The 115343-nt window shown below is 69.0% G+C and carries 97 protein-coding genes, 2 tRNA genes and 1 pseudogene (1 of these 100 running past the window's edge); 40 read left to right on the top strand and 60 right to left on the bottom strand.

Annotated elements, in window-relative coordinates; genetic code table 11:
* The first annotated feature begins 102 nt into the window (after positions 1-102).
* Positions 103-1377, top strand: a complete 1275-nt coding sequence (locus tag OMP39_RS04600) for a Glu/Leu/Phe/Val family dehydrogenase (protein ID WP_264894438.1) — start codon at positions 103-105, stop codon at positions 1375-1377.
* A 35-nt stretch (positions 1378-1412) separates the two neighbouring features.
* Here OMP39_RS04600 and OMP39_RS04595 read toward each other — a convergent pair whose 3' ends face one another.
* The 5 genes from OMP39_RS04595 to OMP39_RS04575 are packed head-to-tail and all read right to left on the bottom strand — an operon-like array spanning position 1413 to position 5646.
* Entirely contained in the window at positions 1413-1712 is a 300-nt protein-coding gene (locus OMP39_RS04595; protein WP_264893617.1) for a hypothetical protein, read from the bottom strand.
* Positions 1713-1745: 33 nt separating this feature from the next.
* The gene (gene thiS / locus OMP39_RS04590; protein WP_264893616.1) at positions 1746-2000 is read right to left on the bottom strand and encodes a sulfur carrier protein ThiS; all 255 of its coding nucleotides are present in this window, start codon (positions 1998-2000) and stop codon (positions 1746-1748) included.
* On the bottom strand, positions 1997-3274 hold the full coding sequence (locus tag OMP39_RS04585) for an NAD(P)/FAD-dependent oxidoreductase (RefSeq protein WP_264893615.1): 1278 nt from the start codon (positions 3272-3274) through the stop codon (positions 1997-1999). The genes thiS and OMP39_RS04585 overlap by 4 nt, the downstream gene beginning before the upstream one ends.
* Positions 3275-3289: 15 nt before the next feature.
* Positions 3290-5137, bottom strand: coding sequence for an aldehyde ferredoxin oxidoreductase family protein (locus OMP39_RS04580; protein ID WP_264893614.1), 1848 nt, complete (start codon positions 5135-5137; stop codon positions 3290-3292).
* Positions 5138-5172: 35 nt separating this feature from the next.
* Positions 5173-5646 (bottom strand): 4Fe-4S dicluster domain-containing protein, encoded by a 474-nt coding sequence (locus OMP39_RS04575; RefSeq protein WP_264893613.1) that lies wholly within the window; start codon positions 5644-5646, stop codon positions 5173-5175.
* 317 nt (positions 5647-5963) lie between these two features.
* Here OMP39_RS04575 and OMP39_RS04570 point away from each other — a divergent pair, with 317 nt between their 5' ends.
* Positions 5964-7223, top strand: a complete 1260-nt coding sequence (locus OMP39_RS04570; protein ID WP_264893612.1) for a sigma-54-dependent Fis family transcriptional regulator — start codon at positions 5964-5966, stop codon at positions 7221-7223.
* Between the two features lie 133 nt (positions 7224-7356).
* Here OMP39_RS04570 and OMP39_RS04565 read toward each other — a convergent pair whose 3' ends face one another.
* The 3 genes from OMP39_RS04565 to OMP39_RS04555 all read right to left on the bottom strand — a co-directional run bounded on the left by OMP39_RS04565 (position 7357) and on the right by OMP39_RS04555 (position 9646).
* Positions 7357-8187 carry an ABC transporter substrate-binding protein gene (locus OMP39_RS04565; RefSeq protein WP_264893611.1) on the bottom strand — a complete coding sequence of 277 codons (831 nt, stop codon included), beginning with the start codon at positions 8185-8187 and terminating at the stop codon, positions 7357-7359.
* On the bottom strand, positions 8178-8855 hold the full coding sequence (locus tag OMP39_RS04560; protein ID WP_264894436.1) for an ATP-binding cassette domain-containing protein: 678 nt from the start codon (positions 8853-8855) through the stop codon (positions 8178-8180). Before OMP39_RS04560 ends, OMP39_RS04565 begins: the two co-directional genes overlap by 10 nt.
* 77 nt (positions 8856-8932) lie before the next feature.
* Positions 8933-9646: an ABC transporter permease gene (locus OMP39_RS04555; protein ID WP_264893610.1), complete on the bottom strand. Its 714-nt coding sequence runs from the start codon at positions 9644-9646 to the stop codon at positions 8933-8935.
* Between the two features lie 53 nt (positions 9647-9699).
* On the opposite strand from OMP39_RS04555, the gene OMP39_RS04550 reads away from it, so the two are divergent.
* Positions 9700-10794, top strand: coding sequence for a substrate-binding domain-containing protein (locus tag OMP39_RS04550; RefSeq protein WP_264893609.1), 1095 nt, complete (start codon positions 9700-9702; stop codon positions 10792-10794).
* Between the two features lie 12 nt (positions 10795-10806).
* On the opposite strand, the gene senA is transcribed toward OMP39_RS04550, so the two are convergent.
* On the bottom strand, positions 10807-11997 hold the full coding sequence (gene senA, locus OMP39_RS04545; RefSeq protein WP_264893608.1) for a selenoneine synthase SenA: 1191 nt from the start codon (positions 11995-11997) through the stop codon (positions 10807-10809).
* On the opposite strand from senA, the gene senB reads away from it, so the two are divergent.
* Positions 11996-13057, top strand: a complete 1062-nt coding sequence (gene senB / locus OMP39_RS04540; protein ID WP_264893607.1) for a selenoneine biosynthesis selenosugar synthase SenB — start codon at positions 11996-11998, stop codon at positions 13055-13057. The two genes, senA and senB, sit on opposite strands and share 2 nt — an antisense overlap.
* 23 nt (positions 13058-13080) lie before the next feature.
* Positions 13081-14142, top strand: coding sequence for a selenide, water dikinase SelD (gene selD, locus OMP39_RS04535; RefSeq protein WP_264893606.1), 1062 nt, complete (start codon positions 13081-13083; stop codon positions 14140-14142).
* 131 nt (positions 14143-14273) lie between these two features.
* On the opposite strand, the gene folE2 is transcribed toward selD, so the two are convergent.
* From folE2 to xseB, 4 genes are all read right to left on the bottom strand, one after another.
* Positions 14274-15080: a GTP cyclohydrolase FolE2 gene (gene folE2, locus OMP39_RS04530; protein WP_264894434.1), complete on the bottom strand. Its 807-nt coding sequence runs from the start codon at positions 15078-15080 to the stop codon at positions 14274-14276.
* A 109-nt stretch (positions 15081-15189) separates the two neighbouring features.
* Positions 15190-17082, bottom strand: a complete 1893-nt coding sequence (gene dxs / locus OMP39_RS04525; RefSeq protein WP_264893605.1) for a 1-deoxy-D-xylulose-5-phosphate synthase — start codon at positions 17080-17082, stop codon at positions 15190-15192.
* Complete coding sequence (locus OMP39_RS04520) at positions 17082-17981, bottom strand: polyprenyl synthetase family protein (protein ID WP_264893604.1); 900 nt, start codon at positions 17979-17981, stop codon at positions 17082-17084. The genes dxs and OMP39_RS04520 overlap by 1 nt, the downstream gene beginning before the upstream one ends.
* Positions 17978-18232 (bottom strand): exodeoxyribonuclease VII small subunit, encoded by a 255-nt coding sequence (xseB, locus tag OMP39_RS04515; protein WP_264893603.1) that lies wholly within the window; start codon positions 18230-18232, stop codon positions 17978-17980. Before xseB ends, OMP39_RS04520 begins: the two co-directional genes overlap by 4 nt.
* 265 nt (positions 18233-18497) lie before the next feature.
* On the opposite strand from xseB, the gene OMP39_RS04510 reads away from it, so the two are divergent.
* The 5 genes from OMP39_RS04510 to OMP39_RS04490 all read left to right on the top strand — a co-directional run bounded on the left by OMP39_RS04510 (position 18498) and on the right by OMP39_RS04490 (position 23839).
* Positions 18498-19601, top strand: a complete 1104-nt coding sequence (locus OMP39_RS04510) for an aromatic ring-hydroxylating oxygenase subunit alpha (RefSeq protein WP_264893602.1) — start codon at positions 18498-18500, stop codon at positions 19599-19601.
* A 114-nt stretch (positions 19602-19715) separates the two neighbouring features.
* Positions 19716-21470 carry an adenylate/guanylate cyclase domain-containing protein gene (locus OMP39_RS04505; RefSeq protein ID WP_264893601.1) on the top strand — a complete coding sequence of 585 codons (1755 nt, stop codon included), beginning with the start codon at positions 19716-19718 and terminating at the stop codon, positions 21468-21470.
* Entirely contained in the window at positions 21470-22357 is an 888-nt protein-coding gene (locus OMP39_RS04500) for a DMT family transporter (RefSeq protein WP_264893600.1), read from the top strand. The genes OMP39_RS04505 and OMP39_RS04500 overlap by 1 nt, the downstream gene beginning before the upstream one ends.
* Complete coding sequence (locus OMP39_RS04495) at positions 22354-23241, top strand: sulfurtransferase (protein ID WP_264893599.1); 888 nt, start codon at positions 22354-22356, stop codon at positions 23239-23241. The genes OMP39_RS04500 and OMP39_RS04495 overlap by 4 nt, the downstream gene beginning before the upstream one ends.
* A 163-nt stretch (positions 23242-23404) precedes the next feature.
* Positions 23405-23839 (top strand): universal stress protein, encoded by a 435-nt coding sequence (locus OMP39_RS04490; protein ID WP_264893598.1) that lies wholly within the window; start codon positions 23405-23407, stop codon positions 23837-23839.
* A gap of 55 nt (positions 23840-23894) precedes the next feature.
* Here the strand turns inward: OMP39_RS04490 and OMP39_RS04485 are convergent, their stop codons facing one another.
* Both OMP39_RS04485 and OMP39_RS04480 read right to left on the bottom strand, forming a co-directional pair.
* The gene (locus tag OMP39_RS04485; RefSeq protein ID WP_264893597.1) at positions 23895-24674 is read right to left on the bottom strand and encodes a ZIP family metal transporter; all 780 of its coding nucleotides are present in this window, start codon (positions 24672-24674) and stop codon (positions 23895-23897) included.
* Positions 24675-24742: 68 nt separating this feature from the next.
* Positions 24743-25633, bottom strand: coding sequence for a dienelactone hydrolase family protein (locus OMP39_RS04480; protein WP_264893596.1), 891 nt, complete (start codon positions 25631-25633; stop codon positions 24743-24745).
* 159 nt (positions 25634-25792) lie between these two features.
* On the opposite strand from OMP39_RS04480, the gene OMP39_RS04475 reads away from it, so the two are divergent.
* Positions 25793-27322: a Ppx/GppA phosphatase family protein gene (locus OMP39_RS04475; RefSeq protein ID WP_264893595.1), complete on the top strand. Its 1530-nt coding sequence runs from the start codon at positions 25793-25795 to the stop codon at positions 27320-27322.
* Between the two features lie 33 nt (positions 27323-27355).
* Here OMP39_RS04475 and OMP39_RS04470 read toward each other — a convergent pair whose 3' ends face one another.
* The 4 genes from OMP39_RS04470 to OMP39_RS04455 form a co-directional block, all read right to left on the bottom strand.
* Positions 27356-27844: a SixA phosphatase family protein gene (locus tag OMP39_RS04470; protein WP_264893594.1), complete on the bottom strand. Its 489-nt coding sequence runs from the start codon at positions 27842-27844 to the stop codon at positions 27356-27358.
* Positions 27845-27870: 26 nt separating this feature from the next.
* Complete coding sequence (gene ppk1 / locus OMP39_RS04465) at positions 27871-29931, bottom strand: polyphosphate kinase 1 (RefSeq protein WP_264893593.1); 2061 nt, start codon at positions 29929-29931, stop codon at positions 27871-27873.
* Between the two features lie 148 nt (positions 29932-30079).
* On the bottom strand, positions 30080-30835 hold the full coding sequence (locus OMP39_RS04460) for a LytR/AlgR family response regulator transcription factor (protein WP_264893592.1): 756 nt from the start codon (positions 30833-30835) through the stop codon (positions 30080-30082).
* A gap of 35 nt (positions 30836-30870) precedes the next feature.
* Entirely contained in the window at positions 30871-31968 is a 1098-nt protein-coding gene (locus tag OMP39_RS04455) for a sensor histidine kinase (protein WP_264893591.1), read from the bottom strand.
* Positions 31969-32131: 163 nt separating this feature from the next.
* On the opposite strand from OMP39_RS04455, the gene argH reads away from it, so the two are divergent.
* Both argH and OMP39_RS04445 read left to right on the top strand, forming a co-directional pair.
* Entirely contained in the window at positions 32132-33532 is a 1401-nt protein-coding gene (argH, locus tag OMP39_RS04450; protein WP_264893590.1) for an argininosuccinate lyase, read from the top strand.
* A 95-nt stretch (positions 33533-33627) separates the two neighbouring features.
* The gene (locus OMP39_RS04445; RefSeq protein ID WP_264893589.1) at positions 33628-34107 is read left to right on the top strand and encodes a hemerythrin domain-containing protein; all 480 of its coding nucleotides are present in this window, start codon (positions 33628-33630) and stop codon (positions 34105-34107) included.
* Between the two features lie 46 nt (positions 34108-34153).
* Here the strand turns inward: OMP39_RS04445 and OMP39_RS04440 are convergent, their stop codons facing one another.
* Positions 34154-34792 (bottom strand): cation efflux transmembrane domain-containing protein, encoded by a 639-nt coding sequence (locus tag OMP39_RS04440; RefSeq protein ID WP_264893588.1) that lies wholly within the window; start codon positions 34790-34792, stop codon positions 34154-34156.
* A gap of 75 nt (positions 34793-34867) precedes the next feature.
* On the opposite strand from OMP39_RS04440, the gene cadR reads away from it, so the two are divergent.
* Positions 34868-35320, top strand: coding sequence for a Cd(II)/Pb(II)-responsive transcriptional regulator (cadR, locus tag OMP39_RS04435; protein ID WP_264893587.1), 453 nt, complete (start codon positions 34868-34870; stop codon positions 35318-35320).
* Between the two features lie 78 nt (positions 35321-35398).
* On the opposite strand, the gene OMP39_RS04430 is transcribed toward cadR, so the two are convergent.
* From OMP39_RS04430 to OMP39_RS04410, 5 genes are all read right to left on the bottom strand, one after another.
* Entirely contained in the window at positions 35399-36595 is a 1197-nt protein-coding gene (locus OMP39_RS04430) for a DUF5666 domain-containing protein (RefSeq protein ID WP_264893586.1), read from the bottom strand.
* 1 nt (position 36596) lies between these two features.
* Complete coding sequence (locus OMP39_RS04425) at positions 36597-37487, bottom strand: DUF6502 family protein (RefSeq protein WP_264893585.1); 891 nt, start codon at positions 37485-37487, stop codon at positions 36597-36599.
* 97 nt (positions 37488-37584) lie between these two features.
* A complete protein-coding gene (locus tag OMP39_RS04420) occupies positions 37585-38340 on the bottom strand; it encodes a copper resistance protein NlpE N-terminal domain-containing protein (protein WP_264893584.1) in 756 nt (251 codons plus the stop codon).
* 55 nt (positions 38341-38395) lie between these two features.
* The gene (locus tag OMP39_RS04415) at positions 38396-39115 is read right to left on the bottom strand and encodes an MgtC/SapB family protein (protein WP_264893583.1); all 720 of its coding nucleotides are present in this window, start codon (positions 39113-39115) and stop codon (positions 38396-38398) included.
* Between the two features lie 136 nt (positions 39116-39251).
* Entirely contained in the window at positions 39252-40166 is a 915-nt protein-coding gene (locus tag OMP39_RS04410; protein WP_264893582.1) for a DUF72 domain-containing protein, read from the bottom strand.
* A 155-nt stretch (positions 40167-40321) separates the two neighbouring features.
* Here OMP39_RS04410 and OMP39_RS04405 point away from each other — a divergent pair, with 155 nt between their 5' ends.
* On the top strand, positions 40322-40816 hold the full coding sequence (locus OMP39_RS04405; protein WP_264893581.1) for a hypothetical protein: 495 nt from the start codon (positions 40322-40324) through the stop codon (positions 40814-40816).
* Positions 40817-41019: 203 nt separating this feature from the next.
* On the opposite strand, the pseudogene OMP39_RS04400 reads toward OMP39_RS04405, so the two are convergent.
* The 4 genes and pseudogenes from OMP39_RS04400 to OMP39_RS04385 form a co-directional block, all read right to left on the bottom strand.
* Positions 41020-41232, bottom strand: a pseudogene (locus OMP39_RS04400) (leucine zipper domain-containing protein); the annotation flags it as partial.
* Positions 41233-41580: 348 nt separating this feature from the next.
* Positions 41581-41991: a hypothetical protein gene (locus OMP39_RS04395; RefSeq protein WP_264893580.1), complete on the bottom strand. Its 411-nt coding sequence runs from the start codon at positions 41989-41991 to the stop codon at positions 41581-41583.
* Between the two features lie 183 nt (positions 41992-42174).
* Positions 42175-43137 carry an IS5 family transposase gene (locus OMP39_RS04390; RefSeq protein ID WP_264893579.1) on the bottom strand — a complete coding sequence of 321 codons (963 nt, stop codon included), beginning with the start codon at positions 43135-43137 and terminating at the stop codon, positions 42175-42177.
* Positions 43138-43274: 137 nt separating this feature from the next.
* On the bottom strand, positions 43275-43811 hold the full coding sequence (locus OMP39_RS04385; RefSeq protein ID WP_264893578.1) for a hypothetical protein: 537 nt from the start codon (positions 43809-43811) through the stop codon (positions 43275-43277).
* Between the two features lie 612 nt (positions 43812-44423).
* Here OMP39_RS04385 and dinB point away from each other — a divergent pair.
* The 3 genes from dinB (at position 44424) to OMP39_RS04370 (ending at position 47926) form a co-directional block, all read left to right on the top strand.
* Positions 44424-45620: a DNA polymerase IV gene (dinB, locus tag OMP39_RS04380; RefSeq protein ID WP_264893577.1), complete on the top strand. Its 1197-nt coding sequence runs from the start codon at positions 44424-44426 to the stop codon at positions 45618-45620.
* 34 nt (positions 45621-45654) lie between these two features.
* Positions 45655-46569 (top strand): LysR substrate-binding domain-containing protein, encoded by a 915-nt coding sequence (locus OMP39_RS04375; RefSeq protein ID WP_264893576.1) that lies wholly within the window; start codon positions 45655-45657, stop codon positions 46567-46569.
* 145 nt (positions 46570-46714) lie between these two features.
* Positions 46715-47926: an alpha-hydroxy acid oxidase gene (locus OMP39_RS04370; RefSeq protein ID WP_264893575.1), complete on the top strand. Its 1212-nt coding sequence runs from the start codon at positions 46715-46717 to the stop codon at positions 47924-47926.
* A 43-nt stretch (positions 47927-47969) separates the two neighbouring features.
* Here the strand turns inward: OMP39_RS04370 and OMP39_RS04365 are convergent, their stop codons facing one another.
* The 13 genes from OMP39_RS04365 to OMP39_RS04305 all read right to left on the bottom strand — a co-directional run bounded on the left by OMP39_RS04365 (position 47970) and on the right by OMP39_RS04305 (position 60097).
* Positions 47970-48932 (bottom strand): glycosyltransferase family 4 protein, encoded by a 963-nt coding sequence (locus OMP39_RS04365; protein ID WP_264893574.1) that lies wholly within the window; start codon positions 48930-48932, stop codon positions 47970-47972.
* 8 nt (positions 48933-48940) lie between these two features.
* Entirely contained in the window at positions 48941-50095 is a 1155-nt protein-coding gene (locus tag OMP39_RS04360; protein ID WP_264893573.1) for a glycosyltransferase family 9 protein, read from the bottom strand.
* A gap of 14 nt (positions 50096-50109) precedes the next feature.
* Positions 50110-50592: an SPASM domain-containing protein gene (locus OMP39_RS04355; RefSeq protein WP_264893572.1), complete on the bottom strand. Its 483-nt coding sequence runs from the start codon at positions 50590-50592 to the stop codon at positions 50110-50112.
* A gap of 101 nt (positions 50593-50693) precedes the next feature.
* Positions 50694-51674 (bottom strand): IS5 family transposase, encoded by a 981-nt coding sequence (locus OMP39_RS04350; protein ID WP_028915768.1) that lies wholly within the window; start codon positions 51672-51674, stop codon positions 50694-50696.
* 52 nt (positions 51675-51726) lie between these two features.
* Positions 51727-52272 carry a radical SAM protein gene (locus tag OMP39_RS04345; protein WP_264893571.1) on the bottom strand — a complete coding sequence of 182 codons (546 nt, stop codon included), beginning with the start codon at positions 52270-52272 and terminating at the stop codon, positions 51727-51729.
* A 12-nt stretch (positions 52273-52284) separates the two neighbouring features.
* Entirely contained in the window at positions 52285-53445 is a 1161-nt protein-coding gene (locus OMP39_RS04340; RefSeq protein WP_264893570.1) for a glycosyltransferase family 2 protein, read from the bottom strand.
* On the bottom strand, positions 53442-55190 hold the full coding sequence (locus OMP39_RS04335) for a carbamoyltransferase family protein (RefSeq protein WP_264893569.1): 1749 nt from the start codon (positions 55188-55190) through the stop codon (positions 53442-53444). The genes OMP39_RS04340 and OMP39_RS04335 overlap by 4 nt, the downstream gene beginning before the upstream one ends.
* Positions 55187-56350 (bottom strand): glycosyltransferase family 9 protein, encoded by a 1164-nt coding sequence (locus tag OMP39_RS04330; protein ID WP_264893568.1) that lies wholly within the window; start codon positions 56348-56350, stop codon positions 55187-55189. Before OMP39_RS04330 ends, OMP39_RS04335 begins: the two co-directional genes overlap by 4 nt.
* Positions 56328-56972 carry a D-glycero-alpha-D-manno-heptose-1,7-bisphosphate 7-phosphatase gene (locus OMP39_RS04325; protein WP_264893567.1) on the bottom strand — a complete coding sequence of 215 codons (645 nt, stop codon included), beginning with the start codon at positions 56970-56972 and terminating at the stop codon, positions 56328-56330. Before OMP39_RS04325 ends, OMP39_RS04330 begins: the two co-directional genes overlap by 23 nt.
* The gene (locus tag OMP39_RS04320) at positions 56963-57721 is read right to left on the bottom strand and encodes an SDR family oxidoreductase (RefSeq protein WP_264893566.1); all 759 of its coding nucleotides are present in this window, start codon (positions 57719-57721) and stop codon (positions 56963-56965) included. Before OMP39_RS04320 ends, OMP39_RS04325 begins: the two co-directional genes overlap by 10 nt.
* Before the next feature lie 72 nt (positions 57722-57793).
* Positions 57794-59119, bottom strand: a complete 1326-nt coding sequence (locus OMP39_RS04315; protein ID WP_264893565.1) for a glycosyltransferase family 4 protein — start codon at positions 59117-59119, stop codon at positions 57794-57796.
* Positions 59120-59388: 269 nt separating this feature from the next.
* A complete protein-coding gene (locus tag OMP39_RS04310; protein ID WP_264893564.1) occupies positions 59389-59682 on the bottom strand; it encodes a hypothetical protein in 294 nt (97 codons plus the stop codon).
* Between the two features lie 10 nt (positions 59683-59692).
* Positions 59693-60097 carry a PRC-barrel domain-containing protein gene (locus OMP39_RS04305; protein ID WP_264893563.1) on the bottom strand — a complete coding sequence of 135 codons (405 nt, stop codon included), beginning with the start codon at positions 60095-60097 and terminating at the stop codon, positions 59693-59695.
* Positions 60098-60364: 267 nt separating this feature from the next.
* Between OMP39_RS04305 and OMP39_RS04300 the strand changes: the two genes are divergently transcribed.
* Positions 60365-63436, top strand: a complete 3072-nt coding sequence (locus OMP39_RS04300; protein WP_264893562.1) for a hybrid sensor histidine kinase/response regulator — start codon at positions 60365-60367, stop codon at positions 63434-63436.
* 34 nt (positions 63437-63470) lie between these two features.
* Here the strand turns inward: OMP39_RS04300 and OMP39_RS04295 are convergent, their stop codons facing one another.
* The 6 genes from OMP39_RS04295 to OMP39_RS04270 all read right to left on the bottom strand — a co-directional run bounded on the left by OMP39_RS04295 (position 63471) and on the right by OMP39_RS04270 (position 66822).
* Entirely contained in the window at positions 63471-63950 is a 480-nt protein-coding gene (locus tag OMP39_RS04295) for a hypothetical protein (RefSeq protein ID WP_264893561.1), read from the bottom strand.
* 149 nt (positions 63951-64099) lie between these two features.
* Positions 64100-64573: a DUF421 domain-containing protein gene (locus tag OMP39_RS04290; RefSeq protein WP_264893560.1), complete on the bottom strand. Its 474-nt coding sequence runs from the start codon at positions 64571-64573 to the stop codon at positions 64100-64102.
* Between the two features lie 27 nt (positions 64574-64600).
* Positions 64601-65551 (bottom strand): lipocalin family protein, encoded by a 951-nt coding sequence (locus OMP39_RS04285; RefSeq protein WP_264893559.1) that lies wholly within the window; start codon positions 65549-65551, stop codon positions 64601-64603.
* A gap of 9 nt (positions 65552-65560) precedes the next feature.
* Positions 65561-66055 (bottom strand): phage holin family protein, encoded by a 495-nt coding sequence (locus OMP39_RS04280; protein WP_264893558.1) that lies wholly within the window; start codon positions 66053-66055, stop codon positions 65561-65563.
* A 5-nt stretch (positions 66056-66060) separates the two neighbouring features.
* Positions 66061-66423: an ElaB/YgaM/YqjD family protein gene (locus OMP39_RS04275; RefSeq protein WP_264893557.1), complete on the bottom strand. Its 363-nt coding sequence runs from the start codon at positions 66421-66423 to the stop codon at positions 66061-66063.
* A gap of 183 nt (positions 66424-66606) precedes the next feature.
* A complete protein-coding gene (locus tag OMP39_RS04270) occupies positions 66607-66822 on the bottom strand; it encodes a GlsB/YeaQ/YmgE family stress response membrane protein (protein ID WP_425340660.1) in 216 nt (71 codons plus the stop codon).
* 655 nt (positions 66823-67477) lie between these two features.
* Here OMP39_RS04270 and OMP39_RS04265 point away from each other — a divergent pair.
* On the top strand, positions 67478-70228 hold the full coding sequence (locus tag OMP39_RS04265) for a hybrid sensor histidine kinase/response regulator (protein WP_264893555.1): 2751 nt from the start codon (positions 67478-67480) through the stop codon (positions 70226-70228).
* A gap of 345 nt (positions 70229-70573) precedes the next feature.
* Positions 70574-71944 (top strand): sigma-54-dependent transcriptional regulator, encoded by a 1371-nt coding sequence (locus OMP39_RS04260; protein WP_264893554.1) that lies wholly within the window; start codon positions 70574-70576, stop codon positions 71942-71944.
* Positions 71945-72108: 164 nt separating this feature from the next.
* Here OMP39_RS04260 and OMP39_RS04255 read toward each other — a convergent pair whose 3' ends face one another.
* Positions 72109-73167 (bottom strand): aldo/keto reductase, encoded by a 1059-nt coding sequence (locus OMP39_RS04255; RefSeq protein WP_264893553.1) that lies wholly within the window; start codon positions 73165-73167, stop codon positions 72109-72111.
* A gap of 205 nt (positions 73168-73372) precedes the next feature.
* Between OMP39_RS04255 and OMP39_RS04250 the strand changes: the two genes are divergently transcribed.
* Positions 73373-74335: a thiamine pyrophosphate-dependent dehydrogenase E1 component subunit alpha gene (locus OMP39_RS04250; RefSeq protein ID WP_264893552.1), complete on the top strand. Its 963-nt coding sequence runs from the start codon at positions 73373-73375 to the stop codon at positions 74333-74335.
* A 13-nt stretch (positions 74336-74348) separates the two neighbouring features.
* Complete coding sequence (locus OMP39_RS04245) at positions 74349-75320, top strand: alpha-ketoacid dehydrogenase subunit beta (RefSeq protein ID WP_264893551.1); 972 nt, start codon at positions 74349-74351, stop codon at positions 75318-75320.
* 20 nt (positions 75321-75340) lie between these two features.
* Here OMP39_RS04245 and OMP39_RS04240 read toward each other — a convergent pair whose 3' ends face one another.
* Positions 75341-77122 carry an acetate--CoA ligase gene (locus tag OMP39_RS04240; protein ID WP_264893550.1) on the bottom strand — a complete coding sequence of 594 codons (1782 nt, stop codon included), beginning with the start codon at positions 77120-77122 and terminating at the stop codon, positions 75341-75343.
* Between the two features lie 181 nt (positions 77123-77303).
* Between OMP39_RS04240 and hldE the strand changes: the two genes are divergently transcribed.
* The 13 genes from hldE (at position 77304) to OMP39_RS04180 (ending at position 93708) form a co-directional block, all read left to right on the top strand.
* Positions 77304-78728 (top strand): bifunctional D-glycero-beta-D-manno-heptose-7-phosphate kinase/D-glycero-beta-D-manno-heptose 1-phosphate adenylyltransferase HldE, encoded by a 1425-nt coding sequence (gene hldE, locus OMP39_RS04235; RefSeq protein WP_264893549.1) that lies wholly within the window; start codon positions 77304-77306, stop codon positions 78726-78728.
* A gap of 124 nt (positions 78729-78852) precedes the next feature.
* A complete protein-coding gene (locus OMP39_RS04230; protein WP_264893548.1) occupies positions 78853-79896 on the top strand; it encodes a glycosyltransferase family 9 protein in 1044 nt (347 codons plus the stop codon).
* Positions 79893-80993, top strand: a complete 1101-nt coding sequence (locus OMP39_RS04225) for a glycosyltransferase (protein ID WP_264893547.1) — start codon at positions 79893-79895, stop codon at positions 80991-80993. The genes OMP39_RS04230 and OMP39_RS04225 overlap by 4 nt, the downstream gene beginning before the upstream one ends.
* Positions 80994-81023: 30 nt before the next feature.
* The gene (locus OMP39_RS04220) at positions 81024-82088 is read left to right on the top strand and encodes a glycosyltransferase family 9 protein (RefSeq protein WP_264893546.1); all 1065 of its coding nucleotides are present in this window, start codon (positions 81024-81026) and stop codon (positions 82086-82088) included.
* A gap of 5 nt (positions 82089-82093) precedes the next feature.
* Complete coding sequence (locus tag OMP39_RS15400; protein ID WP_425340659.1) at positions 82094-82831, top strand: glycosyltransferase family 25 protein; 738 nt, start codon at positions 82094-82096, stop codon at positions 82829-82831.
* A complete protein-coding gene (locus tag OMP39_RS04215; RefSeq protein ID WP_264893545.1) occupies positions 82828-84918 on the top strand; it encodes a glycosyltransferase in 2091 nt (696 codons plus the stop codon). Before OMP39_RS15400 ends, OMP39_RS04215 begins: the two co-directional genes overlap by 4 nt.
* A gap of 2 nt (positions 84919-84920) precedes the next feature.
* Positions 84921-85889: a class I SAM-dependent methyltransferase gene (locus tag OMP39_RS04210; RefSeq protein WP_264893544.1), complete on the top strand. Its 969-nt coding sequence runs from the start codon at positions 84921-84923 to the stop codon at positions 85887-85889.
* Positions 85890-85910: 21 nt separating this feature from the next.
* Positions 85911-87644, top strand: a complete 1734-nt coding sequence (gene msbA, locus OMP39_RS04205; RefSeq protein WP_264893543.1) for a lipid A export permease/ATP-binding protein MsbA — start codon at positions 85911-85913, stop codon at positions 87642-87644.
* A gap of 6 nt (positions 87645-87650) precedes the next feature.
* Positions 87651-88550, top strand: a complete 900-nt coding sequence (locus OMP39_RS04200) for an alpha/beta fold hydrolase (RefSeq protein ID WP_264893542.1) — start codon at positions 87651-87653, stop codon at positions 88548-88550.
* A 182-nt stretch (positions 88551-88732) separates the two neighbouring features.
* Positions 88733-89837 (top strand): peptide chain release factor 2 gene (prfB, locus tag OMP39_RS04195; RefSeq protein WP_264893541.1). Its coding sequence is split into 2 segments (ribosomal slippage): positions 88733-88813 and positions 88815-89837, totalling 1104 coding nucleotides; the frame shifts between segments, so codons are not numbered across the junction.
* 4 nt (positions 89838-89841) lie between these two features.
* Positions 89842-92514 (top strand): aminopeptidase N, encoded by a 2673-nt coding sequence (gene pepN, locus OMP39_RS04190; protein ID WP_264893540.1) that lies wholly within the window; start codon positions 89842-89844, stop codon positions 92512-92514.
* A 27-nt stretch (positions 92515-92541) separates the two neighbouring features.
* Positions 92542-93555 (top strand): class 1 fructose-bisphosphatase, encoded by a 1014-nt coding sequence (locus OMP39_RS04185; protein WP_264893539.1) that lies wholly within the window; start codon positions 92542-92544, stop codon positions 93553-93555.
* 77 nt (positions 93556-93632) lie between these two features.
* Positions 93633-93708: transfer RNA gene (locus OMP39_RS04180), tRNA-Thr, on the top strand.
* Between the two features lie 176 nt (positions 93709-93884).
* Here the strand turns inward: OMP39_RS04180 and OMP39_RS04175 are convergent.
* The 4 genes from OMP39_RS04175 to OMP39_RS04160 all read right to left on the bottom strand — a co-directional run bounded on the left by OMP39_RS04175 (position 93885) and on the right by OMP39_RS04160 (position 100941).
* On the bottom strand, positions 93885-95180 hold the full coding sequence (locus tag OMP39_RS04175; protein ID WP_264893538.1) for a sensor histidine kinase: 1296 nt from the start codon (positions 95178-95180) through the stop codon (positions 93885-93887).
* Positions 95177-96013, bottom strand: coding sequence for a CheR family methyltransferase (locus OMP39_RS04170; protein WP_264893537.1), 837 nt, complete (start codon positions 96011-96013; stop codon positions 95177-95179). The genes OMP39_RS04175 and OMP39_RS04170 overlap by 4 nt, the downstream gene beginning before the upstream one ends.
* Positions 96006-99485 carry a response regulator gene (locus OMP39_RS04165; protein WP_264893536.1) on the bottom strand — a complete coding sequence of 1160 codons (3480 nt, stop codon included), beginning with the start codon at positions 99483-99485 and terminating at the stop codon, positions 96006-96008. Before OMP39_RS04165 ends, OMP39_RS04170 begins: the two co-directional genes overlap by 8 nt.
* A 157-nt stretch (positions 99486-99642) precedes the next feature.
* Complete coding sequence (locus tag OMP39_RS04160; RefSeq protein ID WP_264893535.1) at positions 99643-100941, bottom strand: hemolysin family protein; 1299 nt, start codon at positions 100939-100941, stop codon at positions 99643-99645.
* 60 nt (positions 100942-101001) lie between these two features.
* Between OMP39_RS04160 and OMP39_RS04155 the strand changes: the two genes are divergently transcribed.
* From OMP39_RS04155 to OMP39_RS04145, 3 genes are all read left to right on the top strand, one after another.
* Entirely contained in the window at positions 101002-101826 is an 825-nt protein-coding gene (locus OMP39_RS04155) for a symmetrical bis(5'-nucleosyl)-tetraphosphatase (protein WP_264893534.1), read from the top strand.
* 26 nt (positions 101827-101852) lie between these two features.
* Positions 101853-101942, top strand: a tRNA-Ser gene (locus OMP39_RS04150).
* A 68-nt stretch (positions 101943-102010) separates the two neighbouring features.
* Positions 102011-102241: a hypothetical protein gene (locus OMP39_RS04145; protein WP_264893533.1), complete on the top strand. Its 231-nt coding sequence runs from the start codon at positions 102011-102013 to the stop codon at positions 102239-102241.
* On the opposite strand, the gene OMP39_RS04140 is transcribed toward OMP39_RS04145, so the two are convergent.
* The 4 genes from OMP39_RS04140 to OMP39_RS04125 all read right to left on the bottom strand — a co-directional run bounded on the left by OMP39_RS04140 (position 102233) and on the right by OMP39_RS04125 (position 111247).
* On the bottom strand, positions 102233-106093 hold the full coding sequence (locus tag OMP39_RS04140) for an EAL domain-containing protein (RefSeq protein ID WP_264893532.1): 3861 nt from the start codon (positions 106091-106093) through the stop codon (positions 102233-102235). The genes OMP39_RS04145 and OMP39_RS04140 overlap by 9 nt on opposite strands.
* 419 nt (positions 106094-106512) lie before the next feature.
* Positions 106513-108360 carry a GGDEF domain-containing protein gene (locus tag OMP39_RS04135; protein ID WP_264893531.1) on the bottom strand — a complete coding sequence of 616 codons (1848 nt, stop codon included), beginning with the start codon at positions 108358-108360 and terminating at the stop codon, positions 106513-106515.
* The gene (locus tag OMP39_RS04130; protein ID WP_264893530.1) at positions 108360-110561 is read right to left on the bottom strand and encodes a putative bifunctional diguanylate cyclase/phosphodiesterase; all 2202 of its coding nucleotides are present in this window, start codon (positions 110559-110561) and stop codon (positions 108360-108362) included. The genes OMP39_RS04135 and OMP39_RS04130 overlap by 1 nt, the downstream gene beginning before the upstream one ends.
* A 47-nt stretch (positions 110562-110608) precedes the next feature.
* Complete coding sequence (locus tag OMP39_RS04125) at positions 110609-111247, bottom strand: Hpt domain-containing protein (protein ID WP_264893529.1); 639 nt, start codon at positions 111245-111247, stop codon at positions 110609-110611.
* Positions 111248-111448: 201 nt separating this feature from the next.
* On the opposite strand from OMP39_RS04125, the gene OMP39_RS04120 reads away from it, so the two are divergent.
* Positions 111449-113146, top strand: coding sequence for a sensor histidine kinase (locus OMP39_RS04120; RefSeq protein ID WP_264893528.1), 1698 nt, complete (start codon positions 111449-111451; stop codon positions 113144-113146).
* Positions 113147-113168: 22 nt separating this feature from the next.
* Here OMP39_RS04120 and OMP39_RS04115 read toward each other — a convergent pair whose 3' ends face one another.
* Together OMP39_RS04115 and OMP39_RS04110 are read right to left on the bottom strand one after the other, a co-directional pair.
* Entirely contained in the window at positions 113169-113777 is a 609-nt protein-coding gene (locus OMP39_RS04115) for a response regulator (RefSeq protein WP_264893527.1), read from the bottom strand.
* A 174-nt stretch (positions 113778-113951) separates the two neighbouring features.
* Positions 113952-115343, bottom strand: the final stretch of a protein-coding gene (locus OMP39_RS04110) for a PAS domain S-box protein (protein ID WP_264893526.1). 2229 nt of this gene lie beyond the right edge of the window; 1392 of the gene's 3621 nt are visible here — the last part of the coding sequence; its start codon lies beyond the right edge, outside the window; it ends in the stop codon at positions 113952-113954.

Raw genomic sequence — 115343 nt, 5'->3', positions numbered from 1 at the left:
TAACTCCGGCGTCCACGCCCACGCGGCGCGTCCTACAGTTCGGTTGCGCTCCTGGCCACTTTCAAGAGGAGGGCCAGCCCGCATGAATCTTTCACGAAAGGAATCCGTGTGAGCCTGTCCTATGTGACCCCGTCTCCCGACAGCCCCTGGTCCACGTACCTCTCGCAGGTGGACCGGGTGATCCCCTATCTGGGCCCCCTGGCACGTTGGGCAGAGACGCTCAAGCGCCCCAAGCGCGCCCTGATCGTGGATGTGCCGATCGAGATGGACGACGGCAGCGTGCGGCACTTCGAGGGTTACCGCGTGCAGCACAACCTCTCGCGCGGCCCCGGCAAAGGCGGCGTGCGCTACCACCCGGACGTGACGCTCGAAGAAGTCATGGCCCTGGCCGCGTGGATGACGATCAAGAACGCGGCCGTCAACCTGCCCTACGGGGGCGCCAAGGGGGGCATCCGCGTCGATCCCAAGCTGCTGTCGCAAAAGGAGCTCGAGAAGCTGACCCGCCGCTACACCAGCGAGATCGGCATCATCATCGGCCCGCAGCAGGACATCCCCGCCCCCGACGTGAACACGAACGCCCAGGTCATGGCGTGGATGATGGACACCTACTCGATGAACATCGGGGCCACGGCCACCGGTGTGGTCACCGGCAAGCCGATCCACCTGGGCGGCTCGCTGGGCCGCGTCAAGGCCACCGGGCGCGGGGTGTTCGTCACCGGGCGCGAGGCGGCCCGACGCATCGGCCTCAACCTGGACGGCGCGCGCATCGCAGTGCAGGGCTTCGGCAACGTGGGCAGTGCCGCCGCCGAGCTCTTCGTCGGCGCGGGCGCGAAGCTCGTGGCCGTGCAGGACCACACCGGCACCATCTACAACCCCGAGGGCATGGACATGGCCGCCCTGATGCGCACTGCGCGCGAAGAAGGCGGCGTGAGCCACTTCGTGGGCGCGGAACGCATCGACAACGAAGCGTTCTGGGACGTCGATTGCGACATCCTCATCCCGGCCGCGCTCGAGGGGCAGATCACCGCGGCACGGGCGAACCGCATCAAGGCGCGGCTGGTGCTCGAAGGGGCCAACGGCCCCACGCTGCCCGGCGCCGACGACGTGCTGACCGATCGCGGCGTGCTGGTCGTTCCGGATGTCATCTGCAACGCCGGCGGCGTGACCGTCTCCTACTTCGAGTGGGTGCAGGACTTCTCCAGCTTCTTCTGGAGCGAGGACGAGATCAACCTGCGGCTCGACAAGATCATGGTCGATGCGCTCAAGAAGATCTGGGACACCTCCGAGCGGCACAAGATCTCGCTGCGCACCGCCACGTTCGCGGTGGCCTGCGAGCGCATCCTGATGGCCCGCCAGGAACGCGGCCTGTACCCCTGAACGGCCTGCCACGCCGAGCGCCCGCCAAGGGGCGCTCAGCCCCCTCCCCGCTGCATGTAGAGGTCGAAGTACCGCATGAAGCGCAGGCGGGTCGATGCGTCTGCCCCCTCGAACCTGAAGCTCACCAGCAGGCGGGGCAGCCGCACGAGGCCCACGGCGCGCGGCTCGGCTGGCCGCCACACGAGGTGCAGCATCCCTTCGGGCAGGACGACCTCGGCCCTGCCCGGGCCGAGCCGCAGTTCGCAGGCACCCACCGCGCCCGGCAGCCATTGCAACCACTGCGCCTCGCTGCACCCCATGTCGCGCTCGAAGGCCGGCGGGTAGTGCAGCAGCATCGGCCGGGTGCCTCGAGCGGTGGTCGGTGCCTGTCAGCCCCCGGCGATCGGGGGCCAGATCGCCAGCACGTCGCCCTCGCGCAGCCGGTGCTGCCCGCGATCCTGAGGCGCAACGTAGTGGCCGTTCACCAGCACCAAGTGCACGAGCTTCGGAGGCAGCCCGAACGGCGCGGTGACCTGGTCGATCGTGGCGCCGTCCTCCACCTCCAGTTGGACCTGGTTGGTGCGGCGCGCTTCGGGAGGGAGGTGATCCGCAAGGGTCGCGTAGAGCTTGAAGGTGATCTTCATTGCAAGACGGCGCGCCGGTCCTGCGCCTGAGCGCGGGCCAGGTACGCCTCCATCAACCGCGTCGGGTCTTCGAGCAGCCGGTCTTTCCAGGGGCCCAGCGGAACGCGGCCCTCGACCAGGCCGCGCATCACGCCCACATGCTGCGTCCAGCCGACGCTGTTGCAACCGACCAGCCGGTCGCCGTCGAACTGAAGGCTGAGGTGCCGATGGCGCTCGCGGTCGGTGAGCTCCACATGCTGCCCGCCCGGCACGCCTTGCCAGTCGCCGAAGCTCGCGCTCACGAGCCCCAGCGTGTCGAGCACGTTGATCTGGGTGACCCCGCGCAGCACGGCCCGTGGGCGGCGTGCATCGAGCGCGGCCATGTTGAGCGCGGCCACATAGGCCTGGTCCGCCGCATTGGGCTGAATGGCGCTCACGATGGTGCGCCCGCTCGCCACGTCGAACGCCTCTGCGCAGTCGCCCGCGGCATACACCCCCGGCACGTTCGTCTGCATGTGCTCGTCCGTGAGCACGCCTTGCAGGCAGCGGATGCCGGAGTTCTCCAGGAAGGCGATGTCGGGCTTCACGCCCGTTGCGCTGATGAGCAGGTCCACGCTCAGGCGCTCGCCGTTGGACAGCCGCACCGACAGCGGCGTGCCCGCATCCACGGCCTCGACGCGGGTGCCTGTGTAGACGCGCACGCCCTTGCCTTCGCACCAGGACTTGATCATGCCGCCCGCGGTCGGGCCCATCATGCGGGGCACCATGCGGTCCCCCATCTCGACCACGGTGAGCTGCACGCCGCGCGCGGCCAGCGCCTCCATGATGATGCAGCCGATGAAGCCGGCGCCCATCTGCAGCACGCGGGCGCCCGGCTGCGCGAGCCGCTGGATGTGGCGCGCGTCTTCCAGCGTCCAGCAGGTGTGCACGTGCGGCAAGTCCATGCCCGGGATCGGCGGGTGGACCGGCTTGGAGCCGGTGGCCAGCAGCAGCGTGTCGAAAGGCAGCGCCGAGCCGTCATCGAGCACCACCTGGCGCTGCGCCGCATCGACCCGCACCGCCCGCCCGCGCCGCAGCACCACCCCCAGCCGCTCGAAGTGCGCCGCGTCCTTGCGCAGGTAGGTGCCCCGCTCGTCGATCTGGCCGACGAGCAGGTACGGGATGGCCATGCGCGAGTACGGGGGCTCGGGCTCGTCGCCCACGATCACGATCTGGTCGCCGGGCGCGTGCTTGCGAAGCGTCTCGGCGGCGATCACGCCGGCCGGCCCGGCCCCGAGGATGAGGTGGCGTCTCATCTCGACACCCTCGCCTCAGAGGCCCAGCCGTTCGCGCGTCTCCGGCTTGAGCTGGCCGTTCGCGTCCCAGCCGCGGATCTCGTAGTAGTGCGGCAGCATCTCGCCCAACTTGCTGGTGAGCCCCTTGGCCGGCCCCGTGCGCGCGCCTTCGGTCAGCAGACGCTTGGGCAGCGTGTCGTCCTTGGCGCTGAAGCCCGCGCGGTTGTTGAAGTCGCGCTCCAGGTTCCAGATCCGCTCGCCGATGGTCGAGAGGTTTTCGAGCGTGAATTCGGCACCGCAGGCGGCGGCCACCTGCGGCTGCACGTCGGCCAGCCCCCAGGCGAAGCTGGTGAAGATGCAGATGCCGGCCGAATCGAACACCGCGGTGGCGTCCTGGAAGGCCTTGACGAGCTCGGGCTTGCCCTCGGCGGTGTGCGGGTCGGTCTTGACCGGGATGCCGAGGATCTCCGAGGCCACGGTGTAGCTGCGCAGGTGGCAGGCACCGCGGTTGGAGGTTGCGTAGGTCAAGCCCATGCCCTGGATCCCGCGGGCGTCGTAGGCCGGGAACTCCTGGCCTTTGACGCTCATCGACAGCTCGGGGTGCCCGTACTTCTCGCACAGCCGCTTGCTGCCCAGGCCGATCTCCTTGCCGAAACCTTCGCCGCGGGCGGTGATGTCGGCGAAATAGGCCAAGGCCTTGGCCGAGCCGAAAGGCGCCTCGATGCGGAGTTGCTCCTTCGTGAGCACGCCCATCTCGTACAGCTCCATCACCGCGCCCACCGTCGCGCCGAAGGAGATCGGGTCCATCCCCTGCTCGTTGCAGATCAGGTTGGCGTACTGCAGCGCCTCCAGGTCGTTGACGCCGTTGGCCGCCCCCAGCGCCCAAGCCGCCTCGTACTCCAGCCCGCCCGACGCCCCCCAGTACTGCGGCTTGTTCTCGACGGTGAAGTGCGTCTGGTCGATCTTGCTGACGCGCCCGCAGGCGATGGTGCAGCCGAAGCACGCCTGGTTGGTGACGAGCTGCGGCTTGCCGTCGCTCGCGCGCGGCGTCGCCATGGCCTCGGCGGAGATGTCCTTGGCGCCCTCGAACTGGCTGTCGCGGTGGTTGCGCGTGGGCAAGGCGCCGACCTCGTTGATCACGTTCATCAGCACCTGGGTGCCGAACTTCGGCAGCCCCTGCCCCGTGACGGCGTTGTCGGCCAGCACCTTCTTCTTCTCGGCCGTGATCTGCAGGAACGCCTTGGGATCGGCGATGTTGCCCACCCCCAGCGTGCCCCGCACCGCGATCGCCTTGAGGTTCTTGGACCCCATCACCGCACCCACGCCGGAGCGCCCGGCGGCGCGGTGGAGGTCGTTGACCACCGCAGCGAACAGCACGCCGTTCTCCCCGGCGGTGCCGATGCTCGAGACGCGGATCAGCGGGTCCTGGTGTTGGGCCTTGAGGGTCGCTTCCGTGTGCCAGACCGACTTGCCCCACAGGTGAGCGGCATCGCGCAGTTCGGCACGGTCGTTCTCGACATACAGGTACACCGGCCGGGGCGAGCGGCCCTCGAAGATGATCATGTCCCACCCGGCCATCTTGAGCTCGGCGCCCCAGTAGCCGCCCGAGTTGGAGCAGGCGATCGCACCGGTCAGCGGCCCCTTCGTGACGACGGTGTAGCGCCCGCCGGTCGAGGCCATCGTGCCGGTCAGGGGACCCGTCGCCCAGATGATCTTGTTGGCCGGCGACAAGGGATCGACCGTCGGGTCGATCTCGCTGGTCAGGTACTTGGTGGCCAGGCCCCGCGAGCCGAGGTAGGCGCGGGCCCAGTCCATGTTGAGCGGCTCGGAACGAACCTCGCCGGTGGTGAGATTGACGCGCAGGATCTTGCCAGCCCAGGACATGGTGCTCTCCTCGTCGTGTGTGCAGCGCGAGCGGCTCAGGCGGCGGCCTGGTTGCCCAGCTTGTCGGCCCAGGTGCGCATGCGCTCCAGGCCCGTCCAGTTGGCATCCACGTAAGTGATGGCCGTGGTGGGGCACGCCTGCGCGCAGGCAGGTTCGCCGCCGCACAGGTCGCACTTCTGCACCTTGCCGGTCTCCTGCACGTAGTTGATCGTGCCGAACGGGCAGGCGATGGTGCACACCTTGCAGCCCACGCAGGTCGACTCGCTCACCACCTTGGCGCCGGTCAGCTTGTCCATCGTGATCGCCTCCACCGGGCAGGCATGCAGACACCAAGCCTCGTCGCATTGGGTGCAGGTGTAGGGCACCTTGCGCCCGGTGTCGTGGAAGTCGAACACCTTGATGCGCGACTTCGCCGTCGCGAACACCCCGTAGTTCTCGTAGCTGCATGCCATCTCGCATTGCAGGCATCCGGTGCATTTGTCGGGGTTGATGTGCAGGACTTTCTGCATGGCTCACCTTTCGGTTGGCTGAAGAGGCTGCCGGGCACGCCCGGCCCAGGACCTATGAAATGTTGTGCCTAGGGCCACCCGCCTGCCTACCTAGGCCTAACCCCTAGAACGGCCAGGGAGAAAGGCCGCCTCTGCGCCAGCGTGGAACAGCGCCCTTCGGGCCAGGCCCGCCTCCACACACGCCCGAGGTTGCGCCCCGCCCGTCCCAAGGCGCATAGTGGCTCGTGGCTTGGCGGTGGCCGCCCTTTCTTGCCGTCGAACCTCCTTTCGACCGGCCCGGGTGCCAGCGTCGGCGTGCCCCTTGGAGAGTAGCCCTCATGCCCGCGTCCCTTCGCCCTACCGACCGCGCCGCGGCGCCGGCTGTGCCGGTCGTGCTCGGCCCCGAGCACGGCAGCTCGATCGCCCAATCGCACGATCGCTGCCGCGCCATGGGCGTCGAAGAAGACCGCCTGCCCGACCTGAGTCCTGTCTCGCCCGTGCGGCTGCAGCAGATGCGCGAGCTCAACCGCCGTCTGTGCGAACACGCCGCGCCCATCATGGAAATGCTGTTCGAGCAGATCGTCTCGACCCGCAGCATCGTCGTGCTCACGGACACCCAAGGCACCATCTTGCACAGCATCGGAGACGACCACTTCATGGAGCGCGCGCAGCAGATCGCGCTCGCGCCCGGGGTGAACTGGTCGGAAGCCGCCAAGGGAACCAACGCCATCGGCACGGCCCTGTACGACGAGGCCCCGACGGTCGTGCATGGCGGCGAGCACTACGTGCGGGCGAACCGTTTCCTGACCTGCTCGGCAGCCCCCATCTTCGACCACGCCGGCCGGGTGCTCGGCGTGCTGGACGTGACCGGGCACCAGCGCTCTTACCATCCGCACACGCTCGCCATGGTGGCCATGTCGGCGCGCTTGATCGAGAACCAGTGGTTCAGCGACCGCTTCCGCCACGGCCTGAGGCTGCACTTCGCGGCCCGGCCCGAGGCGCTGGGGACGGTGCGGGAAGGCATGGTGGCGGTCTCCCCCGAAGGGGCCATTCTCGGCGCCAACCGTTGCGCGCTGGACCAGCTGCGGCTGAGCCCGGCGGCCTTGCGCATCCGCGGCCTGGAATCCGTGTTCGGCGTGAGCCTGCCCCAGCTGGCCGACCACTGCCGCCGCCACGCCGACCAGCCCATCGCCCTGGAAGTGACCGACGGCCGGGGTGAAACGCGGCTCATCCACGCCCGGGCGTTCTTCCACTGGCCCACGCTGTGGCCGGCGGCGGTCGCGCAGGAGATGACCGCCACGCCGGTGCCGGTCGATGCGCCCGGGCAGGCGCGCCCGGAGCCGGCGGGCGCGAGGCGCAGCACCGCGCCGCTGCCAGCCGCCAAAGAAGGGCCATCTACCGAGGCGAGCGAAACGGCCCCCTCACTCGGCCACGGCACGCTCGAACGGCTCGAACTCGAGGCCATCGAGCGCACGCTGGCCGCCTGCGGAGGCAACGTCTCGCAAGCCGCCCGCGCGCTCGGCATCGGGCGCAACACCGTCTATCGCAAGTTGCGGCGGCTGCGCCAGGGCCCGAAGACCCCGCCCGCGGCCCCTTGAGACGCCCCACGCAGAGCGCGCGCAGCTGGCAGAGCGCAGCGCGCCTCAGGTCGCGGCCCACGGCGCCGGCCGCTCGGCCCGACAACGCTGCCTGGGCCAGCGGGGCGAGCTCTTTACCCCGGGCTCGTGGCCTTCACTGCGCCTGCGCGTTGGGGAAGAAGAGCTGCTCGCCGCCGATCCTGTACGACGCGATCGTCGCTTGACCTTGCGGCGAGACGATCCAGTCCACGAAGGCTTGCGCAAGTTCTCGCTTGACGTGCGGGTGCTTCTCGGGATTCACGACGATCAGGCCATACTGGTTGAAGAGCCGCTTGTCGCCCTCGACCAGCACAGCCAGGTCCGCGCGGTTCTTGAAGGACAGCCACGTGCCGCGGTCGGCCAGCACGTAGGCGCCGGAAGAAGCCGCGATGTTGAGCGCCGGCCCCATCCCGCAGCCGCACTCCTTGTAGCCGGCCACGCGCCCGGCGGGCGTCTCGATGCCGGCGAGCTTCCAATACCGAAGCTCGGCGGCATGGGTGCCGCTCTTGTCGCCGCGCGAGACGAAGGGCGCGGTGCCCGCCGCCAGCTTCTGCAACGCGGCCACGATGTCCCTGCCGCGCACGCCGGCTGGGTCCTGCTTCGGCCCGATCAGCACGAAGTCGTTGTACATGACGGGCCAGCGCTTCAATCCGTGGCCCTCGGCGACGAACTTCTCCTCGGCCGCCTGGTCGTGCACGAACACCACGTCCGCATCGCCCCGGCGGGCCATGTCGAGGGCCTGGCCGGTGCCCAGTGCGACCACGCGCACGTCGATGCCGCGCGCCTGCTTGAAAGCCGGCAGCAGGTGCGAGAACAGTCCCGATTGCTCGGTGGACGTGGTCGACGCCATGACGATGTAGCGGTCCTGCGCGTGCGCGCCCGAACCGAGGAGCGCCGCCCCCGCAAGGGCCAGCAACGAGCGACGCGCGCGGGATGTCAATGCCATGGCAGTTCTCCCTTCAGGAACGACTCCGCCTCACGAGGCAGAGGGCCGTCGAAAAAGTGCTGGACGGGCACGTCGGCCAGGATGCGCCCCTCCTCCAGGTAGACCACGCGGGTGGCCAGGCGCTTCACCTGTCCGAGGTTGTGCGAACTCATCACCAGCGTGATCCCCTGCTGCGCGAACTCGTGCACCAGGGCTTCGACCTCTCGCTTGGCAGTAGGGTCCAGGCTCGCGGTCGGCTCGTCGAGAAACAGCAACCGCGGTCGCAGCGCCCAGGCCCGCGCCAGCGCCAGCCGCTGCTGCTGCCCGCCCGACAGCACCCGTGCGTTGCGCAGCGCCTGCTCGGACAACCCGACGCGCGCCAGCGCCTCGGCCGCGCGCGGGCGTCGCTCTCTCGCAGGGACGCCAGCCAGCTCGAGCGCCAGCTCCACATTGGCGAGCGCGGACATGCGCAGCACGAACGGACGCTGGAACACCATGGCCTGGCGCGCAGCGCCAGCAGGGACTTCGCGCCGGCCCGCCGCCAGCGGCACCAGACCGTGCAGCACGCGCAGCAGCGTGCTCTTGCCCGAGCCGTTGGCGCCCACCAGCGCGATGCGTTCGCCGTCCGACACGGCGAGGGTGACGCCCTGCAAGGCCAGCTTGCGGCCGTAGCGCACCTCGGCGTCCATCAGGGCGACCAGCACCGCCCCCTGCTCGGGGTGCGGCTCGGGTGCGATCCACTCGGGCTCCAGGCGTTGCACGGCTTTCACGTCCACGCCTCCTCCGTGCGCAGGCGCCATTCCTTGAGCAGCGCGATCCACGCGTTGAGGATGAGCACCACTCCGAGCAGCACGAAGCCCAGCGCAAGCGCCAGCGGCAGGTCCCCCTTGCTCGTCTCCAGGGCGATCGCGGTGGTCATCACCCGGGTCACCCCGTCGATGTTGCCCCCCACGATCATCACCGCGCCGACCTCGGACACCGCCCGCCCGAAGGCGGCCAGTGCCAGCGTGACCAGGCTCATGCGTTCGTCCCACAATAGCAGCAAGGCGCAGCGCAGGCGACCGGCCCCGAGCGAGAGCAGCTGCTCGCCATGGTCGCGCATCTGGTCCTCGATCATCTGCCGCGCCAGCGCGGTCACGATGGGCAGCACGAGCAGGCTCTGCGCGACGATCATCGCCCCGGGGGTGAACAGCAGGCCGAGCGAGCCGAGCGGCCCCGCGCGCGAGAGCAGCAGGTACACCACGAGGCCCACGACGACCGAAGGCAGTGCGAGCAGCGTATTGAGGACCACCAGCACCGCGCGCCGGCCCGGGAACTGCGTCACCGCGAGCCAGGCGCCCGCCACCAGCCCGGCGGGCACGGCCACCGCGCTGGCGCAGCCGCTCACGAACAGCGAGAGCGCGACGACCTCCCACAAGCGGGGATCGCCGGAGCCCAGGAGCTGGGCGGCATGGATCAGACTGGCAGAAAAATCGTTCATCGCTGCCGTCGGTATCCTAGGCGCCAGCTCCGGCGCCCGCGATATGAACACCCATGCATAGGATCCACCTCACCTACGCCCTCGGCGACAGCGGCGACAGCCCTCGCGAGCTGCACCATCCGCTCATGCGGCTGCTCGACGCGATCCACGTCACCGGTTCGATCTCGGGCGCGGCGCGTGAGCTGGACTTGTCGTACCGGCACGTCTGGGGCGAACTCAAGCGCTGGGAACAGGAGCTGGGGCAGGACCTGGTCGTCTGGTCCAAGGGGCAGCCGGCGCGTCTGTCCCAGTTCGGCGAGAAGCTCTTGTGGGCCGAGCGGCGCGCGAAAGCGCGCCTGGCCCCTCAGATCGACGCGCTGCGCTCGGAGCTGGAACGCGCCTTCGCCATCGCGTTCGACCCCCACGCCGAAGTGCTCACCCTGTACGCGAGCCACGACAACGCGTTGCCGCTGCTGCGCGAGACGGCGGCGCGCGACGACTTGCACCTGGACATGCGCTTCACCGGCAGCACCGAGGCGCTGCAGGCCCTCAATCGCGGGGTGTGCACGGTGGCCGGCTTTCACGCGCATGTGCACTCGCCCTTGCGCTCGCCGACCGCACAGGCCTACCGTCCCCTGTTGAAACCGGGTCGCCACAAGCTGATCGGCTTTGCGCGCCGCACGCAGGGGCTCATCGTCGCTCCCGGCAATCCGGCCGGCATCCACGCTCTGGCCGACCTCACGCGCGGCGGCCTGCGCTTCGTCAACCGCCCCTGGGGGGCGGGCACCCGGGTCCTGCTGGAGCAGTTGCTCGCCCAGCAGCGCATCCCCGCGCGCGACATCGCGGGATTCGACCGCGAGGAGCCGTCCCACGACGCAGTCGCCGAAGCCGTGGCCTGCGGCAGCGCCGACGTGGCCTTCGGCATCGAGTCGGCCGCCCGGCAACGCGGCCTGGACTTCGTGCCGATCACGCAGGAAGGCTATTTCCTGGTCACGCTGCGCGAGCACCTGGAGCAACCGGAACTGCAGCACTTGCGCCGCATCCTCCAGGCCCGAGCATGGCAGGAGCGGCTGGAGCGGCTGCGCGGCTACGAGAGCGACCGCAGCGGCGAGGTGCTGTCGCTGCGCAGCGTGCTGCCCTGGTGGAGCTACCGGCGGCCGAAGGCGTAGCGGGCGCGCCGCTCACCAGGCACAGCTGCGGAATCCGCAGAAGATGTCGTCGCGCTCCGGACGGAAGAAGTTCCGGTACTTGGGATGCGCCAGGCGCCTGCGGGTGGCGAACGAGGCCCCGCGCACCACGCGGTGCGTGCCGAACCACGGCCGGGAGTAATCGGCGTACGGGTCGGCAGCGAAGCCCGGGTACGGCTCGAAACGCGAAGCCGTCCATTCCCAGACCTCCCCCCACCGGAAGCCGCGGCCGCCCGCGGCGTGGGCCGCCACCTCCCACTCGGCCTCGGTCGGCAGTCGCCGCCCCGCCCAGCGACACCAGGCATTCGCCTCGTGCCAGCTCACATGCATGACCGGGGTGTTGAGGGGCACGTGCACCAGCGTGCCCATGCGCTGCATCAGCACACCGTGGCGAATCTGCTCCACATGCCGCGGTGCCCGACGGCCGCTCGCCTGGAGCCAGCGCCAGCCCTCGGAGCTCCACCAGCGCTCGTCGTCGTAGCCGCCGTCCTCGACGAACTCCGCATACTGCGTCCACGTCACCGGCTGCGCGTCGATTTCGAACTCCGGCACCTGCACCTCGTGGGCCCACTTCTCGTTGTCGAACACGAAGCCCGGCGTCCCCTGCTCGACGCCCAGGCGCCAGCGCGTGGCGGCCACGCCGATCGGCTCGCGCAAGGGCCGCGGCTGAGGCCAGGCGAGGCCCTCGACCGGCAGTCCGCGCGTCTGCGCCATGTAGGCGAAAGCCTCGGCGTGCATGTCCTCATGGAACAACGCCAGGCGAAAGAAGTACAGCCCCTCGTCCGTCTCCGGTGCATTCGAGAGCAACTCCAGCGTGCTTTCGAGCGTGTCGACGAGGTAGCGTTTCGTCGCCTCCACATCGGGCAGCAGCAACTCCCAGCGCGTGGCGTGCGGCACCTGCGAGGAGTCGTACCACGCATCGGCCTGAGGCTCGACCGACGGCAGCCGCGGGCGCGACCGGTCCGCCTCCGGTCCGCGGTGTCGCTCCACGTTCCTTCCGATCCAGTACTCCTGGAACCACGCCACGTGACCGAGCTCCCACAAGGGCGGGTTCAGTTCCGGCAGCCGCGGCGCGTCGAGCACCGCCTCGTGAGCCGCGAAGCGTTGCAACGTACAGTTGCGACTGTCGATCAGCGCCAGCGACAACAGATCGCGCCCGGCGCTGCGCATCTGGGGTGTATCCATGTCGAGCACTGCACGTTCCTCTCGAGAAAGCGCCGAGCCGCGTGGCGGCCCCGCCACCGAGAGCCCCAGCGTCGTCATCGTGAGCCCGGCGCGCGCCGAGGCGAACAACGGCAACTGGCGCACCGCGGAACGCTGGGCGCGGCATCTCTCGACGCATTGTCGCACCCGCATCGTCGATGAATGGCGCGACGGCGAGCGCGCCGACGTGCTGATCGCCTTGCATGCGCGGCGCAGCGCCCCCTCCCTGCTGCGTCACGCCCACTGCCATCCCGCGGCGCCGCGGGTCCTGGTGCTCACGGGCACCGACGTCTACCGCGACATCCACACCGATGCCGAGGCCCAGCGGGCCCTGCGGGCCGCCACCCGGCTGGTGGCGTTGCAGGAGGATGCCGTGCGCCAGCTGCCCGCCGCATTGCGCTCGCGCTGTGTCGTCATCCACCAATCGGTCGAGCCGGCCTGCCCCGACGACCTCGCGCCCCGCAGCGGGGTGGCGACAGGGCGCGCTCTGCGGGTGATCGAGGTCGCTCACCTGCGCGACGAGAAGGACCCGCTCACCTACCTGCGGGCCGTCGAGCGGCTGACCGGCGAGCAGGGTCTCGCCTTCGAACTCGTCGGCTCGCCCTTGCAGCCCGAGTTGGGCGAGGCCGCGCGCGCGGTGCAGGCGCGCAGCCCCCATTTCGAGTGGGCAGGCGCGCTGCCCCACCACGAGACGCGGCGGCGCATCGCCGCGGCCGACGTGCTGGTCAACACCTCCCGCATGGAAGGCGGCGCGCACGTCCTGATCGAGGCCATGGTGTGCGGCGCCGCCATCCTCGCCACCCGCATCGGCGGCAACCTCGGCATGCTGGGCCCCGAGCATCCGGGCCTCTTCGAGGTCGGCGACGACGCGGGGCTGGCCGCCTTGATCCTGCGCTGCCGCGACGAGCCGGCCTTCGTCGAACGCCTGCGCGAGCACGGACGCCGCCGGGCCCCGGTCTTCGCGCCCGAGCGCGAGCGCGAGGCGCTGGTGCAACTCGTGCAGTCGCTCGCGCCCTTCAGGCCTGTGGGAAGATTGGCGTGATCCCTGTTGGAGTATGCGCCCCGATGAACGCCCCCGAACCCTCCCGCCCGCCCCGCCTGACCTCGCTCTCGCATGGCGGCGGTTGCGGCTGCAAGATCGCACCCGGCGTGCTGTCCGAGATCCTGCGGTCCATGCCCAGCACCCTGCCCGTGCCACCCCAGCTGATGGTGGGCATCGAGACGGCCGACGATGCAGCCGTCTACCGGCTCAACGACGAGCAGGCCCTGATCGCGACGACCGACTTCTTCATGCCCATCGTCGATGATCCCTACGACTTCGGCCGCATCGCCGCCACCAATGCCATCTCGGACGTCTACGCGATGGGCGGCACACCGATTCTCGCGCTGGGCATCGTCGGCATGCCGATCAACGTGCTGCCGCTCGAAACGATCGGCCGCATCCTGGAAGGCGGACAGAGCGTGTGTGCGGCGGCCGGCATCCCGATCGCCGGCGGCCACACCATCGACTCGGTCGAGCCGATCTACGGTCTCGTCGTCCTGGGGCTCGCCCCTCCTTCCCGCATCAAGCGCAATGCGGACGCCAAGCCGGGCGACGTGCTGTTGCTCGGCAAGCCGCTGGGCGTGGGCGTGCTGTCGGCCGCGCTCAAGAAGGAGCAGCTCGACGCGCAAGGCTACCGGCGCATGATCGACTCCACCACGAAGCTCAACACGCCGGGCGCGGAGCTCGCCGCGCTCGAGGGCGTGCACGCGCTCACCGATGTGACCGGCTTCGGGTTGGCGGGCCACTCGCTGGAAGTCGCCCGCGGCGCCGGGTGCACGGTGCGCGTCGAGTGGAAGCGCGTGCCGCTGATCGAGGGCGTGCGCGAGCTGGCCGCGCAGGGCTTCGTGACCGGCGCCTCCGGCCGCAACTGGACGAGCTACGGGGCCGACGTGCGACTGCCCGAAGGCTTCGCCGTCGAGGACCGCGCCCTGCTGACCGATCCGCAGACGAGCGGGGGACTGCTGGTTTCCTGTTCCCGTGAGGCGGCAGAGGAGGTGCTGGCCGTCTTCCGCCGGCACGGCTTCGCCTCGGCCGCCCTCATCGGCGAGGTGGTGGCCGGCGCTGCGGTACTGGAAGTGGTCTGATCGCCCCGCCCGTGCTCATTCGCGGTCGATGACCGCGAATGCCGAGTGGTTGTGACAGCAGTCTGAACTGCACCAGCTTGGCTGTCCAGCCCTCGACGGCGCTGGCGCGCCCACGGGCCGCGGGCCCGTGCTCATTCGCGGTCGATGACCGCGAATGCCGAGTGGTTGTGTATCGACTCGAAGTTTTCGACCTCGACGCGGTAGCGGCCGATGCGAGGCTCGGCGTTGAGGCGCAGCGCGACGTCGCGCACCAGGTCCTCGACGAACTTCGGGTTCTCGTAGGCCCGCTCGGTGATCCACTTCTCGTCGGTGCGCTTGAGCAGCGGCCAGATCTCGCTGGAGGCGCTCTCCTCGGCGAAGCGCACCAGCTCCAGCCAGTCCATCTCGCCCAGCAGCTCGGCGCGTATCGTGACGTGCGAGCGCTGGTTGTGCGCGCCGAACTCCGAGATCTCCTTCGAGCACGGGCACAGCGACTTGACCGGCACCACGACCTCGGCCCACACGGTCGTGCGGCCGTCGCGTGCCTCGGCGATCCAAGCGCCCTGGTAGTCCAGCAGGCTCTTCACGCCGGAGACCGGAGCGGTCTTCTCGATGAAGAACGAAAAGCGGGCCTCGATGCGGCCGTCCCGGGCCTGCAAGAGCGCCAGCATGCCGTCCAGGTCCTCGCGCAGCCGCTGCGCCTCCACCGGGTCGGCATGGTGCTCGTTGAGCCAGGCCACGAAGCGCGACATGTGCGTGCCCTTCTGATCGGCAGGCAACGCGACATCGAGCGCCCAAGTGGCGATGCTCGGCTGCACCTCGCCCCCCACCTTCAGCCGGATCGGGTAGCGCACGTCCTTCACGCCCACGCGGCGGATCGCCAGGCGCCGCTCGTCGCGGCTGCTCTGCACGTCCGGCATGGCGTCGCCCGGTGGCATCAGGTTCTTGAGGCTGGTCATGTCGTTCATCGTTTCCCTCGGACCCCGGCACTGTCAATGGCCGTGGCGACAGTCTGAGGCCTTCGGGCTTTCCCTAGGATCGCTGGGGAGATGCCGTCCAGGCGTCTCTTCATTGGTTGGCGGCAGGACGCAGCGCCTGCGGCTTGGACCCGAAGCGCTGCAGGATGGAGCGCTCGATGCCGGCCGCGTCCAGCCCTTCGAGCGCCATCAGCTTGGCCGGATCGCCATGCTCGATGAAGGCATCCTTGAAGCCGAGCATCAGCACGGGGGTCGCAAGACCCGCGGCGTGCAAGGCTTCGGCCACGGCGCTGCCGGCCCCTCCCATGATGCAACCCTCCTCGACGGTCACCACGGCGTCGTGCGTGCGCGCCAACTCCTCGACGAGCTGGGTGTCCAGCGGCTTGACGAACCGCATGTTGGCCACCGTGGCGTTGAGGCGCTCGGCGGCCTCCAGCGCCGCGTAGAGCACGGGCCCGAACGCGAGGATCGCGATGCGCTCGCCGCGCCGGCGCACCTCGCCGCGGCCGAAGGGCAGCGCGGTCATCTCCTGCACCACCTCCACGCCGACCCCGCTGCCGCGCGGATAGCGCACGGCCGTGGGGTGGTCCTGGCAGTAGGCGGTGTAGAGGAGCTGCCGGCATTCGTTCTCGTCGGCGGGCGCCATCAGGCTCATGTTCGGGATGCAGCGCAGGAACGCGATGTCGAACGCTCCCATGTGCGTCGCGCCGTCGGCGCCCACGATGCCGGCGCGGTCGAGGGCGAAGACGACCGGCAGGTTCTGCAAGGCCACGTCGTGGATCAGCTGGTCGTAGGCGCGCTGCAGGAAGGTCGAGTAGATCGCCACCACCGGCTTCAGGCCCTCGCAGGCCAGGCCGGCGGCGAACGTCACCGCGTGCTGCTCGGCGATGCCCACGTCGTAGTAGCGCTTCGGGAACCGCCGCTCGAACTCGACCATGCCCGAGCCCTCGCGCATGGCGGGCGTGATGCCGACCAGCCGCTCGTCGCGCTCGGCCATATCGCACAGCCATTGGCCGAACACCTGCGTGAAGCTCGGCTTGCCCCCGGCGGACTTCTTCAACCCGACGGCCGGGTCGAACTTGCCGGGGCCGTGGTAGGTGATCGGGTCGGCCTCGGCCAGCTTGTAGCCATAGCCCTTCTTGGTGACCACGTGCAGGAACTGCGGGCCCTTGAGCTTGCGCAGGTTCTCCAGCGTCGGGATCAGCGCATCCAGGTCGTGGCCGTCGATCGGGCCCACGTAGTTGAAGCCGAACTCCTCGAAGATCGTGGCCGGGGCGATCATCCCCTTGGCGTGCTCCTCGAAGCGGCGCGCCAGCTCCAGCAGCGGAGGCGCGTTCTTGAGCACCTGCTTGGCCCCTTCGCGCGCGGCGGCATAGAACCGCCCCGACATCAGCCGCGCCAGGTACTTGTTGAGCGCGCCCACCGGCGGCGAGATCGACATGTCGTTGTCGTTGAGCACCACCAGCAGGTCGGGCGTGCCCACCGGGTGCGGAAAGCCGGCGTTGTTGAGCGCCTCGAAGGCCATGCCGGCGCTCATCGCGCCGTCGCCGATGACCGCCACCGCGTGGCGCTCCTCGCCCTTCTGGCGTGCGGCCAGCGCCATGCCGAGCGCCGCCGAGATCGAGGTGGACGAGTGGGCGGTGCCGAAGGTGTCGTACTCGCTCTCGTCGCGCCGGGGAAAGCCGCTGATGCCCCCGAACTGGCGCAGGGTGTGCATGCGCTCACGCCGGCCGGTGAGAATCTTGTGCGGGTAGGTCTGGTGACCCACGTCCCAGACGATGCGGTCGTGCGGTGCGTCGAAGACGTAGTGCAGCGCGATCGTCAGCTCGACGGTGCCGAGGTTGGACGACAGATGCCCGCCCGTCTGAGAGACGCTGTGCAGCACGAAGCTGCGCAGCTCGTCGGCCAGGCGCTTCAACTCGGCGCGCGACAGACGCTTGAGGTCCGCCGGCGACTGGATGGTTTCGAGTAGGGGGTAGTTCATCAGCTCTGTCGATCCACCACTTTGTCGGCCAGCAAGGCGAGCCACTCGCCCGCTTCACCGAGCCCGGCGCGGGCCAGCGCTTCGTGGGCCTGCGCCAGCAGCTCGTCGGCGTAGCGCCGGGCGGCATCCAGGCCCAGCACCGACACGTAGGTCGGCTTGTTGGCTTCGGCATCCTTGCCTGCCGTCTTGCCCAGAGTGGCCGACGACTGCGTGGCGTCCAGGATGTCGTCGACCACCTGAAAGGCCAGCCCGATGCTCCAACCGTAGTCAGACAGGGCCCGCCAGGCAACATCGTTCGTGCGTCCGCAGGCCGCGCCCATCTGCACGCTGGCGCGCAGCAGCGCCCCGGTCTTGCGGCGGTGCATGTCGCGCAGGCAGGCCTCGTCCAAGGCCCTGCCGACGCTGGCCAGGTCGATCGCCTGCCCGCCGGCCATGCCCTCGCAGCCCGCGGCGCGTGCGAGCAGCCGGCACAGACGGGCCTGCAGCGCGCCCGGCACCACGCCCTCCTCGGGCGTGAGGATCTCGAAAGCCAACGCCTGCATCGCGTCGCCCGTCAGCATCGCCTGGGCTTCGCCGAACTTGACGTGCACCGTGGGCTTGCCCCGCCGCAGCACGTCGTTGTCCATGCACGGCATGTCGTCGTGCACGAGGGAATAGGCGTGGATCAGCTCCACCGCGCAGGCAGCGCGCAAGGCGGCTTCGGGGTGGCCGTCCACGGCTGCCGCGGCGGCCAACACCAGCAAGGGGCGCAGGCGCTTGCCCCCGCCGAGCACGGCGTAGCGCATCGCCTCGCCGAGGCCCGCGGGAGCGTCGGCCGGCACCCAGGCCGACAACGCCTCCTCCACGCGCTGGAGTTCGCGCTGCATCCACGCCTCGAAACGGGCGGCAGAGGTGGTCATTCGGGTTGGATCCATGGCTTGAGCTGCCCTTCCTCCAGCACTTTCACCTGCTGCTCCACGGCTTCCAGCCGGGCGCGGCAGTAGGCAAGCAGCTGGGCGCCGCGCTGATAGCTCTGCAACAGCCGGTCCAGCGGCAGCTGGCCGGACTCGAGCTCGTAGACCAGCCGCTCCAGCTCGGCCAGGGCGTCTTCATAGCTGGCCGGCTCGGCCGCAGCGGTCTCCACGGAAGGAACGGGCGTGCTCTTGGGCATGGCGTGCGGATGAAACTTTGCATTGTAGTCAGGGGTCTACCCGAGGTCCCCCTGCACACGGTGACCTGATTCACCGGATGAGCCACCTGGAGTTGAGGTTTCTCAAGGCAGGCCCGCGCGGCGCGCTTAGAATGGCGGGTTTACCCTGAGCGTCGGCGGAGCGTTCTTGCGCGCGAAGGAGGTGATTGCGCCCGCCTTCGGCTTCGGGGGAGATGAGCCCACCGCGGGTGGTGGTTGACATTGGTTTTTGGAGATCCTGGGGATCATGTCAGACCTGAGCCTTGCCCTTCAGCAAAGCCACACGCAACTGCCGGTCTCGGCCTACTTCGACGGCGAACTGTTCCGCCGCGAGATGGAGCTCATCTTCCATGGCGGGCCCCGCTACCTGGGGCACGAGCTGGCGGTGCCCCAGGTGGGAGATTACTACGCCCTGCCGCAGGAAGGCGAAGGCCGCGCCCTGGTGCGCACGCCCGAGGGCGTGCAGCTCATCTCCAACGTCTGCCGTCACCGGCAGGCGGTGATGCTGCGCGGGCGCGGCAACACCAAGAGCAACATCGTCTGCCCGCTGCACCGCTGGACGTACGGGCTGGATGGCCAGCTCATCGGCGCCCCGCACTTCCCGAACGATCCGTGCCTGAACCTCAACAACTACAAGGTCCGCACCTGGAACGGGCTGGTCTTCGAGGACAACGGGCGCGACATCGCGGCCGACCTGGCCCGACTGGGCCCGAGGGCCGAGCTCGACTTCACGGGCTTCGTGCTGGACAAGGTCGAGCTGCACGAGTGCGACTACAACTGGAAGACCTTCATCGAGGTGTACCTCGAGGACTACCACGTCGGCCCGTTCCACCCCGGCCTCGGCAACTTCGTGACCTGCGACGACCTGCGCTGGGAGTTCGGCCGCGAGTACTCGGTACAGACGGTCGGCATCAACAGCGCCCTGCGCAAGCCGGGCTCCGAGACGTACCGCAAGTGGCACGAGGCGGTACTGCGCTACAACAACGGCGAGCTGCCCAAGCACGGCGCCATCTGGCTCACGTACTACCCGAACATCATGATCGAGTGGTACCCGCACGTCCTGGTGATCTCGACGCTGTTCCCCAAGGGTCCGCAGAAGACGCTCAACCTGGTCGAGTTCTACTACCCCGAGGAGATCGCCGCGTTCGAGCGCGAGTTCGTCGAAGCCGAGCAAGCCGCCTACATGGAGACCTGCGTCGAGGACGACGAGATCGCCCTGCGCATGGACTGGGGCCGCAAGGCGCTGATGGAGCGAGGCGACAACGAGGTCGGCCCGTACCAGAGCCCCATGGAAGACGGCATGCAGCACTTCCATGAGTGGTACCGGCGGGTGATGAACTTCACCGGCTGAGATCACCCCGGCCGGTATCGTCCGGCCGCACAGCCTCCCCCCGTCACCGCCCGGCCCCGTGCCGGGCGGCTCACTGGGGGCCACCGCGCGGCCCTTTGACGCACAATGCCGTGCGTGTCACCCCCGCCACCCGTTCCCACCGTGACCGACGCCGCGGTCACCACGCAGCGGCGCTCGCTCAGCCGCACCTTGCCGATCGTGGTGCTGCTGTTCACGGTGGTGCCTTTGCTCGTCGCAGGGCTGCTGTCGCTGGCCGACAGCGCCCAGCGGCTGCGCCGCGACCAGGCCGAGCGCACGCGCCAGACGGTGGAACTGCTGGCCGCGCGGGTCGACCAGCTGGCCAAGTCGGCCCAGCGCACCGCGGCGAGCATCGCCGTGTCCCCGCCGGTGGCGGCCCTGCCGGCCGACGAGCAGGCCGTCTCGCGCCTGCGCGAAGAACTCACCGTGGTGCTGGCGAGCCACCCGGAGCTGGACCATGCGACCGTCGTCGACGCCGCGGGGCGCGTCGTCGCCCAGGCGCTGCGAGGCGGCGCCCCTGCCCCCACGGCCGCGCCCTCGCCCGGCGCCGCGGCCGATGCGCCCCCCGGGCCCCTCGGGGGGCCCACGGCGTCTGCGGGCGAGGCAGGCCGCGGTTGGCGGTTGCGGCCTGCGTTGTCCGGCATGGATCTGGTCTACCCGGCCGTCGGCGGCTCGTCGGTCATCGTGGGGCTGCCCGCCGATGCGCTGCACGAGAGCATGCGGCCGGCCGCGTCGCAGGTGGAGGCGCGGCTGCTCGACCGCGCCGGGGAGCCCATCGCCCGCACCGGCCCGGAGCAGGCGGTGGACGAACAGGACGCGGTGGTGGCCGAGGCACCGGTCGCAGAGACGGGCTGGACCGTGCGGCTCGCCGAACCGCTCACGGGGTACCGCGCAGCGTTGCGTGAGGAGTTCCTGCGGTTCGGGGCCTTGGCGCTCGCCGTCTCGGTGCTCAGTGCCTGGGCGGCGTGGCGCTTCGCGCGCGGGCTGGCCGCCGACGTGCGCCAGGTGGCTCGCGCAGCCCGGGCGATCCTGCGAGGCCATTACCTCAATGCCCACGTCCAACTGCAGCGCGACGATGAACTGGGGGTGCTGGCCGACTCCTTTAACCACATGAGCCGCGAACTCGAAACGCGCGAACGCGAGCGCGACGTGTTCGGCCGGCTGGTGTCGCCCGAAGTGCGGGACCAGCTGCTGCAAGGCGAGTTGATGCTGGGCGGCCACGAGGTGGAAGTGACTGTGTTGCTCAGCGACATCCGCGGCTTCACGCAGCTGTGCGAGCGGATGCAGCCGCGCGACGTGGTGCTGACCCTCAACGAGTACTTGACCCGCATGACCGACGCGGTGCAGCGCTACGGCGGCTACATCAACAACTTCATGGGAGATGCGATGGTGGTGGTCTTCGGGGCACCCAAGCCGGACCCGCACCGGGTCGAGCGGGCGCTCTACGCGGCGGTCGCCATGCAGCGCGCGCTCGCGGACTTCAACGCCGAGCGCGTGGCCTACGGCGCGCCGCGCTTGCGCATGGGCATCGGCCTGGCTAGCGGCACCGCGCTCGCCGGGCAGATCGGCTCGCCCGAACGCTGCATCTACACCGTCATCGGCGACACGGTGAACATCGCCGCCCGGCTGGAGGGCTTGTCCAAGGAGCACCCGCGCATGATCGCCTTCGTCAACGAGGCCACCCGGGCCCTGCTGCCCGCCCCGTTGGCGCAGCTCTTGGTGCCGATGGGCGAGCAGCAGCTCAAGGGCCGGGGCCAGGGCGTGGCGGTGTACGCACTGCCCGTGGAGGCCGACCTGCCGCCCGCAGGCGCGCACCTGCTGCGCGAGGACACCGCTCTGGAGCCGGTCTGATGGCGCCTTCGCTGATGATGGTAGTTGCGTCGCTGCTCTTCGCGACGATGGGGGTATGCGTCAAGTACGCGTCGGCGCACTATTCGGCCGCCGAGATCGTGTTCTACCGCGGCTTGGTCGGCGCGACGATCATCGGCGTGCTGGTGCTGCGCCGGGGCGGCACGCTGCGCACGCAGGTGCCGGCGATGCACTTCTGGCGCAGCATCTCGGGCGTCGCGGCGCTGTGCATGTGGTTCTATGCGATCGGCAACCTGCCTCTGGCCACGGCGATGACCCTCAACTACATGTCGTCGGTGTGGATGGCGCTGTTCCTGCTCGGCGGAGCCATCCTGCTGGGCGGCGCGCGGATCGACACCCGGCTCGTGGCCACCGTGCTCACCGGCTTCGCCGGCGTGGCGCTCATCCTGCGTCCGACGATCGAGCAGGACCAGCTGTGGCATGGGCTCATCGGCCTGCTCTCCGGCATGCTGAGCGCGACCGCCTACCTGCAGGTGACGGCGCTCGGGCGCGCGGGCGAGCCCGAGTACCGCGTGGTGTTCTACTTCTCGCTCGGCGGAATGTGCGCAGGCTTTCTGCTCGCCCTGGGCACGGGCCTGCATGCCCACACCGGGCAAGGCCTCGCGCTGCTGCTCGCGGTGGGGCTGCTGGCCACGGTGGCCCAGCTGCTGATGACCCGGGCCTACGCCAAAGGCCGTACGCTGGTCAACGCGAGCCTGCAGTACCTGGGCATCGTCTTCGCCTTCCTCTACGGCGTCGTGCTGTTCGACGACCCGGTCACGTGGATGGCCCTGGCCGGCATGGCGCTCATCGTGGCGGCCGGCATGGCGGCCACCTTCTTGCGCTCGCGCGCGGCGCCCGCCACGGCCGACGGCGCCAACCCCACATGAGGACCCAATCCATGCAGCCCTACACGACCCTGATCCAGGCCGCCGAACTTCGGCGCCTGCTCGAGCACGGTGGGACGCCCATCGTGATCCTGGACGCGAGCTTCGACCTCGCCGACCCGACGGCCGGCCGTCGTGCCTACGAGGAGGGCCACCTGCCGGGCGCACGCTACGTCCACCTCGATGAGGACCTCTCGGGCACCAAGACCGGCCGCAACGGACGACACCCCCTGCCCTCCCGAGAAGACTTCGCGCGCCGCGCGGCCCGCCTGGGCATCACGCCGGCCACGCAGGTCGTCGTCTACGACCGCCAGGGGGCGAGCTTCTGCGCGCGTGCCTGGTGGATGCTGAAATGGCTCGGCCACGACGCCGTGGCGGTGCTCGACGGCGGCGTCCAAGCCTGGTTGGAAGCAGGCGGCACGCTGGCGCGCGAGGCGCCGATGCCGGTCGCAGACGAAGCCCTCGACCCGCCCCCCTACCCCTTGCGCGACCCACGACTGCCATGGATCGACGTGGAGGGCCTGGAAGCCGCGCTGGCCGCCGGTGGCACGCAAGTCGTCGATGCCCGGGCTCCGGAGCGTTACCGGGGCGACGTCGAGCCGCTGGACCCCGTGGCGGGGCACATCCCCGGCGCGGTCAACCGCTTCTTCCGGGACAACCTCGCAGAGGACGGGCGCTTTCGGACGCCCGAGGAGCTGCGCGCCGCGTTCCAGACGCTGCTCGGCGACCGCGCGCCGGCGGACGTGGTGCACCAGTGCGGCTCGGGCGTCACCGCCTGCCACAACGTGCTGGCGATGGAGGTGGCGGGCCTCGCGGGCTCGCGCCTGTATCCCGGCTCGTGGAGCGAATGGTGCGCCGATCCGCGGCGCCCCGTGGCCGTGGGCTGATCGCCGGCACCGTGGTGCGCCGGTTCGAGGGCGCGGCAAGGGGTCTTGCCGGCCTTGCAGCGGCCGCGGGGTTGCGCCGGCCGCCTGATTTGGATCAAGATGGGTCGCGCACGAGCATGCACGATGCTCGCAACCCCGATTCGAAACCCTGAGGAGGTACGGCATGTACAAGCGCATCCTGGTTCCCACCGATGGCTCCGACATCACGCAGCGCGCGGTGCAGTCGGCCATCTCGCTCGCCAAGCTGACCGGCGCGCAGATCTTCACCATCAGCGTGAAGGACCCCTACCCCTACAGTGCGATTTCGGAGATCCAGCCCACGCTGCCGCAGGAGTTCCTGGACGCGCAGGAGCGCGTGGCCACGCGCAACGTCAGCGCCGTGAAGGAGGCGTGCGCCGCCGCCGGGGTCGAATGCACGGCGCACACCGTCGAGTCGGTGAGCGTGTGGGAAGCGATCGTGGACCACGCCAAGAAGCAGCAGTGCGACCTCATCGTGATGGCCTCGCATGGCCGGCGCGGCGTGCAGGCCCTGCTCCTGGGCAGCGAGACCAACCGGGTGCTCACGCACAGCCCGGTGCCGGTGCTCGTGGTCCGCTGAGCGCATCCCCGAGCGTCGGGAGCCGCCCGCCTCAGTGCGGGCGGGTCTGCTCGGCTCAGTGGTCGTGAAACGGCCCCATCACGCCGATGACCACCATGAGCCCGATGCCCAGCCAGAAGAGCTGCGCGAAGGTTTCCTTCAGCGAGAGCCGCCGCTGCAGCTGCGGGATGAGGTCGGCCACGGCGACGTAGATGAAGCTCGACGAGGCGACGACCAGCAGGTAGGGAAAGAACTCCTCGAACTTGCCCACCAGCAAGTAGCCCAGCACGCCTCCGACGACGGAAGCCAGGCCCGACAGGGCGTTGTAGAGCAGCGCCCTGGCGCGTGAGAACCCCGCGTTGAGCAGCACGATGTAGTCGCCCACCTCCTGCGGGATCTCGTGGGCGATGACGGCCAGCGAGGTCACCACGCCGAGCGACACGTCGGTCAGGAAGGCCGCGGCGATGATGAGGCCGTCGCAGAAGTTGTGGATGCTGTCACCCACGAGCACCGACCAGCCGCCCCGGCCGGCTTGTTCGTGGTCGAAGCCGTGGTGATGGTGATGTCCGTCTTCCTCGTGGTGGTGCCCGTGCCGGTAGAGCTCCGCCTTTTCGAGCAGGAAGAAGAACATCAGTCCGCCCAGCAAGGTGAGGAAGAGCGTGTGCGCATCCACACCGCCTTCCTCGAAGGCCTCGGGCAGCACATGGAGCAGCGCGGTGCCCAGCAACACGCCCGCCGACAGACTCACCAGGTGCTTGACGAGGCGACTGAGAACGGCCAAGGTCAGGCTGGCCGCGATCAGCACCGACAGCGCACCCCCGAGAAACGTTGCCAGAACGATGTAAGTCAGGGTCATCACGAGTCAACAAAAAGGCCGCGCATCCTGCGCGGCCCTCGATGGAAAACGACCCGGGGGTCTTGGGCTCAAGCGACGCCGTGCTGCTTGAACCACGCGAGACACCGCTTCCAGCCGTCTTCCGCCGCCTCCTTGCGGTAGGAGGGACGGTAGTCGGCATGGAAGGCGTGCGGCGCGTCGGGGTAGATGTGGAACTGCGACCGCCGCGCCGCCTCGCTGCCCTGGGCCAAGGCCGCCTTCATCTTATCAACCGTGTCAAGCGGAATGCCGCTGTCCTGGCCGCCGTACAACCCCAGCACGGGGGCCTTGAGCCGCCCGGCCACGTCCACCGGGTGGCGCGGCGTGAGCTCGGTCTGATTGCCCACGAGACGGCCGTACCACGCCACCCCGGCCTTCACCGGCCCGTGCGCGGCATACAGCCAGGTGATGCGGCCGCCCCAGCAGAACCCGGTGATGCCCACGCGGCTGGCGTCTGCGCCGTTGGAGCGGGCCCAGGCCACGGTCGCGTCGAGGTCGCCCATCACCTGCGCATCGGGCACCTTGGAGATCACCTCGGCCTGCAGCTTCGCGATCTCGCCATACGACTGCGGATCGCCCTGGCGCACGAACAGCTCCGGGGCGATGGCCAGATAGCCGAGCTTGGCGAAGCGCCGCGTGATGTCCGCGATGTACTCGTGCACGCCGAAGATCTCGGAGACGACGAGGATCACCGGGTAGGTGCCTTCGCCAGCGGGCTTGGCGCGGTAGGCGGGCATCTTGAAGTCGCCGACCGGAATCGTCACTTCGCCCGCCTCCAACCCCTGCGCGTCCGTCTTGATGGCCTGGGCAGCGACGGGCAGCACGGCCGCGGCAAAGCCACTGCCCAGTGCCGTCTTGACGAAGCCGCGCCGCGAGTAGTCGCGGCCCGGCAGCAGGCTCTGCATGTCACTTTCCATGTCCTTCAAGGCGTCTTTGTTCATCGTCGCGATCTCCTGGAGGTCCCACGCGCTTGGGGGGTGGAGCCCGGCCTGCGCGCGAGCGGCCGGGGCGTTGCGAAGCCTACACGAGAGCCGGGCGGCTCGCAGTCCTGTCCACGTCCTGTCACGGGGGGCGGCGGGTTTTGCAGGGACAATCCGCGCATGCGTGGACCCGACACCGCCCTGCTCGCACGCGAGCCGGCCCCATTGCTGGCGGCCATCGACCTTGGATCGAACAGCTTTCGACTGGAGATCGCCCAGATCCAGCGAGGCCGCTACAAGCGGCTGGACTACCTGAAAGAAACCGTGCGACTGGGTGGCGGCCTGGACGCCCAGGGCATGCTCACCGAGGATGCGACGCAGCGCGGACTCGCCTGTCTCGCCCGCTTCGCGGAGCGCCTCAAGGGCTTGTCCGCCACCCATGTGCGGGCCGTCGCGACGCAGACGCTGCGCGAGGCGCGCAATCGCGACGCCTTCCTCTCGCGCGCCCAAGCCGTCCTCGGCCACCCGATCGAAGTCATCTCCGGGCGCGAAGAGGCCCGTCTCATCTACGCCGGCGTGGCTCGGCTGCTGCCGCCCTCGCCCGGGCGGCGGCTGGTGGTCGACATCGGCGGGCGCTCGACGGAGATGATCCTCGGTGAGGGGCGCACACCGCTGGTGGCCGAGTCGTTCCAGGTGGGCAGCGTGGGCTTGTCGCTGCGGTACTTCGCCGATGGGCGCCTGACGCCCGAAGCCTTTCGCGCGGCGCAGGTGGCCGCGGGCGCCGAGTTGGAGGAAGCGCTGGAGACTTTCGCGCCGCGGCATTGGCGGCACGCCTTCGGCTCCTCGGGCACCGTCGGGGCGGTTTCGCAGGTGCTTGCGGCCTGCGGCGTGACGGACGGGACGGTGACCCCCGAGGGTTTGAGGTGGTGCATCGACCAGTGCCTCAAGGCGGGCCGCGTCGAGGCGCTGGACCTGCCCGGCCTGAAGGATGACCGCCGCCCGGTGATCGGTGGTGGTTTGTCGCTCCTCTACACGCTGGCGATCCAGTTCGGGCTGGATGCCCTCGTGCCGGCCCGCGGTGCGCTGCGTCAGGGCGTGATCTTCGACCTGGACGAGAGGCTGCACGCGGCACGGGCCGGGGCCCATGTGCATGACATGCGTGACGAGTCGGTGCGGCAGTTGCAGGAGCGATTCCATGCGGACCTCGCGCAGGCCGAACGCGTCCGCGAGGTGGCGCTCGCGCTGTACGACCGCCTCGAGGGGCCGGCCGGGGAGGCGCGGCGCGAGCTCGAGTGGGCGGCCCAACTGCACGAGGTGGGCATGAGCGTCTCGCACCATGACCATCACCGCCACAGCGCCTACCTCCTGGCCCACGTGGACGCAGCGGGTTTTTCTCAGTCGCAGCAGCGCCGGCTGGCCGCGCTGGTGCTGGGGCAGCGCGGCGGGCTGCGCAAGGTGGAGGCGTCGCTGCCCGACGAGACCTTCGTCTTGCAGCTGGTGAGCCTGCGCCTGGCGGTGCTGCTGTGCCACGCGCGCCAGGCACCCGAGCTGAAGGCGCTCACCCTTCAGCGCGAGGGCCGCAAGCTGCGACTCGTGCCCGAGCCTGCGTGGGCGCAGCGCCATCCGCGCACGCTCTATCTGCTGCAGCAGGAGCGCGAAGCCTGGGAGCGGGTCGGCGCGCTCGTGCTCGAAGTGCCGCTCCCGCTCTGACGCCGGCGGGTGCCCGGCCGCAGTGGCAGGAGGCTAGAGCAGGTCCGGCGCCTGCACGGCCTGCAGCGTGACCTCGGCGAGGCCGTCGCGCACGCGATGCCGCAACCACCACACGGCCCCCTTCTTCACCGACCAGTGTTCGTCCAACCCGGCGAGCAGGTGGGCCGCCACCAGTCCGAGCGTGGGCTGGTGACCGACGATCAGCACCGGTTCGGAGGCGTCCGGCCAGCGGGCCGCCTGCAGGACGTCCTCCACCGTCGCGCCCGGCGCGAGCGAGGCCACCACCTTGTAGGGCCTGCCCAGCGCCTCCGCCGTCTGCCGGGTGCGGCGCGCGGGGCTGACCAGCACGCGCGTCGAGGCGGCGATGCGGCGGTTGATCCATTCCGCCATCCGCTGTGCCTGGCGCTCGCCCTTGGCCGTCAAGGCCCGCTCCAGGTCCAGCGGGTACGGGTCGGCGCCTGCGGCCACGTCCTCGGGACGCAGCATCTCGGCCTCGGCATGTCGCCACAAGATCAGGTCCATGTCACTGCCCCCGCGTGGCTGGTGGCTCAGGGGGCCGCATAGCGCGCCAGCAGAGCTTGCTGGGCGCTGGGCCCGTCCTCGGCCACACGCACGTAGTGTCCGTCGCTTGCCAATTCCCAGGCGTCCATACGGTCGTGCAGATAGGGCACCAGGCACTCGTCGATGACCCGTTGGCGCAGCCGTGCCTCGCGCACCGGCCAAGCCACCTCGATGCGCCGGAACATGTTGCGGCTCATCCAGTCTGCACTCGAGAGATAGAGCACTTCCTGTGCCTCGGTGTCGCCCCAGCGGAAGTAGATGACGCGCGTGTGCTCCAGGAACCGCCCGACGATCGAGCGCACCCGGATGCGCTCGGTCCAGCGGGGCACGCCGGGGGGCAGCATGCACGCGCCGCGCACCAAGAGGTCGATGCGGGCGCCGGCCTGCGCGGCGCGCACGAGGGCCTCGATCAGCGGGACGTCGGTCAATGCGTTGACCTTGAGCACGATGCGCGCCGGGCGCCCGGCGGCCGCCGCTTCGGCGACCTGGTCGATGTGGCGCAGCATCTGCTTGTGCAGCGTGAACGGGGCGAGCAACAGGTGCCTCGGGGGGCGCACCTTGGTGAGGCTGGCCAGCTGCTGGAACACGGTGTCCGCGTCGGCCGTGAGCTCGGGGTCGGCAGTCAGGTGGCCGATGTCGGTGTAAAGCCGCGCCGTCTTGGGGTTGTAGTTGCCGGTGGACAAGTGCGCATAGCGGCGCAACCGCCCGCCCTCGCGCCGGGTGACGAGCAGCAGCTTGGCATGCGTCTTGAGCCCGACGATGCCGTACACCACCTGCGCGCCGACTGCCTCGAGCTGCTCGGCCCAGTTGATGTTGGCCTCCTCGTCGAAGCGTGCTTTGAGCTCCACGACGGCCGTGACCTCCTTGCCGCGGCGGGCGGCCTCCAGCAGCAAGTCCATCAGCACCGACTGCGCCCCGGTGCGGTAGATGGTCTGCTTGATGGCGAGTACGTCCGGGTCGTGCACCGCTTCGCGCAGCAGCTGCACCACGGGCTCGAACGACTCGAAGGGATGGTGCAGGAGCACGTCGCCTTCGCGCAGGCGCTGGAACATGCTGACCCCGCGCGGCAAGGCCGCGGGCCACGCGGGCTCGTAGGACGGATAGCGCAAATGCGGCGCGTCGGCCTGCTCGATGAGCTGGTCGAGCCGCACCAGGTTGACCGGCCCGTTGACCCGGTACAGCGCCTGCGGCGGCAGGCCGAACTGTTGCAGCAGGAAGGAGGACAGCTCCTCGGGGCAGGTACGCACCACCTCGAGCCGGATCGCCTGGCCGAAGTGCCGGGTGGTCAGCGACGTGCGCAAGGCTTGGCGCAGGTTGGTGACGTCCTGCTCGTCGACCGCGAGGTCCGAGTCGCGGGTGACACGGAACTGCGAGAACGCCTCCACGGTGCGGCCCGGAAAGAGCTCCTCCAGGTGGGCACGGATCACGCTGGACAGCAGCACGAAGGCCTGCTGTCCGGGGGCCAGTTCATCGGGCAGACGGATCACGCGCGGCAGCACGCGGGGCACCTTGACGATGGCGATGGAGTTCTCGCGCCCGAACGCGTCCTTGCCGCCCAGCTTGACGATGAAGTTGAGTGACTTGTTGGCGACTTGTGGAAACGGATGCGACGGGTCCAGCCCGACGGGCACCAGCAGCGGTCGCACCTGCCGCTGGAAGAAGTGGTCCACCCAACGCCGCTGCTGCAGATTGCGCTCGGCATGGTTGAGGACGACGATGCCTTCGAGCTCGAGCGCCGGCATGACCTCGTCGTTGAAGACGGCGTACTGCCGGTCGATCAGATCGTGCGCCGCCGCAGCCACCTCGGCGAGGTCGCGCGCCGAGACCGCCGCCCCCGGCTGGCGGGACGCCTCCAGGTAGTCGCCGAAGCGCACTTCGAAGAACTCGTCGAGGTTGGACGAGACGATGCAGATGTAGCGCAGGCGCTCGAGCAGCGGCACGTCGGGGCGCCTCGCCTGCGCGAGCACGCGGTGATTGAATTCCAGGATCGCGCGCTCACGGTTGAGCAGCGCAAGCCCTGCGCGGGGCGCATGCACCTCAGCAGTCATGGAAATTCAGTATATGACCGGGTCGTGACAGTTCGACGACAGCCGGTTTCCACGCGTGGCGGGGCCGGCGAGGTCGATACACGCGGTCATCGTCGCGCCCCGAACGTGCCGGGCGCTCGGGACTTGGATGGCGTCGGAGCCTCGACGCTCAGACCCCTTCGGCCGTCAGCGCCTCGCGCACCGCAGCGACCTGCCGGCGCGAGACTGCCAGCCACTCGTCGGTGCCTTCGATGCGCACGGCCCAGCCTTCCCTGCCTGCCTCCTCGTCGCCCGGCACTGCCCGGCGCTCGAGCGCGCGCACGGCGCGGCGGGCGACCAGTGCGTTGCGGTGCACCCGCAGGAAGCGTTCGCCCAGCCGCTCTTCCAGTTCGGAGAGCGATTCGTCGAGCACGTAGGTGTGGCGCGCGGTGCGCAAGGTCACGTACTTGAGCTCGGCCTTGAGGTAGAGAACCTCCGAGACCGGGACACGGGTGACGCGGCCGCGGTCGTTGACGACCAGCACCGGCTCCGCATCGGCCGCGGCACCGCGAGCCCTGAGCCGGTCGTGCGCCCGGTGCAAGGCGGCCTGCAATCGCTCGCGCCGCACCGGTTTCGTGAGGTAGTCGACGGCCTCGAGGTCGAAGGCGCTGACGGCATGCTCGGGGTGGGCCGTGACGAAGACCACCGCCGGCGGCTGTTCGTGGCGGCGCAGCTCGCTCGCCAGCCTCAGGCCATCGGCCCCGGGCATCTGCACGTCCAGCAGCACGAGGTCGCAGCGTTCCTGTGCCAGCCAGCTCAGCGCCTGCACCGCATTGGCCGCTTCGCCGACGACCTGCGCGCCCGGCTCTTCGCACTCATGCACGAGGCTGCGCAGCCGCAGCCGCGCGAGCTCCTCGTCGTCCACGATCAACACCCTCAGCGTCATCTAGAGCCTCCGACCCGTTCTTCTCTTCTCTCTTGTCAGGACTTCAGCGGCACGACGACATGGACGCGCCACGTATCGCGCTCCGGCCCGGCCGAGAATTGGGCGGCCACATCATGCATCAGCCGCAGGCGCTCCTTCACATTGCGCAGCGCCATGCCGTGGCCGGGCGGGGCCGCCTGGCCCGCGGGCGGCAGGGAGTTGCTCACCGAGATGAGCGCCTGCCCGCCGCGCACTGCCGTGCGCACCCGCACCCACCCTCCTTGGGGTGCCGGTTCGATCCCGTGCCGCACCGCATTCTCCACGAGCGGTTGCAACAGCAGCGGAGGCACGCGGGCCTCGCCGGCACGGGCGTCGAGCTCCCAGGTGACCTTGAGCCGCTCGCCGAAGCGGATCTGCTCGATCGCCAGATACCGCTGGGCGAGCTCCACCTCCTCCGCCAGCGTCACGGACGAGCCGGACTCGATCAGCGCGACCCGGAACAGCTCGGACAGATCCTCGAGCACGGCCTCGGCACGCGCCGGATCGATCCGCACCAGCGCGATCGCCGTGTTCAGCGTATTGAACAGGAAATGCGGCCGGATGCGCGACTGGAGCTCGGCCAGCCGGGCGGCCGTGACCGCCGGCAGCTGGCTGCGGGCGCGCAGGCGCAAGGCGTAGAAGAGCGCCGCGGCCAGCGCGGCGCCGGCGACGAGCGGTGCCCCGTCCAGCCCCATGTGCGGCGTGGCCAGGCCGGTCAAGCCCACCTGCCACATGCCGTAGGCCCCGGCGAGCGCTCCCAACCCCGTCACCAGGACCCACTGCCCTACGTCCGTCATGCGGACGATCCAGCGGCGCAGCGCACACACCACCACGAGCCAGGCGAGCGTGCCCGGCAGCGCCACCGCCGTGGCCGAGGCAAAACGCAGCAGCCAGTCCTGCCCGTCCACCGCCGCCAGGCCCAGCCCCACCGCCAGCACGCCGTGGACGAACAGCACAGCGCGCAGCACCACGCCGATCTGGCAGGTCTCGAGCGCGGAGGTAGGCCGCCGGCCGCCCGCTGCGGGGCCTGCGACGTGATCGAAGATCGTCGTGGTGCCGAACTGGCTGGGCGACGTGAGGCCCGAAGGGCGCGTCGGCGCGGGCGAAGGTCGCAAAGACGAGTCTCCTAGAATCCAGGGGTGGCGCTTTCGTGAAGAAGTGCCGGCCCGTCGACGTGGCGGCCCGGCACCCGGCGCCGCAGCGATTCTCCAAGACGGAAGCCGCCCCCGGCAAGCGCCGGGCTGCACGCTGTCGCCCGGCCCCTACCTCGCGTCCATCATGTCCGCCAATCAACTCGACAAGAAATCCGAAGCCTGGTCCGCCCTCTTCTCCGAGCCGATGAGCGATCTGGTCAAGCGCTACACCGCCAGCGTCTTCTTCGACAAGCGGCTGTGGAAGGCCGACATCCAGGGCTCGCTCGCGCACGCCGAGATGCTGGCGGCGCAGGGTGTCATCTCTCAGGACGACTGGGCGGCGATCCAGCGCGGCATGGCGCAGATCCGCGAGGAGATCGAGTCCGGCCGCTTCGACTGGAAGCTGGACCTGGAGGACGTGCACCTGAACATCGAGGCGCGCCTCACGCAACTGGTGGGCGACGCCGGCAAGCGCTTGCACACCGGCCGCTCGCGCAACGACCAGGTCGCCACCGACGTGCGGCTGTGGCTGCGCGAGGAGATCGACCTGATCGACGGGCTGCTGGGCGACCTGCAGAAAGCCTTGCTCGACCTGGCCGAGCGCCACGCGGAGGTGATCCTGCCGGGCTTCACGCACCTGCAGGTCGCGCAGCCGGTGAGCTTCGGCCACCACATGCTGGCCTATGTGGAAATGTTCGCGCGCGACGCCGAGCGCATGCGCGACGTGAGAAAGCGCGTGAATCGACTGCCGCTGGGTGCCGCGGCGCTGGCCGGCACCAGCTACCCGCTGGACCGCGAACGGGTGGCCCGCACGCTGGGCATGGAGGGCATCTGCCAGAACTCGCTGGACGCGGTGAGCGACCGCGACTTCGCGATCGAGTTCACGGCCGCCGCGTCGCTCGCGATGGTGCATGTGTCGCGGCTGTCGGAGGAGCTCATCCTCTGGATGAGCCAGAGCTTCGGCTTCATCGACATCGCGGACCGCTTCTGCACCGGCTCGTCGATCATGCCGCAGAAGAAGAACCCGGACGTGCCGGAGCTCGCCCGCGGCAAGACGGGCCGCGTGGTGGGCCACCTGATGGGCCTCATCACGCTGATGAAGGGCCAGCCCCTCGCCTACAACAAAGACAACCAGGAAGACAAGGAGCCGCTCTTCGACACGGTGGACACCCTCAAGGACACGCTGCGCATCTTCGCCGAGATGGTGGGCGGCATCACCGTGAAGCCCGAGGCGATGGAGCGCGCCGCCCTCAAGGGCTACGCCACTGCGACCGACCTGGCCGACTACCTCGTCAAGAAGGGCCTGCCCTTCCGCGACGCGCACGAGGTGGTGGCTCACGCGGTCAAGGACGCCATCGCTCGCGGGGTGGACCTCGCCGAGCTGCCACTGGCCACGTTGCAGGGCTACAGCGCCGCGATCGAGGACGACGTGTACCAGGTGCTCTCCCTGCGCGGCTCGCTGCAAGCGCGCGACATCCTCGGCGGCACGGCGCCCGCGCAGGTGCGGGCCCAGATCGCCCGGCACCGCGCGCGGCTGGCGGGCTGAGGCGCGTGTCCGGGGCGGTGGGCCGGCCCTGATCCACGTCAAGACCGGCCCCCTCGTCTGCGTCTAGTCTCGGGCCTTCCCGACCGGAGGCCCCGATGACTGCCGCAAGCTGGAGCGAAGACCTCGCCCTCGACAACCCCCGCATGGACACCACGCACGAGGAGTTCCTCGTGCTGCTCGAAAGCCTGCGAGACGCCGGCGAGGACGAGCGACTGGCGCGGCTGGACGACCTGATCGGCCACACCGAGGCGCACTTCGGCCAGGAAGACCGCTGGATGCGTGCCACCGGCTTTGCCCCGGGCAGCTGTCACGAGACGCAGCACGCCCAGGTGCTGGCCGTGCTGCGTGACCAGGCGGGCCGTGCGCGTCGCGGGGAGGCGGTCGATTTTTCGCGGCTGGCGCAGGAGCTGGGCATCTGGTTCGCCCACCATGTGCAGACGATGGACGCGGCCCTCGCCTTCCACTGCAGTCAGGTCGGCTTCGACACCAGCACGGAGAGCATCGACCCGCAGCGTGCACGGGCCGCGCTGCCCGAACAGCCCCTGACGCACTGCGGCGGCACCGCGTGCAGCTAGCGGGGCACGGGCACACAAGAGCATGGGCGTCGGGGCCCCGTGCCCTTCAGCCGTGCACGTGCACCCGCCCCTCGCGGCGCTCGTCGCGGGCATAGCGCAGCACCTGCCAGCCGCCGGAGATGCCCAGCGAGGCCATGAGGGTGGCCACCACCAGGTCGGGCCACGCCGTGCCGGTGCCGAACACGCCCAGCGCCGCGAGGACGATCGCGAGGTTGCCGAGCGCGTCGTTGCGTGAGCACAGCCACACCGAGCGGGCATTGGCGCTGCCGCCGCGGTAGCGGTAGAGCAGCGCCGCCACCGTCAGGTTGGCCGCGAAGGCCAGCAGGCCGATCCCGCCCATCGTGACGGGCTGCGGTGAGGACCCGGCCCACGCGGACCACGCCGCGCGGCCGAGCACGACGAGGCCGTAGCCGACCATCAGCGCACCCTTGACGCTCGCGAGCCGGGTGCTCCAGTGCGCCGCCATGCCGAGCACCAGGAGCGATGCCCCGTAGTTCAGTGCATCGGCCGCGAAATCCACCGCATCGGCCAGCAGGGAGGCCGAGTCGGCCGACAACCCGCCCGCGAGCTCGACGAAGAACATGGCGGCGTTGACGACGAGCGCCACCCAGAGCACCCGTCGCCAGCGGGGGTCCCGGGCTTCTTGTGCGCTGGACGGGCAGTGATCGTGACAGTGGGCGGACATCGCACTCCTTTCGTCGGGGTCGGGGTCAAGCAATTACAGTGATTGCAAACCCTGTAGCAACTCCAGAGTCAAGCGATGAAGATCGGCGATCTGGCCCGGCTGAGCGACACCCCGGTGGACACGGTGCGCTACTACGAGAAGGCCGGGCTCATGCCCGTGCCACCGCGCAGCGATGCGAACTACCGGCGCTACGACGACACCCACGTGGCCCGGCTGCGGTTCATCCGCCACTGCCGGGCGTTGGACCTCTCGCTCGACGAGATCCGCACGCTGCTGCGGGTGCGCGACGATCCGCAGTCGGACTGCGCCGACGCGAACGACCTGATCGACGAGCACCTCGTGCACGTGCGCCGGCGCATCGAGGAGCTGCGGCAGCTCGAGGCCCAGTTGCAGGACCTTCGCGCCGCCTGCGGGCCCGGGCACCGGGGCGGCGAATGCGGCATCCTGGCGCGGCTGGAAGACGAGCCCGCCCCCGCCGTGCCGCGAGAAGGGCCGGCCTGCGTGGCGACCTTGCACAAGCCTCGCTGAAGCCGGGTGGGCGGCCGCGGGCGGCGATCAAAAAGGGCCGCAGCGTGCGGCCCTTTCCAGCAAGGCGACGAGCGGGGATCAGTCGTCGCGCTTGACCTCGGTGGCGATGACGGTCGCACCGTCGGTGTGCAGCCGGCCCTTGACCTCGACCGCCAAGCTGTTGGCCAGGGCGCCGAAGCTCAGACCGTCCTTGTAGGTGGTGGTGCCGTCGACCCGCACCGCGACCCCGCGGACGACGAAGGTGGCGCTGCTGCCGGTGCCCGCAGTGAAGCCGCTGATCGCGCCGTGCAGCTCGATCTCGCGCTCGTCCTCGGACTCGTCGTCCTCGAACTCCACCTTCCGCGCGATGAGCACGCCGTTCTGGATCGAACCTTCGACTTCGACGCGCACCCCGGCGGCGAGCGTGCCGCTGCCTTCGAACGTGGCTCGGCTGGCGTCGACCCGCAGTCCGTTGACCGTGAAGTCGCCCGCACTCGTGTACGAGGTCACCACGCCCTCCACCTCGGCCTCGGCGTGGTCGTCATAGACCTTGCGCACGCGGATCTCGGTGGCCGTCCAGACGGCCGGCGCAGGCGAGTCGGCCCGGAGCTTCACGCGCACGAGACGGCCGTTGGCGAAGCCTTCGGGCAGCGCCCCGGTGTAGGTGAGGCTGGTGCCCCCGAGGGTGAACGTGGTGGTGCCGCCGGACGTGTTGGGGTTGCTCACGAACCCGGTGAGCTTGTAGAAGGCCGGCGCAGACGATTCAAGCTCCACCCGGGTCGCCACGATCGGCCCCGAGGCGCTCGGATAGCCGTACACCTCGACCACCCGGCCCTCCAGGTCTGCGGCAGCGACGGAGCCCAGATCGAGCACCGTGGAGGCCGTGAGCGTCACGGACTGGCCGAGGACGGTGAGCGAATTGCTGCTTGCGGCCGTCACCGGCCCCTTGACGACGCTGGACACCTCCACGTGGGAGGCCGTGCTGCGGGGCAACTCACCTGCGGCGCCCGGGGTCGGGGCCGTGCCTTGCACCTCCACCACCATGCCGAGCTTGAGCTGGCCCTTCAGGTCGTTGCCGTCGTCGTCTTGCACATGGGCGCTCGAGTCGTCGTAGCGCACACCATTGACGATGATGGAGCCGAAGCCGGAGATGCGCCCGACCGAGAAGGCGCCCGTGCCGCCGGTGTCCACGCCGCCCGAGCCGCCGCCGCAGGCGACGAGGCTGAAGGCGGCCACCAAGCCGGCGAGGCCGGCTCTCCACGCTCGCAGGGATCGCAATGAAAGAGGCGAGGACATCTCAGTTCTCCTGGTCGGACGGTGGTGAGGGGGGGTTCGAACCGGACGCGGCGGGCATGGCATCCGTGTAGGTGTACAGGCCGATGCGCAGGCGCTGGTCCTGTGCGCGGCCGGCGGCGCGGTCTTCTTCGATCAGGCGGGTGATGGCGGGCACGAGCGCCGTGAGCAGGGCCTGCCATTGCTCGGTGACGAGGCGGCGCACTTGTTCCAGGGACTCGCCGGACAACTCGTCGGCGAACAGCGCCTGCTCGAAGTGCCGTTTGCCGTCGGTGAGCACGTTGGCGACGGCCGCACTGAAGTGGTCGCCGACGTTGGCGCCCAGGAAGCCGAGCATGCGCACCAGATCGCCCTGCGGCACGTACGTCTCTCGCAGCAGGTGCACCGTCTCGCCGGCGGCGTCCAGCTCCGCCAGGCCCAGCCGGCACAGCTCCTCCAGCAGGCTGCGGGGATGCACGTCGCGTGTCACGGCCTGCGCCAGGCTTTCGAAGCTCGGGGCCGGCCCTTGGCGGGGCAAGGCCATGGGGCGCCCCTCGGGAGTGCGCAGTGCCGGGTCCGACAGCCAGCGGGTGAAGAGCTCGGTGGCGGGCGAGCGGCGGGGCGGGGGGTCGCCCTCGGGCCGCTGGAGGAGGCGCGTGACCTCGCGCCGGCTCAACCCGGTGGCCGCGCTGATGCGGCTGACCGCCCGTTGGGCGTGGCCCCCGTGGGCCTCGCGCCCTGCCTCGAGAAAGGCGAGCTTGAGCAGAGCCTCGGCCTGCGCATAGGGCAGGCCCTGGGCCACCGCCAGTCGGGCCAACGGCAGCAGCACGGCGCGCAGCGCGGCGTGCAGTTCACCGAGAGGCCCCTGGGCGTCGAGGTCCGACGCGAGGGCGGTGGGGTGCAGGCGGGTGTCCACGGAGGTCCAGTGCTAGGGTCTGGCCTCCAGTTTAAATGTGCAAGCTGCACATTTCAAGAGAAATGTGCGGGATGCACATTTTCGGGCCCGCACCGCCTTACCTGACCTCCAACTCGTAGGGCAGCGTCTGGGCGACCGCCCCTCCTTCTCGGGTGTACTGTGCGCGCAGGTTCATGACCCCGGTGCCCACGGCGCGGAAGCGCAGCACGTCGAAGCCGGAGCCGGGAGAAGCCGGGTCGGGCACGTGGCCCACGTGGGCGAGCGGCTGCAAGCCCGGGGGGGCATCGGCCACGCGCCAGCGCCACCCCTCCGCGGCCCGGGCCGGCAGGATCAGCGCCACCTCCTGCCCCGCCCGCACGGCATGGCGAACGAGCCTGTCGCCGGCCGTGAGCACCAAAGCCTGGGGCGGCAGGTCGTCCGGCACGCGCACCAGGCTGCGGGGCCATGCGGCGGGCAGCTCCTGCAGCTGGTGGTCCAGCGCACGCAGCACCCACGGCCCGGCCTGGCGGAAGCTGCGCATGCGGGCCGGCTGGTCGGGATCGGTCTGGATGACGACGGCCCGGGGATCGTCGGCCGCGCCGGAACCCAGGACCCAACTTCCCCGGTTCTCGGCCGCGGCGTCCTTCGGCGCCCCGAGCGGCTGCTGCGTCATGCGGTAGCCGGACGGCGTGCCGTCTGCGGCGCGCATCAGCCAGAGTTCGGTACGCAGCCCCGGGCACTCGGCACAGGGCAGCACGCCGACGTAGCGCAACGTGCCCGGTGGAGGGACTTCGGGCGCACGGGGGCTCGCGGCGCACCCGGCCAGCCCCAGGAGGGCGGCGGCCACGGCCGTGATCGACCAGCGTTGGATCATGGACACCTCTCTTGCAGCAGGGCGATTGCACCGGCGCGGCCAGACGGGCGCGGGGTCAGTCGCCCAGGGGCGAGACGCGGAACTCCTTGACCACGTCGAGCTTGCTCAGCATATCGGACAGGGCCGCCGCATTGGCCGCGCGGCCGCTGCGGATGACCATGCGGTACTCGAAGAAGCCGGCTTCCGCGTCCAGACGGTAGTTGAGCCGAGCAATCGAGAAGCCGAACTGCTCCAGCATCCGGCGCATCTCGGCTTCGCTGATGCTGGCCCCGCGCGCGAAACGCACGACGAAGTTCGCATAGAACTGGGTGGGGATGCTGTTCTCGATCCAGCGGAACAAGGACAGGGTGCCCAGCGTGAGCAGCGTGGCCACCACGGCCGGGAAGTAGAAGCCGATCCCGATCAACACGCCGAGCGCGGCCGTGACCCAGATCGAGGCGGCGGTGGTGAGGCCGCGCACGGACAGGCCCTCTTTCATGATGGTGCCGGCGCCGAGAAAGCCGATGCCCGTCATGATGCCCTGGGCCATGCGGGTCGGGTCGAGCGTGATGCGGCCCTGGCTGATGCCCGGAAACCAGCGCGTCTCGTAGACGGTGACGAGCATCAGCAGCGCCGTGGACAGGCACACGAGCGCGTGAGTGCGAAAGCCGGCGGGGCGGCCGTGATAGCTGCGTTCGAGGCCGATCGCGCCGCCGATGACGAGCGCGGCCAGGAGCCGGAGGGCCATCGCCAGGTGGTCGGGATCTCGAACGGTCTGGGTCAGTGTGTCGAGCATGGCATCGTGAGGGGCACCTGCTTGCAGGCGGTTCACCCGGCAAGCGACCTGCGCCGCCCCCGGGGCACGTCAGGGCGAATGGTGCACCCGGGGGCCCACAGCGGCAAAGGGCGTGCCCGCGGGCGTCTTGCCTGCTTCATGAACCCGTGGGATGCCGCCGCTGCGGGGTGTGCTCGAGCGGTGGGAGGCGGAGCATGGCGCGCAAGGCGGCCGCGTCGAACGGCGCGTGCACCTTCGCGTCGTTGTCGAAGTAGGCATAGACGTCGCGCGGACGGCGGTGTGGCTCGCGCGTGCCGTCGGCGAGGCGGGCGTCGCCGGGCTGGCTGCCCTCGTGCCACGCGCCGATGCGGCGGGCCCAGCCGCTCAACGCGGCGTCGGAGTACCCGCTGGCGTACAGATCCTCGTGCCCGTGCAGGCGCAGATACACGAAGTCGGCCGTCACGTCCTCGATGCAGGGCCACTTGCCGGCCGCGTCGGCCACGACCACCGCCACCCCGTGGCGCTGCAGCAGCTCGATGAAGCGAGGGGTGATGAAGCTCTCGTGCCGGACTTCGATCGCGTGGCGCCACGGGCGAGGGGCATCGACGGCCAAGGCGGTGCGGCCCTTCATGAACCCGCTGTCGCGCCGACGGGCCAGGGCCGCCGCCTCCTGCGAATCGCGCGGCAACAGCCGCAGGAAGCCGTCGATGCGCTCGGCGTCGAACTCGAAGTTCGGCGGCAGCTGCCACAGCAGCGGCCCCATCTTCTCGCGCAGCCGCAGCACGCCGGAGGCGAAGAAGTTGGCCAGCGCCCGTTCCACGTCGCGCAGCCGTTTCACGTGCGTGATGTAGCGCGGCGCCTTGACGGCGAGGACGAAGCCCGGGGGCGTCTGGGCATACCAGGCCTCGTAGTGTGGCGGGCGCAGCAAGCCGTAGAACGAGCCGTTGATCTCGATGGTGTCGAACGCGCGCGAGGCGAATGCGAGTTCGTCGCGCTGCGGCAACCCGAGCGGATAGAACACGCCGCGCCAGCCTTCGTAACGCCACCCGGAGATGCCGATGCGCACCGTCATGCCGAGACCCGGGCAAGAACGGTGCGCATCGCAAGACGCGGAAAGCGAGGAAGTGCCCCGGCCGGCCGGGGTTGATCGCGGGATCGCTGCCGCACCACGCCCCTAGACTGCCTCTCATCGCGCCAATATCGACACGACGAAGGAAAGCAAGAAGCATGGAGCGCATCAGCAGCACCGCGGCGACGCTGAAGGTAGATTGGGAATCCGGGATCGGCCGGGTCGAGGTGGAAACCGCTTTCGCGCAAGCTCCTGCCGGCCTGCGCCGCGACGCCCTGCGGGACTGGACCGACGAGCTCGATACGCTGCTGGAGCTTGCCGTCTCAGAACTGGAGCCGCACCGCCGCACCGAGGAGCTGCGATTGCAGCGCGAGCGCAACCTGCGCCGCCGCCTGATGTGCGAACGGCTCGAAGGCCAAACCATCGTGATGGCCGAGCCCCTGGTCAACGGCGACGTGATGCTGCACCTGGCCAACGGCGAAGCCGTGGTGCTCTACGCCTACGAAGAGGACGTCAAACTCGAACACGTCAACCCGGTGCGCGCACGCCGCCACGCCGAGCAGGCCGGCCTCGGCGACTACTACGTGCGCGAGGATGCGCCGCACACGGCATCGGGGGGATCGCAGCCGCCGGCACCTTCCTTCGCGGATTGACGCGGCCCGCGGGTTCGGCACGGCGCGTCGGTGCAAAGCGCCTCAGGGGACGGGCACGCAGTGGCCTCGCGGCGCAATTCCACTGCGTGTCCGCCTCGAATGACCTGTTAGACGTCGTTGACGACCTCAGCTCCTGCCGGAAGCGTTGCTTGCATAGCCGCGAGATACACGAGTCGTAGTCTCGCCGGCCAATCAGCGCGGTCGATCGCCCTTGGCGAGCGGGCTGGGCGTGAGGATTTTTCCAGCACAGCCGGGGCGCCGCCGGCCAGGAAGCGAGCACGCCACTTGCGAGCAGTGACCGCACTGGCGCCGTGCTTGTCGCCGGCCTCGGCTGGCGACAAACCTCTTTCGATCATGTCTTGGACAAGCTCCACGCGACGAAGGTACGTCAATCGGGCATTCTTATGGGTGTTCATCCGGTTCTGGTTTCGCAGTTGACTGGTGGTTTGGCGATCTCCAGTCTCTCAAAACCTCACCGGGTGAACACCCGAAACACCCTATTGAACCTTCACAGCCGGCTGCGCGCGACGCCTTCGGTGAGCAGTCGGTGAAGTGAGCATGCTGGTTTCGAGCTGCGTACACCAGGAGTCCCAGAGGCACTGTTCTGACCGTGTTACCACACAGTGCTTTGCAAGCTTCGGTCCGACGGCATTTAAGAGGTATGCGAAACGGGAGGCCGGACTCCCCTGTGGCACCTAACGTTGGACATATCGGTGGGCGCAGGCAAGCGAAGCTTGCCGGAGAACGTCCGCTCGATGGAGGTGTTAGTCCCCACCCCCGATGAAGAGCTTGGCGGCAAGACCAGCAATGGCAATTACCAGACTGTACACCGCAATGCGCCACCTCTGAAGCTCCCGTGATTGGCTCGCGCGTTCGGCCTGCAGCTTCTCCGCCGCTGGGAGCAGCATGCCAGGCTGGTACGGAAGGTAGTAGCACCGGCCCCGACGGTTCAACTTGGACACCTGTTCGATCTTTGACGATTCAGAACAACCTACCCCTTCGTCCCAGATTCCGCGGTGACAAGCCAGAGACTCGCTTTCGCGCTGCCAAGACAGATCGCCGGCTGCCGCACGCCGACGGGCTTCGCGGGGCACTTCAAGCGAGAAGGGCGCGGCACGCTCGGGGTAGTGCAACCGTATGAAGTAGTGACAAGACGAGCAGGTCTTCTTGAACATGTGATGGATCAACTGGGACCTAACACCTTCGTTAAGGAAGGTCTGCACAAAGCCCCCTGAAGCGTGCTTGCGCCCCGAGTGACTCGAAATCGAATGTCTGCGATGCCTGCTTCGGCCCCAATGCGCCAACACTCCCGCCGATTCGGCGGCCGTGGCGGCCCCGCAGGCCCATTTCGGGCGCACTCATGCCCCGGCTCCCAGGAGTTGGCGGCGCGCCAGCCACAGGTTGGCCAGCGCAAACAGCGTGTGCAGCTGCGCCGTGTTCTTGGCCAGGCCCCGGTAGCGCACCTTCACATGCCCGAACTGGCGCTTGACCACCCGGAAGGGATGCTCCACCTTGGCCCGGATGCGCGCCTTCAGCCGCTCGAGTTGCTCGGTCAGCCCTTCGATGGGATCGGTCTTGTCCAAGGCCCGCCGCTGGCCCGGCTTCATGGCGATGTGCCACGGCACTCCGGGCGGGGCGTCGGCTCGTTTGCCCGCGCCCTGGTAGCCCGCATCGGCAAACACGTCGCGCTCGTGCCCATGCAGCAGGCTGGCGGCCTCGACCACGTCGTTGACGTGCCCGCCGGTGCCGCGCACGGTGTACACCAGGCCCGAGTCGGCATCCACGCCGATGTGGCACTTCATGCCGAAGTACCACTGCTGGCCCTTGCGGCTTTGCTTCATCTCGGGATCACGCTGCCCCGAGGTGTTCTTGGTGGAGCTCGGGGCGGCGATCAGCGTGGCATCCACCACCGTGCCGCTCCTGAGCAGCAGCCCCTTGGCGCCCAGCAGGTCGTTGACGGTCTTCAGGATCTGGGCGGCCAGCTGGTGCTGTTCGAGCACGTGGCGGAACCTGAGGATGGTGCTCTCGTCGGGCAGCTGTTCGTCCCAGCCTTCCAGTCCGGCAAACTCGCGAAACAGCGGCGCGTCGTGCAGCGCCTCCTCCATGGCCGGGTCGCTCAGGTTGAACCACTGCTGCATGAAGCGGATGCGCAGCATGGTCTCCGGGGCAAACGGCGGGCGTCCGCGCCGGCCCTCGGGCAGGTAGGGCGACACCAGCGCCACCAGCTCGGCCCAGGGCACCACGCGTTCCATCTCTTCCAGAAACTCGCGCCGCCGCGTGCGCTTGGCCGTCATCCCCAGGCCCAGGCTGTGTTGCTTCATGGGCGATATGGTCTCAGCAGCTCATGCTCTTGCCAAGCACGGCGGGGGCGGATTTGTGCAGACCTTCCCTAGACCTTCGCCTTTTGGCGGCTTCGGGCTCGCGAAGCCAGCTCGAAGACGTCCGCTCGAAGGAGGGGTTAGGCTGCACTCGCTTCACCAATTGGCTCATTCTTCAACTTCTTGATCTCGTGCTCAGTGGTGTTCAACACGAGCGCGACTCGATAGTCAGAAAGACCTTGCTTCTTGAGGTGCGCGACAACCTCCCTTCGTATTGCGATCGCGTTCTTCTTGTCGTAGTAGTCCTGCATGATGTCGCCGCCCTGGAACACCACAGAGTTGAGGTTTTGGGGCACGGTCTGCCAGTACGTCGCGGTGTGGCACTTTGCTCCCCGAACAAAGTCATACCCGAGCAGCCTGCCGACAAGCCGCAAGAGGCTGTAAACAAGGGACCACTGAACTTCTTGCCTCGCGTCAACCGCTTCTCTGGCGGCTTCCAATTCGCCCAGCAGCATTTGCTTGTGGCGCTCAGTAGTGTCAAGCGCAGCTAGTTCTGACTCGATCTTGCTAAGCGCCTTGCGGAGCCACATAACTCGTGACTTTGCAATCTGCTGCTGGCCTTCGATGCACTTCGCCCGGTCTCCGAAGATCAGGCGAAATGTCATCTCGAATTCCATATCACGAGTCATACGAGACCTCCGTGGCGGCCTTGTGCGGCCTAACGTCGGAGTTGACCGGCACGCAGTGGCATTGCGTCGAGAAGCGTACGCTCACCAACACACTCGCGGCGCGATGCCGCTGCGTGTCCGTGTCGAAGGACCTGTTATACCGCATGCGCCTCTGAGTCTGCAGAGGTGAGCTACTCTCCTTTAGATGTGAATAAGTTCTTGACCAACAGGCGGAGCTGGCTGAGAGATTACGGTATGAATCCCCTGTCGTTCTGGAGCTCGAAGGCGATGACGTCATCTTCCTTCGGCATGAGCTGTATGCGGAAGTGAGTGTGCGACTGAGTGGCGCAAGTTGGCCACCAATCCACCCAGCGTGTTTGGGGCTCGATTCCTGGGGCCGCAGACACCGGCTTGCCGGCGGGGGGCCGCTCGAAGGAGGGGTTAAGTGCTCGGCCGGGACACAGCACAACAAGCACCTCCGACTCTTCTTCGCCGCCAAGATACCCGAGACGACCTTGCCGCAGAAGCGTCGGTTCCACTCACGCGAACCGCCGCAGCTGGATGCGCTGCTGGGCCCCTGACGCCGGGGCATACTGCCTTGCCGGCACGACGGCCCCACCCATGCCCCGCTACATCGCCCACCTCGACATGGACGCCTTCTATGCGTCCGTGGAGCTGCTGCGCTACCCGGACCTGCGTGGTCAGCCGGTGGTGATCGGCGGTGGCCGCCGTCATCAGCCCGCGCTGCTGGCCGATGGCACCCGCCGCTACGCTCGCCTGGCCGAGTACGCGGGGCGGGGTGTCGTCACGACCGCTACCTATGAGGCCCGGGCCCTGGGCGTTCATTCCGGCATGGGTCTCATGAAGGCCGCCGCTCTGGCGCCGCAGGCCATTTTGCTGCCGACCGACTTCGACGAGTACCGGCGCTACTCGCGGCTCTTCAAGGCGGCGGTGGCCGAGATCGCGCCGCAGATCGAGGACCGCGGCATCGACGAGATCTACATGGACCTCACCGACGTGCCCGGGGCTCAGGACGCCGTGGGGGGTGATCCGCTGGGCGGGGTGCGGGCGGTGGCCCGGGCGATCAAGGAGAACGTGCGGCGAGCCACGGGGCTCACCTGCTCGATCGGTGTCACGCCCAACAAGCTGCTGTCCAAGCTGTGCTCGGATCTGGACAAGCCCGATGGCCTGACGGTGCTCACCGAGGCGGACATCCCCGCGCGGATCTGGCCGCTGCCCGCGCGGCGCATCAACGGCATCGGGCCCAAGGCCAACGCGCGGCTGGAGGCGCTGGGCATCCGCACCATCGGCGAACTGGCCGCCTGCGAGCGGCAGTGGCTGGTGGAGCATTTCGGGCCGAGTTACGGCGCCTGGCTCCACGAGGCGGCGCACGGGCGCGACGACCGGCCGGTGGTCACGCACAGCGAGCCCAAGTCCATGAGCCGCGAAACCACCTTCGAACGCGACTTGCACCCGCGCGCCGACCGCGAGCAACTCGGCGCCCTCTTCACACGGCTGTGCGAGCAGGTGGCCGCCGACCTGGCGCGCAAGGGCTACGTGGGCCGCACGATCGGCATCAAGCTGCGGTTCGACGACTTCCGCACCGTCACGCGCGACCAGAGCCTGCCCTCGCCCACCGACGACGCGCGCCTCATCCGCCACGCCGCAGGGCAGTGCCTCAAGCGCGTCACGCTGGACCGGCGTCTGCGCCTGCTCGGTGTGCGCGTGGGCGGCCTGCGCCGCAAGGAGGAGGTGGCCCGCCCGGGTCCACCCGTCGCCGCGGAGCCGAGCGCGCCCTACACCCTGCCCTTGTTCTGAAGCCGCCCGCCCAGCGCTGGCCTACCATTGCGGCATGACCCACGCCGACTTGCGCCTGCCCTCGCTCGACGGCCTGCGCGCCTTCGAGGCCGTGGCCCGGCTCGGCAGCTTCGAGCGGGCCGCCGAGGAGTTGCACGTGACGGCCAGCGCCGTGAGCAAGCGCGTCGCCACGTTGGAAGAGCTGCTGCACACGCAACTCTTGATGCGGCAGGGCAAGGGCTTGCAGCTCACGCCGCAGGGACGGGAGTACCTCGAGCAGGTGCGCACTGCGCTGGGCGTGCTGGCCGCCGTGCCCTTGCACCGGCGCGCCGCCTCGGGCCCGCAGCGCCTGCGCGTGTGCGCGCCGCCCACCTTCGCCCGGCAGATCCTGGTGCCGCACCTGGAGGCCTACACCCGCGCCCACCCCGAGGTGGAACTGGAGCTCGTGCTGAGCATTCCGTACCTGGAGGCCCGCTGGAGCGAGGCCGACCTGGAGGTGCGGCACGGCGACCCCGGCGCGGCGGGCAGCTCGGCGCTGATGCACGACCGGCTCGTGCCGGTGGCCTCGCCCGCCCTGCTCGACCGCTTGCCGGCCGTGCGCGCGCCGGCCGACCTGCGCCACGCGCCGCTGCTGCGCACGCCGCTGGACCCGTGGACGCCGTGGTTCCGCGCCGCGGGACTGGACTGGCCCGAGCCCCAACAAGGGCCGAAGTTCGTCGACCTGGGCTTGCTGCTGGAGGCCGCGGTGAGCGGTCAGGGTGTGGCCTTGGCCCGGCCGAGCCTGGCGCACCACTGGCTCACCTCGGGCACGCTGGTGCCGCTTTTTGCGCTCACCGTGCCAGCGGCCCACGCGTACTACCTGGTGCCGGCTGTGCCCCAAGGGGCGGCCGCGGGCTTCGCGGCCTGGCTGCAAGGGGTGTGCGCCGAGGTGGAGCGCCGGGCGGCGGAATGGCTTTCGGGGCGGGCCTGAAGAGTTTTCCGGCACACGGGCGGCGATTCGTCCTACGATCCCCGTGTCCGGGCGCCCCCCGGCTCGCGCCTGCGTGGCGAAGGGGCCGCCCGGCCTGAGGAGGGCGCCGCGACGCCCGCCCTCCGAATCACCAGACCGAGACACGATGAGCGCACCCATCACCTGCATCGAAGACCTGCGAGTGCTCGCGAAGAAGCGCGTTCCGCGCATGTTCTACGACTATGCCGACTCGGGCTCGTGGACCGAGAGCACCTACCGGGCGAACGAGAGCGACTTCCATTCGATCCTGCTGCGACAGCGCGTGGCCGTGAACATGGAAGGCCGCAGCACCCGTACGACGATGATCGGTGAGGACGTGGCCATGCCGGTGGCGCTGGCGCCGACGGGCCTGACGGGGATGCAGCATGCCGACGGCGAGATCCTCGCGGCCCGCGCGGCGGAGAAGTTCGGCGTGCCGTTCACGCTCTCGACGATGAGCATCTGCTCGATCGAGGACGTCGCCGCGCACACCACGCGGCCGTTCTGGTTCCAGCTGTACGTGATGCGTGACCGCGACTTCATCGAGCGGCTGATCGACCGTGCCAAAGCCGCGGGCTGCTCGGCGCTGATGCTCACGCTGGACCTGCAGATCCTCGGCCAGCGGCACAAGGACATCAAGAACGGGCTGTCGGCCCCGCCGAAGCCGACGCTGCGCAACCTCGTCAACCTGGCGACCAAGCCGCGGTGGTGCCTGGGCATGCTCGGCACGCGCCGCCGCACGTTCGGCAACATCGTGGGCCATGCCAAGGGCGTGGGGGATCTGTCGTCGCTGTCGAGCTGGACGGCCGAGCAGTTCGATCCCCGCTTGAACTGGGGCGATGTGGAGTGGATCAAGAAGCGCTGGGGCGGCAAGCTGATCCTCAAGGGCATCCTGGACGTGGAGGACGCGCGGCTGGCGGCCGACAGCGGCGCCGACGCGCTGGTGGTGTCCAACCACGGGGGCCGGCAGCTCGACGGCGCGCCTTCGTCCATCCGCGCCTTGCCCGAGATCGTGCAGGCGGTGGGCTCACGCATCGAGGTGTGGATGGACGGCGGCATCCGTTCGGGCCAGGACGTGCTGAAGGCGGTGGCGCTGGGCGCGCGCGGCACACTGATCGGCCGGCCGTTCCTCTATGGCCTGGGGGCGATGGGCGAAGCCGGCGTGACGCGCTGCCTGGAGATCATCCAGCGCGAGCTGGACCTGACCATGGCCTTCTGCGGGCGCACGCGCATCGAGCAGGTGGACCGCAGCATCCTGCTGCCCGGGACCTACCCGACCCCGGGCTCGTGGACGGCGGCGAGCGACTCGGCGGCGGTGTACGCGTTGAAGTCGGCCTGACGAGGCAGGCGGCGGGGTGCGGGCCACGCCCTGCCCTGCCGCTTCAGGAGGTGACGAGCGCGAACGCGTCCATCCAGTCGCGCACGAAGCGCTCGATGCCGAACCGCTCCAGCGCGGTGCGTCGCGCGGCCTCGCCCAGGCGCCGGGCCTCCTCGGGGTGCGCGAGCAGGTGCTTCATCGCCTCGGCCAAGCGGTCCAGCCGGGTGTCGACGAAGCCGTTCTCGCCGTTGCGGATCACCGTCACCAGCTCGGTGGTGGCCAAACCCACCACCGGCAGGCCGACCATCATCGCTTCGATGATCGCCAACCCCAGGCTCGTGTAGCGGATCGGGTTGAAGAAGAACCGGTAGTCGGCCACGAACTCGGCCAAGCGCCGGTTCTCCACTTCGCCGAGCCCGCCCTCACCGGCCAGTTCGTCGGCGCCCATCCCCACCAGTGCGAGCGGGACCTCCTGCCGCATCTGTCGGTACACATCGAGCCCCAGCCGGCGACCGCGCTTGGCGAGATTGTTCACCACCACGATGCCCTCGGCCTTGGTGCCGCGGTATCGCGCATCGTTCATCAGCTTCACGCCGTGCTCGATCACCCTCGTCGGCGTCGTGCCGCTGTCCCACATGAGGGCATTGAACGGCGTGCAATGCACGAGCAGCACGTTCGGGTCCTGCACCCAATGGCGGGTGCCGGTGGGATGCTCCTGCGGCGGGTCGTGCTCGAGGTAGATGCGCGGCAGGCGCCGCTGGGCGGCGCTCAGTACCCGGTGCTGCTCCTCCACCCACGCGTGCTTCGACTGGAACAGGATGATGTCGAACGGCATGTCACGGATGCGGTCGACGCTCGCCTCGTGCACGTTGTCGCCCCACGGCAGCGTGCCGCTGCGGCCCGTGTGGTGGACGGACCGCTCATCGTCGACCACGAGGTAGAACTCGTGCGGCACCTGCGTCAGGTAGTACAGGTAGTTGCCGTGGACGTGCCAGGTGAGGATTCTCAGAGGTCGCGAGGTGTGCATGGGTGGTTCTATGAGAGATGGCGCCCGGCGAGACGCACCGCCTCGCCACGCCAGGGCGTGGAGCCGGGGGCGAGGCCGCCTTCGGGCCTCGCAGGGGCTTCGATCAGATCGAGCGCGGCCTCGGCCACCAGTTCGGCGGTGACGGCCCGCGCGCAGGGGTGCGCGATCGGGCATTGGCGGTAGGCGCAAGGCCGGCACGGCACGTCGTGCCACAGCACCCGGGCCTCGGGCGCCGGGCGCTGCCAGCGGTACACGTCGCCGCCGCAGCTCACGACCACGCGCGGCGTCCCGAGTGCGGCGGCCACGTGGGCGACCCCGGTGTCGTTGCTCACGAGCAAGGCGGCGCCTTCGAGCAATGCCCCGAGCTCCCACAGCCCGGTGAGACCGCACAGGTCGAGGGCCGGACGGTGCATGCGTGCCACCACTTCGCGTGCCAGCTCGCGCTCGGCGGCCGTTCCCGTGACGACGACCGACAGGCCCCGCGCCGCCAGCACATCGCCGACCTGAGCGAACCGCTCGGCCGGCCAACGGCGCGACGGCAACTGCGCGCCGGGGTGGAGCACCACGTACCGTCCGACGGTTTGACCCGCCGGCCAGAGGGCGCGAAGGCGGGCGCGGTCCTCGTCACGCAGCGGGAACTCCTCCGCCCCCTCTGCCCCGCTGATGCCGAGCGCGCGCACCAGCCGCATCAAGCGCTCGGTCTCGTGGCCCGCCTGCGGCCACGCCACCGCCACATCGACTCCCGGCGGCGCAGGCTCGCCGGGCGGATGGAAGGCCACCAGCCTGCGGGCACCGAAGAGCGAGACCAGCGCGTTGCTCAAGGTGCCGCTGCCGTGCATCTGCAGCAGCAGATCGAAGCGCCGCTCTTGCACCTGGGCGAGAAAGCCCGGCCAGGCGGGCAAGTCTGCACTGGCCTCGGGCAGGAACGGATGGCCGGGAAACGCGACGAAATCGTCGATGCACGACAGGCGCTCGGCCAAGGCCCGCGCCCAGGGCAACCCGATGAGCGTGACCACCGAATGCGGGCAGGCATTCTTCAGGGCCCGCCAGGCCGGTATCGCGCATAACAGGTCGCCAAGCATCAAGGCGCGAAAGACGCCGATGCGCACCACCTCGCCCGGCTCGCAGTGCAAGGCTTGGGCCAGTGGCAAGGGCGGCTTCATGATCGATCATCCCCTCAGAACGCACCCTGGTAGAGCGCGCAGTGCCGGCACACCGACGGCGGGCGGCCGCTGGCGAGCTGGGCCCGGAAGCGCCGCGCGGCCTGCCCGTGCCAGACGGCAAGCAGGCCGTCTCGCAGCGCGTTGCCGAAGCGTGCCCGATCGGGCGTGGCGACCATGCAGCAAGGCAGCATCTCGCCCGAGGCGGTCAGGTAGAGCTGCTCCCAGGGCCAGCGGCAGCCGGGCGCCTCGGCCGGCGGCGTGAGCCGGGGCAGATGCAAGCGCACACCGAGCGCCGCGGCCAGCCGGCACGCCTGCGCGAACACCTCGCTCGCATGCGGTGTGTCGACCTCGCGCAACTGCGCCTCGCGCACGTACTCCCGGATGGGGATGTAGCGCGTCGGCGCCCCGGGCTCCTCGAGGTCCGAGGACAGGCGCTGCACCAGCAACTCGTGCACGTCGACCTGCACCGCGAGCCGCACTAGGGAAGGTCTGAACAACCCGCTCTGCCGCCCGGATTGCGGCATCGTGGCGCCGGCCTGGCGTCGCTTTCGAGCCGGATTTCGCCCGTGCAGGGCGGTTTTTGGCGGGTTTCCCCGCCTTACGGACGCACTGCTCCCGTCGTCGGCAACAAACGCCGGCGCGCCATCCACAGGTTCGACAGCGCGAACAGCGTCAGCACCTGCGCCGCGTTCTTCGCCAGGCCGCGGTAGCGCACCTTCGTGTAGCCGAACTGCCGCTTGATCACCCGGAACGGGTGCTCCACCTTCGCCCGCAGACTGGCCTTGTAGCGCTCCCACCGCTCGGCGTAGCGCCGCTCGCGCTCGTTCTTCATCGCACGCAGCTTCGACGGCTTCTCCGCGATCAGGAATCCGGCGTCCACGTCCTGCAGCTCCTCGCGCTTCTCGGCACCCGTGTAGCCGCTGTCGCCGCACACCGTGTCTTCCCGGCCGTGCAGCAGCTTGTACACCTGCGTCACGTCGGCCACGTTCGCCGCCGTGCATTCCACGTGGTGCACCAGACCGGACGCGTCATCCACGCCGATGTGCGCCTTCATCCCGAAGAACCACTGGTTGCCCTTCTTGGTCTGGTGCATCGCCGGATCGCGCTCGCCCGCCTTGTTCTTGGTCGAGCTCGGCGCACTGATGATCGTGGCATCCACGATCGTGCCACTGCGCAGGCTCAGGCCCTTGCGCTGAAGATGGGCGTTGACCTGCTCGAAGAGCTTCTCGGCCAGCCCGTGCGTCTCCAACAGCCGGCGGAAGTTGAGGATCGTCGTCTCGTCCGGGATGTCGGCAAGCCCGCCCAACTGCGCGAAGCGGCGCATCACCGGCGTGTCGTACAAGGCTTCTTCCATCGCCGGGTCGCTGAGCGCATACCACTGCTGCAGGAAGTGGATGCGCAGCATCGTCGCCAACGGATAGGGCTGGCGACCGGGACGGCCCATCTTCGGGTAGTGCGGCTCGATCAGACCCAGCAGCGCCTGCCACGGCACCACCTGCTCCATCTCCGCCAAAAACACCTCGCGCCGCGTGCGCTTGCGGCTCCCCAGACCCTCGGCATCACCGAACGACAGCTGCATCGCACTCACCCCGATCACGGTGAGGCATTGTCGCGCAATCGGGCGGAGTTGTTCAGACCTTCCCTAGAGGCAGGAGCTGGTCGAGGTTGTGTCGCATGAGCACCATCACCAAGCGGACTTGCAGGGCGCTGCGGTGGCGCCGCCTCGCCTGCGCGAGCCGATGAAGGTTGCGAACGACCTTGTCGAACGAAGCCTTGCGGCGGATGTCCTCGTACGGTGCGCGCTCGGCCGCATCGACGGACACCGACAAGGTGTGCAAGCCGCTGGTCACGCAACGCTCGGCCCGCTCGGGAGTGAGCAACGTGAGGTTGGTGTTGGCCGTGACACGGATGCCGCGCGAGGCCGCCAGGCTCACCATGTCGAAGAAGCGAGGATTGCGCATCGGCTCGCCCAGCCCCTGCAGATGCAGTTGCTCCAACCCCGGCAGCTGGTCCAGCAGGTGCACGAAGTCCTCCATCGACAGCATCGGTCCGGCGTCGGGCCGATGGTTGACCGTGCACATGCGGCACGCAAGGTTGCACGTGCTGCTGGGCTCGATCTGGGCGAACCTCGGCAACGGGGGTGCCAGGGTGCTCTCGTTCGGGGCGGCCTCGTTCACGCGCGGGCTCCGTCACACGAAGGGGGTGCGGAAATGGAAGGCTCCCCGCACCCGCCAGTAAATGGAGAGGAAAGGGATCGCCGCAGAGGTGACGATCATCTCGGCCACGTGCCGTGGCGCGCGCGAGGTGTCGCGCAGCCGCTGCCAGGCGAAGCTGCCGATGAGCACCGCGCTCGCCGCCCACGCGGCTCCCGCCCAGGCCCACTCACCGAAGACGGCGCACACCACGCCCAGGAAGGTCGAGCCGACGATGGCGTAGTAGCGCAACGGCGGCACCGGCCGGATGCGCTCGCGGTACAGGCGCGGGTACTTCTTGTAGAGCAGCGCGTCGTAGTACACGTTGGACTGCTGTTTGAGGCTCACCCCCCACGGCGCCTCGCGCACGGGATGCACGACGACCGCCGCGCTGACCTGGTCGATCTCGCCGTAGCGCTCCATCAACGCGAAGTACAGGTCGGCGTCCTCTCGCCAGGCCTTGCGGTAGCGTTCGTCGAACCCGCCCACCGCGTCGAGAGCCGCCTTGCGCACGAAGCAGTTGGCCGTGATGAAACGCGCGGCCTCGAGCCCGCGCGTGTTCTTCTCGTGGTCGGTGGGCACCGGAGGGGTCGGCACGACGGTACGGCCCCAGATGGCCGGCCGCTCGCCCGTCTGCATGGCGAAAAGGCCGTAGCGCAGCCAGTCGCGGTCCGGGATGGTGTCGTCATCGGTGAAGGCGATCAACTCCGCCCGCGCAGCGCGCCATCCCCGGTTGCGCGCCGCGGCGGGCCCGCGGGTGCCTTCGGGCCTCAGGTAGCGGACGACCGGACGCCCTTGCGTTTGCTCGGCCACGCGGGCCACCAGCGTTTCCGTCTCGTCGTGGTGGCCGTCGTCGACCACGACGATCTCGTAGTCGTCGGGCGAGAGGCTTTGCTCCACCAGCGCATTGAGGCATCGCAGCAGCAACTGGGGCCGGCCGCAGGTCGGAATCACCACGGAGACCTTGACCACTGCCAAGGCCGCGCGCCGACCGGCGAGTCCGCCGTGCTCGACGTGCGGGCGACGGCGCTGCTCGGCCTCGGGCCCTTTGCCGGGTGCGGGCGCTTGCTGCTCGCGTGTGCGCGCCAGCGGTTCGTCGGCGGGCTGGCGCAAGTCGTCTGCGGGCGGGCGATCCATCACGGTGGCTTGCCGACTCATGAGCGCTTCTCCACGAGGAACGAGCCGATTACCAGGGCGTCGAGCGGGGTGCTGAAGAAGGCGTTGAGCGCATCGCGCGGCGTGCACACGATGGGCTCGCCGCGCACGTTGAACGACGTGTTGACGAGCACCGGCACCCCGGTGAGCGCACCGAAGGCCTTGAGCGTGTCGTAGTAGCACGGGTGGGTGTCGCGTCGCACCGTCTGCACGCGCGCCGTGCGGTCGGCGTGGCACACCGCGGGAATGCGCGACGCCTGCTCGGGCCGCACGTCGTAGACGAACAGCATGAACGGGGACTGGCCGTGGTTGGCATGCGCCGGCATGAACCACTGCGCCAGGTCATCTTCCGGGACCACGGGAGCGACCGGTCTGAAGTCCTCGCGGTCCTTGAGTTCGTTCAGCCGCGCCTGCATGGCGCCATCCAGCGGCGAGGCCAGGATCGAGCGGGCCCCCAGCGCGCGGGGACCGAACTCCATGCGCCCCTGGAACCACCCCACGATGCGATCGGCCGCCAGCAGCTGCGCGGTCTGCCGCGGCACGTCGTCCAGCCGGCGGTACGGCAGCTTGGCCCAGCGCAGCAACCGCTCGATCTCGTCGTCGGAGAACTGCGGCCCCCAGTAGGCATGTTCCATCACCCACTCGCGCGGCGCGGGCCGTGCGGCCCCAGCGCTGCGTTGCTGCCAGTCGATCCACAGCGCCGCGCCGAGGGCGGTGCCGGCATCGCCCGCCGCCGGTTGAACCCACACGCCGTCGAACACCCCCGCATCCCGCAGCTTCGCGTTCATCACGCAGTTGAGGGCCACACCCCCCGCCATCGCCAGGTAGCGCTCCCCGCTCGCGCGTCGCAGCCAGCGCGCCAGCTCGATCACCGTCTCTTCGAGCACCGTCTGCAACGACGCCGTGATGTCGAAGTGCCGCTGCTCCAAGGGCTCGCCGCGTTGCCGCGGTGGCCCGAACAGGGCGGGTGCGTCGAAGGGCAGCACTTCGTAGCGGCCCTGCCCGCGCGGCCGCACCAGCTCGCGGAACGCGTCGGCATAGACCGGCCGGCCCAGGGCGGCCAGCGCCATCACCTTGTACTCGTCGCTCGAATGCAGGAAGCCCAGGTGCGAGGTGATGCGCTCGTACAGCAGGCCCAGGGAGTGCGGCATCGTCACCTCACCGAGCGACTCGTACCGCTCCCCGCTCCATACGCCGTAGGTCGTGGTCGCCTCCTCGCCCCGCCCGTCCAGCGTCATCACAGCGCAGCGTTCGTACGGGGCGGCGAGAAAGGCACTCGCCTGGTGGCACTGGTGGTGCTCCACGTGATGCCACTGGAACGGGCCGTCGTGCTGGACGCCCCGGAACCGAGCCTTCAGGTGGTGAGGCGCGCCGCTGGCGAGCTGGCGCGGGGCATTGAGGACGTAGCTCGCGAAGAGCGGGTCCCACACGTTCTCCCAGGGGCCCGCCGCATGGGCCGAGGGCTCCAGCGGCAACTCGATGCGCCCCTCGGGCAGGCGGTCGCGGATGAAGCGCGCGGGATCGTAGCTGTAGGCCACGTGGTCCACGTCGGCCAGGGTCACCCCCGCCTCCTGCAGGCAGTAGTCGATCGCGTGGAACGGCAGCTCCCAGGCCGTGAAGGGCACCGGCCGCTTGCCGTGCTTGATGCGGGTGAAGCGCTCGTCTTCGGCTGCGGCCACCACACGTCCGTCGACGACGAGAGCGGCCGAGCTGTCGTGAAAAGCGGCGTTGATACCGAGTGTGATCATGCGTAGGCGGGCTGCGAGAGCCGATCGGTCGAGAACGCGGGACAAGGCGCGACGCTGTCGCGCAGGCCGTAAAGCTCCAGCGCGGCACGCACCACCGCCTCGGGCTCGACCTTGAGCAGGCAGTCGTGGTGGCCCTGGGGACACACGCTCTTGAGGCAGTTGCGGCAGGGCACGTCGTGGTTGAGCACCCGCGAGGGCACCTGCCAGGGCGTGTGCTGCGGGTTGGTGAGCGCGTACAGGTCGACCACCGGCGTGGCGAGCGCCGCCGCCAGGTGCACCGGCCCGCTGTTGTTCGACACCAAGAGGCGCGCATCGCGCAACAGCACCGCGAACTCGCCCAGGCCGAGCCGCCCCGCCAGGCTGTACGAGGGCCGCCGCATCGACGCCTGGGCCCTGCGCACCAGCTCCTCCTCGGCGCCCGAGCCGGTGTAGAGGATCGCGGCGCCCGTCGCGTGGGCAATGGCATCGGCCGCCATGCCGAAGCGCTCGGCGGGATAGCGGCGCGAGGAGGCCGTCGCACCGGGATGCACCACCACGTAAGGCTGGCCGCGGTCCACGCCGAGTTCGTGCAGGCGCTCGTCCAGGCTCGCCTCGTCGAGGGCCCGGGTGCGAAAGCGCAGCCGCGCGTCCTCGGTCCGAAACCCCAGCCGCGCGACCAGTGCCAGCTGCCGTTCCACCTCGTGGCGGATGCCGCTGGCGGGCTCGGGGTCCGGCACCCAGTCGGTCAGGAGGTCGTATGGGTTCTCGCGGCAGTGCGCCAGCCGAAGGGGGATGCCGGCCAGCCGGCAGATCAACGCCGCAGGCAGCGCGCTTTGGGTGTAGACGGTGAAGATCACCGCGGCGTCGAACCCGCGCGCGGCCAGCTGCCCGATCAGTTCGTGGTCCTGCCGGGGTGGGCGGTGCCCACCCTCGCCCTTGACCCATGGCGCGTCATAGACGATCGCGTCGTTCACGTCGGGCAGGTGCGGCAGTGCCTGGCTCGTGGCGCGCGAGCACAACAGGGTGATGCGCGCATCGTCCGGCAGGCCCTCGCGCAGCGCGGCGATGGCCGGTGTGGTCATCAGGAGATCGCCGAGGTTGTCCAAGCGCACCGCGAGCACCCGCCTCGCGCGCCGCCAGCGCCGCATCCGCTGGGCCTCAGCCTCGGGCTGCCGCGTCATGCGCAAGCCTCCCGACGTCAGGGGCGCGTGCATCCACGCCGGAGTGCTCGACGATGTGGCAGGCGGCTTCCCAGAAGTCGGCGGCGCGATGGTGCGGCACGCGCCACTGCGAGGTGCGCCACACGGTCTCGTTGCCGACATCCAGCATCACCGTGCGGCACCCCGCACGGCGCCCGGCCTCGATGTCGTCGAGGATGTCGCCCACCATCCACGAGCGGGCGAGGTCGAGATCGAGGTCCTCGGCGGCCTGCAGCAACAGCCCGGGCGCCGGTTTGCGGCACGCACAGGGCGGACGCGAGGCATCCAACCCCGGCGCGTGCGTGCATGCGTAGAAGCCCTCCAGCGGAATGCCGCGCTCGGCCAGCCGGTCGGTGAGCCAGCGCTGCAAGCGCACCAACGCGGCCTCGTCGAAGAGCCCCAGCCCCACGCCGGGCTGGTTGGTGATCATCACCAGCCGGAAACCGGCGTCGGCCAACAGTTGCAGGCCCTCGATCGCACCGGGGGTGAAGCTCACCAGCGCCGGATCGACGTTGTACGGCACGTTCTCGACGACCGTGCCGTCCTTGTCCACGAAGACGGCCGGGTGCCGACCGCTGGCGCGCATGCCGAGGGTCAGGGCCATGAAGTCTCCTGCACGGGCAGCACCATGAGTTCGGGAATGACCGACTCACGCGGCATCGTGAGCAGGAAGCGCACGGCCAGCGCGACATTGGCCGGGTCCTGCAGCTTCGTCTCGTCGATGCCCGGGAAGCGGTCGAGCAGGAAGGGCGTGCGCATGCCGCCAGCCACCAGCGTCGAGACGCGCACGCCATGCGGCCGCAACTCGGCATGCAGCGCGTGCGACAGCCCGACGAGCCCCCACTTGCTGGCGTGGTAGGCGCTGGCGTTCGGCCAGCAGCGTTTGGCGGCCGTGGAGGCGACGTTCACGATCTGCCCGCCGCGTCCGCGGTCGCCGCGCTTGAGGGCCTCCAGCGCCACCTTGCACAGCACGAACGGTCCACGCAGGTTGGTGGCGAGCACGCGGTCCCATTCCTCGAGGGCCAGCTCGTCGATCGGCTTGGTGACGTCGGTGCCCGCGTTGTTGATGAGGATGTCGAGCGAGCCGAAGTGCGAGACGGTCTGCTCCACTGCCTGGCGCGCCGCGGCCGCGTCGGCCACATCGAGCACGAGCGGCAAGGCGTGTCCGCCGGCCTTGTCGATCTCGCCGGCCACGCGCTCGGCCAGCCCGCGGTCCAGATCGGCCACGGCCACGCGGCATCCCGCATCGGCGAGCGCGTGAGCGATCTCCGCCCCGAGCCCTCGCCCGGCCCCTGTGACCAGCGCCACCTGGTCCTGCAACTGCGTCATCTCTGGCGCTTGCGAACGCGTCATTCAACTCTCCTGATCAGTGTTTTGATGAGTGATAGGGGACGAAGGGAACAAAGCCGGCGGCCGAGCGGGCCGTCACGGGGTGGCGCCCTGCACGGCGGTCAGCACCGCGGTGCGTCGCAGCGGCACCACCACGGCCGATTGGCGCCTGCGCTCGGTGTGCCGCAGCGTCTGCAGCACCTGGCCCAGTTGCCCCGCCACCCGCTCCCAGGTGAACAGCGAGCGCGCCCGCCGAATGCCGGCGCGCCCCAGCGCGCGGGCCAGCTCGGGGTTGCGGTGCAACCAGGCCAGACGCTCGGCGAGCGCGGCCGGGTCGCGGGCGGGCACGAGGTAGCCGGTGACGCCTTGCACCACCGAGTACTGGATGCCTCCCACCGCACTGCCGATCACCGGCGTGCCGCAGGCCATCGCCTCCAAGGGGGTGATCCCGAACGGCTCGTACCAAGGCGTGGTGACGAACACATCGGCCGCGCAGTAGTAGCGCCGCAGGTCAGCGCGCTGCCGGCGCCCGGCAAAGCTCATGCGCGACTCCACGCCCAGCTCACGCGCGATGGCGCGCAGGCGGCCGATCTCGGGCGTGGCGCGCTCGTCGGGCTCCTCCGACTCGCCGCCGACGACCAACACCCTGGCCGGCACGTCGGTGGGCAAGTGCGCGATCGAGCGAATCACGTTGTCCACGCCCTTGCGAGGCACCATCCGGCCGAGCTGCAGCACCACGAACTCGCCCGGGTCGAGGCCCAGTTCGAGGCGCGCCCGGCGCCGGTCCATCGGCGAGAACTCCGCCGGATCGAACCCGCAGGGCACCATCACCATGCGGCGCTCGTCGGCGCCGTACAGCCTCACCAGGTCGGCGCGGTCCTGCGGGCATTCCGCGACGATGCAGTCCGCCTCGGCGACGAGTTGCCGCTCGATGTCGATGCGCTCGGCCGGAAAGCCGTCCGCTTCGCCCTGATGCTCGCGGCGCACCAAGCCCAGCGCATGGAAGGTGATCGCGAACGGAACGCCCAGCGTGTGCTTGAGGTGCAACGCGACCAGGCCCGACATGAAGAAGTTCGCGTGAACGACGTCGTAGCCCCCCGTGTTGCGAAAGAGACGCTCGCACTCGCTGGCAAAGCGCGCCATGTGGGGCAGCAAGTGCTCCTTGGGCACGAAGCTCGGCGGGCCGGCATCGATGTGGACGACGCGCAGCCCGGGCCGCAGGTGCACGACGGTGGGCAGCATCGCGTCGTCGCGCCGCGTGAACACGTCGACCTGATGACCGGCCTCGGCCAGACAACGGGCCATGTGGGCCACGTAGATGTTCTGGCCCCCGGCGTCCACGCCGCCGAGGGTGGCCAGCGGAGACGCATGCTCGCTGATGAGAGCGATCTTCAACGGGGCTCGGCGTGCGCGGTTCTTCATGGCGTCGTTCCAGCGGTGGAAGGTCCCCCCGCTCTGGCAAACGGTGTGCCACTCTCGCCCCGCCCTGCGACCGACGGGCCTGCGGTGGCCGGCGTGCGACGCGGGCTCTGCACCCCCGCAGGTGCGGCGAGGCGCCGGTAAAACTTCCCTGGAACGCCGTGAGGCGCCTGCCCCACGGAATGAAGCACCAAGACGACACGAGGAAATAGAAAAGGCCGCCTCCAGGGCGGCCTTGCGCGAGAAGGCAGGGAAGACTGCGTCTGCCCGCCTCACAACACGGTGCTGCTCGGCCCGCCGACCGCGCCCGTCCCCGCGGGCAGTGTGGAGCCGCCCGAGCCGTCGCCCCGGTAGAGAGCCGAGCCGCCCAGACCCGCCGCCTCGCCCTCCTCTGGCCGCAGTGACGACGTGACGTCCGCGCGGCTGCCGTAGGAGCGGCCCTGCGTCTCGCCCATCGCCTGCTGGCGGCGGCGGGCACGGTAAGCGGCGATGCTGGCGCCGGCCAGCGCGCCGAGGATCAGCGCGGTCCACAGACCGCGGCCGCCGGTGCGTGCAGTGTCTTGCATCTGAGCCTCCTCATTCCCAGTAGGGCCGCGACCGGTACGTCGAGTGCAGCGCCTGGTGCCAGCTCATGTCGGCTTCGGCCGGCCAGTGGTCCTTGTCGAAACCCGGTGCGCTCTTGAAGAACTCCTTGTCGGCGTCCAGGATGAAGCACTTGCGCTCGGTGTCGAGCGTGAGCGCGCTCCATGGAATCGCGAACAGCTTGTCGCCCAGGCCGAGGAACCCGCCGGAAGACATGACCGCGTAGGCGATCCGTCCGCGCGGCACGTCGAGCATGATGTGGTCGATCGTGCCGAGCGTCTCGCCCTGGCGGTTGACCACCTTGTCGCCCGTGAGCGTGTCCGCGGTCATGAGCCGCGGCCCGGGGCCGCTCGCGTTGATGTCGATGCGGGCGCCTTCGCCCGAAGTGATGTCTGCCATCGTCGTACTCCTTTCCGTCGTGAGGGCCACCTCTCGGTCGGCCCGGATGCCCCCGAGCCGAGACTCGCGTCCCGGGGTGCGACTGCCCTTTAGGCGGCAACCCCCATGCCCGGGGCACCGCGCAGCCGCTGCGCTCGGTTACATTCGTTCAAGGTTGGAGGGCGTCTTCGCCGCATGATTGCGCCCTCGAGGGTGGCCGACGCAGGCGGCGGGTCGATGGGCCGTCTGCACGACACATACACAAAGCACGGGTTGTCGGGTTGTCGCATGCAGTCGTTCGGGTGGCGCCGCGTCGCAACAATCACCGCGCACGCGAGCAAGGCCTTGCGGGGGTGGCGGTTGCGTGTGCAATGGCCGGCCGCATCTCTAGGCGCCTACTGGGTGCTCGTGATCGTCATTGCGACGGTCCCCATGGCGCTGTATGTGTCCTACCTCGTCTACCGCGAGACCCTGGCCGCCCGCACCCAGCTCGAGGAAGGCCTGCGCCGCACGGCCAACACCTTCGCGCTGGCCGTGGAGCGCGAACTGGTGTCCTCGATCGATGCGCTGTCGATCCTCGCCTACGCCGAATCCCTGCAGCGCCACGACATCGCGCGCTTCTATGACACCTTGACGCGCTGGCCCACGCTGCGCGCCAGCTGGGACCACGCCTACCTCGCCGCACCGGACGGGCGCGTGCTGTTCTCGACCAAGCGCCCCTTGGGGCGGCCCGTGGGCGAACTGGCGGGCACCATCGAGTTCGAGCAACTTCGCACGCTGCGCGAGCCGGTCATCTCGGATCTGGGCGTGAGCTACGACGACACCGCCGGCCGCGGCGAGCTGGTCACGACCATCCAGGTCCCCGTCCTGAGGGACGGGCGCCTTCAGTACGTGCTGGGCGCGGTCATCCCCGCCTCCAACTGGCAAAAGCTCATGCGCGACGCGAGCGTGCCCAGCGGCGGGTTCCTGTCCCTTTACGACGGCAATTCCCGCATCATCGCGCACAGTCTGGATCCGGGCTCCCTCGGCACGGGCGAGCAGGCCGCGCTGCCCTGGGCCACGGGCGACGCGCGGGCCGGCGTGCGCCCGGCCCCCCACCGGGGCTCGGACGCGATGTACGCCGCCTGGCAACGGGTGCCGCTGGCGGGCTGGGGGGTGGGCGTGGGCGTGGAAGCCGGGCCGCTCGACCGGGCCCAGCTGGGCGCCATCGCCTCCGCGCTGGGGGCTGGCTTGCTGTCGTTCTCGATCGGCCTGGCGCTCGCCCTGGTCGTCGCCCGCCAGGTCACCGGTCCCTTGCGCCAGCTCGCGCTGTTCGGCCCGGATGCGGTGCGCCGCAACGTGGTGGTGCGCGAGATCGCGGTGCTGCGCGACGCATTGCGCTACGCCGCGGAGCAACGCGAGCTGGCCCGCCAGCGTCTACAGGCCAAGGCCGACGAGTTCGAGGCCTTGTTCAACGGCAGCCCGATCGGTCTCGTCATCGCGCAAGACCCGGATTGCCGCTCCACGCTGATGAATCCGGCGCTGGCGGCCATCCTCAATGCCTCCCCGGGCCGCTGGGGCCACGACGGGCACGAGCGGCCCCGCTCGCTGGGAGCCTCGCCGAAGATCATGCGTTACGGGCGTGAGCTGCCGCCCTCGGAACGCCCCCTGCAGCGGGCCTGCCTCGAGGGCCTGGAGACGCGCGACCTGGAGCTGGAAATCGTCTACGACGACGGGCGCAGGGTCAACCTGCTGGCCTATGCCGTGCCCTTGCGCGCAGCCGATGGCCGCCCGCGCGGCGCCGTCGGCGCGTTCGTGGACATCACCGAGCGCAAGCAGGCCGAACGGCGGCTCATCCTCGCCGAGCGCCGGCTGCGAGAGAGCCAGAACCTGGTCGAGCTCGCGCAGGAGGCCGGGCACGTCGGCTTCTTCGACTACCACTTCGCCGACGACAGCGCCGTGTGGACGTCGGGCCTCGCCAAGCTTTTCGGCGTCGAGCTCCAGGCGGTGGAGCCCGGCGCACGGGGCTGGTGGCGCCGGGTGGTGAAGGAGGACGCCCACCGGACCCGGGCCCAGATCCGGGAAGCCATCGCGCGGCACGCCGACCGCGCCACGTTCGAGTTCCGCGCCATCCGGCCGGACGGCACGCTGCGCTGGCTCGCGAGCCGGGCCTTGCTGACCTACGACGATGCCGGGCAGCCCTGGCGCATGGTGGGGGTGTGCGTGGACGTCACCGACCAGAAGCTGGTCGAGCAAGAGCGCGCCGCCTTGGTCGCCCGCGAACAAGCCGCCCGCCGGGAGGCCGAGAACGCCAACCGCGCCAAGGACGAGTTCCTCGCCATGCTCGGTCACGAGCTGCGCAACCCCCTGGGAGCCATCGCCGCGGCCGTCGAGGTGCTCAACCGGGTGGATCACCGTCACGAGACCGCCGCCAGCGCCCGTCGCATCATCGCCCGGCAGACGAGCCACCTGGCGCGGCTCATGAACGACCTGCTCGACATGGCGCGCGCCACCGCCGGCAAGATCACCCTGACACGCCAGCCTGTCAACTTGGCCCAGTTGGTCCGGCGCACGCTGGGCGCCATGGAGGTGGCCGGCTCGCTGAGGCAACACAAGCTCAGCGTCGAGTACCACGATGTGTGGATCGAGGCGGACCCGGTGCGCATGGAGCAGGTGATCACCAACCTGCTCACGAACGCCGTGAAGTACACCCCGGCAGACGGGTCGATCCACGTGCGAGTCGGCGAGGACGGCGAGCAGGCCCTGCTGGAAGTGCGCGATACCGGCATCGGTCTCGCTCCCGAGCTGCTGCCGCGCATCTTCGACCTGTTCGTCCAGGGCGAGCGCGCCTTGGACCGCCGCCAGGGCGGATTGGGGATCGGGCTCACCCTGGTGCGGCGCTTGGTCGAGCTCCACGGCGGCAGCGTGGGGGCCCACAGTGAAGGCCCCAACCGCGGCAGCACCTTCACCGTGCGACTGCCGCGCATTCACCCGTCCGGCGCCGCTCTCACGCGAACCGCCCCGGGGCCCTCGAACAGCAAGCGTGTCGTCGTGGTGGAAGACAACGACGACGCCCGCCTCGCGATCGAAAGCCTCCTCACGCTGGCGGGCCACCAGGTGCGCTCCGCCGAGGACGGCACCTCGGGCCTGCAACTGCTGCTGGAGGAAGACCCCGACCTCGCGCTGGTGGACATCGGCCTGCCCGGCCTCACCGGCTACGAGATCGCCCAGCGCGTGCGGGCGGCCGGCCGGCGCACCACCCTGGTGGCGCTGTCGGGCTACGGCCAGCCGCAGGACGTGGAGCGCGCCCTGGCGGCGGGCTTCGACGCCCACATGGTCAAGCCGGTCGATGTGACGCAGTTGCAGCGTTACCTCGGCTGAGCCCACCTCGCCTGAGCGCGCCTCGCCGGCGTCATCACGCGGGCCTCTTCGCCGGCCCCGGGGGCACGGTGCGGGCGGAGTCCTGGCCGTCGAGACGCTCGTCCTCGCCGGCCTCCTCGTCGCCCACGTCTTCGGCGGGTTCGGCCGCGGCGCCTGCGAGTGCCTCGTCGTCGAACACCTCCTCGCCCTCGGGGCCGATGATGCGGTCCGGCATGATGTCGGCTCCTTCGACGCCTCGCGGCTCGCGGCCGGCCGCGGTGGCCTCCCCGGTGCCGCCGTGATCGCTGTCGCCGTCCATCTCGGCGTCACCCACATCGGCTCCCGCCCCCGCGGCCCGCCCGATGTCGGAGATGGGCCCGCCGTCGAGGTCGTCCGGCAGGTGGTCGATCGCCCCCGGTGCGCCGGCGATGTCGCTGCCGGTGTCCGACGTGTCGCTGGGACCGAGATCGCGCAGCGTGCGCCCGCTGGGCTGCTGGGGCGAACGGTCGCCGCCCAGGATGTTGCTGTGTGCCATGAAGCTCTCCTTCGCCAGGCACCCGCCCGGTCACCGGAGGTGCCCGGGCTGTCGCGCCGCGGGCGGAGCCGCAGGCGGGGGTGCGGTGTTCCTGCATGTCGCAGCAAGCGCGGTGCCCCGCAAGCAGCACGAGACCGCGCCCCGCCCGCTCAGCGCCTGCGAATGACGCTCAGGCTGCCGTCGCTTTCCATGTAGGCCACCTTCACCTGCGACAGGTCCTCGATGCCCTTCTGGCGCAGGTGCGCCTTCAGCTCCTCCACCGGCAGGAACTCCTTGCGCAGGTTGCGGTAGAGGATGCGTCCCCGCCACACCAGCGGCAACGGAGGCGGCTCGGCCAGCCGGCGCACCCATTCGAAGCGGAAGCTGGCCCAGTCCAACAGGTAGTTCCAGGAGACGATCGTGGCCACCAGCAGCGCTCCCTCGCTCACCGTCTTGTAGCCGCCGGCCATCGCGTTCTGGGAGGCATCCGCGATGAGCACGAGCAGCAGCACGTCGGCAATCGCCACCGAGCCGACGTCGCGCCGCACGATGAAGCGGAAGATGAGAAACAGGAACCAGTAGACCAAGGTGCCGCGCAGGACGATCTCCCACACCGGCACCTCCAGCGCGAACAAGGCCTCCATGAGCAGGGAGCCCCGCGAAGGGCCCGGTCACAGACCCGGACGCGCTGCGGAGCGGCCCTCGCGCTCGGGGACCGGCCAGGTCATGGCCGCCTCCTGGCTTTGCGCCTGCGGCGCGGCCGCCTCCACATGGGCCTGCGCCACCTTGCGCGGTTCATGCGCCGTGCGCACCAGCCGCTGCACGTCGAAACCCTGGGCCGCCGCCCGCGCCACGAAGGCCTGGTAGCCCGACTCGTCCAGCGCCGGCGTGCGCGCCAGAATCCACAACCGGTCGCGCTCCGGCGTGCCCACCATCAGGGCTTGACCGTCCCCGCTCAGATCGAGCACCCAGTGGTCGGCCCAGCTGCCCGGCCACCAGCGCAGCCAGAAAGGCGCGCCGGTGAGTTCGAGCTGGGCCAGCGTGACCGCGCCCGGTGCAAGGCGGGCGGCGAAGTGCGCGACGTGCTCGCTGCCGTCGCCCCGGCGGCCGCGCTCGACCACCTCCAGGCTCCCGTCGTCGTGCCACAGGTACTCCAGCGTCACGTCGCTCGCCACCTCGCGCGCCGGGTGGGCGGGCAGGCGGGCGATCTCGTACCACTGTCCGGCCAGCAAGGAGGGGTCGAGCTCCGCCACCAACTCCAGGGGCTCGGGCTCCTTCACGTGAAAGGGCAGCCCCAGACCGGCAAGGAAGCTCGCTCCCTTGCGGCCCACGAGGGGCGCTGCCGCAGAGGCCACCAGCGGCAGGAAAGCCGGTCCGAGCAGATGGTGCCACCACGGGGCCCGACCGCCGGGCCGAGACGCGGCCCGGCGACGGCTGTAGCGCCGCAAGGCCAGCCCGCTGGCCGCGGTGACCACGCCGCCCAAGGCCAGCGATTTCAGACGGCGGCGCCCGGCACGGTGCAACTCGTGCCACTGGGCCGCCGCCCGCGCGTCCTGCCACTCCACCCGGGCTTCGCACTGACGGATCTCATCCTCGAGCCGGCGCAACGTCGAACGCAACATGGCGACCTCTCACGAGCGGGGGCCCGGCGGCTGCGGCGCCACCCCGCCGCGCAACTGCCGCACCGTGGCGGGAAACCCCAGTTGAGGAACAAGCTTGCGCATGGCCGCGCCGAGCACGGCGGCCACGACGACATTGGACGCCGCGATCACCACCACGGCCACCGCCCAGTGCAAGCCGGCGTTGAGCACCAGCCACACCGCAATGCCGCCCATCAGCGCCAGCCACGCGGTGACGACGAGCACGGCCGCCATCACGCCGTACAGCACGATCTGCACGAGGGCGAGCCCGCTGCGCTGAGCCTCCAACGAAAACAGGCGCATGCGCTCCTGGAGCACCCCGCGCACCTCCTCCCACGTCAGGCCCAGGGCGTGCGTGAAAGAGGTGGCCGCAGGGGCGGTGCCCGCCCCGGGCGGCGCCGCCTCGCCGGCGGGCGGCAACCCTGCCGACGAGGCACCGACCTCCGAGGGCGATCCGGCTTCCGGCGCGATGGTCGGGCGCTCCATCGTGGTCACCGGTGGTGGGTCATGCGCGCGATGACCATGCCCGCCAGCGCGGCGATCGCCAGCGAAGTGAACGGGTGCTCGCGCACGTAACCGCGGGCCGCCTCCACCCACTCCTGCTCCATCGAGCTCCACTCGCTCGCCTTGCCGCGCATCTGCTCGCGCAGGTTGGTGGTCGTGCCGCGCATGCGCTCCAGTGCCGGACCGGCCTTGGCGGCCAGCTTGTCCACCGTCTCGTGGGCCGTCTGCGCGAGACGGTCCACCGTGGCGTGCGCGCTGGAGGCGCTGGTGCCGGCCCCGGTAGCCGACGAGGTCGCCGAGTTGGTGCCCGACATCCCGGTACCGATCGAGGTGCTCGGTTGGTTTTCCATGAACGTGCTCCCGTTTAAGCGGCGGGCCTGCCGGCCACGTGGCTCGGTGCCCGCGGACCCGTCATCGCCTGCTCGCGCAAGGGGCCGCGGCCCCTTGTCGAGAAGGCTGCATGACGAAGGCTGCACCGGCGTAAGACCCGCATGGTTGGTAGGAATTTCGGCCAGTTTTTCTGAAGGATTCCCTCAGCGCACGCTGCCTCGACGGAAAAGGTTGACGATCGCAAGCAGCACGATCGCACCCACCAGCGACACCAGCATGGCGCCGATACTGAAGCTGTCCTGGTTGATGCTGGGGACCCCCACCAGCGGGGAGATCAGCCACCCGCCCAGCGCAGCGCCGACGATGCCGACCACGACATTGAGGATGACGCCCTGCTGAGCGTCAGTGCGCATGATCATGCTGGCGATCCAGCCGATCACTCCTCCTACGACTAGCCATACGATGAAATTGACCACGGCAGCTCCTTCCAGTTGAAGTGACACAGACTGTGCACGCGTTGCTCGCATGGGGCACGCGCCCACGCCCCCTCCGAGCAACGTTTGTGCCGCGCACTTGTAGGACTGCCGGCGACCGACTCGGGCACGCGCGTTGCTAGCCCCATGCCGTGCATCCGAGGGACGGCCGACCCGGCGGCGCTGCGGCGCGGCGCGGGGGGCCGCCCATTGCATTCGGATCGATGGCACCGCTTCGGCCGGCCCGTGCCGCGACTGCGAAGCGGAATGTGTAGGAGAGAACAGCATGCGCCGCCACGCAGTCCAGCCGCCCCCGCCAGGGGCGTCCGCCGCGAGCGAGGCCTCCGAGGCCGCGGCACAGCCCGGTTCGCCCGACACTTCGGGCACCGCGCGCGCCGACGGCTCGCAAGAAGCCTCCGACCTCTGCAACGACACCGCCACCTGGGGCACCCCCAGACCGGTACGTCCCGGGTGCCCGCCCTGGGAGCGCTCGGCCCGGTACCGCTGAAGCGGCCGCCCGTTCGGCGGCAGGCTGCCACCGCCGCCCCCTGTCCCGTCCTCGTGGTCGTCACTCGCGTTGCTTACGTTTCCCACCCCTCCCATGCTCACCGACGCCGGCGTCGCGCTCGGCGAGTTGCACTTCGTGGTCCTCGAGCCCGATGACGGCGCCGCGCCCTGGGTAGCCAGCGCCGCTGGCGCCGTCGACGAACTGCTCGGCATGCCCCCCGGTGATCTCATCGGCCGGCCGCTGGCCGACGTGATCGAGGACGTCGATCCGCGGGATCACCGCGACGAACCGGGCGCGAGCGGGGAGCCGCTCGTCGCGCGACTGTGCGCGGGCACGCGCGCGCAGGGGTTCGTGCGCCTGCAGCGCTTGCACACGGTGGCACACGAGGCTTGGCTCGTGAGCTTCCACACGCTGCAGCCCCGGCCCGTGAAGGGCCAACAGAGCTTGCCGGCGCTGGCGGGCCTGCCTTTCGCTGGGCTGGCGCATGCGGTGCCGGCGCTGTTGTTCGCCTGCTCGCCGGACGGCAGCGCGGTGTACGTCAACCAGCAATGGTTCGAGTACACCGGCCTCGCGCCCGCCGGGCCGATCGCCGAGCAATGGGTCGATCTGGTGCACCCCCACGACCGACGCGTCCTCGCCCAGCACTGGCACCGGGCGCAATCGGCAGGCGGCGTCTTCGAGGCCGAGTTCCGCCTGCGCGATGCGCAGGGCCGCTACCGCTGGCATCTGTGTCGCGCGCGGCTGCTGTCGCGGGCAGACGGCTCCCCGATGCTGTGGGCCGGCATCGCCACCGAGATCGAGCACCAGAAACTCATCGAGGACGCCCTGGACCGGCGCGAGCGCGAGTTCCGCACTTTGGTCGAGAACGCGCCGGACATCATCACCCGGCTGGACCTGCAGTTGCGCCACGTGTATGCCAACCGAGCGATCGAGTCGGCGTTCGGCGTACCGCCCGCGGCGCTCATCGGCCGCACGAGCGCCGAGGCGGGCTTGCCGGTGCAGGTGGCCCAGGCATGGCGTGCGGCGGCCCTCGCGGCGCTCGCCCAAGGCGAGGAGCAGGAGTGCCAGTTCACCGTGCAGCGCCCGCCGGGCGCAGAACCGCGCCAGGGGCACTACATCTGCCGCCTGATCCCTGAACTCGACCGCCATGGCGAGATCGAGAGCGTGCTGTGCATCGCCTACGACATCACGCAGCGCCGCCATGCCGTCTCCGCGCTCGAGGAAAGCGAGCAGCGCTTCCGCCAGTTCGCCGAAAGCAGCGAGGACGTGTTCTGGCTCGCCGACGTGGACGGGGGCGAACTGCTCTACGTGAGCCCGGCCTTCGAACGGCTGTGGGGCCTGCCCGTGCAGGCCGTCCGTCAACGCCCGCAGTGCTGGACGGACGCCGTCGTGCCCGCCGACCGCCACCATCTGCGCGAGCCCTTCTTCGCGGACGCCGCGCAGCACGATGCCGTGCGCGAGTACCGGATTCGCAGGCCCGACGGCGACATCCGGTGGATCCGCGATCGGCGCTTCCTGCTGCGCGACCAGGCCGGCCGCCCGGTGCGCATCGGCGGCATCGCCGAGGACATCACCGAGCGCAAGCACCGCGAGATCGAACGCGAGGAGCTGCTCGAGCGCGAGCGCAGCGCCCGTGCCGAGGCCGAGGCGCTCGCCTCGGCCAAGGACGAGTTCCTGGCCGTCGTCTCGCACGAACTGCGCTCGCCTCTCAACGCAATTCGCGGCTGGGCTCACGTGCTGAGGCAGACCGGCGGACTGAGCGAAGCGCAGACCAAGGCGCTGGACGCCATCGACCGCAACACGCAGGCCCAGGCCCGTATGGTGGACGACTTGCTGGACACGCAGCGCCTGCTGCGCAGCAAGGTCCAGCTCGAGAGCCGCAGCGTGGCGTTGGCACCGGTGGTCGAGCAGGCGGTCGACACCTTCCGCCCCGCGGTGCAGGCCAAGGGCATCTCGCTGGAGGTGCACCACGACCCGAGCCTCGAGAGGGTGAGCGTCGATGTGGAGCGTCTGCGCCAGGCGCTGGTGAACCTCATCTCCAACGCGGTCAAGTTCACGCCCGAAGGCGGGCACATCCACATCGGGACGCGCCGTGCGGGCGCCGCCTTCGAGATCGAGGTGCGGGACTCGGGCATCGGCATCGACCCGTCCCTGCTGCCGACGATCTTCGACCGCTTCCGGCAGGCCGACGCCTCCAGCACGCGGCGGCAAGGGGGGCTCGGCCTGGGCCTCACCCTGGCCCGGCAGCTGGTGGAGCTGCACGGAGGACGCCTCCACGCGCGCAGCGAAGGCCGGGGCCGGGGAGCGGCCTTCGTGATCGAGCTGCCCTCCTCGCGCCTGGTGGGCGTCGAACGCGACGCCCCCTCGCCCGCACCCGCATCGCCGGCCCACCCGCAGCGGCATCTGCTCGCAGGCAAGCAAGCCGTCATCGTCGAGGACGACCCGGACGGCCGCGAGATTCTCCAGTTCATCTTGCGCGAGCACGGGGTGCAGGTGTGCGCTTTCGACCGATCGCTTTCTGCTTACAGCTACCTGAGCGAACAGGCCCCGCAGGGCCGTCCCGATGTGCTGATCTCCGACATCGCGATGCCGGACGAGGACGGTTACGGGTTTCTTCGGCGCTGGCGCGCCCAGGAGGCCCGGCAGGGTTGGCGCCGTCTGCCGGCCCTGGCCCTCACCGCGTTCTCCAGCGCACAGGACCGCGCCCGGGCGATGCGCGCGGGTTTCGACGCACACCTGGGCAAGCCCATCGACTCGCATGCGCTCGTCGATGCGCTGGTCCATCTGCTGCAGCCAGCCTCTGCCGGCGAGAAGCGACGCGCCGAAACGTTTTGTCGGAACTAAAACGAGCCACTACCCCTGGACACGCGGTTCGTAACTTCCCCGCAGGGTCTTGTCGATTGAAAACTCGAGCTTCGCCTCGATAATCGACTCACGTCGCGAGAGCGATCAGAAAGGTCAGCCGTATGGTGGAGGGGTCCCGCAACGCCGCTGCGCGCGCAATGAATCGGCACCGCTTTGCGATGCGACAGCGGTGCCGACTCTGCGCGGCGATGCAAGGGCAGGGATGCGAGGCGGGCCTCGCCGCCAAGCCCAGCCCTCTTGCCTCAGCGCCGCCGAAAGCGCTGCGCCGAGGCTGACTCGAAGTTCAACACGAGCCCGGCCACAGGGCTCTGCCTGGAGGAACACATGGGCCACGCACTCATCGTCGAGGACGATGCCGATTCGGCCGAAATGATGGCGGCCTTGATCGCGAGCGAGGGCTTCACTGCAGCCACCGCCAACAGCCTGCGCGATGCGCGTCGGCAGCTGGCGCTGCAGGAGCCCGACATCGTGCTGCTGGATCTGATGCTGCCCGACGGCAGCGGGATGGAGCTGTTCAACGATCCGCAGACGCTCGCCAATTCGGAGGTCGTGCTGATCACCGGCCACGCCAGCCTGGAGACTTCGATCCAAGCGCTGCGCCTGGGCGCCGCCGACTATCTCATCAAGCCCATCAACATCAAGCAGTTGCAGGGCATCCTGTCGCGCGTCATGCGCCCGTCCAAGTTGCGCGCCGAGCTGGCCGACATGAAGGCCGAGTTCGAGCGCACCGGCCGTTTCGGCCTGCTGTGGGGGCGTTCGACGTCCATGCAGCGCGTCTACGAGCAGATCGGCCGCGTCTCCGGGACGGCGATCACCGTGCTCATCACCGGCGAAAGCGGCACCGGCAAGGAAGTCGTCGCGCAAACCATCCATGAGCTGAGCCGCCGGCGCAAGAAGCTCTTCCTCGCGGTGAACTGCGGGGCCATCTCCCCGCAACTCATCGAAAGCGAGATCTTCGGCCACGAGAAAGGCGCCTTCACGGGCGCCGACCGCATGCACCAGGGCTTCTTCGAGCGCGCCCACGGGGGGACGCTGTTCCTGGACGAGATCACCGAGATGCCGCTCGAGTTGCAGGTCAAGCTCCTGCGCGTGCTCGAGACGGGCACCTTCATGCGTGTGGGTTCCACCACCCCGATCGAGGCCGACGTGCGCATCATCGCCGCGACCAACCGGGTGCCGGAGCAGGCCGTGGCCCAGGGCAAGCTGCGGGAGGATTTGCTCTACCGCCTGAACGTCTTCCCGATCAATCTGCCCCCGCTGCGCGACCGCATCGAGGACATTCCGCTGCTGGCAGAGCACTTCCTGCACGACATCTGCAAGCGCGAAGGCGAGAACAAGCGCTTCGCGCCGCAAGCCCTGCAGAAGATGCAAAGCCATCGCTGGCCCGGCAACGTGCGCGAGTTGCGCAACGTGGTGCAGCGCGCCTACGTAATGGAAGAAGGCCCCGTCATCGGTGACGAGTGGCTGGTCTTCGACGCCCCGAGCGCGCAGGAGCAGAAGGGCCCGTACATCACCGTGCGTGTCGGCACCCCGCTGGCCGATGTCGAGCGCTCGCTGATCCTCGCCACCTTGCAGCACTTCAACAGCCACAAGGAAAAGACGGCCGCCGCGCTGGGCGTGAGCCTCAAGACGCTGTACAACCGGCTCAAGGAGTACTCGCAGGAGGGCTCCTCGGGTGGAAGCGAATCGAGTTGAGGGTGCTCAGCACTGCCCGACCTTCACGGGCGTGGGCTTGAGCACGCTCCTCGTACTCGTACAGGTGCGGCTCGAACGCCACCCCATGCTCGCGCAGCATCGTGGTGGCCGGTGTTTCGCCAGCGTGGTCGCGTCGTCCCATGTCGTCGGCCAAGCCCCTCTCTTCACTGCGCCGGGTCGCGCATCTCCCAGCGCACCTGGTCGATCGCCTGCAGGAGCTCGGGCGACAGCGTCGTGCCCCAGGCGTCCAGGTCCTCGTCGAGCTGCTCGCGCGTCGTGACGCCGATGATGGTGCTCGTCACCAACCACTTCGTGTAGCAGTAGGCCAGTGCCATGCGCGTGGGCGTGAGCCCGTGCTGGCGCGCCAGGGCGTTGTAGCGGCGCGCGGCCGCGAGCGCGTCCGCGCGGCCCCAGCGCTGCTTCTTCATAGAGTCGTAGATCGCAAGACGCCCCGCCCCCGTACCGGCCGCCAAGCCGCACTCGTCATACTTGCCGGTCAGCAGACCGAAGCCCAGCGGCGAGTACGCGAGCAGCGACACGCCGGTGCGGTACAACACTTCGTCCAGGCCGTTCTCGACCGAGCGGTTCACGAGGCAGTACGGGTTCTGCACGCTGACCACGCGAGGCAGGCCGTGCTGCTCGGCCACGTGCAGGAACTCCATCACCCCGTAGGGCGTCTCGTTCGACAGGCCGATGGCGCGCACCTTGCCGGCCTTCACCAGCTTGCCCATCGCATCCAGCTGTTCGTGGATCGAGCTCACCTGCTTGTCACGCGCCGGGTCGAAATAGATCGCGCCGAACATCGGCGCGTTGCGCACGGGCCAGTGGATCTGGTAGAGGTCGATGCGGTCGGTACGCAGGCGCCGGAGGCTCGCGTCGCACGCGGCGATGATGTCCGCGCCCGTGAGGTCGGGGCTAGCGTTGCGGATCCAGTCGTAGCCTCGGGCCGGGCCGGCCACCTTGGATGCGAGCACCACGCCGTCTCGCACGCCGGGCCGCGAGGCGAACCAGTTGCCCAGGATGCGCTCGGTGGCCCCGAAAGTCTCTGCACGCGGCGGCACCGAGTACATCTCCGCGGTGTCGAGGAAGTTGATGCCGCGCTCCAGCGCGCGGTCCATGATGGCGTGGGCGGTCGCTTCGTCGACCTGCTCGCCGAAGGTCATCGTGCCCAGGCACACTCTGGACACGCTGAGATCGCTGTCTCCCAGCTTGACGTACTCCATTCGGTCCTCCATGAAGACCGTCAGTGTGCCGCATGCCGCGCGAACCCGCAGGCAGGGCCGTTTGTCAGCCGCTCCGACTAAAACTGTCCTCAAGCCTTCTTAAAAGAATCTTAGGCTCCCTCGCCGCGCGACAAAGCGGGGCGCGCCGCGCCTACAGTTCGCCTCCTGACCACGCCCACGACGGGCCGGAGCCCAGGAGGACACGATGCACCGCCCGCTTTCAGACACCGAACAGGTCTCCATGCTGGAGGCCATGCAACTGATCCGTCGCCACGAGGAACGGCTCGCCGAACTGCAGGCCGCTGGCCGCGCAGCAGGCACCTGCACCGCCGTCGGCCAGGAAGCCGCAGCGGTCGGCGTCGTGCACGCGCTCGGCGCGGACGACCTCATCCTCACCAACCACCGCAGCGCCGGGCACTTGCTGGCCCGTGGCGCCGACCCCGGCCGGCTGATCGCCGAGATCCTGGGCCGCAGCACCGGCTACTGCAAGGGCAAGAGCGGCTCGTTGCACGTCTCGGCCAGGGAGCTGGGCATCGTGCTCACCTCGACAATCGTTGGCGGCGAGCTCTCGCTCGCTCCCGGTGTGGCGCTCGCGCAGAGGATGCAGGGTCGCCCCGGCGTCGTCGCCTGCTTCTTCGGCGATGGCGCGGCTTGCGAGGGCATCTTCCACGAGGCGCTCAACCTCGCGGTCGTGTGGAAGTTGCCGGTGCTCTTCGTCTGCGAGAACAACCAGTGGCAGGCCTACGTGCATCGCAAGGAGACGATGCCTCAGGACCACGTGCGACCCTGGGCGGCCGCGCACGGTTTGCCGGCGGTGGTGGTGGACGGCAACGACGTCGAAGCCGTCCATGCCGCCGCCCGGCATGCGGTGGACACGATCCGGGTCCAAGGCGGCCCGTGCTTCATCGAAGCCGTCACCTACCGGCTGCGCGGTCACTTCGAGCCCGACGATCAGGGCTATGTGGACGCGGATGAACTGACCGCCTGGAAGAGCCGCGATCCCATCCAGCTCCTCGCCCGCCGGTTGATCGACCGGGGCGTGCTCTCCGAGGGCGAATGGGCCCACGTCCGGCAGCGGGTCGAGGCCACGCTCGACGCCGCCTTCGCCTTCGCCGAGGCGTCGCCCTTCCCCTCGGCGGACGAGCTGATCACCGACGTCTACGCCTGAACGAGGAACCGCCATGCACACGATGACCGTCAACCAAGCCATCGCCAGCGCGCTGGCCGAGGAGATGCGGCGCGACGAGCGAGTCCTCATGTTCGGAGAGGGTGTCGCGACCAAGCGCGCGGATCTGATGCAGGAGTTCGGCGCCGAGCGGGTACGCAACACGCCGCTGGCCGAAGCCATCATCGCGGGCACCGCGGCCGGTGCGGCGGCAATGGGCCTGCGGCCGGTGGTGGACCTGCTCTTCGCGCCGTTCATGACGCTGGCGATGGACGCCCTGGTCAACAGTGCCGGCAAGCTGCGCTACCTCTCGGGCGGGCAGTTCAGCTTCCCGATGGTGGCGCTGGCCCATACGGGCGCCGGCTGGGGCGTGGGCGCCCAGCACAACCACAACCTGGAGGCCCTGTTCGTCCACGCGCCCGGGTTGAAGGTCGTGATGCCCTCAACGGCGGACGACTTCAAGGGTTTGCTCAAGTCGGCCATACGCGACGACAACCCAGTGATCTTCTTCATCGACCTTGCCCTCGGCGAGGCCGCGGGGCCGGTGCCCGCGGGCGACCACCTCGTGCCGATCGGCCAGTCGGTGGTTCGGCGCGCGGGATGCGACGTGACGCTCGTCTCCTACGCCAAGACCGTGGGCCACTGCTTGCGCGCCGCCGAGTCGCTCGCGCAACGCGGCATCTCCGCCGAGGTGCTGGACCTGCGCAGCCTCAAACCGCTGGATGAGGCGGGCCTCCTCGCGTCGGTGCGCAAGACGGGCCGGCTCGTCGTGGTGCACGAGGCGAGCCGCACCTGCGGCGTGGGGGCGGAGATCGCCGCGCTCGTCGTGGAACGGGCGTTCCCGCTGCTCAAGGCGCCGGTCGTGCGGCTCACTGGGCCGGACGCCCCCGCGCCGTCCTCGCGGCCGCTGGAGCAGGCGTTCGTGCCGCAGGCGCCGGCGATCGAACAGGCCGTCCTGGCGCTGCTGCGCGAACCGGCCTTGTCCTGAGGACCGGCGGGAGCGGCCGTTCAGACCTCCGCCCCGGTGCGGCTCTGGCGGGCCCGCTCCTCCTCGCGCTGGCGCAGCACGCGCCGCTGGACCTTGCCGGTGGTCGTCATCGGCAGCGCGTCGATGAACTCGATCTCCTTCGGGTACTCGTACGGCGCCAGCCGCCCGCGCACATGGTGCTGCAGTTCCTGCACCAGCCGCTCGTCGCCGACGTGGCCCGGTGCCAGCACCACGTAGGCCTTGACCAACGCGCCGCGTTGCGGGTCGGGTTTGGGCACGACCGCCGCGTTGGCCACCGCGGGATGCTTGACGAGGCAGTTCTCGATCTCGCTCGGGCCGATGCGGTAGCCGGCCGACTTGAACACATCGTCGCTGCGCCCCTGGTACCAGAGGTAGCCGTCCTCGTCCATCACCGCGGTGTCGCCCGTGCGGCACCAGGAGTTGTCCGGGTCGCCCGTGAACTTGGCGCGGGTGGCCGTCTCGTTGCGCCAGTAACCGAGGAAGAACACGGGGTCCGGATCGCCGTGGATGTCGCAGCGGTGCACCGCCACGTCGCCCGGCGTACCGGGCGGGCATTCACGACCCTCGTCGTCGATGACCGCCACGCGATGGCCCGGGTAAGGCCTGCCCATGCTGCCCGGCCGCGCGGGCCACAAGCGCGCGCAGTTGCCGACCACGTAGTTGATCTCGGTCTGGCCGAACATCTCGTTGATGGTGACGCCGAGCTTTTCCTCGCCGTAGGCGAACACGGCATCACCCACCGCCTCGCCGGCGCTCATGATGGCCTGCAGGTGCAACTGGTAGTGCTCCCGCGGGTTCGGCACTGCCTTCATCATCGCCTTGAGCGCGGTCGGAAAGAGAAACGTGTGCGTGACGCGGTACCGCTCCATCAGTCCGAAGGCCTTCTCGGCGTCGAAACGGCCCTGGTAGGCGACGATCGGGCGCCCGAAGTAAAGCGTGGGCAACAGGGCGTCCATCAGTCCGCCCGTCCAGGCCCAGTCCGCTGGCGACCAGAAGACCTGGCCCCCCGCTCCCGCGGCCGCCGGCATCTCGGCCGCCTCACCCGGTGTCGCCTGCTCGCCGGAAGGCGCCTGCGACGCAAACGGCTCGAAGCCAAACCAATTCTGGCTCGCAACGAAACCCGGCAGGTTGCCGATGAGCGCGCGGTGGGGGATGAGCGCGCCCTTGGGGGGGCCGGTCGTGCCGCTGGTGTAGATGAGCACGGCCGGGTCGTCGGCGTGCGTCAGCCGCGCGCTGTAGACCGAGGACTCCCGGGCGAGCGCCGCCTCCCAGTCGATGTCACCCTGGCCTTGCGCCGCGCCGACGGCCACCACGCACTGCAACGCCGGCGCACCCGCCCGGGCGGCGAGCAGATTGGCGATCGAGCTCTCGTCGGCAATGGCGACCTTGGCCTCGCTGTCGGCCAGCCGGTACTCCAGCGCCTCGGGTCCGAAGAGCATGGACAACGGCATTGCGACCGCGCCCATCTGGTAGATCGCCATGTGGGCGATCGCCGTTTCGACGCGCTGCGGCATCACGACGGCCACGCGGTCTCCGGGCGCGACCCCCAGCCGCTCCAGCAGGTGCGAAAGCCGGTTGGCACGCGCCTGCAACTCCCCGTAGGTGAGCGCACTTTGCCGGCCGTCCTCATGCTCGTGCAGGATCGCCGGCGCCTCGGCGCGGCTGCGTGCCCACCGCGTGCAGCACACCTGCGCGATGTTGAACAGCGCCGGCACGTGCCAGCGGAACTGGCGGTAGATGGCCTCGTAATGATCGGTCCCCGGACGGCGAGTGGTTGTCATGCGCTTGTTCTCCTCGCGCCGAGATTAACCGGCCGCGCCTCGGCCGGGCATCGGGGCGGTCCCGGGCCGCGCACTCTTGGGCCTCACGGCCGCTCGCCGGCGCGGAATCAGGGAAAATGCGCACTTCGCCCCCTGCCGCCGCACCGCGCGTCCAGCGGGGCACGCCCACCCATCGACATTCATGCGCGTCCCAGACTTTTCCTCCGTTCGTTTGCTGGTCGCAGGCGATGTGATGCTGGACCAGTACTGGACCGGCAGCACGCAGCGCATTTCCCCCGAAGCGCCGGTGCCCGTCGTCAACGTACGGGCGGCCGACCACCGCGCCGGGGGGGCGGCCAACGTCGCCCTCGGTCTGGCGGCCCTCGGCGCCCGCGTCACGCTGGTGGGTCCGGTGGGCGAAGACGACGCAGCCACCACGCTGGCGGGGCTGCTCGAGCGAGGCGGCGTGTCCTGCGCCTTCCGCCGCGAAGCGCGCCTGCGCACCATCACCAAGCTGCGCGTGCTGAGCCATCACCAGCAGATGATCCGGCTCGACTTCGAAGACCCGCCCGGCGAGGCCGCCGCGCTGGCACCCCAGCATCTCGCCCCGTGGCTCGCCGACGTGGATGCGGTGGTGCTTTCCGACTACGGCAAGGGCGCACTGGCCCAGGTGACCACGCTCATCCAGGCCGCACGCGCGGCCGGCAGAGCCGTCCTCGTCGACCCCAAGCAGGCCGACCTCTCGGTGTACCGCGGCGCCAGCATCGTCACGCCCAACCGCGCCGAGTTCGAACGGGCCGTGGGCCGCTGCGCGACCGAGGAGGAACTGGTCGCCAAGGGGATGGAGCTGGTGGAGCGCCTGAGCTGGGAGGCCCTGCTGATCACCCGCAGCGAAGAAGGCATGACGCTGCTCGAACGCCGGCGCGAGCCGTTGCACATTCCCGCCCAGGCGCACGAGGTGTACGACGTCACCGGCGCGGGCGACACCGTCATCGCGGTGCTCGCGGCAGCGCGCGCCACCGGTGCCTCCTGGCAGGCCGCAGCCCGTCTGGCCAATGTGGCCGCCGGCATCGCCGTCGGCAAGCTGGGCACGGCGACCGTCTCGCGCAGCGAGCTGGTGCAGGCCGCCGAGGCGCCCGGCCTGCGCGACGCGCACGGCGTCGTCGACGAGGCGACACTGCTGGCCCGCGTGCGCGAGGCCCGCGCGCGCGGCGAACGCATCGTGATGACCAACGGCTGCTTCGACATCCTGCACGCGGGGCACGTGCGCTACCTGGCCGAGGCCCGTGCGCTGGGCGACCGGCTCGTCGTCGCCGTCAACGACGACGCCTCGGTGGCCCGCCTCAAAGGTCCCACGCGGCCCATCGTCCCGCTGGAAGACCGCATGGCCGTGCTCGCCGCGCTCGCCGCGGTGGATTGGGTCGTGCCCTTCTCCGAAGACACCCCCGCCCGCCTCATCGACGCCGTCCAGCCCGACGTGCTCGTCAAGGGCGGCGACTACCGCATCGACCAGATCGCGGGCCACGAAGGCGTCCTCGCCCGCGGCGGCGAAGTCAAAGTCCTGCGCTTCGTCGACGGACGGTCCACGTCGTCGATTGTCGACCGTATACGCTCCACGTCCTCCTGATGCGCCTCGTTCAGGTTGTTCATACGCGCGGCCATCGGGGCGCGGAGGTCCTGCATCTGCGCGACTCTGCCCCGCCGATCGTGGAGCGCATGGAAGGACTCCTTGCACGGCTGGTGGAGCCGGCATGACCACGCCGCGCATCCTCATCGTTCGCCTGTCGGCCCTGGGCGACGTGGTGATGGCTTCGGGCCTCATCCCCGCATTGCGCGCTCGCTACCCCCAGGCTTACCTCGCCTGGCTGACCGAGCCCGCGGCCGCACCGCTGCTGCGCCACAACCCGCGGCTGGACGAACTTCTTCTCTGGGACCGCAAGTCCTGGCAGGTGTTGTGGAAAGAGGGGCGCTACGGTTCGCTCTGGCGCGCCGCGGGCACTTTCCGTCGCATGCTGCGCGAACGACGCTTCGACCTCGTGCTGGACGTGCAGGGCCTGCTGAAGAGCGGGCTGTGCGCCTGGTGGAGCCGAGCGCCCCGCCGCGTCGCCCTCCACCCGCGCGAAGGCAGCCAGTGGCTGGCCACCGAATCCCTACAGCATTCGCCCGGCCCCCACCCTCTCATCGGCTCCGAGTACCGTCAGCTCGCACAGTACCTTGGCGCGCCCGCGCAGGCCTTTCATCTCGACATCGCGATCGGGCAGGAGCCGGCACAGGCCGCCGAACGCGCCTTGCGCGCCGCCGGAATCGAAGGGCCTTACACGGTGCTCGCGCCTTTCACGACCCGCCCTCAGAAGCACTGGTTCGAGGACAGATGGGCCCAGCTCGCCGCGCGTTGGCGAGTCCAAGGGCTGCGCTGCGTGGTGCTGGGTGGCCCGGGTGACCGTGAGGCCGCATCGCGGATCTGCAGGGGCAGCCCGCACATCGTCAACCTTGCCGGTCAACTGCCTCTGGACGTGAGCGCCGCGGTCATCGAGAAGGCGGCACTGCTCGTTGGCGTGGACACAGGACTGACTCACCTCGGCTCCGCGCTGCGAGTACCGACCTTGGCCCTCTTCGGCTCCACCTGCCCGTACGCCGACGCGGGCGTTCCGTCGACTCGCATCCTCTATCACCAGCTCCCCTGCTCTCCCTGCCACCGGCATCCCACCTGTGGAGGCCGCTTCGACTGCATGAGAGCGCACACAGTCGATGACGTCTTCCACGCCGGCCGCGAGGTTCTGGAGTTGAGCCGATGAAGATACTGCATGTGGAGTCAGGCAAGCACTACTACGGCGGTCCACTGCAGGTGATCTTCCTGATGAAGGGCCTGGCCGAATCGGGTCACCAGAACCTGCTTGCCTGCCCCAAAGGCAGCGCGATTGCGAAGGCCGCCTCCGAGCTGGGCGTCCAGGTTTTCGAACTCGAGATGAAAGGCGACTTGGACGTCGGCATGGTTGGGCGACTGCGTCGCCTCATACGCGCTCACCGGCCGGACGTAGTCCACCTGCACAGCCGCCGTGGCACCGACGTGTGGGGCGGCATCGCTGCCAAGCTGGAGGGCGTGCCCTGCGTATTGAGTCGTCGTGTCGACAACCCAGAGCCCGGGTGGCTGGCCCGCCGCAAGTACCGGCTGTACGACCGGGTCATCGCCATCTCCGGTGCGATCCGCGATGTGCTCATCGGCGAGGGCGTCCCGCCACAACAGGTTGAAGTGGTGCTCGACGCAGTCGACACCGAACTCTATCGACCTGGCTGCCAGGATAGGGGCTTCTTCCTGTCCGAGTTCGGCTTGCGCGAGAACGAGGTGACTCTGGCCATGGCCGCCCAGTTCATCCCCCGCAAGGGCCACCGCACGCTGATTGAAGCCCTGCCCGCCGTGCTCGCTCAACATCCGAACCTGCGCGTGCTGCTCTTCGGCCAGGGCCCACTGTTGCCCGACATCCAGGCGCTGGTCCAGCAAAAGGGGCTCGAGCGCGCCGTCACCTTCGCCGGTTTCCGGCGCGACCTGGAGCGAATCCTTCCGTGCGTGGACGTCGTCGTGCATCCGGCCTCGATGGAAGGGCTGGGCGTCGCCCTCTTGCAAGCCGCCGCATGCGGGCGACCGATCGTGGCGGGGCGCGCCGGAGGCATCCCCGAAGTCGTCAGGCCGGGTCTCAACGGGGAACTGGTCCCTCCGGAAAACCCGCACGCATTGGCCACCGCCCTGGCGGCCCTGGTTAGCAACGAATCGTTACGAAACCAATACGGGCAGGCTGGGCGAGAATATGTAGTGTCGCGTTTCTCTATTCCGGCCATGGTGGCCGGCAATGCCAGCGTGTACCAAGCAGTCCTCGGGTGCCGCCGGCCGCGGTAAGAGGGGCCGCCGCAGCCGTGTTCGATTCGTATGTCAGACCCTCGTCCCAAGACTGTCGTACTCCATCAGTTCACCGGCATCGGTGACTTGGTTTGGCACATCCCCTACTTCAAGGCCGTGGCCGAGCAAAGCCGAGGGGGCAAGGTCAGCGTGATCGCACAGCCGTCTACCCTGGCTCGCCAACTGATTGGCCACGAACCTTGGGTCGAAGAGATCATCGACCATGACCACCGCCCCCGGCGCAGCGAGAAGCGCAAGGGCCGGCACGCGGGACTGCTGGGCATGTGGCGCTTCGCGCAGGAGCTCAAGCAGCGCGACTTCGATCGCATCGTGCTGTTCTCCGGCCGGGTGAGCCGGGGGCTGCTGGCATGGATGACGGGCATCCCCGTGCGCATCGGCTATGGGTATCGCCGGCTGCAACGCATCTTTCTCAACCAGCCGCCCTACATCGACCGGTACAAGGGTGAGGAGGTTCCCGTGTACTTCGAAGCGAGTGCCCTTGCAGCCGCGCACCGTTTCGTCTCAGCCCCAATTGTGCCACGCCTTGATTTACCGCCAAACGCTGGGAGGAACGTTCTTGAAATCTTGGCGAAGATAGAGCGACCTCTACACGTGCTCGCCATTGGAACCTCGGAACCACATAAGCAATGGGGCCAGGCAAAATTCAGCGCCTTAACAACATGCCTGCTCGAGAAGGGCGGCAGCGTGCTAGTCCTTGGCGGTCCAGCGGAAACCGAACTGGCGAGAGAGATTTGCGAGGCTACTCCTGAATACCTACGAGAGCGCTGCCACCCCGTAACGCATTTGACAGTCTTGGAGAGCGCCCAGGTGCTGAACTCGGCCGACGCATGCGTGGGCAATGACACCGGTATGGTCAACGTCGCAGCGGCATGTAGTTGCCCTACATACGTCATCCTCGGCGACCGCCCGCCGCTTGCCCACGATCCGCTAGTTCGCTCTATACAAGGTGCCTCTCTAGCTTCGATCACAGTCGAGCAAGTTCTCGCCGTCATGCAGGAAACGGCCCAAGAATCAATAGGCTTTCGGTTCCGGCCCCAGGCCAATTCACCGCGGAAGGCCTTCCCAGACGTATAGTAAGCATGTACCTCCTCCCCATTTTTGTTATCAACTTGCCCAGCAGCACCGACAGGCGAGCGCTCATGGAATGCGAACTCAATCGCCTAGGTGCAACAGCTGAGTTCTTTCCTGCGATCCGTGGGTCCGATATACGCCACGAGATCCATATCAAAGACCCACATAACAATCTCACAGACGGCGAACTAGGGTGCTATATGAGCCACGTAGCGCTGTGGAAACGCATAGCGTACTCGGCACTGCCATCCGCGGTTGTTCTGGAGGATGACGTTTGTCTCTCCCCCGCTTTCTTGCAGGTGTGCAAAGAGCTGACTAGCTCTCACCTAGTTTTTGACCTCGTTCGCCTGGGAAGCTTGAGGAAGGCGAAAGGCATTCCGGTCGGCCGCTTACCCACCGGACACGAACTGCTTCTTGCTACTGCCGCCCCGGATGGAACACAAGGGTATCTTATCACCCGATCAGGAGCCGAAGCCTTATTGAGGCGGATCTCCCGCCCTACCGCTCCCATTGACCGCCAGCTCAACCAGTACTGGGAGTACGGATTAAAAGTCTTGTTACTGAGCGAACCGGTCGTTCATCACAACTTGCATCTCGAATCGACTATCGATCCCAGCGGCCGCGCCCCAATCAATACCTCTCTTCCGCTCATTCAGCGACTCCGCCGCTCGATAAAAAAGAGAGCCGCAATCGCGGCACTACGCAATCAAATTACCGGACAACCATCATCTCCGCCCAGTTCATGAGCATCGACGTCTCGATTGTTCTCAATGCCCACCGCGAAGCGCATTACATAACCAGGACCCTGCGCTCAATTTACGATCAGGTCATCTTCGCCCGCCATCATGGTCTGTCGTGCGAACTCATTGTCGTCTTAGACGATCCTGATCCGGTGACCGAGGGCGCGTTCGACAATTGGGATTACGGCTTTCTAACTGCACACACGATTCTTCGTATCCACGAGCGCTCACTTGCGCGGGCGCGTAATTATGGCTGCCGTGCAGCACAAGGAAAGTATGTCGCGCTATTGGATGCCGACGATTTATGGTCTTATAACTCTCTGGTGGAGAAGGTACGCACAGCCCAGCACCAGCCGCGCACCATCATCCTTCCCGAGTATGTTTATGCGTTTGGAGATCGACACTTTCTTTGCCGCTATCAGACTGCCAATCCGCGAGCGTTAATTGACAACCACCCCTACATCTCACAAATTTTCGCACCCAGGGCTTTGTGGGCCGAGCTCGAGTATGCACACCCCGACGTTTCAAGAGAGTACGCATACGAAGATTGGCACTTTCACTGCGAAAGCATCGCAAAGGGCTGGAACTTCGATTCAGCACCCTCTACCGTCTTGTTCTATCGGCAACACGCCCGGAGTATCATGGCTCAGAGCCGACGCCTTCATGCGTACTTCGTGCAGAGCCGTAGTTCCCTATTCGACCCCGAAGTGTATTTCGCTACATGTAACGAGGATGCGATCGCCCCCCTGCAAAGACGTCCGAACTTCGGCGTTCCCAAGACTGCTCTCACCGCCGCGTTTTGGCGCGATACCGCGGTTAGAAAAGCCATCCAACTCGCATCGGAGATCGAGCCTGCCATCGACCCTGAGAAGTCCAGCAAATGCCTGATGGATGTGGCGTACATGCCGCCCACAGCTGTAGGCGACCTCTATCTGAGGATATGTGAGGCGGTAAGGAATTGCGCCATAAAGTCGAACTACACTGACGTAATCCTCCTCCCCAGCCTTTGCGTCGGAGGAGGCGAGAAGTACTTGCTGCAAGTGGCTGAGGCGCTCCAGTCTACCGGCCAAGCTCGCGTCTTAATTGTTGCGACTGATCCTCATGGCCCTCATCCTTGGCAGTCTCGGGTTCCACCCGGAGCGGACTTCTTGGCGCTCTCGGATTGCCGGATAGGAGACACCTCTTTTGACGGCGTTGCCATAGCTGTTTTTCGGCTGCTACAGTCGTGCGCAAACGATGCCCGGCTTCACTTCAAGCCCTCGGATTTCAATCACCTATTCCTCCGCAGATATGGAAAAAAGCTTGCGAATAGGCTAATCTACTACCGGTGGTGCGACGTGGAAGTTGAATTCGGGTCAGCGCGGTACAAGGCCCCTTTTGTGACTGCCTTGCTGGACGAAATGAAGGACAACTTCTGGCGGGTAGTTTCCGATTGCGAAGCGATCACTATAGAGGACCAGAGGCGGATGGGTTGTCCAGCGGAAAACTACCACGTTCTGCCTGCATATGTAGAATCTGCTCATTCCGAACCCGTTTATCGTTTGAAGGACGGCTTTCGCTTTCGCCTGATGTGGGCCTCGCGCTTGGATAGGCAGAAGCGGCCCGAGCTCGTGGTTCGAATTGCCCAGTTGCTGAAAGAGCGCGCCCCCCAGGTTCATATCGACGTTTTTGCCCCAACGCACAGCCTATTCCGGGCGAAAACGATGTTTCTCGCAGCACCTAATATTGAAAATCGACCGGCATTTTCCAGCTTGGGAGAGCTTCCCCTATCTGAGTATGACGGACTAATCTACACCTCTTTCTACGATGGGATGCCGAACGTGATTTTGGAAGCCATGAGCTTCGGATTGCCAGTCATTGCCCCTAGCGTTGGCGGAATCCCGGAAGCAGTACGGCATTCTGAAACAGGTTTTCTTGTACCTCACCTAGCCGAAGATGGCGCCGCAGCAGAAGCTTACGTTACCGCCATACTTGCTATGTACACCGACTTCAATGAATGCAGGAAGGTGAGCGAGGGTGCTTGGGCCTACTGCCGAGAAAAGCGCGACAGACGCCAGCACCTTGAGCGGGTCAGAAATATCTATGAGCTTTGAGCATGAGTGAAGAACGTATCAGCTTCTCGGCGGACGGTACCACGTACCATGCCTTCTACTTTGGTGAACACGTCGCGAGGTATGCCCTCGCGTACAACGCGTGCAGAGGCGCTCGGGTTCTGGACATCGCCTGCGGCGAAGGATATGGCTCTAGGCTGATGCGAGACTGGGGAGCGGCCGACGTTCTCGGAATCGACATATCGCCGGATGCTATTGCGCGCGCAAGGAAATATTTTGCGACTGACGGGGTGGAGTACCAGTGCGCGTCAGCGTTGGATTTGAGAACGGCAGTCGATGGCACGAAGTTCGACCTGATTGTCTCCCTTGAGACGATAGAACACCTTGAATCTCCACACTTGTTTCTTCGCGCCCTCACAGAGTGTGTCGCGCCGGGCGGAACGATTATCATAAGCTGCCCGAATGATCACGCGTATGGAGAGACGAACAATCCTTTCCATTTGCGCAAGTATACTTTTGAGGAATTCAGAACTCTGACCGAGGAGGTGCTCGGCAAGGCAGACGAGTGGCTTCTTGGCACTCCCGCTCTCGGACATTGTCATCTTTCGCCAGATGCGTTGCCTGCGGAAGCGACGTCGGCTCGGGATGTTCTGAAAACCGCTACGCATCGTGCGCAGCCGTGGATGATCCCCCCGCAGGCTGGAACTCGCGCGCAGACTGAGAATTGCGCTTACTATGTTGGGAGGTGGGGGCCCGCGGCGCTAACACCGGCCATTGTTACCGCACCGCAGTCGTTGCCTGCTTCCATAGAGATCTGGCGGCTGTACGACTCCGCACAGAAGACCATCACCCGCTTGCGTGAGGAGAACGAACGTCTTCGGCTGGCCCAAATTCTGCTCGCCGAGCGCAGCACGCTTTCGACTTTCGATGTTCCGGCGGTCGATGGAAAATGGCAGCGGCGCCGGAGAAAATGGCTGAGGAGCATTCGAAAACGACTCGGGATCGCGGCCTAGGAGAGTCGGGCGCGCAGAAACATGAACCTTAAAGACGTTTCCCACCGGCTATTTGCGTACATTACCCCCCATAAGGCGGGGATTGCGCTGGGGATTTTGTGCTTCTTTGCATCCGCTGCTATCGAACCCCTGGTTCCGGCGCTTCTGAAGCAGCTTCTCGATAAGGGTTTCAGGACAGCCGATATTGCGTTTCCCGTCTGGCTTGTCCCGGTGGCAGTGATTGGACTCTTCGCCACCCGGGGGCTGCTCGCATTCACTGGCACATATCTATTCAATTGGTCTACTTCGCAAGCCGTACTCGCTCTGCGGACCGACCTTATTAGATCCGTGATGCGCGCCGATGCGAGTTTATACACTCAACTCTCTCCCGGCGTTGCGGCGACGCGAGTTATCAATGATCCGCACCACGCCACCAGCTCGTTGGCCGGTGCGCTGACAACAATATTGCGCGATGGGACGACCCTCCTCGCTCTACTCGGGTACCTTTTTTACCTAAACTGGAAATTGACCCTGATTTCCCTCGTGACGATGCCGTTACTAGGCTACGTGGTGAGGACCGTGCAAAAACGCGTCCTCTCCGTGGGGAGTAGGTCATACGAGTCCCAAATCAAGCTCGTGGGCATTGTGGACGACATCACCCGCGCCTGGAGAGTGGTGCGGACCTTTGATGCCGGTGAATTTGAGCACCAGAGATTTACGGAGGAAGCGAAGCGTCTGCGTCGGATGACGCTTAAGAGCGTAGCGGCCGGCGCTACTATGACACCCCTTACCCAAGTCGTGGCAAGTGCGGGAGTTGCGCTCATCCTGACTCTTGCCTTGATCGACGCAAACCGGGGAGGCACCTCCGTCGGCGAGTTCGTGGCGTTTATCACCGCGATGCTGATGACCATCTCGCCGATGCGGCACCTGACAGACGTGACCCAACCAATCATCGGTGGGTTGATTGGGGCCAGAGCGTGCTTCGATTTGATGGACACGCCGCCGGAGCCGGACACGGGCACACGTGAATTGGAGGCGGGCCAGTGCCGGGGCGATATTCGCTTTGATAGGGTGACGGTGGTATACCCCGGCAGCGAGCACAAGGCCCTCAATCAACTCGAGCTGGAGATCCCCGCCGGCAAGACGATCGCCCTCGTGGGGCCCTCCGGGTCGGGCAAGACGACCATCGTCAACGCGATGCTCGGCTTTGTCGCCCCCACCGAAGGGCGGATCACGCTCGACGGCATCGACATCACGGAGATCCGCAAGGCCTCGTTGAGGCGGCAGTTCGCGGTGGTGTCGCAGGACATCGTGCTCTTCGACGGGCCGCTGGCCGATAACGTGGCCTACGCCGCGCCGAAGGACATGGCGCGCATCGAGGCGTGCCTGAAGGCCGCCAACCTCTGGGACTTCGTGCAGTCGCAGCCGGAGGGGGTGAACATGATGATCGGCACCAACGGCAGCCGTCTCTCGGGCGGGCAGCGGCAGCGGCTCGCGATCGCGCGGGCGCTGTACAAACAGGCGCGAATCTGGGTGTTCGACGAGGCCACTTCGGCGCTGGACTCGGAGTCGGAGCGCATCGTCCAGCAGTCCATTGAGCAATGGCACGGCGAGAAGACGCTGATCCTCATCGCGCACCGGTTGAGCACGGTGCGCAATGCCGACCGCATCTATGTAATGTCGGACGGCCGCGTGGTGGAAGCCGGCACGCACAAGGAACTGATGGAGCGCGGCGGCCTGTACGCCGGTATGGTGGCCGCGCAGGCGATGGAGTGAACACGAATGACGAGCCCCTATACCCCCCATCGCACTGCACGCAGCGAGTACCGGACCATCCGCGGGTTGCGCTATCACGTGCAGGTGTGGGGCGCTGCCCAGGGAGCGCAGCCGCCGCTCGTGATGCTCCACGGCTGGATGGACGTCGGGGCCTCGTTCCAGTTCGTGGTCGACGCGCTGGCACAGGACCGGCACGTGATCGCGCCTGACTGGCGCGGCTTCGGCCTCACCCAGGCGCCTGGGGCCGACTGTTACTGGTTCCCTGACTACCTGGGCGACCTGGACGCGCTGCTGGACGCTCTTGCTCCTGGCCAGGCGGTGGACCTGGTGGGCCACAGCATGGGCGGCAACGTCGCGATGATCTACGCCGGCGTGAGGCCCGAGCGGGTACGGCGGCTGGTGAACCTGGAGGGCTTCGGCCTGCCCGAGACGACGCCCGACCAAGCCCCTGCCCGCTACGCCAAGTGGCTCGACGAGCTGAAGACGCCGATGGAGCTGCGCAGCTACGACTCGCTCGACGCGGTGGCCGAGCGGCTGTGCAAGAACAACCCCCTGCTGCGGCCGGAGTTCGCCAGCTGGCTGGCGCCGCACTGGGCGCAGCCGGCCGAGGACGGGCGGTGGGTGATCCTGGGCGACCCGGCCCACAAACGCACCAACCCCGTCCTCTACCGCAAGGAAGAGGTGTTGGCCTGCTGGCGCCGCATCACCGCCCCCACGCTGTGGGTGGAAGGCGACCGCACGAACCTCGCGCAATGGTGGGGCGAGCGCTACCCGAGGGCCGACTTCGAGGCGCGCCTGGCTGTGGTGCCGCGCCTGCGCCGCGAGGTGCTCAGCCCGGCGGGCCACATGCTGCACCACGACCAGCCCGAGGCGCTGGCGCGTCTGCTGGACGACTTTCTCTCCTGACGAGCCCCGTACGGCCGCGCCGCCGAGGCGGCCCCGGCCGTCGGGTGCCAAAAACGGATACGGGCGAGCGCGCCCCTGCGTGAGAAAATCCCCCTCTTCCCGGCCCTGCGCCGGCCGCCCGGGTCTTGGCTTTGCCTGCCGACGGGCGCACCGAATACCGACACGAACACCAGGACACCCGCATGGACAACGAACGCATCAACGCCATTGGATCTCGCCTCGCCGACTTGGCGGCCCGCACCGCCGAGCTACGGAGGTATCTTTGACTGGGAGACCAAGTCCCATCGTCTGAGCGAGGTCAACGCGGCGCTGGAGGACCCGGCCGTCTGGAACGACCCGAAGCGCGCCCAGGAACTGGGGCGCGAGAAGAAGTCGCTGGAAGCCGTGGTGCTGACCATCCAGCGGCTGGAATCGGAGCTCGCGGACAACGGCGAGCTCTTCGAGATGGCGCGCGACGAGGGCGATGAGGCGGGCCTGCAGGCCATCGAAGCCGAGGCCGAGAAGCTCGCCCGTGAGGTCGAGGACCTCGAGTTCCGCCGGATGTTCAGCAACCCGGCCGACCCGAACAACTGCTTCATCGACATCCAGGCCGGCGCGGGCGGCACCGAGGCCTGCGACTGGGCGGCCATGCTGCTGCGCCAGTACCTGCGATATTGCGAGCGCAAGGGCTTCAAGGCCGAGGTGATGGAAGAGTCGCCCGGCGACGTGGCCGGCATCAAGAGCGCGACGATCAAGGTCGAGGGCGACTACGCCTACGGCTACCTGCGCACGGAGACCGGCGTGCACCGCCTCGTGCGCAAGAGCCCGTTCGACTCCTCGGGCGGGCGCCACACTTCGTTTGCGAGCGTGTTCGTCTACCCGGAAGTCGACGACTCGATCGAGATCGAGATCAACCCGGCGGACGTGCGCACCGACACCTTCCGGGCCTCGGGCGCGGGCGGCCAGCACATCAACAAGACCGACTCGGCGGTGCGCCTCACGCACATCCCGACGGGCATCGTGGTGCAGTGCCAGAACGACCGCTCGCAGCACCGCAACCGCGAGGAGGCCTGGGCCATGCTGCGCGCGCGGCTCTACGAGCACGAGATGCGCAAGCGCATGGCCGAGCAGCAGAAGCTCGAGGACAGCAAGACCGACGTCGGCTGGGGCCATCAGATCCGCTCCTACGTGCTCGATCAAAGCCGCATCAAGGACCTGCGCACCAACGTCGAGATCTCCAACACGCAGAAGGTGCTCGACGGCGATCTCGACGCCTTCATCGAGGCCAGTTTGAAACAGGGGTTGTGACACCATGCGCGAAGCCACTGCCGTCGTGATCCGGCGCGAGGACTATGCCCCGCCGCCCTACTGGATCCGCACCGTCGAGCTGACCTTCGATCTCGATCCGGCCAAGACCATCGTCACCAGCCGGATGCAGATCGAGCGCAACGAGGCCGTGCCGGCCCAGCCGCTCAAGCTGCACGGCGAGGACTTGAACCTCCTGCGCGTGCTCGCCAACGGCGAGAGCGTGAGCTTCCGGCACGAGGACGGGTGCCTGGTCATCGACAACCCGCCGCCCGCGCCCTTCACACTGGAGGTGCGCAACACCTGTGCGCCCGAGAAGAACACCCAGCTCTCGGGCCTGTACACCTCGGGCGGCGGCTTCTTCACGCAGTGCGAGGCGCAGGGCTTTCGGCGCATCACCTACTTCCTGGACCGCCCGGACGTCATGTCCGTCTACACGGTCACGCTGCGCGCCGACAAGGCCAAGTACCCGGTGCTGCTGTCCAACGGCAACCTGATCGAGCAAGGTGACCTCGAAGGCGGCCGGCACTACGCCAAGTGGCACGACCCCTTCCCCAAGCCGAGCTATCTCTTCGCGCTGGTGGCGGCCAACCTGGTGTGCCGCGAGCAGAAGATCCGCGCCCGCTCGGGCCGCGAGCACCTGCTGCAGGTGTACGTGCGCGCCGGCGACTTGGACAAGACCGAGCACGCGATGCGTTCGCTGATGGCCTCCATCGCGTGGGACGAGGCGCGCTTCGGCCTCTCGCTCGATCTGGATCGCTTCATGATCGTCGCGGTGAGCGACTTCAACATGGGTGCGATGGAGAACAAGGGGTTGAACATCTTCAACACCAAGTACGTCCTCGCCAACCCGGCCACCGCGACCGACACCGACTACTCCGGCATCGAGAGCGTGGTCGGCCACGAGTACTTCCACAACTGGACGGGCAACCGCGTCACCTGCCGCGACTGGTTCCAGCTCAGCCTGAAGGAGGGCCTGACCGTCTTCCGCGACCAGGAGTTCAGCCAGGACCTGGCTGGCAGCCCCTCGGCGCGCGCAGTCAAGCGCATCGACGACGTGCGCCTGCTGCGGCAGCACCAGTTCCCGGAAGATGCGGGCCCGATGGCGCACCCGGTGCGGCCGGACAGCTATGTCGCGATCGACAACTTCTACACCGCCACCGTCTACGACAAGGGCGCCGAGGTGGTGCGGATGATGCAGACGCTGGTTGGGCGCGAGGGGTTCGCGCGCGGCATGACGCTGTACTTCCAGCGCCATGACGGCCAGGCAGTGACCTGCGACGACTTCGCCCAGGCGATCGCCGACGCCAACCCCGGCAGCCCGCTGGCCGAGCGCCTCGAGCAGTTCAAGCGCTGGTACAGCCAGGCCGGCACCCCGCGTGTGACCTCGCGTGGCCACTACAACGCCGAGACGCAGACGTACACGCTGGAGCTTTCGCAACATTGCCCGCCCACCCCCGGGCAGGCCGACAAGCAGCCCTTCGTGATCCCGGTGGCCATGGGCCTCATCGGCCGTGACGGCCTGCCCCTGCCGCTGCAACTGGTGGGCGAGAGTGCCCCGGTGGGGACCGACCGCGTACTGGTGCTCCACGAGGCCACGCAGCGCTACGAGTTCGTGGGGCTCGAGGTGGAGCCGGTGCCGTCGTTGCTGCGCGGCTTCTCGGCGCCCGTGGTCCTGGAAGACACGCTGAGCGACGCGGAGCTCTTGATCCTGCTCGCCCACGACTGCGACCCGTTCAACCGCTGGGAGGCCGGCCAGCGCCTCGCGCTGAACCGCCTGCTCGCCGCGATCAAGGGCGACGGCCGCCTGCACCTGGACGAGCCCTTCCTCGACGCGATGAAGGCGGTACTGCACCACCCTGCGCTCGATCCAGCGTTCAAGGAGCTGGTACTCACGTTGCCGAGCGAGAGCTACATCGCCGAGCAACTGGAGCAGGTGGACCCCCAGCGCATCCACACGGTACGCGAGACGATGCGGCTGCAACTGGCGCAGTGCCTGCACGCGGACTGGGAGTGGGCCTTCGAGCACCACCAGGTGCAAGGCGGCTACTCGCCCGAGCCGGGGCAGGCGGGCCGACGGGCGCTGGCCAACCTGGCGCTTGGCTACTTGTGCCTGGCCGCCGCCGAGAAGAACCTGCCCGTGTGGCCGGGCAAGGCCTACCAGCGCTTCAAGGACGCGACCAACATGACCGACCGGCTGGGAGCGCTGGCGGCCCTGGTCGGCGCGCACCACGACCTCGCCGAGGTGGCGCTGGAGCGCTTCCATCAAATGTTCAAGGACGAAGCGCTCGTCATCGACAAATGGTTCGCCCTGCAGGCCACGGCCCCCGAGAAGGAGGGCCGCGTGTTCACGCGCGTCAAGCAGCTGATGGCGCACCCCGACTTCTCGCTGCGCAACCCCAACCGCGCGCGCAGCCTGATCAACGCGCTGTGCTTCAGCAACCCGGCCGCGTTCCACCGCGCCGACGCCGCGGGCTACGTCTTCTGGGCCGACCGCGTGCTCGAGCTGGATGCGATCAACCCGCAACTGGCGGCCCGCCTGGCGCGTGCGCTGGACCGCTGGAAGCAGTTGGCCGAGCCCTACCGCAGCGCCGCCCGCGAGGCGATCGCCCGCGTCGCGGCCAAGGCCGAGCTCAGCGACGACGTGCGCGAGATCGTGACGCGCGCGCTGGCCGAATGACGGTTTCTTGAACTTGAGGAGTTGTCCATGAGCAAACGCGTCAGCCTCACCCAGTACCTGGTCGAGCAGCAGCGCATGCACGGGCACATCCCCGCGCAGTTGCGCCTGCTGATCGAAGTGGTCGCGCGCGCCTGCAAGCGCATCGCCATCAGCGTCAACAAGGGCGCCTTGGGCGACGTGCTGGGCTCGGCAGGCACCGAGAACGTGCAGGGCGAGGTCCAGAAGAAGCTGGACGTGATCGCCAACGAGGTGCTGATCGAGGCCAACGAGTGGGGTGGCCACCTGGCCGCCATGGCCTCGGAGGAGATGGACGGCATCTACGTGGTCCCCAACCGCTTCCCCCAGGGCGAGTACCTGCTGCTGTTCGACCCGCTCGACGGCTCGTCCAACATCGACGTGAACGTGAGCATCGGCACCATCTTCTCCGTACTGAAGAAGCCGGGCGAGCAGACGGGCGTGAGCGAGCAGGACTTCCTGCAACCGGGCTCGCAGCAGGCGGCCGCCGGCTACTGCATCTACGGCCCGCAGACGACCCTGGTGCTTACGGTGGGCGACGGCGTGGCGATGTTCACGCTGGACCGCGAACAGGGCTCCTGGGTGCTCACGAACGAGAACGTGCAGATCCCCGCCGACACCAAGGAATTCGCGATCAACATGAGCAACATGCGCCACTGGGCCCCTCCGGTGCGCCGCTACATCGACGAATGCCTGGCCGGCAAGGAGGGCCCGCGCGGCAAGGACTTCAACATGCGCTGGGTGGCCTCGATGGTGGCAGACGTGCACCGCATCCTCACCCGCGGCGGCATCTTCATGTACCCCTGGGACAAGCGCGAACCCGACAAGCCGGGCAAGCTGCGCCTCATGTACGAGGCCAACCCGATGAGCTTCATCGTCGAGCAGGCGGGCGGCGCGGCCACCAACGGCCTGCAACGCATTCTCGACCTCCAGCCGACGAAGCTGCACGAGCGCGTCTCGGTGATCCTCGGCTCGAAGAACGAGGTCGAGCGCGTCACGAGCTACCACCTCGAGATGCAAGCCTGACGCTGGGCCCCGCCCAGGGTGGCTGCGCCCGCGCTTGCCACTCCCCGGGCAGGATTTGCTAGAATTACGGTTTCGCTGCCGGTGTAGCTCAGTTGGTAGAGCAGCGCATTCGTAATGCGAAGGTCACCAGTTCGAATCCGGTCACCGGCACCAGCGAACTCCGCTTGAAAAGAGTCCATGAAGAAGGGGCTGCAACTTCGGTTGCAGCCCTATTTTTCTGGCGGCTGGCCTCTTTGCCGCAAGCTCGCCTCTTTGCTGACGGCCTGCCGCTTCGGTAAGGACGGGCCGCTCCTGGAGGCCCGGGGGCGCCTTCTGCGCCGGCGGGCGTCCTAGGGGCGGCGCGGCAGCGCAAACCAGAAGGTGGCACCTTGCCCGGGCGCCGCTTCGGCGCCCACCGTGCCCCCGTGGCGCTCCACGATCCGCTTGACCGACGCCAGGCCGATGCCCACGCCTTCGAAACGCGAGCCGCTGTGCATGCGGAAGAAGGCGCTGAACAGCCGTTGCGCGCGCTGCATGTCGAAGCCCACGCCGTTGTCGCGCACGCGGTAGACGACCCGCTCGGGCTCCACCTCCCCTCGCACCTCGATGATGGGAGGAGACCGCGTCTGCGAGTACTTGAGCGCATTGGACAGCAGGTTGATCCATACCTGCCTGAGCAGCCGGGCGTCACCCCAGGCGGGCGGCAGGGGGGCGATGTCGATGCGCGGCACGTTCGGGTGCGAAGGCGGGCTCGACGATTCCGCACCCCCCTCGGGCGCGGCCGGCCGGTCGCCGCGAGGCGCTTGGCCCCCTTCCGGCCCGGGCGCTGCCGCCTCCGGGCGGCCACCGCCGGGCAGCACTTCCTCCAGGGCCGATGCGACCAGCGCGTGGGTGTCCACCGGGGCCATTTCGAGATCGCCGGACCCCAGCCGGGCGAAGTCGAGGAAGTCGCTGATCAGCTGACGCATCCGGCGCATGGACTCGCGCATCACGCGCACGTACTCATGCTCCTGCGGGCCCAGCTTGTCGCCCGCTGAGATCTCGAGCAGCTCGAGGAAGCCCTCGATGTGGGCCAGCGGCGTGCGCAGGTCGTGCGAGACGGCGCCGCAGAAGGCGTCCAGTTCGGCGTTCGCATCGGCCAATTGGCGGTTGCGCTCGGCCAGCAAGGCATTCAGACCGGCCAGCTCGGCCGCCGCACGCTCGCGTTCGGCGACCTCGGCACGCAGGCGTGCACGGACCCGCTCCAACTCGATGAAGGCTTCGACCTTGGCGCGCAGGATCACCGGCATCACGGGCTTGGTCAGGTAGTCGACCGCGCCGGCCGAATAGCCCTGGAACACGAGCTCCGGGGCGCTGTCCATGCCCGTCAGGAAGATGATGGGGGTGGCTTGCGAACGCTTGCGCGCCCGGATGAGCGAAGCCGTTTCGATGCCGTCCATGCCGGGCATGCGCACGTCGAGCAGGATCACGGCGAAGTCCTGCTCCAGCACATGGCGAAGTGCCTGCGCACCCGAAGAGGCCTGGACGATGCGCTGGCCCAGGGGCTCCAGCAACGCCCTGAGCGACATGAGGTTGGCGGGCTCGTCGTCCACGAGCAGGATGTTGACGGGGGCATCCGCGTGGGCGGACGAAGAAGCGATCGTCACCGCATCCTCCGGTACAGCATTTCGAGGGGGTGCAAGGCCACGTAGTCGTCCCGGCGCGAGAAGCCGAGCAGACTCTCCCCATTGCCCAAGGCCAGGACGCCGAGCGGCACCAGGCTCTCGTGCAAGAGTGCCAGCGCGCGCCGCCGCGCGGCCTCATCCAGATACATCAGCACGTTGCGACACGAGATGAAGTGGAACTGCTGAAACGATGCATCGCTGATGAGGTTATGGACCGAGAACACGACATTGCCAAGCCATTCGGCCGGCACCCTGGCACTTCCGACAGCCTCGTGGAAATGGTCGGCCAAAGGCCGGCGGCCGCCGGCTTGGAGGTGTCGCCGCTGCGCCTCGGCCAGTGAGGGTGCGTCCAGAACGCCGGCCGCAGCCTGGGCGAGCGCCTCGGCATCGAGGTCGGTGGCGTACAGCCGGGTCCGTTCGAGCAGACCCTCCTCGTGCAGCAGCACGAGATAGGAATAGAGCTCTTCGCCCGTCGCGCAGCCCGCCACCCACAGGCAGGGACGAGGATAGGTGCGCAGCCAGGGCACGACCTCCTCCCGCACCGCACGGTAGAACTCAGGGTCGCGGAACATGGCCGTGACCTGCAGCATCAGCTCGCGCCGCAGCCGCAACAGTACCGCAGGGTCGGCCCGGGCCCGGGCGAGGAGCTCCTCGAGCGTGCGCAGGCCCTCACGCTCCAGGCGGCGGCACACGCGGCGCCACAGGTACTCCCGGCGGTAGGCGCTGAAGTCCTCGCCATGCACGGCCCGCACCGCCTGCAGCAGTTCGTCGAGCAGCCGTTCGTTCGCCGCGGTGCGCACGCCCGCCTCACGCATCGCTCGCCCCACCGGCGGCGGAAGGATGCACCAGCCAGACGCGCAGCAGGGCGCGCACGCGGTCCATGTCGAGCGGCTTGGTGAGGTAATCGGAGGCGCCGGCTTGCAGGCACCGCTCGCGATCGCCCGGCATCGCTTTGGCCGTGATTGCGAGAATGGGCAGCGACCGCCAGCGCGGGTCTGCTCGCAGGCGGCGCATGGCCTCGAGCCCGTCCATGCCGGGCATCATGATGTCCATCAGCACCGCATCGACGGGGGCCGTTCGATCCAGCAAGTCCAGCGCCTCCTGGCCGCCTTCGGCGTGCACCACCTCGACGCCATAGGCTTCCAGCGCGGCCGTGATCGAGAAGATGTTGCGCATGTCGTCGTCCACGACGAGCACACGCCGGCCGGCGAGTACCGGGTCGTCCAGGTGGCCCCGCTCGATCATCGCGCGCGCGTGCTCCGGCATGCGCGCCTCGACGCGGTGGAGCAGCAGGGACGTCTCGGCCAGCAGACGCTCGGGAGAGCGGACGCCCTTGACGATGATCGCATCCGAGACGCGCTCGAGGCGATCGGCCTCGGCCTTGGACAGCTCTCGACCGGTGTAGACGACCACGGGCGGCGATTGGCCGCCGAAGCGGCGCCGCATCTGGGCCACGAGTTCGATGCCGTCCATGTCGGGCAGGCCCAGGTCCAGCACCACGCAGTCCCAGGCAGCCTCCTCCATCGCCCTCAGGGCCTCGGCCGCCGTGCCCACGGCGCGCACCTGCACCTCGGGATCGCTGAGCAGCTCGAGGATCGCCCGCTGCTGGGCCGGATCGTCTTCCACCACGAGGACCGCGCGGTGCGAACGTGCGAGCAGATCCAGCCGCGGATGCAGGCGCTCTCGCAGCCGGTCCCCCACGAGATCGGAAGGACCGAGCGTGTGCGCTGCCCCCAACCGCACGGCGCGCTCGCGCTCGTCGTCGGCGCAGGCGAGCAGGACCGGCACGTGGCGGGTCGCGCCACGCTGCTTGAGCAAGCCGAGCATGACCCAGCCCCTTCCCTGCTCCACCTCGGCCTCGAGCACGATGAGTGCCGGCCACAGCCGCTCGCACACCTCGACCACCTCATCGAGCCGCACGGGCACCGTCTCGAAACCTCGTTCTGCGGCCACCTCGCGCAAGCGGTCCACCACGCCCGGGTCGTGATGCACGGCCACCACCGTACGAGTCGTGGCGGGCAGGGGGCCGACGCCGGGCGCCGGCCGATCGGGGGCCGCTTCGTCCTGCACGGCGACATCGTCCGGGCGCAGCGGCAGCCAGAGCGTGAACGTGCTGCCCTGACCCGGGGCGCTGCGCACGCTCAGCTCGCCCCCGAGCAGGCGGGCCAGGCGGCGGCTGATGGCGAGGCCGAGGCCGGTGCCCCCGTACTTGCGCGCCGTCCCCCGATCGCCCTGCTGAAAAGACTCGAAGATCCGCTCGTGCAGCTCCGGCGCGATCCCGATGCCTGTGTCCCTCACGGCGAGCGCCACGCCGGCGACACCACCCGGGCCCTCGACCGCCCGGACCGTCATCTCCACCTCGCCACGCTCGGTGAACTTGACCGCGTTCGACAGCAGGTTCTTGACGATCTGCCACACGCGCTGTGCGTCGCTGACGATGCGCGGCGGAGCCTCCTGCTCGCGGCGCAGACGCAGCACCAGGCCCTTGCGTTCGGCCAGCGGCCGGAACTGCGTCTCGCTGGAGTGCAAGAGCGCGTCGAGCGTGACAGGCTCCCAGTCGACCCGGAGCGCGCCGGACTCGATCTTGGAGAGATCCAGGATGTCGTTGATGAGCTCGAGCAGGTCCTGCCCCGCGCCGTGGATCGTGCGCGCGTACTCCACCTGCTTGTCGGTCAGCGTGCCTTGCGGGTTCTCGGCCAGCAACTGCGACAGGATCAGCACACTGTTGAGCGGCGTGCGCAGCTCGTGCGACATGCTGGCGAGGAATTGCGACTTGTACTCCGAAGCCTGGGCAAGCTGCCTCGCCTGCTCCTGCAGCGCGCGGCCCGTCTCGCGCAACTCGGCGTTGGCCTGCTCGTACTCATCGTTGGCTCTGCGCAGTTGCTCCTGCTGCTCGCGCAAGAGCTGCTCGGAGGCGCGCAGCTGGTCGGCCTGCTGGTGCAGTTCGGCATTGGCGCGGGTCAGCTCCTCCTGCTTGTGCTGCAAGCTCTCCGAAAGACGCATCGCGCGCTCGAGGGCCGCCTCCAGCTCCGCCCGTGCACTCAAGGCGTTGAGCACGAGGCCGAAGCTCTGCGCGAACCTCTCGAGGAACTGCCGCTGCGCCGCCGTGGCCCGGGACGACAAGCCCAGCTCGAGCACCGCCTTCACCTCGCGCTCGAACAGCGCCGGCACCACCAACACCTGCGCCACAGGCGAGGAACCCGCTGCGGTGGTGATGCGCACGTGGCCATCGGGCACCGGGTGCACTTCCAGCAAGCGCCCGTCCTCGAGGCACTGCCCGACGAGGCCCTCCCCGGCGGCGATGCGCTCGGGCGCGCCCTGGCCCGCGAACGTCGCGCAGCGCCTCAGGTGAGGCCCGTGCGGGCCGTCCTGGCGCAAGTACAGCACGAGGTAGGGCAGCGAGAGGGTGCGCGCGAGCTGCGAAACCGTGCGCCCGCACAGCGTGGGAAGGTCTGGCGGCGCTTGGAAGAGTTCGGAAAACTCTGCGAGCCGGCAGTTGATCCAGTCCTGCTCCGACAAGCGCCGCTCACGGAGGGCGACCTCGGCCTTCATGCGGTTGAACGATCGGGCCACTTGCCCGATCTCGCCTTCGCCCTCGGGCAGATCGTCGCTCTCGTAGTCGCCCTCGGCGACGCGCAGCGCGCCGGCCTGCAGGCGCGCCAGCGGCCGGTTGATGCTGCGGGCCACGCCCATCAGCATCAACAGGGTGACGAGGAAGGTGAGTGCGGCCGTCCCGGTGACCGCGCGGCGCGTCAAGCGCGAAGTGCGATCTGCCTGCTCGCTGCGCTCGCGCAACAGCGCGCGCTCGGTCTGGACGAAGGCGTCCAGCACCCGGCGCACGTCCTCGCCCAGTTGCTGGCTCTGAGCTTGCAGCGACGCGGGCGCCCTGCCGTTGCCGGTGCGCACGGCCTGGTCCACCAACTCATCCATCGCGCGCACCCGCTGCGGCAGCGCGGCGTCCAACTGCTCGAGGCGCCCGATCTGCAAGGGATGGTCGCGCACCAACATCCGCAGCTCGGCGAGATCGGCCCTCCATGACTGCCGCAGACGCCGATACTCGTCGAGGAACGGGCGCTGCCCCGTCAGGCGGTACGCGCGCGCATTGCTTTCCGCCTCGGCGATCGTCTTGCCGAGCAGGGTCGCGCGTTGCAACACCTCGTGGGTGTGAGCGACCCATCGCTCGTCGGTTTCCACCGCCTCGATGCGCGCGAGCGCAATGCCGCCCACCATTGCGAGGCCGAGCAGGCTCGGTGCCAGCCCGAGTGCCAGGCGGGCACGAATCGACATCCTCATGACGTGGCCGGTTCCCTTGTCGTGATCGGGTGAGACCACGCACCGAAAGCAATCGGTGTTCCGCGGGAGTGCCCCCGGATCTCGGGGCCTGCCCCGTGCGCGTGTGCGAGCCTGGGCCGCTGCGCGACCGAGCAGCGCCCCGACAGAGATGTCAGGGTTCGGCGGGCTCCGGCAGGCGCGAGGCGAGCACCTTGTCCACACGCTTGCCGTCGAGGTCCACCACCTCGAAGCGCCAGCCCTCCCACTCGACCGCATCTGCGGTGCGAGGCAGCCGGCCGAGCAGCAGCATCACCATACCGGCGAGCGTGTTGTAACGCCCGCGATCCTCCTCGGGCAGCTCGCGCAGCTCCAGGCGGTCCTTCAGCTCGTGCACTGGCGTGAGGCCGTCGATGAGCCAGGTGCCATCGTCGCGGCGCACGAGCCATGCGTCCTCGGAGCTGGGGGCGACGAATTCGCCGGTGATCGCCTCCAGCACGTCTTGCAGCGTGATGAGCCCTTGGATCTCGCCGTACTCGTCCACGACGAGGACCATCTGCATGTCGGAGGCACGGAAGCTCTCCAGCAGCTCCATGCCCGTGAGCGTCTCGGGTACGAACACCGGCGACTGCAGCTGCGCAGTCAGATCGAGCTGCCGCCCTTCGGCAAGCTGCTGCAAAAGTTGCCGGGCGGCGACGATGCCCACCACATCGTCGAGCCCACCGCGGCAGACGGGATAGCGCGAGTGCTCCGTCTCGGCGATGATCTTGAGCGCAAGCTCTGCCGGCGCCGTGGCATCGAGCCAGACGATATCGCCACGAGGAATCATCATCGAGCTCACCGGGCGTTCGTCCAGCCGAAACACGTTGCGCACCATCTGGTGCTCCTGGGCTTCGATCACGCCCGCATCGAGCCCCTCCTCCAGGCTGGCGGCGATCTCCTCCTCCGTCACCGCGCGACGCGGGGAGTCCTTCATGCCGAGCAAGCTCAGGACCGCCTGGGTGCACCACGACAGCACACGCACGAACGGCCGCGCGGCGAAGGAGAGCCACTCCATCGGCCGGGCCACGAGCCGTGCCACGGCCTCCGGGTACATCTGGCCCAGTCGCTTGGGGACCAGCTCGCCGAAGACGATCGTCAGGAAGGTGATGATCACGACCACGAGCGCGGTGGAGGCGCCGCCGGCAATCCGCTCGGACACATGGAGGTCGTCGGTCAGCCACGCGGCCAGGGGCGCGGAGAAGGCGCCCTCGCCCACGATGCCGTTGAGCACGCCGATCGAGGTGATGCCGATCTGCACCACCGAGAGGAACTTCGTGGGATTCTCGTGAAGGTCCAGGGCCACGCGCGCGGCGTCGTCGCCGCTTTCGACCATGACCTGCAATCGCACCTTCCGGGCTGCCGTGAGCGCCATCTCCGACATGGCGAAGACGCCGTTGAGCAGTATCAGGAAAACCAGTAACGCGACGTCCATGCAGCCCCGGGGCCCACCCGGATCGAGAAAAATAGCCACCAAGCGTAGCAGAATCGCGCCATGATCTACCTCGTCGGAGACCTACAGGGCTGTTGCGACCCGCTCGAGCGCCTGCTGGCAAGCGTCGGCTTCAGTCCGTCCCGGGATCGGCTGTACGTGCTCGGGGACCTGGTCAACCGGGGCCCGTGTTCGCTGGAGGTGCTGCGCCTGCTGCGCCATTTGGGTGACGCTGCCACCTGCTTGCTGGGCAACCACGACCTGCACCTGCTGGCCGTGGCCGCCGGCTTGCGCGCGCCGCACCGCAGCGACACGCTGCACGAGGTGCTGAACGCCCCCGACCGCGACGCGCTCCTGGAGTGGGTGCGCTACCGGCGCCTGGCCGTGCAGGAGCACGGCTGGCTGATGGCGCATGCCGGGGTGGCTCCCAGCTGGGATGCCGCGCTCACCTTGCAGCTGGCAGCCGAGGTGGAGGAGTGCCTGCGCGATCATCGGCACCATCGCGAGTTCCTGCGCGAGATGTACGGCAATCAGCCGGCACGCTGGAGCGACGAGCTTCAAGGTCACGACCGCCTGCGCAACGTCGTCAACACGCTCACGCGCATTCGCTTCTGCACGCCCGACGGCCACCTGGAGTTCGCGGCGAAGGAGTCCGCCGAGAAGGCGCCGGAGGGCTACATGCCGTGGTTCGACGTGCCTGACCGCAAGACCGCCGGCACCCCCGTGGCCTTCGGCCATTGGTCCACCCTCGGGCTCGTGCAGCGCCCCGACCTCCTCGCGCTCGACACGGGCTGCGTCTGGGGCGGCCGTCTCACCGCCTGTCGCATCGACGGCGGACGGCGCGAGATCATCCAGATCGAGTGCGAACAGGCACAGCCGCCGGGGTGAGCGCGGCGATAGAATCCCACGGGCCTGGAGGTGTGGCCGAGTGGTTGAAGGCACCGGTCTTGAAAACCGGCGAAGGGGCGACCCTTCCGTGAGTTCGAATCTCACCGCCTCCGCCAGGCGTGCGTCTCCGGCACGCGGGTTGCAGGGCCTGTGGCGTCATCCCTGTTCGATGGAGGAGAGACCGATGCCAGATGCACGTCGAGCTGCCGGCCCCGGCAAGCCCTTGAGGGAACGCATCGCCACCGTGAACGAGCGCGAGGAGATCGAGGAAACGCTGGCGGACGCCGACGAGGTCGAGCGCAGCGTACGCGCAGCCTCGCGCGCAAGACCTTCCCCCCGTGTCAGCAACGAGGACTTGCCGGCCGCGAGCGGCGGCGCGTCCGAGGGTGACGAGCGGTCTTCGCCCTCACGCTGACGCGACGGCCAGCGGCTGCAACCACCGCTCGGCGAACTCGTCACCGGGGATCGCCTTGCCGTAGTGCCAGCCCTGCGCCTGCAAGCAGCCCATGGCGCGCAGCGCTTCGGCCTGTTCGGGCAACTCCACGCCTTCGGCCAGCGTGTCCAGCTCCAGGCTGCGCGCCATCGCCACGATGGCAGCCACGATCGCGCGGTCGTTGCGGTCGGTGAGCATGTCGCGCACGAAGGACATGTCGATCTTGAGCTTGTCCACCGCGAAACGCTTGAGATAGGCGAGCGACGAGTAGCCGGTGCCGAAGTCGTCGATCGCGACGGCGAAGCCTTGTGCCTTCAAGCCGTCGAGCACGTGGGCCGTGTGCTCCGGGTCCTGGATCAGCGAGCTCTCGGTCACCTCCAGCTCGACTTGGTCCGGTTGCACGCCGGCGTGGCGCAGCAACTCGACCGTGCGTTCGGTGAACTCGACCTTGTCGAGCTGCAAGGCCGAGATGTTGATGGCCAGCCGCCCCGGCAGACACGCCCCCTCGGCCGCCCAGTGCGCGAGCCACCGGGCAGCTTCGGCAATCACCCACTCGCCGAGCGAGACGATGAGACCGCCCCGCTCGGCCACGGGGATGAACTCGGCGGGAGGCACGGGACCCAGCTCTGGGTGAGTCCAGCGCAGCAGCGCCTCGGCGCCGCAAAGGCGCCCGTCTCGCAGATCGACGAGGGGCTGGAAGTGCAACGCGAGCTGGCCGGGCTCGCGCAGGGCACGCTTGAGCTCACGCATGAGCGCGGCGGAGCGTTCGGTCTGGCGCCCCATTTCCGCGCTGTAGAACCGAAAGCCCCCGCCGCTTTGCTTGGCGCGGTACATCGCGATGTCGGCCGCCTTGAAGAGCTCGTCGAGGGCCTTGCCGTCCTGTGGGCAGCCGGCGATGCCGATGCTCGCATCCACGCTCAACTCCTGGCCGGCCACGCGGATCGGCTCGCGCAGCACGCGCAGCAGGCGCTCGGCCACCTGCGCGCCGCACTGCGAGGCATCGCCTTCGACGAGCACGAGGAACTCGTCGCCGCCGTAGCGAGCCAGCGTCTCGCTGTGTCGCAGCACGCTTTCGAGCCGCTGCGCGAGCTGCGCCAGCAGCGCGTCGCCGGCCTCGTGACCCAGGCTGTCGTTGACCTCTTTGAACCGGTCGAGGTCGATCATCATCAGCGTGCGGCCCTGGCCGTCGCGCTCATGGGCCGCGAGCGCCTGCTTGAGCCGGTCGAAGAAGAGCGCGCGGTTCGGCAGCCCGGTGAGGCTGTCGTAGAACGCGAGCCGCTCGATGCGCGCCGCCTGCGACTTGTGCTCGGACAGGTCGGTCAGCGCCAGCACATACCGCCGCACTTTGGACTCGGCGTCCACCACGGGGCTCAAGCTTGCCCACATCGGCAGGGAGCGGGCGTCCCGCGTCGCCAGCGAGAGTTCACCTTCATGCGGTCGCCCTTGCTCGGCCTTGCGGGCCAGCTCGTGCAGGCCGTGCTCGCCCGAGGGCACGACGAGCACGTCGAGCGTGCGCCCGATCAGTTGCTGCGCGTCATGCCCCGTGAGCCGGTGCAAGGCGGGGTTGACGGCCAATACCCGCAGCTGGCGATCGAGCACCAGCAGGGCCTGACCGCTGTGCTCGAAGACCACACCGGCCAGGCGCAGGGCATCGCGCTGTCGCGCACGCTCCAGCGCCAGCGCGCACAGATGAGTGACGTGCGATACGGCCCGCTCCTCTTCCGGCGTCGGCCGATGAGCGTCGGCGCGGTGCAAGGCGATGACGGCGAGCACCTGCCCTTCGTCGGTGAGCACCGGTTCGACCCAGACGGAGCCGATGCCGGCGGCGAGCGCCCGGTCGCGCCACACCGCGGACTCCCCCCAGTCGCGCACACTGTCGACGACCACGCGGGCACGCTGCTGCGCGGCCCATGCCACCGGCCCTCCATCGACGTCCGACGCGAGCCGGCCATCCAGCGACGCCGCATACTCGGCCGGCAGGGTCGGCGCGGCCACCAGCTCGAGCCGCTCGCCGTCCTCCGACAGCGCGACGACCGCGCAGCGCGCGGCCACGCACTGGCTTTCGATGAATCGGGCGAGGCCGTCGAGCAGTTCGTCCGGCGCCGCGCCCTGCACGACCCGCTCCAGCACCCAGCCGTAGTGCTGCTGCCACTCCATCGCGAGCCGACGTTCGGTCACGTCGATCATCAGGCCGCGCAGGCGCATCGGTCCGCCGTCGTCCTGTACCACACGCACGATGTCGCGCAACCACACGACCCGTCCGTCGGCCGCCACCATCCTGTACTCGAGGTCGTGGTCCTGGCCCGCCTCGGTCGCCACTCGGCAGATACGCTCGGTCTGTTCTCGGTCGTCCGGGTGCAGGTGCGCCACCCAGAAGTCGGGCTGGTGCAGCCACTGGCTCACCGGGTAGCCCAAGATGCGCTCGGCCTGGGGGCTCACGTAACTGAAGCGCAACGACGTGGCGTCAGCCTCCCACACGATCCCCTCGATGCCCTCGACCAGGTCGCTCAGGTGCTGCTCGCTGCGCCGCAGGGCATCCTCGGCCCGCTTGCGCTCGGTGATGTCGTGCACGGTGCACTGGTAGTACAGCGCGCGGCCATGCTCGTCACGGGTCACGACGGAGAGGTCTTCCACCCACACGGGCTCGGCCCGCGCGTTGAGCATGCGGTAGACCTCGGTGAACTCGTCCGCCCCGGCCTCGACTTGGCGAGCAATCTTCTCGGACAACACCATCAGGTCTGCGGGATGGACCAGGTCGGTGAAACGCCGACCGACGAGCGCGGCGGGCTCGTGGCCGAGGCGGCGCACGTTGTCGGACACGTAGTCGATCGTCATGCCATCGTCGGCCCGGCAGCGGAACAGCAGGACGGGGCTGGAGACGAGCGCCTGCTGCGCCAGACGCAGCTGCACCAGCGCCTGTTCGCGCTCGGCTTCGCTGGCCTGGTGGTCGAGCGCGAAGGCGATGTCCCAGCTCATCGCCTGGAGCGTGCTCAAGGTGCTCTCGCTGAACCAGCCCGGCTCGGACGAGTACAAACCCAGCGCGCCGATGCTCTTGCCGCGCACACGCACGGGCAGAGCCGCCATGCAGGCGATGCCCGCCTTGCGCGCGTGCTCCCACCGCTTCGCGGTGCGAGGGTCGCGGGCGAAGTCCCCCACCGCCACGACCTCGCCCGTCTCGATCGCCTGTCGCATCGGGCCGGGCATGTTGCGGAAATCGCCCTGCAGCACGCGTTCGAGGTAGCCCGCATCCTCGCCGCAGCGCGCCGCGACCGAGAGAAACTCACCCGGCCCCCGGTCGAGCCCCACCCAAGCGAAGCGCAACCCGCCCTGGTGCACCGCAGCCTGACACACGGCCTCGAACAGCTCGCGCGCGGTGCGGCTGCGCAGCAGCGCCAGGTTGGTCTGGGACAGCAGCGCATACAGCCGCATCAGCCGCTCCAGGCCGACCTGCGCCAGGCGCGCCTCGGTGATGTCGTAGGCCGTGCCGAGCACGGCGGGCTGCCCCTGCCAGTCGATACGGCAGGCGGACAGATCCACCCAGCGGACCTCGCCGTTGCGATGGAGGATGCGCAGTTCGTACCGGTGGGGGACATCCAGCCCGTGGGAGCGCGCGAGGCCGCGTTCGCGCAGCAGCTCCCGGTCCTCCGGGTGAGCCAGCTCCCAGAACTGCATGTGGCGCAGTTCGGACTGGCTGTAGCCGGTGAGCTCGCAGGCCGCGCGGTTGACGAACACGAACTCGCCGCCCCGGTGCACCAAGATGGCGGTGGCCGTGGCGTTGGCGAGTTGGCCGACCCAGGCAAGGTCGGCATTGGGAGAACGGTCGGCAGGCGGCATCGCGAGGTTCGAGGCGGGCGGTAAGGTCCCGCCGCCACCCGGCAGGACTCGCCGGATTATCGGCACCCGCTCCCTCGACTTGAAGTCGCGCCGGTCCACAACCCACGTCGGACCGTGCAATCTGAACTCCCGGCGGGCCGGGCTCGTTACGGGTGGGCAGCGCTCCGCGGCCCGCCGGGGCCGGCTCAGCTTCCTCCTTGGCCGGGGCGCTTGCCGGGGTTCTTGCGCCGCGTGTGGGGGCCTCGCGCGGGCTCAGACCGGCCCTCCGGGGCGGCGGCACGGGGCATCGGCATCGGCAACATGAGCACTCCTTCACGAACGCGGGCGTCCTGCAAGCCGCCCTGCCCCACTGCCGGCAAGCATCGTGCCGCTGCAACCCGACGGAGCCCGGGCGATCCGCGCAGCCGCGGCCGGCCGACTCATGCGAGGCAGGTGCGGTTCTTTCCGGTGCGCTTGGCTTCGTACAGAGCCTCGTCGGCCCGCTCGAGCGCCTCTTCCAGGCGCTCGCCGGGTCGGTAGAGCGTGACGCCTGCGGAGAAGGTGATGAACACCTGGCGTTCCTCGTGCATGAAGAACTGGGCCGTGAGCGTGCGCTGCAGACGGGTGAGCACCACCTGCGCCTCCTCGGCGGTGGTGTCGGGCAGCAGCACGACGAACTCCTCGCCGCCATAGCGGGCCACCGTGTCCATCGGCCGCAGGGCCTGCTTGACGTGATGCGCGAGGAACTTGAGCGCTTCGTCGCCGGTCTGGTGGCCGAGGCTGTCGTTGAGCTTCTTGAAGTTGTCGATGTCCAGCAGCCCCACGGACAGGGGCTGCCCGCTGCGCTCGGTACGCGATTGCTCCGCCTCGAACGCCTGGATCAGGCCCCGCCGGTTGGCGATCTGGGTCAGCGGGTCGGTGGCCACCTCGGTCGACAGGCGCTGCAACTCGGCTTCGAGCTCGCGCACGCGCTCGTCGAGTTGGCGCGCCTGCGCCTGCTCGCGCACGAGCCGCTGCTGCGCCTGCCCCACTTGGGCCTGCACCGTGCGGGCCTCTTCCACCAGCTCTTTGACCACGCCGGCCAGGCTTTCCAGCGATTCGGCCTGCTCGATGACGGTCGCGTAGCGTCCGACGTTGTCGTGGAAGCGCCCGGTGTCGGCGCTGAGCGTCTGGATCTCCTCCAGCATGGTGTTGATCACCTGCTTCAGAGCGTCGCGGGCGCGCTCGCGCTGCTGCTTGAGTTCGCGCTGCTGGCTGCGGGTGGCGTGCAGCAAGTGGTTGACGCTGCGCACGGTGCGTGCGGTCAGTCCCTCCTCCAGGCGGGCCCGCATCAACTGGCATTGCCCCTGCACCCAGCTGCCCTCCTCGGTCAGATCGCTCAAGCCCTCGGTCAGCTCCTGGCAAAGTGCGCGCAACTGCTCCGTGAGGTGCTGCCGGTGCTCGAGCAGTCGGCGGGCATCGGCCGCCCAGCCTCGCCAGTCCTCGGCCAGTCCGTCGTCGGGCTCTTCTTGGAGAGCGGGCAACAGATCCTCGAGCCGCCCCTTGAGCCGCACGCAACGGGAGTCATCGTCGGGCAGCACCGGTTGCGTCGCCCGGGCGAGGTCCGCGACCGCGGCCTGCCAGGCCGTGCTCAGTGCCGGCTCCGGCTCGATGGCAGCCGCCCCCTCCAGCGGCCCGGGGCGAGTGAGGCCGAAGCCCGAGGCGCCGAAACCCGTGGGCGCCGGCGCCCCCTCCTCGGCGACAAAGGCGGGGTCGTCGAGCCGGTCGCTCTCCCACTGGTCGAGTAGCTGCGACAGGCGCTGCGGCAGCTTCGCGGGCTCGTGGCGCAGCGCCGTCAGGACGCGTTGCAGGCTGTCCTTCTTGCGCGCGCTCGTCCACTGGCGCCCTCCACGCTCCAGACCGCGCACCAAGCGCCCGATGAGCGGCGCCCAGGACGCGGCGTCGTCGGCGGCTCCCGCCGCCGAAGCAGGGGCCGCCTGTGCCGCGAGGCGCTCGGCCTGCTCCCATCGACGCTGGCGAACGGCGTCGGCCAGCTCGGCGCCGAGCCGCTGGCGCTCGATCAGCCGCTCCAGCACCTTGAGAGCGTCCGCGGCTTCCGCAGGTGGAGCCGCGGGCTCGCCGGCCTCGGCGCGGTAAGCCCGCGCGTAGTTGTCGGGCGTCGGCTCGAGTCGCTCCTGCGCCAGACGCAGCAAGGCGGCCTTGGCGAGCTGTGCGGGCGTGCGCGGCGCATCGCCGAGCGGCGCAGGAAGCGTGGCCGGACCACTGCGGCCGGAGGGCGGCGCGTCCATCAAAGCACTGAATGCGGCCAGGGTTGACGCCCGGCGGACACGGCCCCTGCGTCCTCGCTCGCTGCCCCGACACGGCCGATCCACGGCGCCTTGCGTGGCAGCACCGTCTGCTGCAGCCACAGCTCCACTTGCTCCGCAGGCAACGGGCGACTGAACAGGAAGCCTTGCATGACGCTGCAACCGAGACGGTTGAGCGCCTCCATCTGCAGGAGCGTCTCCACGCCCTCGGCGATCACTCGCAGGCCCAGCGACCGGGCGAGCGCGATGATGGCGGTGACGACCGCGGAACTCTCGTGCCGCACCCCGAGGTCGTGCACGAAGGATCGGTCGATCTTGAGCTCGCGGATGGGCAGCGTGGTGAGGTAGGCGAGCGACGAGTAGCCGGTGCCGAAGTCGTCGATCGCGATCTCGACGCCGACGTCGGTGAGCTGCCGCAGCGAGGGAATGACGGACTGCAGATCCTTCATCAGCCCGGTCTCGGTGATCTCCAGCTCCAGCTTGTCGGCCGACACACCGCTCTCGCCCGCGCACTGCAGCACGTGCTCGACCAGGCCATGGCGCTGGAAGAGCCGGCTGGGCAGGTTGACGGCAATCGAGGCGTCGAAACCGAAGCGTTCCTGCCAGACGCGGGCCTGCCGCAACGCCTCGCGGATCGCCCATTCGCTCATCGGGATGATGAGGCCCGTCTCCTCGGCCAGCGGGATGAACTCGGCCGGCGGCACCAGCTGGCCGCCGCGCTGCCAGCGCATCAGCGCCTCGGCACCCACCATCCTGGCGCTGCGCACATCGACCTTGGGCTGGTAGTGCAGCACCAGCTCCTCGCGCTCCAGCGCCTTGTGCAGCGCGGTCTCCAGTTCGAGCTTCTCGCGCCCTTTGCCGGCGAGCTGGGGCGTGTAGACCGAAGCGGCATTGCGACCGGCCGCCTTGACCGAATACATCGCCACGTCCGAGTTGCGCAGCAGGTCGGCCACGCTCTGCCCATCGCGCGGGAAGATCGCAATGCCGACGCTGGCGGTCACGAAACACTCCTGCCCGCCCACCAGCACCGGGTCGCGCAGCGCCTCCAGGATGCGCATGGCCACGCGCTCGGCGTCACGCTCCTCGGTCACTTCGGGCAGCAAAGCCACGAACTCGTCTCCGCCGAGGCGGCCGACGGCCTCGAGCGTGCGGTGCGCCCGCGCGCCCAGCGTCTCGAACGTGGTGTCGATCACCTGGTCGGAATGCCTCACGCAACCGCGCAGCCGCTTGGCGACTTCGACCAGCAGTTCGTCCCCGGCCGAATGGCCCAGCGTGTCGTTGATGATCTTGAAGCGGTCGAGGTCGATCAGCAGCAGGCCCACCTGGTGCCCGAGGTTGCGGGCGTGCTCGATGGCCCGCTCGCAGCGCCAGATGAGTTGCCTGCGATTGGGCAAACCGGTGAGCGCATCGAAGTTGGCCAGGTGCTTGATCTTGTCTTCGGCGATCCGGCGGTCGGTGACGTCCTGGATGATGCCGGTGTAGCGCACGACATGGCCGTGCTCGTCGAACTCGGGCTCGGCTTCCAGGTGCAATACGCGCTGGCGGCTGTCGCGCAGCACGACCGGCACGTCCGTACACAGGACCGAGTAGTGCCGCCCCACTTCGCGCAGCATGGCGAAGAAGCGCTTGCGCTCCTCGCGCGCGATCATGCGCAGCGCCGAGCGCAGGGGCAGTGTTTCGCCCGGCCTGAGGCCGAACACCTTGAGGGCCTCGACCGAGACGACGAGCTCGCGGTGCAACGGATACCAGTCGAAGCTGCCCATACGGGCGAGATCTTGGGCCCGGGCCAACTGCGCCTTGCTGCGCTCGAGCTCCTGGCGCGTGCGGGACGAGCGCAGCAGGTAGCGCAGTCGGCCGGCCAGCAGGCTCCACTGGTTGGACTTGACGAAGAAGTCGGTGGCCCCGACCTCATAGGCCCGGTTGATCGAGGCCTCGTCGTCCAGACCGGTGAGCATGAGCACCGGGGTGGACAGGAAGCCGGCCATGTGGCGCAGTTCGCGGCACACGGCGAAGCCGTCCATCCCGGGCATGATCGCGTCCAGCACGATGACGTCGGGAGACCAGTCCGCCAGCAGGCGCAGGGCCTGGGGCCCGCTGGAGGCCTCCGTGATGGAGAAGCCGCGCTCGCGCAGGGCCGTCGAGGTCAACAGCAAGTTGACCTCGTCGTCGTCGACGAGCAGCACCGAGGGCCGATCTTCGTCGGCTCCATCGCGTGGCGGGTGAGACACCATCAATCGGACCCCAGCAAGCCTTCCAGACTCTGATGCACCCGTGCGGCCTCCTGCCGCACGGCCTCCACGAGGCGGTCAAAAGGCCCCGGGCCGCCTGCGCGTATGGCGGCCTCGAGTTCCGCGCAGGAGGCCGACAGGCGTGCCGCGCCCACACTCGCACTGGAAGACTTCAGCGTGTGGGCCGTCAACCGCATTGTCGCGAGATCACCGGCCTTGTGGGCGTTCAACATCTGGGGGATGAGCTTGTCCAGCGAGGACTGAAACGTCCGGAACAGGCGCTCCAGCAGTCGGCTCTCCCCCTTCGGGTCGAGTTCGCGCAGCCGCGCAAGGGCCTCGCCATCGAAGACGCTGGGGTCGGGTACGAACATGTGGGGCTCCATGACTGGCTGGCGGCCCGGCCTCGTGGGCGGGGCGGCCCTCATCGACTCATGATCCGGCAAAGCGAAAGCGCAGGTCGCTTCAGGCTGAAACCGCCCGCTCGCGCGTGCCAAATGCACATCCTCCCCGAAACCGGGGCCCTCTGGGCAGACAGGCTCCCGCGCGCCGAAGCGCGCCGTGATCTGCGTCACACCCAGGCCGATTTGCAAGCATGGCACGACCGATTGTCGATGCACCAGCAAAGGGGTCTTGTCGCACATCAATGACATCCGGTTCGCAAGCGCTGATGCTCGCCCGCCCGGTCTGCCGGTTTTCGGCACCCACGTGTCTCGCTTGAGCCTGCCTGGGGAAAGCCCTGATCCGTGCCGCCTGGCGGCGCGGGCGGCGGTCGCAGCGCCTCGGGCCTGCACGCCATCCCGCCCAGAGATCCCGTGCACAGGCGCCTTCGTACAATGCCCCCGATGAGTTCCGTCCATCCCACTGCCGACGCAGCCGCGGGCAGGCGCCTGGTCTTCGCCGCCGGAGCCGGCGCGGCCGTGACGCTCGTGTGGGTGGGGTTGAGCGTGGCCGGGGCCGCCTGGCTTCATGACTCGTGGGCCGAGGGCGTGCGCGCGGTGATGCAGTCGGGCGTGCTGATGCTCGTCTTCGTGCTCGGCCTGGTGCTGGCGATGTCGCTCGCCTGGTGGTTCTCGCAACGGCTCGAGCGTCTGGACGCCGCCCAGCGTGGGCTGCAGCTGCAGCACCAGGGGCTCGCCCAACTCCTGCCCCTGTGGTACTGGGAAACGGACGCCGGCCATCGACTGGTGCTGCTGCGCCCGCCCCGCGGCGCGCCCGCCGCCGACTGGCAGGTGGAGGACCGGCTGGGGCGCCCTCTTTGGGAGGACTTCCACAGCGATGCCGAACTGTGGCGGGCGTTCCGCCAGATGCTCGAGGCGCACCGCCCGATCGAGGGGCTCGCCGCGCACCGGCTCGAGGCCGAGGGCCGCCGCAGTCTCTGGCTGCTCGAAGGGCTGCCTCGGTTCGACACCCAGGGCCGGTTCATCGGCTACCAAGGCACGGCGTGCGACGTGTCCGAACGCACGGAGCTGCAGTTCGATCGCGAAGTGGGACTGCACCTGCTCGATGCGGTGCCCAGCGCCGTCGTCCTCGCGCAAGCCGCAGACGGGGCTGAGGCGCGTTTCCGGATCCGGCACTGCAACGGCGTGGCCGCGCGGCACCTGGGCGACAGCCCCACCCGGCTCGCCGGGTGCGATCTGATCGAGGCGCTCGCGCGCGTGCCCGACTGGCCGCTGGCCCCCGTGTGCGAACACCTCGGGGTGCCCCTGCCCGCGCATGCGGGCGGCGGCGCCCCGACGTGGACGGCCCAGTTGGACACGTTCACCTTCCGGCACGGTGGCACCGAGCGGCGCGTCCTGCTCGCCGTGTTCACGCCGGCGACCACCAGCGCCGATGAGATCGCCCGTGCCGAGCGCCAGGCGGCCGAGCGGGAACTGGAGTCCTTCAGCTACACCGTCTCGCACGACCTGCGGGCACCGATCCGGGTGGTCGAGGGTTTCGCGCGCATCCTCAAGGAAGACTACGGCCGCTCGCTCGACCGCATCGGCAACGACCATCTCGACCGCGTGCTGGGCGCGGCCGCCCGCATGAACGGCATGATCGACGCGCTGCTGTCGCTGTCGCGTCTGTCGGCGCAACCGCTGCAGCACCAGCCGGTCAACCTGTCGCAGCTGGCGACCTACATCGTCGACGACCTGCGCCGGCAAAGCCCCGGCCGCCTGGTCGAGGTGCGCATCGCGCCCGGCCTGGTCGCAGAAGGCGATCCCACCTTGCTGCGCGTGGCCTTGGAGAACCTGCTGGGCAACGCGTGGAAGTACAGCAGCAAGCGCGAGCGCGCCCTGATCGAATTCGGCGCTCGCCACGAGGGGCAGCGCACGATCTACTTCGTCAAGGACAACGGAGCGGGCTTCGACATGCGCTTCGCGGACCGCCTGTTCGGCGTGTTCCAGCGGCTGCACGGGGCCACCGAGTTCCCGGGCACCGGGGTCGGCCTCGCCTCGGTACAGCGCATCATCCGCCGCCACGGCGGCCAGATCTGGGCCGAATCGGAGGTGGGGGCGGGGGCGACGTTCTACTTCACGCTGGGCGAACGCCGGGTGTGACCCAGCGAGGGACGGACCGCGCCTACAGCCGGCCCGGGGCGACCAGGGTCTCCAGCGCCTGCACCATGCGGCGGCACTGCTCCTCCAGGCTCACGCGCTCCTGTTCGGCGGCTCGCTGCAGCTTCTCCAGCGCCTGCTTGCGGTCGAGGGAGAACCGGTGCATGGCGATGCCGACGGCGATCGGCACGATGTCGTCCAGAAGACCGGCGGGCGCCCCCTGCTCCACGGCCGGCGCGGCGGCCGGAGCCTGCGCCGTGACGTGCTGGCGGTGCGCGAACGCGGCCTCCACGGCCGGCACGATCTGGCGGATGTCGAGCGGCTTGACGAGGTAGGCCACCGCGCCCAGCGCCTGGACTTGCCGAATCGTCTCCTCGTCCGAGAAGGCGGAGAGGAACATGAAGGGGATCTTCAGGTAGTCGCGCAGATAGGCGGCCACGTCGAAGCCGCTCTTGCCCTCCATGCGGATGTCGAGCAGCGCGAGCTGCGGCCGGTGCTCGCGGGCGAGCAGGATCGCGTCGTCGCCGTTGTCTGCGTCGATGACGTCGTAGCCCGCCTGCACCAAGCCATGCGTCAGGGTGGCCAGCACCAGACGGTCGTCGTCCACCACCAGGATCTTGCCCTTGTTCGCCACGTGCGCCTTGTTCGCGGATGACTTGCCGGAAGGCCGGCCCCGCCGCCATTGTGGCGGAAAACTCGCCCCGGCCGCGCTCCCACGTGCGCCTTGGCCGCTGGAGGTGGCCCCGGGGCCCGGTCGCACCCGGCGCGAGGGCGGGTCACGGGCAGACCGTCACGGGTTTGCCGCGCCTCAAGCGCGGCCGACACCGGGGGGCACGATGCGCACCCGGGCGCTCACCCGGCCGGCGGCGGCCTCCAACGTGAGACGGGCACTGCGGCGCGGCAGCAAAGCGCGTATCAAGCCGAGTCCGGACACCCCGCCCGGGAACTTCGCGAGGTTGAAGTCGAGCGGGAGGGCCCCCGGATTGGAAACGTCGATCTGCACGCCGTCGACCTCGGACTCCAACCGGCAGACCACCTCCCCCTCGCCCCGGCTGTGCTTGATCGCGTTGGTCAACAGCTCGTTGAGCGTGAGCGCGATGGGAATGGACTCGGCTTCGGGCAGCACCCAGTCGTCCACCCGCTCGCCGACGAACTCGAGCGTGATCGGCCGGTCGAACGTCTTGCGCACCGAACCCGTGATCGCTTCCACCACACGCTGCAGGCGCAAGGGCCCGACGGAGCCGACCTGCAGGCCGTACACGTGGGCAATGGCCTGCACCTGCCCGGCCACCTCGCTGATGGGGCCGGCCATCTCCGGCTTGCGCTGCGCGATCTGCTGGAGCAGACCGGCGACGCCCTGCAGGTTGTTCTTGATGCGGTGGTGCACTTCCTTGACGAGGAGCTCGCGCTGCGCGATGGCTGCCTCGAGCCGGGCCTCCTGGGCGGCACGCTGCTCGGTGACGTTGGTGGCCACCAGCAGCAGTTGGTCGGGCGCTTCGCCGGGGCTGGCAAGCGGGAGGAAGCGCGCGTCCCAGACGTGGGGCTGGCCCCGCACCTCGACGCGGTATTCGCGCTGCGTGACGCCGATGCGGCGCAAGGCGGACTCCATGTCCTCTCGGTACTGACGCGCCTGCTCGGCGGGGAAGATCTCCTCGAGGCGCAAGCCGATCAGCGCTTCGACCGGGCGACCGATGGCGGAAGCGGCGCTTTGGTTGAGCTGCTGGATGGCCAGCGTGCGGGCATCGAACAGCGCGATCGCGAGCGGCGCCAGTTCGATCACGCGGCGCAGCGAGGCCTGGGCTTCGGCGATGCGCTGCTCGGCCTGCCGGCGGCTGTCGATGTCGAGCAGCGCGTAGGTGATCTCTCGCCCCTGGGGACCAGCGCCCGTGACGACGGCATTGCCCACGACCCAGAAGTTGCGGCCGTCGCGCGCCATCACCTGGCACTCGAAGGTGTGGGCCTGCCCTTCTTCCAGGTAGTCGATCACCCCGGCACGGCGGAACGGATGCTCGGGGTCTTCGGAGGCGACGACGCTGATCGGCCGGCCGAGGAAGTCCTGCAGGTCGCCGCCGAACATGCGGCGCGCGGAGCGGTTCATCCACTCGATACCGCGCGGCCCGACGGTGACGATGCCCACCAGCACCGAATCGAGCACCGCGCGCGTGCGCTCCGCCTGCGTGGCCAACGCCTGCTCGGCCCG

The sequence above is a fragment of the Schlegelella aquatica genome (genome assembly GCF_026013905.1).
Classification (GTDB): Bacteria; Pseudomonadota; Gammaproteobacteria; order Burkholderiales; family Burkholderiaceae_C; genus Caldimonas; species Caldimonas aquatica.
The sequence above is the reverse complement of the archived record's forward strand: the minus strand, read 5'-3'. Positions and strand labels throughout refer to the sequence as shown.

Coding starts and splice junctions, on each gene's coding strand:
- OMP39_RS04210 (WP_264893544.1), top strand. CDS start 84,921: ATGAGTGAAGAACGTATCAGCTTCTCGGCGGACGGTACCACGTACCAT.
- OMP39_RS04255 (WP_264893553.1), bottom strand. CDS start 73,167: ATGGAGTACGTCAAGCTGGGAGACAGCGATCTCAGCGTGTCCAGAGTG.
- ppk1 (WP_264893593.1), bottom strand. CDS start 29,931: ATGACTGCTGAGGTGCATGCGCCCCGCGCAGGGCTTGCGCTGCTCAAC.
- OMP39_RS04285 (WP_264893559.1), bottom strand. CDS start 65,551: ATGTTGCGTTCGACGTTGCGCCGGCTCGAGGATGAGATCCGTCAGTGC.
- OMP39_RS04495 (WP_264893599.1), top strand. CDS start 22,354: ATGAGGACCCAATCCATGCAGCCCTACACGACCCTGATCCAGGCCGCC.
- OMP39_RS04410 (WP_264893582.1), bottom strand. CDS start 40,166: ATGACGGTGCGCATCGGCATCTCCGGGTGGCGTTACGAAGGCTGGCGC.
- OMP39_RS04335 (WP_264893569.1), bottom strand. CDS start 55,190: ATGATCACACTCGGTATCAACGCCGCTTTTCACGACAGCTCGGCCGCT.
- thiS (WP_264893616.1), bottom strand. CDS start 2,000: ATGAAGATCACCTTCAAGCTCTACGCGACCCTTGCGGATCACCTCCCT.
- OMP39_RS04120 (WP_264893528.1), top strand. CDS start 111,449: ATGAGTTCCGTCCATCCCACTGCCGACGCAGCCGCGGGCAGGCGCCTG.
- OMP39_RS04165 (WP_264893536.1), bottom strand. CDS start 99,485: ATGTCGATTCGTGCCCGCCTGGCACTCGGGCTGGCACCGAGCCTGCTC.
- OMP39_RS04185 (WP_264893539.1), top strand. CDS start 92,542: ATGAGCAAACGCGTCAGCCTCACCCAGTACCTGGTCGAGCAGCAGCGC.
- OMP39_RS04140 (WP_264893532.1), bottom strand. CDS start 106,093: ATGCCGCCTGCCGACCGTTCTCCCAATGCCGACCTTGCCTGGGTCGGC.
- OMP39_RS04420 (WP_264893584.1), bottom strand. CDS start 38,340: ATGATCCAACGCTGGTCGATCACGGCCGTGGCCGCCGCCCTCCTGGGG.
- OMP39_RS04220 (WP_264893546.1), top strand. CDS start 81,024: ATGTCAGACCCTCGTCCCAAGACTGTCGTACTCCATCAGTTCACCGGC.
- xseB (WP_264893603.1), bottom strand. CDS start 18,232: ATGCCCAAGAGCACGCCCGTTCCTTCCGTGGAGACCGCTGCGGCCGAG.
- cadR (WP_264893587.1), top strand. CDS start 34,868: ATGAAGATCGGCGATCTGGCCCGGCTGAGCGACACCCCGGTGGACACG.
- OMP39_RS04125 (WP_264893529.1), bottom strand. CDS start 111,247: ATGTGCGACAAGACCCCTTTGCTGGTGCATCGACAATCGGTCGTGCCA.
- OMP39_RS04480 (WP_264893596.1), bottom strand. CDS start 25,633: ATGAACAAAGACGCCTTGAAGGACATGGAAAGTGACATGCAGAGCCTG.
- OMP39_RS04385 (WP_264893578.1), bottom strand. CDS start 43,811: ATGGAATTCGAGATGACATTTCGCCTGATCTTCGGAGACCGGGCGAAG.
- OMP39_RS04430 (WP_264893586.1), bottom strand. CDS start 36,595: ATGTCCTCGCCTCTTTCATTGCGATCCCTGCGAGCGTGGAGAGCCGGC.
- OMP39_RS04320 (WP_264893566.1), bottom strand. CDS start 57,721: ATGACGCGTTCGCAAGCGCCAGAGATGACGCAGTTGCAGGACCAGGTG.
- OMP39_RS04375 (WP_264893576.1), top strand. CDS start 45,655: ATGACCCACGCCGACTTGCGCCTGCCCTCGCTCGACGGCCTGCGCGCC.
- OMP39_RS04160 (WP_264893535.1), bottom strand. CDS start 100,941: ATGGACGTCGCGTTACTGGTTTTCCTGATACTGCTCAACGGCGTCTTC.
- OMP39_RS04550 (WP_264893609.1), top strand. CDS start 9,700: ATGCATAGGATCCACCTCACCTACGCCCTCGGCGACAGCGGCGACAGC.
- OMP39_RS04295 (WP_264893561.1), bottom strand. CDS start 63,950: ATGGCACACAGCAACATCCTGGGCGGCGACCGTTCGCCCCAGCAGCCC.
- folE2 (WP_264894434.1), bottom strand. CDS start 15,080: ATGACCAGCCTCAAGAACCTGATGCCACCGGGCGACGCCATGCCGGAC.
- pepN (WP_264893540.1), top strand. CDS start 89,842: ATGCGCGAAGCCACTGCCGTCGTGATCCGGCGCGAGGACTATGCCCCG.
- OMP39_RS04490 (WP_264893598.1), top strand. CDS start 23,405: ATGTACAAGCGCATCCTGGTTCCCACCGATGGCTCCGACATCACGCAG.
- OMP39_RS04510 (WP_264893602.1), top strand. CDS start 18,498: ATGTCAGACCTGAGCCTTGCCCTTCAGCAAAGCCACACGCAACTGCCG.
- OMP39_RS04280 (WP_264893558.1), bottom strand. CDS start 66,055: ATGGAGCGCCCGACCATCGCGCCGGAAGCCGGATCGCCCTCGGAGGTC.
- OMP39_RS04585 (WP_264893615.1), bottom strand. CDS start 3,274: ATGAGACGCCACCTCATCCTCGGGGCCGGGCCGGCCGGCGTGATCGCC.
- OMP39_RS04215 (WP_264893545.1), top strand. CDS start 82,828: ATGAGCATCGACGTCTCGATTGTTCTCAATGCCCACCGCGAAGCGCAT.
- OMP39_RS04240 (WP_264893550.1), bottom strand. CDS start 77,122: ATGACAACCACTCGCCGTCCGGGGACCGATCATTACGAGGCCATCTAC.
- OMP39_RS04475 (WP_264893595.1), top strand. CDS start 25,793: ATGCGTGGACCCGACACCGCCCTGCTCGCACGCGAGCCGGCCCCATTG.
- OMP39_RS04265 (WP_264893555.1), top strand. CDS start 67,478: ATGCTCACCGACGCCGGCGTCGCGCTCGGCGAGTTGCACTTCGTGGTC.
- OMP39_RS04470 (WP_264893594.1), bottom strand. CDS start 27,844: ATGGACCTGATCTTGTGGCGACATGCCGAGGCCGAGATGCTGCGTCCC.
- OMP39_RS04360 (WP_264893573.1), bottom strand. CDS start 50,095: ATGAAGCCGCCCTTGCCACTGGCCCAAGCCTTGCACTGCGAGCCGGGC.
- OMP39_RS04570 (WP_264893612.1), top strand. CDS start 5,964: ATGCCCGCGTCCCTTCGCCCTACCGACCGCGCCGCGGCGCCGGCTGTG.
- OMP39_RS04300 (WP_264893562.1), top strand. CDS start 60,365: ATGCAGTCGTTCGGGTGGCGCCGCGTCGCAACAATCACCGCGCACGCG.
- OMP39_RS04560 (WP_264894436.1), bottom strand. CDS start 8,855: ATGGACGCCGAGGTGCGCTACGGCCGCAAGCTGGCCTTGCAGGGCGTC.
- hldE (WP_264893549.1), top strand. CDS start 77,304: ATGCGCGTCCCAGACTTTTCCTCCGTTCGTTTGCTGGTCGCAGGCGAT.
- dinB (WP_264893577.1), top strand. CDS start 44,424: ATGCCCCGCTACATCGCCCACCTCGACATGGACGCCTTCTATGCGTCC.
- senB (WP_264893607.1), top strand. CDS start 11,996: ATGTCGAGCACTGCACGTTCCTCTCGAGAAAGCGCCGAGCCGCGTGGC.
- OMP39_RS04565 (WP_264893611.1), bottom strand. CDS start 8,187: ATGGCATTGACATCCCGCGCGCGTCGCTCGTTGCTGGCCCTTGCGGGG.
- OMP39_RS04595 (WP_264893617.1), bottom strand. CDS start 1,712: ATGCTGCTGCACTACCCGCCGGCCTTCGAGCGCGACATGGGGTGCAGC.
- OMP39_RS04230 (WP_264893548.1), top strand. CDS start 78,853: ATGACCACGCCGCGCATCCTCATCGTTCGCCTGTCGGCCCTGGGCGAC.
- OMP39_RS04135 (WP_264893531.1), bottom strand. CDS start 108,360: ATGGACGCGCCGCCCTCCGGCCGCAGTGGTCCGGCCACGCTTCCTGCG.
- OMP39_RS04250 (WP_264893552.1), top strand. CDS start 73,373: ATGCACCGCCCGCTTTCAGACACCGAACAGGTCTCCATGCTGGAGGCC.
- OMP39_RS04445 (WP_264893589.1), top strand. CDS start 33,628: ATGACTGCCGCAAGCTGGAGCGAAGACCTCGCCCTCGACAACCCCCGC.
- OMP39_RS04575 (WP_264893613.1), bottom strand. CDS start 5,646: ATGCAGAAAGTCCTGCACATCAACCCCGACAAATGCACCGGATGCCTG.
- OMP39_RS04395 (WP_264893580.1), bottom strand. CDS start 41,991: ATGTTCAAGAAGACCTGCTCGTCTTGTCACTACTTCATACGGTTGCAC.
- OMP39_RS04440 (WP_264893588.1), bottom strand. CDS start 34,792: ATGTCCGCCCACTGTCACGATCACTGCCCGTCCAGCGCACAAGAAGCC.
- OMP39_RS04270 (WP_425340660.1), bottom strand. CDS start 66,822: ATGATCATGCGCACTGACGCTCAGCAGGGCGTCATCCTCAATGTCGTG.
- OMP39_RS04325 (WP_264893567.1), bottom strand. CDS start 56,972: ATGGCCCTGACCCTCGGCATGCGCGCCAGCGGTCGGCACCCGGCCGTC.
- OMP39_RS04275 (WP_264893557.1), bottom strand. CDS start 66,423: ATGGAAAACCAACCGAGCACCTCGATCGGTACCGGGATGTCGGGCACC.
- OMP39_RS04340 (WP_264893570.1), bottom strand. CDS start 53,445: ATGAGTCGGCAAGCCACCGTGATGGATCGCCCGCCCGCAGACGACTTG.
- OMP39_RS04145 (WP_264893533.1), top strand. CDS start 102,011: ATGCCAGATGCACGTCGAGCTGCCGGCCCCGGCAAGCCCTTGAGGGAA.
- selD (WP_264893606.1), top strand. CDS start 13,081: ATGAACGCCCCCGAACCCTCCCGCCCGCCCCGCCTGACCTCGCTCTCG.
- OMP39_RS04485 (WP_264893597.1), bottom strand. CDS start 24,674: ATGACCCTGACTTACATCGTTCTGGCAACGTTTCTCGGGGGTGCGCTG.
- dxs (WP_264893605.1), bottom strand. CDS start 17,082: ATGAACTACCCCCTACTCGAAACCATCCAGTCGCCGGCGGACCTCAAG.
- OMP39_RS04225 (WP_264893547.1), top strand. CDS start 79,893: ATGAAGATACTGCATGTGGAGTCAGGCAAGCACTACTACGGCGGTCCA.
- OMP39_RS04245 (WP_264893551.1), top strand. CDS start 74,349: ATGCACACGATGACCGTCAACCAAGCCATCGCCAGCGCGCTGGCCGAG.
- OMP39_RS04580 (WP_264893614.1), bottom strand. CDS start 5,137: ATGTCCTGGGCTGGCAAGATCCTGCGCGTCAATCTCACCACCGGCGAG.
- OMP39_RS04500 (WP_264893600.1), top strand. CDS start 21,470: ATGGCGCCTTCGCTGATGATGGTAGTTGCGTCGCTGCTCTTCGCGACG.
- OMP39_RS04310 (WP_264893564.1), bottom strand. CDS start 59,682: ATGCAAGACACTGCACGCACCGGCGGCCGCGGTCTGTGGACCGCGCTG.
- argH (WP_264893590.1), top strand. CDS start 32,132: ATGTCCGCCAATCAACTCGACAAGAAATCCGAAGCCTGGTCCGCCCTC.
- OMP39_RS04155 (WP_264893534.1), top strand. CDS start 101,002: ATGATCTACCTCGTCGGAGACCTACAGGGCTGTTGCGACCCGCTCGAG.
- senA (WP_264893608.1), bottom strand. CDS start 11,997: ATGGATACACCCCAGATGCGCAGCGCCGGGCGCGATCTGTTGTCGCTG.
- OMP39_RS04200 (WP_264893542.1), top strand. CDS start 87,651: ATGACGAGCCCCTATACCCCCCATCGCACTGCACGCAGCGAGTACCGG.
- OMP39_RS04170 (WP_264893537.1), bottom strand. CDS start 96,013: ATGCGTGAGGCGGGCGTGCGCACCGCGGCGAACGAACGGCTGCTCGAC.
- OMP39_RS04365 (WP_264893574.1), bottom strand. CDS start 48,932: ATGCACACCTCGCGACCTCTGAGAATCCTCACCTGGCACGTCCACGGC.
- OMP39_RS04520 (WP_264893604.1), bottom strand. CDS start 17,981: ATGACCACCTCTGCCGCCCGTTTCGAGGCGTGGATGCAGCGCGAACTC.
- OMP39_RS04260 (WP_264893554.1), top strand. CDS start 70,574: ATGGGCCACGCACTCATCGTCGAGGACGATGCCGATTCGGCCGAAATG.
- OMP39_RS04305 (WP_264893563.1), bottom strand. CDS start 60,097: ATGGCAGACATCACTTCGGGCGAAGGCGCCCGCATCGACATCAACGCG.
- OMP39_RS04370 (WP_264893575.1), top strand. CDS start 46,715: ATGAGCGCACCCATCACCTGCATCGAAGACCTGCGAGTGCTCGCGAAG.
- msbA (WP_264893543.1), top strand. CDS start 85,911: ATGAACCTTAAAGACGTTTCCCACCGGCTATTTGCGTACATTACCCCC.
- OMP39_RS04350 (WP_028915768.1), bottom strand. CDS start 51,674: ATGCAGCTGTCGTTCGGTGATGCCGAGGGTCTGGGGAGCCGCAAGCGC.
- OMP39_RS04415 (WP_264893583.1), bottom strand. CDS start 39,115: ATGCTCGACACACTGACCCAGACCGTTCGAGATCCCGACCACCTGGCG.
- OMP39_RS04315 (WP_264893565.1), bottom strand. CDS start 59,119: ATGAAGAACCGCGCACGCCGAGCCCCGTTGAAGATCGCTCTCATCAGC.
- OMP39_RS04390 (WP_264893579.1), bottom strand. CDS start 43,137: ATGAAGCAACACAGCCTGGGCCTGGGGATGACGGCCAAGCGCACGCGG.
- OMP39_RS04405 (WP_264893581.1), top strand. CDS start 40,322: ATGGAGCGCATCAGCAGCACCGCGGCGACGCTGAAGGTAGATTGGGAA.
- OMP39_RS04330 (WP_264893568.1), bottom strand. CDS start 56,350: ATGACGCGGCAGCCCGAGGCTGAGGCCCAGCGGATGCGGCGCTGGCGG.
- OMP39_RS15400 (WP_425340659.1), top strand. CDS start 82,094: ATGTACCTCCTCCCCATTTTTGTTATCAACTTGCCCAGCAGCACCGAC.
- OMP39_RS04290 (WP_264893560.1), bottom strand. CDS start 64,573: ATGGAGGCCTTGTTCGCGCTGGAGGTGCCGGTGTGGGAGATCGTCCTG.
- OMP39_RS04460 (WP_264893592.1), bottom strand. CDS start 30,835: ATGACGCTGAGGGTGTTGATCGTGGACGACGAGGAGCTCGCGCGGCTG.
- OMP39_RS04555 (WP_264893610.1), bottom strand. CDS start 9,646: ATGAACGATTTTTCTGCCAGTCTGATCCATGCCGCCCAGCTCCTGGGC.